This window comes from Legionella maceachernii, assembly GCF_900167045.1.
Lineage (GTDB): Bacteria > Pseudomonadota > Gammaproteobacteria > Legionellales > Legionellaceae > Tatlockia > Tatlockia maceachernii.
On sequence record NZ_FUXJ01000006.1, the window covers coordinates 1 to 115343 of the forward strand.

The following is a 115343-nucleotide window of genomic DNA, read 5'->3' on the forward strand; positions in this document are numbered from 1 at the left end:
AGGTACAACACCATGCGACACAATGGCTATGGACGTATAATAATGAACGACCTAATACTGCTATCGGAGGGATTCCTCCAAAGCAAAAATTGGCACTAGTTGCTTAATCCTCTACTTTTAGCATCACTTAAAAATGGGGGGATTACCGTGTCTCCTCTTTGGATTTTTCCATTAACCTCAACAGTTAATGAGGCTACACCACCTTTTCTTTTTTTCAATTATCTCCATACACAACTTTCGACCGTAACTCTTTTTCTTATAGTAACTTCGCTAATGCGGACTTAAGGAATGCACATTTAATCAATAATAATTTCACATCTGCTGATTTTACAGGTGCAAATTTAACGGGTGTAAACTTCTCAGGGACAAATCTGTATAAAGCAAAAATATCTCAAGAGCAGCTAAACTCTGTTAGTGAGCTTTGCAATGCTGTACTCCCCAATGGACAAGAGAGTGAATGTTAGCGGGCTATTTCACAAATAGGAAAGAGCAACCGTCCAATCTCTCAGTTTATATTTATTCTAAAAGTTCTAGTAATCCTCGAAGTTTTACAGAAAAACTAAACTTTGGTTTATATTTTTGCTAATATTTCTAGTATGACTAGAAATAATGAATCAAAAATAAACTATTTTATGGTTACTGCCCCTTCAGGGGTGGTATTAACTTCTGCTTGGCTTAAGAATCATGGAGTATCAGCAAAGCTGGCATGGTGGTATGTCCACTCTGGATTACTGGAAAAGCTAGGTACGAATGCATATAAAAAAGCCGGAACTCCCATCACTTGGGCGGGCGCTATAAATGCATTACAAAGCCAGCTAGATATCCCTATTCATGTAGGGGGTAAAACTGCATTACATTTATTAGGACTAGGACATTTTATACCCATGCAAGGAATGCAAGAAGTGATGTTATTTGCTCCTCCAAACACTAAGATACCTAAATGGCTATTAGCACCGCAATGGGATGCAAAATTTGAATTATATAAATCCTCGCTATTTATTGATGCTAATAATGAAATAGGGTTTATAGAACGCTCAATCAATGAAATAAATTTAAAGTTATCAAGTCCTGAAAGAGCAGCAATGGAATTACTTTACCTATACCCTAAACATCAATCATTCGATGAAATAGCCTATCTAATAGAAAACTTAGGCCAACTAAGACCAAAGCTAGTTCAGACACTATTAGAAAATTGTAATTCAATCAAAGTAAAAAGACTTTTTTTACACTTAAGTGAACAATTTAATCATTCATGGCTTTCTAGCCTGGACATAACAAAAATTGATTTAGGAAAAGGCAAGCGAGAGCTAGGTGATGGAGGCAAGTACTATTCTAAATATAAGCTATCTCTACCTGAAATAAAGGGGTCATAAATTGAGTTTTGAAGAAGTTTATAAAAATCAGGTAGCGTTGTTGCTTGAGGTATTACCAGTAGTTAACAACTTTAAATGCTTTGCCTTAAAAGGTGGTACTGCGATCAATTTATTCATCCGAGATATGCCGCGTTTAAGCGTTGATATAGATCTAACTTATTTACCGATTGAAAGTAGAGATATTTTTCTTGTAAATATTAAAGCCGAGATGATAAAAATGAAACAGTTCATTGAGAATCAGGGCTTAGTGGTTAAAGAAGTAATCACAAAAAATGGAACTCTCGCAAAACTGCAAGTTTTTGCTAAAAATGCCATGATTAAAATTGAGCCTAATTTTGTGCTTAGAGGCTCTGTTTTTGCTTGTGAAGAACAGGAATTATGCGAAAAAGCGCAGGATCAATTTTTAAAGTTCATGCGTATCAATACATTATCTATTGCTGATTTATATGGTGGCAAAATCTGTGCTGCATTAGATAGATATCATCCTCGAGATTTATTTGATTTAAAACTTTTATTGGACAACCAAGGCTTAACTGAACAAATAAGACAAGCATTTATTGTATATCTTGCTAGCGGTTCCAGACCCATGCATGAACTTCTTGCTCCTAAAATCAGTGAAGTATCAAAACAGGAATTTGAAAAAACTTTTAAAAATGAATTCTCAGGGATGACCGATACTCCCATTTCTCACGAAGAGCTGAGCAATATCAGATCGAATTTACCAAGTTTACTGCTGACTTCTTTTACAGATAATGAAAGGAAATTTTTACTAACATTGAAGTCTGGAACCCCTGATTGGTCATTACTGCCTATTGAAGGGATAGAGACGCTTCCGGGAGTTCAGTGGAAGCTAAGGAATATTAGTAAAATCACTGATGATAAAAAGAAAGAGCAGCTTAATAGGTTAAAGCAAATTTTAGAGGTGTAAATGTGGTTTGTCTTCTAAGTAAACTAAATTATCAATATCATTGACCAATGCTATGATAATTGGTGCACAACCTGTGCACCAAATTGAACTCATGAAAACTAAAGCAAAAACAAGGCGCTTACTCATAAGAGGCCCCTTGTAATTCGATTGCTAATACTGGAGAGGATGATTGAACCCCCATGCACATCAAAAAATAATCGGTAATCTGCTGCATTGGCTTTCTGAGCCGCTCAACATCGGTCACGATATATCCCGCAGTGATGTCACCGTTCATTTTATGGTTCATCAAACGCTTTAACGCATAAGCTTAGATATCCAGCCCCTCAGCAATGGTAATAAAGGTTCGTCTTGGGATCATGAACCGTAAAATGAATGCCTGAGAGCTTGGTTACATTAGCCATTTGCTTACGCGGTTCAATAATATGGCCTGCGGCTCCGGTGCTAGGAAAAACATACCCATTAATCTTTTTTCGGCTGCGCGATAATAGCAGCTCATAGAGATAGCTTGAAAGGGGAAGAGTATGAGACTCATGGTTCTTGGTATCAAGTACAGTTAAGGTTTTTTGCGTTTAAATCAACTTGATCCCAACGTAAAGTAGCGGCTTCCTGACGGCGCAAGCCAGTAAGTAATATCAGCAGGAGATAATCCCGAAAGACATCATTCTGTAATTGCTGTACCTCGTTTAAGGTAATTTGGCGCATTTTCTCAGCACGCTTTTCAGCAACAGGATCTTTTCCCGTTGCAATTTGTCCGAGCAACTTTTGAGCTTCTTTCCTTGCCATTTCAACCGTGAGTTCAGGGTAACGGCCTAAGGTAATGCGAGAAAGTTTATTTTTTATCAGTTTCTCAACAAAAAAGCTTTTGTTCCACCAGAGGTGACTCTGACACCAAATCCTTTCATCGCATCATCGTAATAGCGCTGTTGAAAATTCAAATTCCTCATTGCCTCTCTGGGTGCACTTTGGGGTACGCTCATGAAAGAATGCACCCCTCTTCAGCCTACAAAATTAACGAGCATCTTTCGATGAGTTGACCTTGTCATTTTGATTAAATGTTCTTAATAATGCCTTAATGTTCAATTGTTATACTAAATCAACACTTTCAAGGACTTCTTATGCCAAGACCGATTATTAGAACAAGACAATCATCTCAGGCATTAGTGGGTTGTTGTTATGGTTACAGCTCTTTCTGGGCACGAGGACAACTAAACTTACCGCATCAAGAAAGAATCCATGAAATTCCCCTGAATAGTGAGATCGCTGCAGAACAATGGTCACAAGCCATTCCTACGGGTAAACAAAGAAGGCTAGCAAATTTCTATATCGATTATTGGCATCAAAATGATTTAATAGACGATATAAAAAAGGGGTTGACGAATATTGGTGATGCCTTTGTGATTAGCTACCTAGGTGCATTCGCTGGTCATGCCCTTGCCATAAAAAAGATTGGCGAAGACAGGTATCAGTACTTCGACTGTAATATTGGCGTTTATGAATTTGATAGCACAGAATTAGATAAACTTTTTTCAGATTATATTAGTCCGCGCTATCAAAAAATTTTTTATGGCCTAGTCTTAGAGCATGTTCCAGCAAATGATGTATCTCCTGATTTACTAGGAAATGTTTTAGCTACTGCCTACATAGCTGCATGTAAAATAATTTCGACCCCGATAGGAATATTTAAGTATATAGAGTCTTTGGTTGCATTAATAGCTCACCTAGTATCGAATGAGATTGGGAACAGCAATAACGCTCCTCACAATGAATCCACTGCATTAATTAGATGAATTCCGGCTCATCTTTAAATCATTTTTAAAAGGTGAAAAAACATCAATGATTAACTAATATCTTTTGCTAAATCATATACCAGCAATGAAACCTTGATTACGCTTTGCTTCATCAACGCAGACTTCTTGCCCTCAATTTGGAACCACTCTGCTTTGATTCCGTAGTAGGTTTAAGACACGGGACAGCCCGACTATCATATTATTTTGAAATAACTCTTTTGTTCCAATCTTTTTGATTTTCTTTCAAACTGTTACCAGTCGCCAAAATTGAGGTGCGGCATCGGAGTAAAAAATGAATGAAAAGAAACCCACTATAATCAAACGAGTGAAAACTAACAGTCCTGAATGGGATGCTACTGCCAATGAAGTCAGGCGAGCCATGATGCTGACGGCAAAACTAAACAAGCTTTCCTTCGATGATGCCGCAGAAATAAGGGCCCTATTCAGCGAGCTAATCGGTCAAAAGGTAGATGAAACTTTTAAGCTTATCCCGCCTTTTTATACATCAGGTGGTCTTGAGATAAGAGTTGGGCACAAAGTATTTATTAATCAGTGTTGCACTATTTATGATATGGGTGGTGTTGATATTGCAAATCTTGTCATGATCGGTCCAAACGTAAACATTATCACCTCAGCTCATCCACTGGAATCCACCAAGCGACGCGCTTATGTTGAAGCAAAGCCAATCGTAATTGAAAAGAACGTCTGGATTGCAACAGCTGCAACCATTCTAGGTGGAGTTACTATAGGAGAAAATTCAGTAGTCGGAGCTGGCGCAGTTGTTACGAAGGATGTTCCTGCAAACAGTTTCGTTGCGGGCGTGCCTGCTAAGGTCATTCGTTCACTTAGTCATGATGAATTTAATTTGCAAGATTCAAAAGTTTAATGGCTAGCGGAACCTTGATAAAGCAAAGCGTAATCAAGGCTCCGCAGGCTAATTTATCGCGCCCGAATAGGGGTAACCATTTGATCAAATATTGATACCAGGCCAGCCTATCCATTCTTTGCGGTATAGATTACAATTTCGGCCTCAATTTATCCTCGTAAGATAAATCTTTCAATAGACTTGGTTTGAAGTGTTTTCAGGAGAAACAGTGTGATGTCTATAAAATGCTCGGTCTTTATTGCAACAAGCGTGGATGGATTTATTGCCCGAGAGGACGGGACAATTGATTGGTTGATGAAAGCCAATGAACTCGCTCCTGAAGGAGAAGATGGTGGTTACCGTGATTTTATTAGAGGAGTTAATGCGATCATTATGGGCCGGCATTCCTTTGACATGGTTAAAACTTTTAAGCCATGGCCTTATGCATTGCCTGTAATAGTACTGACTCGCCAAAAACTCGATATACCGGATGCCCTAAAAGATAAAGTTGAATGTTCATCTGAAGATCCTGCTGCGTTAAAAAATCGCTTAGCAGCCCAAGGAATGAAACAATTATACATTGATGGCGGCATTACTATTCAGCGCTTTTTAAATGCAGGATGCCTTGATGAGTTAATCATTACCTTAATCCCTATTTTATTAGGAAAAGGGAGACGTTTGTTTGGCGAATTAAACCAAGACATCCCTCTTCATCTCATCAATTCACGCATCCTTGGGGGTGGTTTTACGCAAATCCATTATCAAATTCTATGCAATAAACTGCAAAGGGATTAAGGCCTCCTGAATAGAGACCAATAACCGTGGAATTCGACGTTATCTCATTTAATCCATTCATTAGGATTAAACGTCGAACCAAAATTCATTTTTAATGCATTTTAATAAACGACTTGGGCAACTCCTAAACCTTGCAATAGCAAGAGTTACCCAAAAAGGATTGGAATTACTCGCAACGGTTGAAAAAAGCAAAGCACAATTCTCAAAATCGGTTCATAAATCAGGATTTGCATTAACCAAAACGAGGCACAATGCGTACCGTCTTTGTCAGCGTCGATTTGGGAACATGCAATCAAAGCTATATTCATTTCAATCCAATCAGACAGGGCTTAGTAGACGATTAGCATGAGTGGTCACATTCTTCTTCCATCATTAGATTCGCAGAGACCTGATAAATGAAAATTGGAGAATGAAACCTTGATTACGCTTTGCTTCATCAACGCTACGCAGGCTGCCAAGAGTCGGGAGGTCCTTCGCGTTGCTCAGGATGACAGTTGTGTTGTCGTCCCGAACGTAGTGAGGGATCTCCTTGTTGGGGTTACTGCCAAGAATTGGGAGGCCCTTCGCGTTGCTTGCCCACTAACTCTTAATTTATTTGCCCAATTCAGCAGAGTGATGGGGCTTTGGAACGTCGAGCTCAGCTATATTCCAATTGTAGAGCTTTTTAAAATAAATAAATAAAAGATGGGCCAAACGTTGTTCCTCAGTCTGTGTTCCTGACAGTGCTTTAAGCTCATCCATAAACTCCTGCAATTCATTTTCCTGAAACTTAGGACCTTCGAATGAAGATTGGGGAAACCATTTAGGTGAAAAAAAAGTTTTTTTGCCAGTACTTAGATTTAGTACAGCAACAGGACCTTTTTCTGGTTTTTTATAGTTTTCGGGAATAATCTGTATCTTGAGTTGATCCAATCCACCCATAGATTCGTCTGATGAAGACGGATCTTCTTGCGGCAACTGCCCAGCTCTTATTTTCTTAAGACCTGGGTCTAACTCAGGATCCAATCCACCCGTAGATTCGCCTGATGAAGACGGACCTTCTAGAGCAAACAGATGCTCAAAAATAGCACTGTTATTTGTTGATTTTTGCGCTTCTTCAAGCATTAAACTAAATAATCGCATCGCACCTCTCTCTAACCGATTTATTAATAACTAAATAGATCTAAAAATGATCATAATATCATTAAGTCATTTTATCCTCAAGCAAACATTCATGTCTGTCTTACTCGCTTTTGGCCAGTATATGGTCGGTCGGCCCCATCTGGAGAGAACATTGTTCCCCACTTAATTTTGTAGTTGTCATTATAAGTGTTTTCAATTGGGCTCCCATCCTAGCAATCCTTTAATTTATTTATAACAGATTCAACGAGTGTACTTTAAGCAAAGCGTAATCAAGGTTTCATTCTGGCTTTTGGCTTCTTTCCTTGCCATTTCAACCGTGTGTTTAGGTAGCGAGCCTTAAGGAATTTATTACATAGAATTGGAATGTTTAATTTCTAAGATAGGATTTTCGATATTGCGCTCTCCAAATTGGAAACGTAGAGCATTATAAGCATTAACCTTTTCAAATGTTGCAATTGCGGCAAAGGGTAGCTGTGTTTCATATGTATTTTTTAATAATGCTTCAATTTCCTCTGGTGATCCTTCAAAAAAAGTATTTACCTCTGAATCGTATAAAACGATCGTTTCTTTATCTTTTTTATATAAAAATACAATATGGCCCTCTAATGCGAATGAATCTGGATGAAAACTTAAAGTAGTACAGCGAACCTCATTAATGATATTCCTTACATTAAGGGAGTGAGTTTCTGTCATTCGATATTGCTTTTTTTTAACTTCGTCAATGTGCGTATCTGTCCGTAAAACATTCGCAGGAAAAGTCATAGAGAAATCGATAATTGCGGATGGTTTGTTCCTTACATCAGCCCAGCCCCATCCTATTGCAGCATGGAACTTCAAAATTTCATCAATGTTGTTAGCAAGTGCGTTGCTAAAAAACTCAACTTCTAGATTTTCTTGATTTTCTGCATACAAAAACGCCCGCCCCAGGGCTAATACTTGTCCAAGACAAGTACCTCTAGATATATATTTTTTAATATCCCATGATGGTGCACCAGGCAGTAGGGCATTAACTTTATCAATTGCGATCTGGTACCCTTTTTTTAGCTCTGTACATTCTAATGCAATCTGTTTCATACACTCACTTTATGGGTTGAAATTGAAATGATGTTTAAATTTTAACAGCATCTTTTTTTTATACAGCCGGAAAGTAATCAAGGTTAAGTCTTTAATAGTAACGCTCCGTAAATTGTCGCGAATGCTACCCTAATTCGGTCAGAGGGCCAAGCTGCTTTTTGTTTCTTAATTTCAATAGCAAAAAAGCAAGGCTTGACCCTCCGGGCTTATAGAGGGATATCTTACAGCTTAGAAAGACTTCTTAACCAATCTTTTGCCATCTGACTCACATGCCCATCCTTTAGCGCCATTTCGATAATATTTCCTGTGCGTTCTTTTTTTGTGGCCTTATCATCGCCATACATATCATCAATTACCTCATCCCAAAGTTTCAAGACCGCGGAAGAAGGTATAGTTCCAACTTGACCCAGAACCTCGTGAATTCTGGCTTTATAATAAGCATTCACAGCTTTTTCAATCCATACCAAGAGTTCAGGTGTTAAACCGATCTCATCAAGACCTTTCCCTTCACCAAACCCCTGCTCCCATTTTTTTGTTCGAAGATGAGCATATTTTTTACCATAGATACCATTCACCCAATCCATGTATTTCTTGCCAAAATCAATGCCCTTTTTTGATTCGGGGTCGTAATGTGCGTTAGCTTTTAATTCCTCCATCAACTGTTGCCAACTTTTCTCAAAAGCAGCTTTTTGATGCGTCGTTTTCATTTCTTTTTCAAATTCCACATACTGTTTCAATTCATCGGGCGTGAATATTTCCTTAACCCAAGCATGTTCTAATTGTTGCGTCATTTGATATACCTCAATTAACTGTATTATATTTTCCCAGGGAAGGGATTTACAATGGCTACAACTGTCCGTTATGCGCTTTAAAATCATACTGGCCTCTTGAAGAGCCTCCGCTTTTTCTTGCAAAAATTTAGATTGCATCGCGAAGTTCTCAACAACATTCTCTTGTTTGGCAAGTAATAGTTGGATTTGAGAAAGTTCAAAACCAAAAAACTTCAGTGCAATAATTTGTTGTAGTTTTAGTAAATCTGTTTCAGAGTACAAACGATAATCATTCGGTAACCGCATACTTGGTTTAAGCAATCCAATCCTGTCGTAATAATGCAAAGTTCGCACTGATACTTGGGTAAGTTGGCTTAACTCTTTTGCATACCATTGTTTCATCGTTTTTTCCTCCTTGTTTCCAAGGTTAGGCTATGACGCAACGTCATAGTCAAGTTTTTTATCGCATAAGATAAAGTCGCCAGTTCGTCAGAAAACCCTGACAAGTTAAAAACCCGTTTTAGCGGTCCAAGGGAGGAAATATTGATACATCGATGGGCGGTATGACTGTTCAATTAATCCATTCGCCCCCCCTTGGTGGTGGCTTTACTCAAGTGATTTAACATGTTTTACCCAACAATTTGCAAAACACCCTTAAATAGACTTTGGCGATTAAATAGGTTTGTACTTTTTTATAGCCTTTAATTAAGCTTAAACGTCGAGCCCAAATTCATTTTTAATGCATTCTGATAAACCACTTGGGCAACTCCTAAATCTTGAATAGCAAGACCAACCGATTTAAATACCGTAAGTTGCTCTTGAAAATGCGGAGCTTTTTTTAATAGCCAGGGGCCAAGTTCAATGAGGGATTCTCTTTTAAGCTTCTGTTGCTCAACAGCACGAATAATTTCGCCAGCCTCACTCATTGCTGCTTCGAGTTGATCCACAATCACTATTGCTTTTTGCAGAACCTCGCCGCTTATTTCTTGCATCGATGGGCTATGCGAGCCAATGGCGTTGATGTGTGCGTGGGATTGCAGATCGTGTACATGAACTAAAGGTTCTGTACTTCCCGTTGCAGTACAAATAATATCCGCCCTTTTTAGCGCTGAAGAGAGTTGTTCACACACCTGCACGTCATAAAACGGTTCCATGTCCTTAGCAAATTTTCGTGCACTTTCTGGATGACGCGACCAGACCAATACCTGTTCCACTTGGCGTACCGCAGCAACCGCCTCAAGTTGAGTGATGGCTTGCACTCCTGCACCTATTATAGCTACAGTTGAGGGCTTATCCTGCGAAAAATATTTTGTGGCCAAGCCAGAAATAGCGCCCGTTCGCAATGCAGTTAGATACCCTGCGTCCATTAGAACAAGAGGTTCGCCTGTCGTAGCATCAAGGAGCAAAATAGTGCCATTAATGGAAGGTTTATTGTGTCGGACATTATCAGGAAACACGGACACCACTTTTAATCCTAAAGTTTTTTCTTCCGCTAAATAAGCAGGCATGGTCAAGGTCAATCCCTTTTTTCCTACAGGAATGCCTGTTCGTAAAGGCAATACAGCCTCTTGTTTTGTTAATTGAATAAATGCCCTTTCCATGGCGTCGATGGCCTCAGTCATGGTGATACTTTGTTTCACTTCCGAAACCGATAATAATTTAAGCGTCATGAGCAAACTCCTTCTTGGGTGAATGAACCCAAATTTCACCTTGTAAATACAATTGACTGTATCCCGATAAGATTACTCGATCTTGCTTGACCTCGCACCAAAGTTCTCCTTGGCGATTCCCTCCTTGCCGCGCATGGATTTTTTCCTTATCGAGGCGTGCACACCAATAAGGAGCTATAACACAATGTGCAGAGCCAGTTACGGGATCTTCAGGAACATCACAACCAGGGTAAAAACATCTTGAATAAATATCCGTTTCAGTTCCGGGGGCAGAGAAAATAATGCCTCGACATGACCTATTTGCCAAAGCATTTAAATCAGGTTTTGCCTGTTTCACCCGCATCGCGTCGTTAAAAATACACAATAAGTCAAATTTACTTTGATAGACTTCATCTGGGACTACCCTTATCGCTTCTATCAGATCAGAATTGGGTTCTATCCGTGTAAAAGGTAATGCGGGGAAATCCATCTGCAATAGCGCCCCTTCTTTTTTTACTGTTAAGACCCCACTTTTGCTATGAAAACGGATTTCTTTTCCTTGATGCTTTAACAGCTCGAATAGAACAAAAGCGCTAGCCAAGGTAGCATGTCCGCATAAATCAACTTCTGTATTAGGAGTAAACCAACGTATTTCATAATGCTCATCATTGGGGACTATAAAAGCGGTTTCAGAGAGATTATTTTCCCTTGCAATAAGCTGCATTACGGTATCATCTAGCCAATATTCTAACGGACAAACAGCAGCAGGGTTGCCGTCGTATAAGGTGGAAGTAAACGCATCGACTTGGAAAATCGGTTGTTTAATCATGGTAAACCTCTTCTAATGAAACTGGACTAATCTTACATAGCTTGTTAATATATAGCAAGCTATGTAAGATTAAAAGGAAAAAATGTATCCCTCAACGCTGATCAAAAAGGCAAGTCGGCTATTAATTAAGAAAGCCAACGAATTACTAAAGCCATATGGCCTTACTGATGCTTATACTTATTTCTTAATAGCACTTTATCAACAAGAGGGTTTAACTCAATCTGAAATGCATAAACAGATCGGCATTGAGCAACCCACAGCAGTCAGGACACTTGATAGGATGGAGCGTGATGGCCTGATTATAAGAACTCCGAGCACCACCGATAGACGGGCTATTCAAATTCGCTTGACAGAAAAAGGTCGAAACTGTAGAAAAATTATCGAACAATGCGCCCACGAGTTAAACGAGTTCGCTTTAAAAGGTTTCAAAGAAGAGGAAAAACACATGCTAAAACAGCTTTTAGGGAGATTAAATACTAATTTCGATAGTATCTAAGCGGAGACAACTTTTCGCAATAGTTAAAATGGCAGTTCATTGTTAGAGATATCAGAAGGCATCCACCGCGTTTAAAGGAATGCTAAACTAGTGATAGAGTCAGAATGCTTTCCTACGATTTTTTATTGCAGCAATAACCAAAACTAAATTTCATTCGATTATTGTAAAGTCAGATAAGGCTTTAAGAGTGGAGCGATGGATGATAAAGATAAAACAAATTTCTATTTAGTCTCTGTAGTCCTGATTACTGCAGTGGGGATGAGCATCCTCCTAAGCTCCTATTCAACAGCCCTTTACTTGGGAAATTTTTCTCGCTCAACTCTACCTTATTATTTTATCGTATCAGGGCTTCTTTCTGCGCTAATAGTAGGAGGATTAGTTCGGTTTCTTTCAAGCGCAAATAAAGCACCAATACTCATCATTCAAGTGAGTTCTATGGTGCTTGTTTTAGTTTACTTAATTTTCAATCTTTGGCCATCAAAATTGTTAGCCCTCATTTATACTTTCTTATTCATTACATTATTAACTATTTATAATGCAACGAGCTGGAATATTGCGGCCGCTTCCTTTGAACTGCGCGTTTTCAAAAGTTTTGCTAACCGATTTTTAGTCTTAATCAGTGTAAGCAGTATCCTTATCAGTATTCTAGCTTATATTGGTATCGATATTTTAGGGCAAGAGTTTCTGATTTATTTTGCTCTATTATTAATGGCTGTCAATTGTATTGCGGTAAAAAAAATTCAACCTCAACAAACCCATTTTAAAGAACCAACGGACAAATCTATTTCCTTAAAAACATATCCTTTATTTGTGTCAGTCGCCAGTTTTCTGGCTTTGATAAACATCATTTCTGTATTCGCAAATTATCAAATGCTCTTTCGCTTAAGCCAAACTCTTGATACGACACAAGTCACCAAGTTTATGACTGTGTTTTATCTTTTTATGGAGGGAGGGAGTTTTCTTATTCAGCTTTATGGAAAGCGTATTTTGGAATCGTTTGGCATTTCGGCATTATTTTTGCTTTCCACTGGGGTTATCTTAATTTCTTTTATACCTTCAATCTTTTATCCTTATTTATACACTATCACTTTCTTTAACTTAATCATTCTGATTTTTTATACCAGCTTGATAAGCTTTGGATGGCAGGTTGCTCTGAATGCTCTTCCTTTTTCATTAAAAAAGAGAGGCCAAATTTTTATTCAAGCGGTCACTAATAATATGGCAAAAATTGCGGCTTCGTTCATTTTGTTAATTTTTGCTTATCGATATGCTTTTTATTCTTATCAGATTTTGACTGGGCTATTTCTTGCTTTTATGCTGATATTATCTTGGAAAATAAAACAATTTTACGGGGAAACGCTGCTTTCAAATATTAAGGAAAAAAGATTCTATTTGCCAATCTTTAACGAAGAAAATGATTATCATTTTTTAGCAAATCAAGTTAAAAATCTGCTATCCAGCAAAGACCCGATAAAAATTAAAGTGGGCTTGTCCATATTAAGATGGGCAAACCCAAATCAAGTGACCCAAGAGCTCATCACTCTTTTTGATTATCCTGACCCATCCGTTCGTATAAAAGCCTATAAAACCTCGAGATATTTTGGAAAATTACCTATTGATAATAAAATTATGCAGCAATTGCAAAAGGAGACCGACCAAGAAGCGACTTGGCAACTTCTCTATTTAATTTTTAGAAAATACCAAGAAAGAATAATCGAAAAATTGGATGAATATTTACATTCTTCCAATCCTCCCTATCAAGCTATTGCAATTATCACCGCTATAAATTACGGAGAGCTCCACCACGTGAGTCATGCGATAAAAGTCTTAGATACAATGGCAAATTCGCCGAATGAGGATGCGCGTTTTTTTGCAGTCATGGCATTGAATCATATTGATATTGGTAACCCTGTTGAATTAATAAAAAAACTGACTAATGATCCGAGTTATAAGGTCGCCAAACAAGCGATCAAAGCCACTCATCACACCAAAGACAAACGCATTGTCCGTCTTTTAATTGCTCAGTTGGATAAACCCAGAGTCAGTTATGATGCAATGCAATCGCTAATAAAAATTAAAATCGATGTGGCACCTTTGATACTACGTACTTGTTTAACAGTCAATGTTCACCGATATAAGCCTTTGATTAGAGTGCTGTGTAGATTGAATACAACCACCACTGAGAGATGCTTAGGACGGTTAATAACGCGAGCTCCATTTCTATTTTCAGTTGAATTGTCAAAGCAAATTGCTTTAAGAGCCACGAGATTTCCATTATCCAGCCAATTAAAATGCAATATTTCTTCGCATTTAAATTGTGTGGTTAACGAATTAAATATTTTTAATTTTCTTTTTAAAAAAGAAGACAACCTGGCTAAAAAGCATGAGCTCATGCTGCGCAAGCAGTTGATTGAAAAAAAACTTATTTGCTATCTTGCCACACTCATTCAACCTAAGAGTATTATGGAAATTTTACCTAAGCTTTCCTCTAAGCAAGAATTACAACACTCTAATTCAGAGCATGATATTGCGCTTGAATATCTAGACTGGTTAATTGAAGATAGAGGACTTGCTAAAAAAGTTTTTGCTGCAATTGAAGATAAATTACGAATGAATGACTTGGATATATCGCAATTTGAATTAGATTGCTGGTCTAAAAAAATGTTGTACCATCAAGCCTCAGAGGACAATACTATGGATACAGTAGATAAAGTTTTTGCATTACGGAAAGTACCCATTTATTCGCATGTTCCCGCTGAATTACTCATCTCTGTTGCCGAAGAATGTCATCTTGTTGAATTTCCAAAAGGGAAAAAACTGATTGAGATTGGAGATTATCCCGATAAAATTTATATGATACTCAGCGGTAGTGCCACTATTTTATATCATGGAAAAATAGAACGTTATGCTAAAGAGAATGATCTTATTGGTTTATTTATTATCCTTAGCGAACACAATAGTCCACTTGAAGTGATCGTCAATGAAGATTCTACAATGCTTGAACTATCACGAAATGTATTTGAGCAGCTTACCAATGATTATCCTGATATATTAAAAGAAATCGCAAAATATATAGTGAATATTTATTTCAATGTAGTGGAAAAAAACATTCAAACCGATTCAACCGTTTTATCAAAGGTGCTCTAATTTTATGGGGATTGGTAATTCGTTTTTGTTTTTTGTTGTGCCTTTAAAATTTATTAGCTAAATGCAAAAGCACTTAAATTATAACCTGATGTTTTATCCGAGAATCGCATTCCCCTTAAAGGCAGCCAAGCGCTCTTTCTTCTTACCCTCAATAGCACTTATCCCTCCTATTAGATACTTAACGGAAGAAAAACCGGCGTTAAGTAAAAGATTCAACGCATTGATGCTTCTTATGCCAGAATGACAGTATAAAATAATCGTGTGGTTTGGATTTAGTTCGGTGAGTCTACCCGATAATTCAGCGAAGGGGAGTAATTTCCCTCCTATGTTTTGAACCTCATGTTCTTTTGTTGAGCGCACATCAACCAAAGTAACACCGGGATGTTTTAAAAGTCTCTGTAGCTCTTCTGCAGTTATCGCGTAATCCGTCAAATTCACCTCATCGGCAGGGGGTGAAGAGAGAGGGTTGTGCAACGACTGATTATGGACGCATAATTGGCAGTCTGGATTTTGAAATAATTGAATTTCTCTAAAAGTCATTTTGAGGAAATCAGCGACTAGTAACCGTTTCCTTAATGAATGGCCGATTCCCAATACCCACTTAATGATCTCTGTGGCTTGAATCGTACCCAATATGCCTGGTACCACTCCTAATATACCGTTTTCATTACATGATGGAGCAAATTTAGGATCAGGGGGAGTTGGAAATAAACAACGCAAACAAGGGCCCTCCTTGCCGTGAAACACAGAGCAGTAGCCCTGAAACTGGGAGACACTTGCATAAATGTAAGGTTTTCTTTGGGAGAAGCAAACATCGTGGATTAAATAATTAGTGTGAAAATTATCTGAGCAATCTGCCACTATATCATATTGGCTGATAAGGTGTGTGGCATTGCGTTCTGTGAATTTTTCACAATAAGCATCCACCTGAGTATTTGGATTTAATTCCAAAATTTGTGCGGAAGCAGACGCCGTTTTTGCAAAAGAGACTTGTGATAATCGGTAAAGTACTTGCCTTTGTAAGTTACTTAACTCAACCGTATCGCAGTCTACCAAGCCTAATCGCCCAACACCAGCCGCAGCTAAGTAAAGCAGTAAGGACGATCCCAACCCACCTAGCCCGATGCATAATACACGAGCATTTTTAAGGCTTTCTTGTCCCGATAAACCGATTTCCTTTAAATTAATTTGTCTTGAATAGCGAAGCAATTCGTCAGAGGAAAGAGCAGGATTAATCATAAACCTGCTCTCTTATTATTTTTAGGAATTGTTTCGTTACCATGCCAGGATCAGCTGCTTTGGTAATGGCTGATATCAGCGAAATGCCCTCAACCTTCGCTTGTAAAATCTGCGGCAGTCGCTCTAAATTGATTCCGCCAATAGCCACTAAAGGGTATTGAAGTGTTCTTCGCCAACGTTGAAGTTGCTCAATGCCTTGTGGATTAAATGACATGAGTTTACTGGTGGTGGAATAAATTGGACCACAAGCAATATAGCTGGGATTGAAGCAATGTGCAGTCGCCACTTCGTGATAACAATGAGTACTTATGCCTAGATACAATCCTGATTGGCGGATTTTAGCCACATCAGCCTGAGACAAATCCTCTTGCCCCAAATGAACACCCTGTGCACCCAATTGAATGGCAAGCTTCCAATAATCATTAATAAACAAGGTAGCACTGTATTTTTTTGCTAAAAAGACACTGCGCTTAATTTCCTCCTCAAGAGGCTTCCCTTGCAAATCTTTTATTCTTAATTGAATCGTTTTAACGCCCAAGGGCAATAATTTTTCTAACCAATGGCTCCTATCCACTATGGGATATAATCCTATTTGGCAGGTTTTAAAAGGAAGCGGCTCTTTCTTTAAAGGCCTAGGAGAAAGATAAGGAAGATCCATTTGATTTTCAGGCCAAACCGCATGAGGCAATTGTGCCGTGTCTTCCCCTCCTTCAATTGCATTGCGCATCTCGCGATTTACATGCATTTTGCCAATCACAAGAGCATCTTTGATCGAATAGCCTAGAGCCAAGTAAGCTGCAATTGCAAAAGAGAGTGTACAAGCCGTGCTGCGGTAATTTTTATTGGGCAACCGTTTATTGGCAAGCCAGAATGACTCCTGACCATCGGTCCAATAATCCTGGCTTAACCCCTCCTTTTCAATAAGATCACCTTTAAGTAAAATACTTTTAGCCCCAAGAGCTAAAAAGGCATGGGCGGCATCTTGGATATCTTCATAAGAGGTTAATGTCCGATTTAAAATGCGTTCCGCTTCAATCCGAGTGGGTATTGCAACCTCAGCATTGGACCAAACGACTGATCTTTTCATGATGAAAGCCCCTTGTAATGCCAAAAGGGAGTATCAATTAAAGGGGTACTGGGCTGAGCTACATTTCTGGCCTGTATCATCCCCGCTGCAAAAGCCTGATGCCCAGCCATGGTGGCGTGTCGAAATGCCTTCGCCATGAGAATAGGATCAGCGGCCTGAGCCACGGCAGTATTCAATAATACCCCATCAAACCCGAGTTCCATGACTTGCACTGCATGAGACGGCTTGCCAATACCTGCATCCACAATTAATGTTATTTCTGGAAAACGACAGCGCAATGTCTCTAAAGCAAAAGGATTAATTAATCCTTTGCCTGAACCAATAGGAGCAGCCCATGGCATTAATATTTTACAGCCCGCGTCCACTAATTTTTGACATATCACCAAGTCATCGGTGCAATAAGGAAAGACCTCGAACCCTTCATTAATTAACCATTTGGCCGCCTCGACTAATTCAAAGGGTTCGGGTTGTAAATGATAATCATCCCCAATCACTTCTAATTTGATCCACGGCGTATCAAACAGCTCTCTTGATAACATAGCCGTAGTAATTGCCGATTTGGCATCACGGCATCCTGCTGTATTGGGTAAAAGATGACAACCTAAATTTTTAATCGTGGACCAAAAAAATTCGCTATTTAAACCTTGTGGCGCTTGGCGCTTTATTGAAAGAGTAATGACTTCCGCCTCAGAAGCTCTAATAGCCTGCTCCATGATCGCTAACGATGGATAGCACGCAGTTCCCAGTAGCAAACGATTTTTTACTCTTTTTCCGGCTAACTCCCACATAATTAGCCTCCCTGCATTGGCACAATCAGGTCTATCCGATCGTTTTCATGTAACAACGTCGTGCCGTAAGCAGCGCGGGGTATCAATTGATTATTGATCGCAATTGCAAAATGCAGTTCCATGTAATGATGAGCCAATAAAAACGCTTGCAAAGATTCATTCGCTTTTACTTGATATTTTTCATTATTAAGATAGATATTGATCACGTGAAGCACTCCCAAATTTCTGGATATCGAATCGATTGATGCTGGCCGCTAAGGCTTCGTAAAATTTCCTCCGCTAATGCGGGGGCTATGAGATACCCATGACGATAAAGTCCGTTAACCGCAATCAGTCCATCGGTCGATTTGATACAAGGCAAATGATTGAATAACGTAGGTCGACAATGCGTTACAGTTTTGATAATACGCGCCTCTGAAAATCCGGCATGCACGTAATACGCTGCCGTTAACAGCTCCAATGTTGTGCGCACCGAAATTGGGCTAAGATCATTTGCTTCAATTTCACTTGCTCCAACGAGGTAAACATTTCCTGGTCTAGGTACGATATAAAGATTATAACGAGGGTGTAAAACCCGGAGAGGTCGTTTTAATTGCACCTCTGGCGCATGTAACCAAATTAACTCCCCTCTCAGTGCCCGTAAATTGTTAAACGTCTCATGAGCACCTAACCCTCGGCAGTCAAACACCAGGTCAAAATGATGTGTACTGATGTTTGTAGTGATTGATCGCGGCGCGATAGCAATAACCGCGGTGTTAACATGAAGGGTCAGGTTATTGATGTCAAAATAATTTTGCAGGGCAGACATGAGTGATTGGCAATCAATATGCCCTTCATCGGGAAAATAATAAGCACTCTCGAATTGGGTCAGCTCGGGTTCTAATTGCCTTAAGTCAGTCTTATTTAACGGTTTAAAAAAAGACCGATTTTGCACCATCTGGCTTGCAATACGTCGGCTGAAAATCTGCCACTCTGCCTGATCACGAGGATGACATACCACGAGGGTTCCGGAACGTTGAAAATAAACAGATGCTGACAACTGCTCAATAATACGCGGCCAATGTATGCCAATTGATTCTTGACCGAGATAAGAAATCAATGCAGTTGCCTTATCTAATTCTGAAAAGGGCGTTAGTAACCCAGCGGCAGCTAGACTGCAATTGGAAGCACCGAAACTTTGATCAAAGAGCGTCACCTGCCATCCTGCATTGTGCAATGCAAGCGCAAGCAAACGCCCCATGATGCCCATACCAACAATTCCTGCTTGCATAATTACTCTTCGAGACAACAAGCAATTGGTTCTAAATCAGAGTACGGGACTTTAGGTAAAAACGCATTGGTATAACATTGAGTGATATCAAAAGCTTTATCAATGATATTTAAATGCTGCGTATAACGCCCTACTTTACTCCAGTCCCTTTCTACATTGTGTAATGATCGTGAGAAAAAGGGTAACGTATGGGTGAAAATCTTTTGGTACATGGGCGTGCGTAATTGTGGTTTTGTTTGGCACAATAATTCATAGGCTTCTTCGGGATGTTCTGTCGTAAAAGCCGCGCCTCGTTGCGTTGCTCTCAGAAACCCTTGGACTAATTCAGGGCGCTGCAGCGTTTGTTCAGGAACAATGAATTGAATCGAGCAAAAGCAACAACAGCCAAGCCCCGCTAACTGATCAAGACGCAAAAATACGGTTTCGCCTTTGCGCTGTTCCAGTTCAATGCGTTGAAAGTTAATAAATCCAATGCCTGTATCAATCACATCACGACAAATCGCATCCGTCACATTCATCCCAATCCGGATTGCTTGATAACTTAAAGGATCAATTCCGGCAAGCTGGGCCAAATCATCTATGATTTTCTTACCAAACTCACCAATGTAACCCACGCGTTTACCCACAATATCATGGAATGAATGTATTCCGCTTGATTTTAATGCAATCAACCCAGTCGGTGGCTCATCAAGCAATGTTCCAATAGAAGTCACTGGATATCCCTTCGCTTTCGCTGCCACCGTATGAATCATCGCCTTTACGCCAAAATGGACATTTCCTAACCCCACAAGTTCCGTCACATCACTGGGATCAGCAGGTTCTAAAATGGCAAGTTTAATGTTCTCCTGTGTATAAAAACCGAGTTGTTCTGCCACAAAAATGGGGGTGTGATAAGGATTTGCGTACCAATTTAATAGCAAAGTGGTTCGAGTAGATAAATGAGATGACATCGCCATAACTCCTCTATGAATATGAATAAATCGGGAGATGGCAAAAGGGATCCTGTCCTGTAGAAATAATAGAACATGGATTTATTGAAGGCGTCCTTACGCTGATATGACTCAGATCAAGTTCGACGGGTAAATTCTCAGTCGGTTTCCCGACACCCCGCGCCATCTAACAAACACGGTTATGCTATATGCTAATTTTTTGTTTGTCAAAATATCGCTTGCACCCTATTTTATGCCTACTGCCTGTACCGGCTTTTAGCAACCAGATTTCGCATTTCTACTCAATTGAGGAACTCTGTTTCGTTCAAAGCCAAAAAGGTGGTATCATGGCCAGCTTTGATAATTTCTAGCATTTTTCTATGCATGCGGAAACCTTAAGAGCGACGGCTTTTATCACCGTGAATTTGGATTTTTTCTCTGCGCCCTTCCTTAATCAAGTTGAATTTCAGGGCTGGGTTGCTAATTCTGGCCAAGAGGGCAATATTAAAAATTTAACCGACACCCTGTATCTTAGCTTAACAAACCCCGTCTCCTATCTTGCAGAGTTTATTGACGCACTCATTGGCAAAGCACTAGGCCCCAAGGACACTGCCTGCCTACGCTACGGCGATAATCAAAGGTTAATTGCTTTGTTTGAGCAAAATAGATCGCTAACAAAAACAATTGTGTACTTAGCTAGAAACCCCGCGATTAAAAAATGGAATGAAGACCATCCTGAGATAGTGAATAAAACGAGAAAAATAAATCAATTAATGAGTGCGTTGGCCTTTTTTCGAGAAAAATCTGAAAAAATGGCTGAAACCGGATTTATTGATGAGGCCAGATTAGGATTTCAACTTATTGATGATATCAAAAAAGAAATGGTTAAATTAATCGATGCCATACAAGACGACTCCAATTCATTTTATAAAAATTGCGTCACTTATATCCATCAAGCAAGATTACAGTTAACTAACCATTGGGATTATAAACAAATTCTTAGGCATTTACTTTTTGTAATAAGCGATAACTTTAATCGCGCCTTTCCCTGCTTACAATGTAATTCTTTTTTTAACGAACGATCTGAATACATTACCTCGTTAGGTTCCATCGAAAAAACAGCATGCGCTATTAAGCAAAGAAACTCGATTTAAACGGAAAATGTTAATCGCGCAACCGCATCATTCTTAGCATCTAGCGCATCAACCAGTTGATTTAAGTTGTCCATATATTCCAATAAAATTTGCTGCAACGATGGATTCTCCACGCATTTGGTGACGGGCACGGCTAAAATCTGCTCTCGTATACTCGACAGTTTTTCTCGCAAATCGGAGGTAGATGAAGGGTCTTTTGCAAGTTTATAAGCCTCCTCAATTGCCAACACTAAATTTTCTTTGTTAAATCGAGGAAAGAATTCATCTAATTCGCCAGCAATCCTACAAGCAAATTGATGTAATTTACCAAAAGCAGTGGAAATAAAAAGCGTCTCATTGTCTTGCATCAATAATAGCGCTCGAATACTGCTTATTTCATTATGTAGCCTATTAATAAGTAAAATGCTATTTAGGTAGTTATTATCTGATCTTTGCGTTATGCATTCAAATAATGATCGAGCACTAAAAAAACCAACGCTCTTCGATTTTTCTTGGGTGAGAGATTTCGAAAAAACACTGTTGAGGTAAATCATATCCTTATTTCCTGAATCCATCCCTTGTTGAATATATTGCCGTCCTAAAGCGGTATAGTGACTATTCCAATAGGATTTCTTCATCCAAAAGCTCAATATTTCACCGGCCCGAAATAAAAAAACTTCGTCGTGAGAGTCGGAATAATTTTGTTGAATAAGACAACGTATTAAATGGGCGATACCGGTGCTATCACCTGCCTCTCCTGCATCAACAAATAGGTTGTTCAATAGTTTTTGCCAAACAAAGATATCTTTTGCAATGGAGGTTTGTCCTTTTCGTAAGTGCCACATCAAATCATTCAGCCCTTCATAACTCCCTAATTTGAAAGCAATAATAAAATAGTCAATCGCTTTTTTTCCTTCTTTGATGGATAAAGAAAGCTTATTGCAGTGAGTACCTGCATAGATGGAAGCAAGATAATGTGCTGCGTGCTGATTTTCAAGCAGTACGGATTGCTCTAAAAAATGAATACCTCGTTTGAATTCCGACTCACTCACTTTATCTTGTGAAGTGAAGAACACCCCAAGGCAAAACAAAGCTAATGATTGCAAATCATCTGAATGGGAATAAACCGTTGATTCCAATTTTTGTAGGGTGATGTCTTTTTTAAATTCGCTACATTGAGAACAGTTTTCAGGATGATTTTCATCGATATGAGTAGCAACATAAGCAACATGCATCGCCGTCTTCCAAACGGGCCGTAGCTCTTGTACGGATAAATAAGAAATTGCTGAGGCGGATTCTGTCATCGCTGATTTATACGGACGTTTGGTCAACCAGCAATTATACTCGATTTATCAACTCCAATCCATTCTGCTCCCATCTAAAAACATTTGCTCAAATTTAAAGCCCTTAAGGCTTAGGTAATTATGTGTCCACTATAATTACATTATGTGCATTAAAAATTCTTTTCATGCCTAGTTTGATTAAAAATTTAGCGGACTTTAGCGGCCAAGGGGTAAAAGACAATTCGGGTGGACACGCTGCCAGCGTGTATAAGAAAAAACCTAAAGAAAAACAAAAAGAAGGCAGCCAACGAGATAAGAAATCATGGTTTCTCAAAGAGGCTTATTCTCCCACAGAGCCTTTAGAGCTCGAGGTTATTGCAGGTGAATTATACCGCTTCTGGATCGGTAATACCCAACCTAAAACCCGCTTGGTCAGCGACAAGAGCCGCTTCATTGCCTCAGAAGGGGTTCCGGGGTTTCATACCTTTCAATCGATAATGGCCGAAGGAGGTGAGCCTAAAGATTATAAAACGTTAGCTCGTATCCTAGTTTGCTCCTTAGTCTTAGCTGAGATTGATTTAAAATCAGATAACATCGGCAACAATAGCAATGGCTGCGCAGTTAAAATTGACCACGACTCCTCATTGTGGCCTATTGTCATAAAATTAATGTCAATCCAAAATGACATTAACAAAATAGAATTTACTTTTGAAGATTTAGACAAGATCTTATATCCACCCAATTACAAGGTCAGTGCATGGGCAGGTGGATTAAGTAAAGAAATAAGAGACAGACTTGCAGCCAGCGAAGCGTTCCAAACCGAAGTCTATGCACAAGTACTCAAGTTATTAGTTTCACCTCCTGAATTAATAGCGATGATTCAAGATTTGAATGCACCAGCTGATCTTCAATTAAAACAGGAGATAAGCGAATTTATTCAAGGGCGTCTTAGTTTACTGAAAAAAGAAGCGCTAAAAAGCCGAGGATTTCGGCAGTTTGTTTCGAGCCTAGAAGTCTCTGAACATAAACAATTTTTATGCGAGGAGCTTAGCGAATTTTTATCGGAAAATAGAGCCTATGTCCCAACTTTTAACATTGAACAATCCATTACTGATTCCTTGCAAGAAATAAGAACTTCAGTCGATGATTTTAACAAAATTCTCTCTTTAAAAGAGCGACTAATGCTGAATCCCCTTAATGCAGAACATCTTAAATACTGGCAAAGCAAAACCACCTTTATCAAAGGCCCCCATGGGATCCTGTTAGGAGGTGCAAAAGTCACATTAGAGGGTGAAACCTATAGTATCCCAACCAAAATTGCCCAAATCATGAAACTGAATTCAAATAGGTTTTCTTACACAGAGTATAAAGATGAAATTGATAAGATTAGGAAACCCCTTCCAAGCTCAGGGATGTATTCCTTCTTTGAAGAAATGAGAGACGAAATAACCCAAGATAAGACAACAAGATTATTTTATAAAATCAAAGACATTGAGGACCTTAACCTCAAAGAATTCGATGGGAATCCCAACAATTCATTAACATCCCCCTCAAAATAGTTAGGACGGACAAACACCTGTTTTGTTTAACCAGCTAGTGTTATCATCACTACGTTCAACTTAGGGTCATATCAAGTAAACTAGGCTTCAGTCCCCAATACAGCTTGTGCAATGATCCGTTCCGAACCTAACCCGTATGGAGGCCCATTATGGCAAAAAATAAAATTGCGAAGCAGGAAGAAATAATAACGCCTGATAGTTTCGACTTCATGTTTTCCGATGATTTACCCCCTTTTGATGAAGCAAATATGACCGGTGCAATTAATGGACTGATTGAAGCCAGTAATCAACAAATGAAAATTGCTTTCGAACTCACTAAATTAATTGCGGGGAATAATAATAACGAAGAGCAGGTATTTTCAGTGTATAAAAAAGCAGTAAAAATAGTCTGCGAAAACTATTCATTAAAAAACCTATTAAATGAACTTGAAATTTCTTAGATAAGGAAGATCACGATGACTCAAGCAATACCCGACGGATTTCATACCATTACCCCCGCTCTGACCTTTAAAGACAGCAAACAGGCCATTGAATTCTATCAAAAAGCATTTAACGCCAAGCCAATGACTGTTTTCCCCCACCCGAGCGGTAAAGGCATCATGCATGCTACTTTGAAAGTGGGTAATTCCATTATCATGATGGGTGATGAAATGAATGGAGGAGAAAATTGCTCTAAAAGCGTGGAGACGCTTGGAAGCTCCCCCATTGGCTTTTTCATGTATGTCTCAGATGTGGATGCAGCGTTTAAGCAAGCAGTAGCCGCTGGCGGTCAAGCAATGATGCCTGTAACAGAGATGTTTTGGGGGGATCGAGTCGGCCAGATTAAAGATCCTTTTGGTTACTCGTGGATGATAGCCACCCACATACAAGATTTAACTCCAAATGAAATCACTCGGCGTGCTGAGGCTTTTTTTAGTGCTCACGCTAAAAAATAAATGCCCATTTTAGGAATGCCCTAAGCAAGAAGCAAAATCCTTTTAGAACATCGAGTAAGTGGATAAAAAAGGCTTATTCAAGCAAGCGTTGACAAACTACAGGTATTGCGACTAGTTTGTAACAACAAATGGCTTTGAACTTCGTGGAGTAATCATGCGCGCTAAAGGGATTTTTTTGCATGACCCAGGGCATTTAAACGGTAGTCAATGCATTTTCTTTGCTCTCCTCTTCCTCACTATTTCCTGTTTTTCTTATGCCGCGCAAAGCATGGGCATGCGGGGAGGGCGTTATTGCGAAATTATAATAGGAAAAAAGCTTACAACTTATCTTGTTTATAATACATGGGGCCTAAATGATTGTCCTGAAAATCAGTGGAAAACGCTATCCGTCTCCCAGCTAAAAAAAGAAACAGGTTCCTCCTTTATCCACCTGAATGGGCCTCGTTATTGGGTTTTCGATGGGTTTAAAAATACCCATTTAATTAATCCGGATGTAAAAACATTTAATGGCATTACCATGCGAGAAGCGGGTGTTCTTTATATCAGTTTGTCTGATTTATTTTCTTTCGAACACCCTTACCAGAAACACAAAGTCCAGCGACAAACCACATGGATTTATCAAGCGGGTAAACCTGTGTACGAGCTCATTGATTCTCAAAGCAACGTGTTCGTCATGCAATCTTATAGCGCACAAAAAATGACTCAAAACGAAAATTCACTCAGCCAATTAGGCGCTAAATTAAACTTACCGAAGGGGTGGAAGTTCAAAACAGGAATTTTAAAAAAAGAAGAAACAATTCAAGCCATTAACCAGTTGGCGATCGTCGTCCAAGACGATTTCTTAAACACTTATCAGCAATCAACTCATGACTTTGTGCAATAATTATCTTGTAAACATTGTTTTGATTTGCTTTGTGGCTGACTCATGAAAGAAGTTGAAAATATAATAAAAGAAGCAATTGAAAATCAAAAGGTTATCCACTTTGACTATAATGGCTATTCGCGTCGGGTCGAACCCCATCACTATGGGCTGTTAAATCAATTCAAGCAGCTTCACGGTTACCAAATCGGTAATGGGAGTAAAAGTGGCAAAGTACCTCAATGGAAAAATTTTCGACTTGAGCGCATTCGCAATATTTCCATTGATCATGCAACGGCTTTCGCACGGCGCAACGATCACAATCCTTTAAATTCGCATTATTCCAAAATCTTAAAATCCGTTGAGACAAACAAGCGCTCTAAACGACACAGGCCAATTTAAATTCATTCCATTACTTGCCTAGAATCACAACATCTCTTGAAGGACTTGCCGATGTGGCTCAGAAGAAATCGCTTCTCAGCTTAATAGCAATGACAATCCTTTATTCGGGCCTACCAACGCTCACAGGAAAGGGCATGATTGCGACAGATTTGTCCTCGCTTTGAATCTGTTTTTTTACATCAACAACGAAAAATCCACCACGCGCTAAACTAGCACCGGTAAGAATTTCTTTTAATTTTCGATACAATACAGACCAGAAATCATTATGACGGTGTTCTGCTAAAGTCTCTTTTATTTGCTCAAGCTGTGTTTGCAGATCCGTTATCACTTGTTCTGGATCGGTATCAGCCAAAAGTGCACTCTCAAGATCGGCAATTTTCTGTTTTTTATGGGTCAATAACGGATCGATATCGCCCAGTGGCTTTACATTGCCTTCACCCGCTTCCAGTGTCAAATGACGGTCATACTCTTGCAAGAGTTTATTGACTGATAAGAGCTGATACGTTTGCTTAATCCATTTTTGTTGCTCATTCAGAGCCAAATTTTTTGGCATCTTTTCCAAAGTTTTATTCACGATGGTGCATAGCACTTCGCTTTCCTTTTCTGAAACCGCCTCGTTTAAAAATTTACTTTGCAAAGCCATTAAAGTAAGCAAGCAGTTCTGATTATTTGCGAGCTGAATCAATCCCTCCTTGGTGTTAAATCCATCAGTTTCATGACTAGCAAACCAAGGTTGAGGGGAATAAAACATCTGTTTGCAAAAAGCGTCTCGCCCCCTTACCGTCTCCTGCTTTTCAAAATCCTGTAAGTACTGCAGTCTTTGGGCGTGGAGTTGCAGGTATTTTTGTAATAGGCCTTGAGGAGATAAATAATGCTGATATACCGTAAGGAGGTATTCTCGCTGAGCTGGAGAATCAGCAAAATCATCACTTAACACATGAGCTGCCAGTTGAGGGGCCACACCCGCTAACGAACAAGCTATCACCTCGCGTACTCGATCAAAATCATTTTTTCGTTCATCAATAATGACAATTCGGCTCCCAATCACATTATGATCGCGGCTCCCATTCGACTCCGCACTAATGGAAATTTCAGATGGCTGTACCAACGGCAGATTCGCAGAGGCTAATTGCTTTTTAACTGCATCAAGATCCGTATATGCCACAATATCGAGCATTCCGCCTTTACTGCGATTTTTCCTGTTTTGAGCAGGCTTACTGAGGATATCGGGATCATTGCTACGATACGTAGAAAACTGAGACTCCCGAACATTACCCAAGGGCGCGATCATCAAGCTTTGCATGTCCTCGTCATAAGGAGCCTCCCAAGCGCAGCGATTGATTGTTTTATTTCCATCGGCATAAAATCGATTACGTGTATTCGCGTCATAACCACTGCAGATCAGATGGGGGATTGCCTCCTTTAATTCATCCCAAGAAGTCACTTTTCTCCGGTGTAGGCGATGTACATTGGCCCAATCTTGCGCTCTTACTGCATCATGAAACGCATCTAAATGAGCGTTGACATTATCAATAGTGAATAGAGCAGCTTTACCTGCAATCGTCTTAGAGATTCTTATTCGACTGAATATCCCACCTTTATTAAAGGCACTGCTCAAGCGCTTAGGGCCTCTTCTTGTTACTGTACTCTCTATCGCTTCAATTTTAACTTCTTTCTTGTGCAGAATGAGAGTCATCATTCCTGTTTTATTGTGGAAATGAGTACCAAATTTGGTGTGGGTCACCATGTGAGGGCTGGCTCTTACGATTAATCCTTTCTTATCGGCCATTTGTCTTAGTGCTTGTATGGCCCAATCAAAATGAATTTCTTGGCAATTGAGGATAAATAAATCGGCTTGCGAACTTGAAAGCTGAGAAACTAATTCTGTGGATGCTTGCTCACCTAAAGAACCATTCCCACAGTTCAAGGTGAAAACACGCATTTTTAAAGGCATAATCAAATCTCACTGACCGTATAAGGGCTCAACTATACACGAAACTCACAGCTCTGGCCAAAATCTACACATCCGACATGGCATCATCATTTCCAAATATCGCACAATTTTATTGTAATCAGCGCGGTTTTTAATAAAATGGTTAAGTCTGAAAATAAAATATACTCAACCTACTTCAAATACTGAGTTTTGGGTATAAATCAGCTACGCTAATATTAATAACCCTAAACGCTCGAGATCGCCATGCGCAGCTTAAATCTTTTTGAAAGTATCCTTTGCGAAATTGATGCTGCTTTACGGACTCTAGCCCCTCCTGCGCATCGAATTTCCCTGCGAAAATCGCCCGCTGAAAACCTACCTGAGTCCCACTTAAATTCGCAAGAAAGGCGGCATGTGGCTGGGTTAATGCGGGTAAATCATGCGGGTGAAGTCTGCGCACAAGCTTTATATCAAGGACAAGCACTCACAGCACAGCTTGCTCATGTCAAAACGCAGATGGATGAAGCTGCCGCTGAGGAAATCGACCATTTAGCTTGGTGTGAGGAACGATTACTCGAATTAGGCAGTCAACCTAGTCTCTTAAACCCCATTTGGTACTTAGGCTCCTTTATTATTGGCAGCTTAGCGGGCATAGCAGGGGATCGCTGGAGTCTAGGTTTTGTGGCAGAGACCGAGAGGCAAGTCACCGAGCATTTGCGAAACCATTTACAAAAACTGCCCCTTCAGGATGAAAAATCAAAAGCGGTTCTTGAGCAAATGCATGAAGATGAGGCCCATCATGCCGATGTAGCTAAAGAGGCTGGCGCTGCTGAACTTCCCTTATTTATTAAAAAGTTAATGAGCAGGGTGTCTAAATTGATGACCTACTCAAGTTATCATCTATGACCAATTTACTGCTTATTCTCATAGCCATCGTTTTGGTTCTGCTCAATGCTTTTTTCGTTGCGGCTGAATTTGGTATGGTAAAATTGCGCCACACTCGCGTAGCGATGATTAAAGACGCCTACCCTTGGCGTGGAAACATCTTAGCTAAAGTGCATCATAGCCTTGATGCTTATTTATCCGCTTGTCAGCTTGGTATTACACTCGCTTCTCTCGGCCTTGGCTGGATTGGTGAACCCGCTTTTGCTCGCTTGCTTAGCCCAATTTTCTCCTGGATAGGACTCACTAAACCAGGTCTGATTGAATTTACCAGTTTTGTCGTCGCGTTTTCGTTTTTATCGTTTTTGCATATTGTAGTAGGTGAATTGATGCCAAAATCATTGGCGATTCGTCAAAGCGAGCAAATCTCTATATGGACCGCGATTCCATTGTATTTTTTCTATTGGCTCATGTACCCTGTAATTTGGCTTCTTAATTCGTGTTCGAACCTTTTGCTCAAAAGTTTAGGGTTAGATGTAATCCATCCAGGAGAACAATACCACTCCAGTGAGGAAATTAAACTGATCTTACGCTCCAGCCAGCTTCACGGAGAATTAACTCAACAAGAAAGCAGTATCCTTGCCCATACACTTGAGCTAGCGGATCTTGATGTCAGTGACATCATGCGTTCTTATGATGACATGGTCATGCTCAATAACCCTATTTCGAGCAAAGCATTAATGGACACATTAAACCGTTATCATTACAGCCGCTATCCCGTTTATGATAAAACCCAAAAACACATCATTGGTATTTTGCACGTTAAGGATTTGCAACCGCTCTTACTTGACGTAGAAGATAAAAGGGAAATTTCTCTCGAAGGAATATTAAGGCCAGTGCCCAAAATCTCCTACAGACTACCCGTATTAACCTTGTTACGTCAATTTCAGGAAGGAATGCCACATTTTGCTTTAGTTTATGGACGACAAAATGCTATTGTTGGTTTTGTAACCCTCGATAATTTATTGCACTTAGTCATTGGTGTTATTAAGGACGAGTTTCATAAGACTCAGGAAGCCTGGATAGCCAATGAGGATGGTAGCTTAACTGTAAAAGGCGATTGCCCTTTATATGCGCTTGAGCGCGCCTTGCAACGTGAGTTAATTTTACCTGTTGATGAAGAAGAAGAGGTAACTACCATCGCGGGTTTAATTTTGCATAAACTGGGCGCTGTACCCAAAGAGGGTGAAACAATTAGCTTTCCTGATTTTTCTGCTACTATTGAACATATCCAAGGAGCCCGAATTAGGCAAGTAAGGATTAAACCGAAAGCGAAAAGTGGCCTTTAGTTGATATATTTGACTGAAGGCGATTATTTTGTCTTTGTAAGGACACCACCATGGGGACTGGCACTTCATTTGTTGTTTTCGTCATTTTTATCGCCTTCTTTTTTGATTTTATTAATGGCTTCCATGATGCCGCCAACTCCATAGCCACCATTGTCACCACAAAAGTTTTAACGCCGCGTCAAGCCGTATTATGGGCTGCATTTTTTAACCTAATTGCATTCATGTTTTTTAGTTTGATGGTTGCTCAAACCATTGGCAGTGGATTGATTGATACAACCATTACCGATGCACAGCTTATCTTTGCTGCTTTAGTCGGGGCAATTTTTTGGAATTTGGTCACCTGGTATTATGGGCTACCTTCCAGTTCATCCCACGCATTGATTGGCGGGCTTGCTGGTGCCGCTATCGCTAAAGGCGGTATAGCCGCACTTAAACCTGCAGGCTTTATTAAAGTCGCCATTGGTATTTTTGTTTCTCCTGCAGTTGGTCTAATCATTGGATTTTTGTTGACTTTTTTAACTGGCCTCCTCTTAAAAAAATATTCTGAGCCCGCTGTTAATAAACTATTTAGGTGGTTTCAACTTGCCTCTTCCGCTCTATTAAGTCTGACGCATGGAGGTAACGATGCACAGAAGACCATGGGAATCATTGCTGTTCTACTGTTCTCCTCTTCTTTGCTGGGAGATACTTTTTATGTCCCTTTTTGGGTGATTATTTCTTGTCAGGTTGTTATTAGCCTAGGCACACTCGCTGGCGGATGGCGAATAGTGCATACCATGGGCAGTAAAATCACCGAATTAAATCCTATGCGAGGTTGTGCCGCTGAAACGGGTGCTGCAATAATGATTTTTGCTGCCACTGAATGCGGCATTCCTGTGTCAACCACTCATACGGTCACTGGATCAATTGCAGGGGTCGGCCTTCAAAACGGGATTAATGGAGCCCATTGGCCCATTTTGAGACGAATATTTCTTTCGTGGTTACTCACTATTCCTGCTGCAGGCATCATCGCCGCAGCAATTATGCTGACGTTTTTCTAACTACCCGCAAATAATCGAAATAACTCTCGCGTTAAACTTGTTAAAAACACAGCATAGATAAATGACCCAATATAAGCCAAGACGAGTATGAGGCCATCATTCTCAGAAAGCCCTAAACCAAATAAGATGATTAGAAAAGCAAAAATAAAATTACTGAATGGAATAGGGAGCAAAAGTAAAAGGCTTAATCCCAATAACACAACTCCATGTAAGCGCTCCATGAGTGGTGAAGTAAAAAATGACCAACGCGGTTTTAGCAGGTGTTCGATTAAGGATAAATAAGGTAACGTTTTATCCACCACTTTTTTCAACTTTTGTGTTTCAACTGTACGATTGGCGAGTACCTTCGGTAACCACAAACTGGGTTTTGCAGCAATGATGTGAAGCGCAATAAAAACAATGGGCAAACCAAAAATGAAAGAAAAACCAGGCACTACGGATATAGGTAGGGCGCTGGGCAAGGCAAATAAGATAATGATTAAACCATAAGCCTGCGCCCCAATTGATTTTATTAATTCACCGTACGAGACAGAAACCTCATCTTCATGAGTTTTAATGAGCTCTTTGAGTAACTCCACAATTCCAGTTTGTTTACGCACCTTTTTGTTCTTTTTTATTCAGTTTACTGTTGAAACGCCCGTAAAACCAATAAATGAGCATCCCAGCCACCATCCAAATGATAAAACGCATCATTGTAACCCATGGTAGATGAAAAATGAGGTAGGCACAACTTAGGATGCCTAAGACGGGAATAATTGGCATGAATGGCGTTTTAAAAGGGCGAGGTAATTCCGGATGAGTATAGCGCAAGATAATAACGCCCGTGCAAACCGTGATAAACGCGAAAAGCGTTCCGATATTCACTAACTCAGCCAAATCATGCATGGGTATTAATGCCGATAATAAAGCCATGACTAAACCACTCACTATGATAATGCGTATGGGCGTTTTGGTGTAGGGGTTAACAACCGAAAAAAATTCAGGGAGCAAACCATCGCGGGCCATGGCTAAAAAAATGCGACTCAATCCATAAAACAAAACGAGCATTACCGTTGTTAAACCGGCTATTGCACCTATGCCTACCAGTGCAGCCGCTATCTTATACCCCAACGTGAGTAAAACATGCGAAATGGGTGAAGATTGGTTCAAAGTGTAGTAAGGGACTATACCCGTCAGTAAGCCAGAAACGATGATGTATAAAATGGTACAAATAAGTAATGAGCCAATAATGCCTATCGGCACATCGCGTTGCGGCTTAATGGCTTCTTCGGCAGCAGTGGAAACCGCATCAAATCCAATGTAAGCAAAAAAGATTAAAGAGGCGCCTTCGATTACCCCTTTCCAACCAAAAGGCATGAACGGTGTCCAATTTTGCTCCTTAACCTCTGTCACAGCTATAGCAATAAAGATACAAATGACCGTCAACTTGACAAGCACGATGAAATTATTAAAGCGCGAACTCGATTTAACACCATAAATGAGTAACATCGCTAAAAAAAGAATGACAAAAAAAGCAGAGAAATTGAAAATGCCGCCATCTCCTAAGCCATGAAGCAAGGCAGGATGCAATTTTAGCCTAATTGCATGTAAAAAATCATTGAAGTAGCCGCTCCACCCGACGGAGACCGCCGAAACCGAAATCGAATATTCAAGCAATAAATCCCAACCCACTATCCATGCAATCAACTCCCCAAAACCAGCATAAGCATAACCATAAGCACTCCCACAACCACCGACGCTTGCAGCCAACTCGGCATAGGACAACGCAGCAAAAGCACAGGCAAATCCTGCTACGACATAAGATAAAATAATTGCTGGACCCGCTTGGGTTGCAGCCACAATCCCTGTTAATACAAAAATACCAGCACCAATAATCGCACCCACACCTAGAAAAATTAAGTCAAATGCAGATAAACAGTGCGCTAAACCACTTTCGGTATCAAGGGAATCATTGACCGCTTTTTTGCGAAACAAGTCCATGTTAGTATGCCTACAAGAAAGAGTAAATTTGCTATATGCCCTGCAAAATAAAAGCCAATTTTTGCAAAGACACATTAAAACTTTAACATTAAAGCGGCTAGGTAGAAACCTAGTTTTATCGAACATCGCATGAAAAAAATACCGGGCTGTCTACTATTCTTTTTTTTACACACCGCGCTTGCTCATAACTCTATAGCCTGCTCAAATTGGCCTGCCTGGATACAACCAGTCTGTCACCGCCTCTATCAAATTTGGACAGAGGGAAATAATGAACTTTATCTTAGCGGTTACGCTTGGCATAACCGCTTTGTTTATCCGAAAACGAGAATAAAAAGATTTAATGAGCAAGCATGGGGTGGGGGGTTAGGAAAAGGTTTATTTGACGGGCGCGGTAATTGGCGAGGGCTCTTTGCCATTGCTTTTTTAGATTCGCACAAAAATGTCGAACCAGCTATAGGCTACGCCTTTCTCAAAGTAATGAGTTTAAGTGAGCAAGTGCGTTTTGGTGTGGGATATTCTGTCTTAGTTACTGCTCGCCCAGATATATTGCACGGAATTCCGTTCCCAGGAGCTATTCCTTGGGTGTCAATAAATTTTAATAAAGTCTCTATCGCAGCCACTTACATTCCTGGAGGTTCACACTCAGGCAATGTACTTTTTATGCTGGGTAAATGGAGTTTTGACTTTTTCTAGCCCACCTATTGGACAACAAAATTGTTCTTGCATAAAAGAATCAGCATTGCTAGTCTGGCGAAGTTTTTCAATCAAAGGAGCGACCTATATGACATTAAAGTCTAAATTATTCTGCTTGATAAGTGCCATCATTATTACATGTTCTTCTTTTGCAGCGCCGAAAAAATGCCCAAGCGCTAATGCAATCAAAATGGAAGGTGTGTCAATGGCAATGGAGCTGTTTCCCAGAGTCTATTATGCTTATCATGTCAGTGAATATGACACTAATGAGCCCTGGTTCTTTGCGGTAGGTCTTTTTGCTTCTAATTCCAAAACTGAAGCAATAGCCGAAGGAAATAAACAACTTCCTAGCTTAATGGGTAATCCCACTCCCCTCCGTGTTGAAGATTATTGGTTTTGTGATTATGACATCAATGGAGAATTTGCCGCTGTGGCTGTTTACACTGACACAGGAAATGCTCCGCTTAAAATCAAACAATTCTTTTATACAATACATTAATTTCGAGATCGGAAGTAAACCAGATCATTAGTGAAGGAATTTGATTTTATGCAACGGTGTGCGTGGTGTACTAAAGATCCGCTTTATACGGCCTATCACGATGAAGAGTGGGGGGTTCCTGTTAGAAACCCTCCCAAATTATTTGAGATGATTGTGTTAGAAAGCATGCAAGCCGGCTTAAGCTGGCTCACTGTTTTAAGAAAACGAGAAGCCATGCGCCACGCTTTTTATTCTTTTTCTCCAGAAAAATTAGCGCGCCTCACTGACGAAGAGATACAAGTTTTATTAAGCAATGAAGCAATTATTCGCAACCGTTTAAAGATAAAATCGGTCAAAACCAATGCTCAAAGTTTTTTGCGCATTGCTGAGCATGAAAATATCGTGGATTATTTTTGGCAATTCACCGATGGAAAAATTATACAAAACAAACGCAACGCATTAAGCGAAATTCCGGCAATTACCACAGAATCCACTGCCATGGCCAAGCAATTAAAAAAAGACGGTTTTGTCTTCATGGGACCAACCACATGCTATGCTTTCATGCAGTCAGTGGGGATAGTGAATGATCATCTTCTGTCCTGTTTTCGTTACAATGAAATCGCCCATCCCTAAGCTCAAGAGGCCCCCTACTCTGCCGGTAGAAATTTTGATAAGTAAATCACCAAAGGTCCTAACTAAGCGTCTATAATGTTAGAAACAAGTACGGTTGGAGAATGCGATGAAGGGACTGCTAGCTAAACTCATCTATTTGGTTTTAATGGCAATTAGCTTTTCATGCTTTGCTGATAAAATTCTTCTTACCGGAAGGCCTGTCGTCTTAATGCCAGAAGCAGATTATTACACTTTTCCTAATACTTACGTACCAAGTCACAACTTTCATTTTGTTAACGTTAGTGGTGACAACAGGGTTTGTTTTCTCAATCAACAACCACAGCTTACACCACTCGATTTATTGCGAATTAACATCGTGCAAAACAATAAAAAATTTTTGTGGTATTGCTATCGTTATGATCCACGATATTTTACAGTGGATTACTAAGACATCGCTAACAAAGAACGCTTAAACGCTTTAATATGACGATAAGCATCATCGATGCGGCTTTGACTGATTTCACCTGACTTTACTTTTGCTTCGATGATGTCAATAACCTCTTTGGAATCCTGCGGCTGTTCAGATAACTGGTTACCAAAAATAAACATATCAGCACCTGCGTTTATCGCTAAAGTCAGAGCCTGCTCTAAACCGTAATGCTCGCTAATCGCTTTCATTTGCATGTCGTCAGTAACAATGACACCGTCAAATTGCAGTTGTTGCCGCAAAAGCCCTGTTAATATTTTATACGATAAAGTAGCCGGTAATCCTGACTCATCGAGTCGCTGATTGACAATGTGCGCTGTCATGACCATATTGCAGCTATCACTTCTACCCAAAAGCAATTTAAAGGGCTCTAATTCGGACTCCTGCCAGCTATTGGTCACATCGACAAAATCACGATGCGAATCCGCGTTGGAGCTCCCGTGACCTGGGAAATGTTTAAATGCACATTGGGCTTTATGCTGAAGAAAATAGCGAGAATAAATACTCGAAAAACCCGCTACCTCATTGGGATCAGCAGAAAAACTGCGATCTTGTTTGCCAATTATTGGATTATCTGGATTAACATTCACATCAAGATCGGGCGCAAAATTTAAATTAAACCCCGCCTCTTCCAACGTTTTTCCCATCGTATCAGCCAATCTTTCCGCTTTACCCACTCCCATCTTACCGATTTGTGCTGCGGGATAGGTTTCAGGGAATCCATATTCCGTTTTTAATCGATTAACTGCTCCTCCTTCATAATCCACCGAAATCAGTAAAGGCAGTTGCAAACGATGATGGGTTTGGTTTGCGCGTCTATTCGCTTCTTGTAAATCATGATTTAATTTTCTTACTTGCTCAGGATTTTCAATGTTTTTATCAAAACGTTGAGTGCGGTAGTTATAATCAAATAAAATAACGCCGCCAATGTTATCGTCATTAACTGCCTTAATAATGGGTGAATTATCATCTATTCGTTTGCCTTCAAATCCGATAATTAACATTTGGCCAATTTTTTCTCTCAGACTAAGCTCCTCGGCAGCAAGAATCTGATTGGTGAAAAATAAGGCCATTCCGACAATTAATAATTTGAAGTAATTCATAGTTCATCCCAATAACTAAAGGCCATCAATGATAACAATTTAAACAAAAAGAATCAATAATAAGCTTTTCGGGCTATTGATATACATTGATTAGAGAAAGAACTCGTGGGTAATATTGTTTATTTCTTCAAGAAGTTATAACTTCTATAGCAATTTTCTTGAATAGATTAGCCATTTCCGTTTTAAGGCCATCATGTGGAAATCGTTCGTTGCTATTGCGCTAGGCGCGGCTTTAGGAGCCTTATTTCGCTGGTTTCTTGGGCTTAAGCTTAATCATTTATTCCCTGCAATACCACCAGGAACCCTCGCTGCAAACCTGCTGGGTGGGTACATCATCGGTTTAGCAATTGCTTTTTTTGCCTATCTCCCCTACATTGGATCAGAATGGCGCTTGTTTATCATTACTGGTTTTTGTGGGGGATTAACCACTTTCTCCACATTTTCGGCAGAGATTGTGACTTTATTACAAGAAGGGCGCTACGGTATGTTTCTAGGGGAAATTGCGCTTCACTTAACAGGTTCCGTACTCATGACGCTCGCAGGAATGGCGACATGGTTTGGAGTAGAGTGCCTATTTGAATGAATAGCCCTTATTAAATAGAGGCAAAGTTAACCGATATTTACCTTCGTCAAAAAGCGCTAAAATATTAATTTAACCAAAATTATGCTACTTTTTAAATGAACCTTTTTAGGATGACTAAAATGAACTCTTTTATTGAGCAAGCGCGATTTTACGGGACTTACCATCAGAAACCAATTACCTGCTACACCCATTTAGTCGGGGTGCCTTTGGTTGTTTTTTCCCTCATGGTTCTTTTAGGGTTTATCCATTTGGTTATCCCAGGGGTATTGGATATTACTCTTGCCGGCATAGCAACCCTGATATTACTCCTTTATTACTATTACCTTAATTGGCGCTTAGCCTTAGTCCTTACTGGTGTTTTCATTATCTTGCTTTGGTTTGCACATCTGGTGAGCTACTATGGGCCCACGAGTACAGCACTCTGGATTTTTATAGTGACTTTTGTGCTAGGTTGGGCCATACAATTAATAGGCCACCTTATGGAAGGGAATCGCCCTGCATTCACAGACAATCTCTGGCAAGCACTGATTGCACCCATGTTTTTAACCGCGGAGGTTTTTTTCCTAAGTGGCCGCATGCAAGATTTAAAAGCGCAAATTCATGGAGAAGCTGAGCTATCAGGGCCCCTCGAGACTCAAGAATCCACAGAAGAAACAGATACGGATACGCAACTTTAATAAACCTGTCCCTGTAGCCCGGCTCAAGACAAAGCAGGGCTATGCGGTGATCATAAAGCAATGATGAATGTGTTTGCTTCTTTTGAAATCGGGGTCGATTGTTTCAGCAGTAATGTCCTTTACTTTATACTTTTCATTCACTTCTGGAGATAGCTTAAACTGTCTCAAATTGGTGGAAAAATACAAAATACCCTCTGGATTTAAAATTCGCATGGCTAAACCAATTAATGACACGTGATCGCGCTGCACATCCAATGTGTGTGTCATTCGTTTTGAATTAGAGAAGGTCGGGGGATCTAAGAAGATGACATCAAAGTGATCCCGAGTTTTTTTTAGCCATTCAATACAATCAAAATGAATAAATTGATGCCTTGATCGATCAAGATGATTAAGCTGGAAATTTTCTTCAGCCCAACTTAAATAAGTTTTTGATAAGTCCACGTTGGTAGTGATTGCCCCAACTAAAGCGGCATGCACACTTGCGGTGGCCGTATAGCAAAAGCAATTAAGAAAACGGGTACCAGGCGCTAACTGAGAAAAGCGCATTCGCATTGGTCTATGATCTAAAAACAAGCCTGTATCTAGATAATCATACAAATTCACTTTTAGTTTTGCTTGCCCTTCAACGACTGTCATGGTGCGTTTAGTGTGCTTCATTTTTTGATATTGATTGCTGCCTTTTTGCTGTTTTCGTTGTTTGACTACCAGATTGTCAGGCGAGACACCTAAAGCACTGGGTACTGCTTGAATCACCTCTAAACTGCGCTTTTCGGCTTTGTGAGAGGGGATGCTTGCGGGTGGTGCATATTCTTGCAAGACGGCATGATCATTATAAATGTCAATTGCAAAAGCATATTCAGGAAGATCGGCATCATAAACCCGATAACAGCTAATATGGTTTTTTTTCACCCATTTTTGCAAATGGTTAATGTTTTTTCTTAGTCGATTAGCAAGCATTTGCGCCCCTGAGGATAAAGCGCCCGCTTCTTTTCCTTTGAAAAGATTCTCTGTGCTAAGGGTTAGGCAATATAACTTACATTCCAAGGCCCCATTAAACAAAGTGTACTGTTTGCCTGCGCGTAAACCCAGCGCTTTGGCAAGCATTGAGTTAGACGTTAAGACCGCGGCTTGCCAGCCTTGATAATGAGCATGAAGTGTATTCCCTAACTGCTGATAGAGGGGAACAAGTTGAGTCGCATCGCCTAAGCGCTCTCCGTAAGGCGGATTGCAAATGACAAGTCCCTTAACATGGGTTGGCCTGCAGTCTTTAACCGCTAATGTGGAAAATTCCACTAGCGGCAACACACCGGCACGTTCGGCATTGGCATGAGCAATTTTAATCAGTTTAAGATTATTGTCCGTTCCGCGCAATTTAACAGGCGTTGGCTTTACTTGTTCTAACGCATGTGCCCTTATTTTTTCCCATAAAGAAGATTGGTGTTGCACCCAATGAACAAGTGCTTGATCATGACGCAGTAATCCTGGCGCAATGTGCGCTGCCATCATTGCGGCCTCTATCACCAAGGTTCCAGCACCACAGAATGGATCATGTAAAGCGTAACCTGCGGCTGCAAGCTGTGGCCATTTTGCACGCAATAACATGGCTGCTGCGATATTTTCCTTTAATGGCGCTTCACCTGCTTGGGTGCGGTAACCGCGTTGATGCAAACTATAACCGGTCAAATCTAAACTCACCGTCACATTATCATCTTTTAAATAAGCATGTAATCGGATTTCTGGCCTTCCTCGATCCACGGTAGGCCGCGTCCCTTTAAATTGGCGAAAATGATCAACGATGCCATCTTTCACGACTTGTGCACCAAACATTGAATTGCGAATATGCGTTGATGAACCATGAAATTCGATTGCCAACGTTTTATCCGGTGTAAAAACAGTCTGCCAAGGGAATTGATTGCACAATTTATAAAGCGTTTGCTCGTTATGGGCTTCTCCGCTAAACAAAATAAGTTGAATACGATTAGCCAATCGCGTCCATAAGCAAAGATGATAGAGGGTTGCTAAGTCGGCCTCGCCATAAACCCCTTGTGGATTAACACGGGTCACATGAAGTCCTAAAGTCCGCATTTCTTCCTCTAAAAGGTACTCCAGTCCCTTAGGACAACTGATAAAAAGAGAATAATTCATGATAAACAAGCCCTCACGTAGCGAAAGAGAGCTTTAGCTGCCCCTGTGTGCTTGTCACTGCCTTGTTCGTCCATAGCCTTTTTAACTAACTGGCGAAGCTGTTGGATATCATCTTGCGGGTATTGCGCAATAAAGGCTGTGAGGGCTTCTTTTCCTCCATGAATTAATTTATCACGCCACTGCTCTACCTCATGAAACACCGCTGTTTGCGCATTGTCTTCAGCCAAAATAGCCTCATAGGCTTTTAAAATCGCCTCGCTGTCGGCAGCGCGCATAAGCTTACCAATCAGTTGAGACTGACGCCTTATAGCACCATGACTTTTAATTGATTTTGCATCGATAATGGCTTGCCGTAAATTAGGAGGTAATGGCAAAGCATCTAGTTTTGTCAAATTTAAATCAATCAATTTAACGCCCATTTTTCTTAGCGCCTCGGCATCACGTTTTTTTTGCGATTTACTTTTTAATTCTTCCATTTATTGGCCTATAAAAAAATTGCTAACATTAGCGTAACTTAAGCAAAAACACAGTATTTTTTAATTTTAGCATTTTGCCAAAGCAGCTAGTGAGAAAACAGGAAAAACTGCTATTTAAACAGCAAGAGAGGAAGTGGTCGCCTGCTCATAACGCCTTGACCTAGAACGAAAATACGCACGGCTGATAGCAAAAAGGTTGTAAATTAAAATACAAAGCAATAAAGAATGCAACCAAGTAACAGTGATATGTGTGAAAAGAGGCAACGTAATGAAAACACCGATGCAACCTGCAACGCTTAAAATAAGGGTTTTTTTCAATGGGATTTTATTTTGTTGCACAAAAACCAAAGTGGTAAGAGGTTGCTGCATGGCGCCAGCAGTAGTCATAATAGGAAACGCCACAACCGGAGATACATTCATGAGAAATAAGACCGCTTGAACCATCACAAATAAACCGATGCCAACAGAAGTTAAAGCCCCACAAACAATCATCGCGAAAAATCCAACAACAAGCCTCCAAGAATGCAATTCCACCAGATCGCCACCAACAGGCATCACACGCAATTGATGACAAATTAACAAGCCAATTATTACTGCAAAACAACACATCATTGCTAAACGAATTGCCTGCTTACTTAAACGACTGACAACAGCTCCACCGATTAAACCACCTAAACAAGTTCCAGTCACCAAAGTGATTAGGGTACCTAAATCCACATCAATTAATTGCATGAAAAAGAATGATTCGAAAGTACCTGGAATAACCTGGGCACCATTATTCACTGCCGGTAATTCATCATCAGGAAAAGTGCCCAGTAGTTTTGCTAAAGCAACGTTCACTGCAAAACTACCTATGCCTAAGGTGTCTGCAATAAAAGCCAAAATTCCGCTTATGCTCAGTTTGACATAATCTAAAAACGATAACTGCACAGAAGGCTGATACTTAAGTCGATAAAACATGGCCACTACACAGATTACACTTAAGATCACTATTGCATAAATCAAGAAAGTAATTGCCATCGCGCCCCTGCTAAAGACCTAGTTGCAACTTAAACCCATATCGATCTCTTGTATCCTTAAGTACGAGCAATTCTAATCAAGTGCTTATTTTGAATACTTGGGTATAAAGAAAAGGGAGTATTATACATTGTTTGCTCTGTCAAGCAAATAACAATGTGTTCAAATTTATCACAAAAAGCTCGTTTATTGAAATATAACTTCATTTGTTTTCTATTTCAAATGGCTTAATCTTTTTAAATTAGTCCAATATGTACCTCATACGAAGAGGCGCTTTGCTATTTGTGCCACATGTTTACCTTGGTAGCGTGCTATTTGCCGTTCAAGGGCGCTTGGTGTACGACTTCCATCAGAGCCAGCAATGGTACCAGCCCCATAAGGCGAACCACCGTGTAATTCAGTGGTATTCGTCAGCCCTTTTTCAGCATAGGGAACACCGACTAAAATCATGCCATGATGAATTAAGGTATTCCAAAAGGAGAGAATCGTGGACTCATTGCCACCTCCTGTTCCTGTGGAACAAAAGACACTACCAATTTTGCCAATTAACTCGCCATTCATCCACATACTACCTGTTTGATCAAGAAAATTTCGCATTTGCGCTGCCATATTCCCAAAACGAGTTGGTGTCCCGAAAATAATGGCATCATAATTGGCAAGCTCTTTAGGCACAGCAATTTCTGCTTTTTGATTTAATTTAACGCCCGCTTTTTTTGCAATGTCCTCTGGCATAGTTTCCGGTACGCGCTTTAATGTCGCTATCACGCCGTCGACTTCAGAAACCCCTTTGACAACCTCTTCTGCCATCGCTTCTATGTGGCCATAGCTGGAATAATATAAAACTAATACCTTAGTCATTGATTTCTCCTTGATTAAAAGCGGTTGTTATGAAAATCCTCTACCGCTTGCCTCACCTCTTCTTCAGTGTTCATAACAAAGGGACCAAGCCTGGCAATTGGTTCCTTCAATTTTTTAGCGGTAATGAGCAAGCAGTGTGAATCATGTGCAAGACCTTGTAGGTTTAAAGACTCACCAGGGCTTAGTATAGCCAAGTGACGTGATTTAACTGTTTCCCCCTGAATCATGATTTCGCCCGATACCACAAAAACCATGGATTGATGATTTTTAGCGATACGTTGTTCGAATATTTGCTGCTTCGGTAAACGAATATCGAGAAAAAGCGGTTCAGTAGCAATCCCAGCGATTGGGGATTGGATTCCTTGATCTGTTTTACCGGCAATGACTTTGATTCGAATCCCCGACTCATGATTCTCCACAGGCAATTGTGACGCAGTATATTCTTGATAACGGGGTTTTGTCCATTTATCCACAGCAGGCAAATTCAGCCATAATTGAAGACCGGTAATGCCTTCGTTATTTTTCTGTGGCATTTCGGAATGAATTATTCCTCGGCCGGCAGTCATCCACTGCACATCGCCAGGACCAATTACACCTTGATGGCCTTGATTATCTTGATGAGCGATTTGACCTGTTAAAAGATAAGTAATCGTCTCGAAGCCACGATGAGGGTGAGAGGGAAAGCCAGCGATATAATCCATCTCATTATCACTATCGAAAAAGTCAAACAAGAGAATCGGTTCAAAGGGATTTTTACGGTCAGCGCCAATATAGCGCATCAGTTTTACTCCAGCACCTTCTCGGATTAGAGTCCCTATTAATTGCTGCTCAACATGGATTGTGCGCATTGCTCTATACCTATTCGAAAGAGTAAGTCTAGGATAGATGAAAAATGGGTAATTTGCCTAGCACAGTGCGATCATTTGATGCTTTTTTAACCAGTAATCACTTTACAGGTATTTCCTATGTTAGAATGGCCTTATCTTGACCTATGGAGTTACTGAATGCGTTGCATCCCTTTCATTCTTTCACTTTTTGTTGTTCTCTTCACTGCAAACCCTGGAAATTGCTCGAGCGTCATCTTAAAAGACACAAGCGGGCATCGCATCCCTTTTGATAGCTTGAAAGGCAAATGGGTTCTTATTAATTACTGGGCTAGCTGGTGCCAGCCATGCCTCGATGAAATTGCTGAATTAAACCGTTTTTATAAAAAGAGTAGTGACAAAGTCGCTTTATTTGCAGTGAATTATGATTCTCTTCCTTTATCTCACCAACTTGCTTTAATTAGGAAATACAATATTAGCTACCCAAGCTTGCAATATAATCCCGCCCGAGAGCTTAAACTAGGAGATATACGAGGTGTACCGGCAACGTTTGTTTTTAGCCCTGAAGGTAAACTACGCGATGCTTTATATGGTAATCAAACTGTAGAGAGCTTAAATCGGGCAATTCGCTCCAATAGTTAACGTCTTTGTCCTATTTCAAGCAACGATAATACCGCCTGTCTTTTTTTGAAAGTCATTGTTATGAATAGGAAAGATTTACTGCAAATTGTTGCAAAATCAATTCCATAAATATAAAAAAAGTTTAAAATGCTATTTTCCAATCAAAACCGGCTACATTATGTATTTGCGAGTTTTAATCTTATTACTCTTTACCAATGTTGCAATCGCTGGACCATGGTGGACAGGACCTTTGCTTGCTCCTGCTGGCAAAACGATTCCAGCAGGTCATTTTAATTTCGAACCTTATGCTTTTTACACGACTTATCCAGGGGATTTTAAAAACATCGAAATTATTCCTATTTTAACTGCTGGTCTTACTGATTTTTTAGACTTACAAACCGCACTACCTTATGATTACAGCTGGATTCAAAATCAACACTCCACTGAAATTGGCGATTATAGTTTAGCTTTAGGCATTCAACTATTGAGGCAAAAAGAAAAAAGCTGGATTCCTGATCTTCGAGTTGCCATTCAAGAGATTTTTCCAACAGGAAGATTTGAAGGCTTGGATCAAAGAAAATTAGGATCAGATCAGACAGGAATAGGCTCCTACATCACATCCATAGGCTTTAACTTCCAAAAACTGTGGGAGCTTCATAACCAACACTACCTCCGTGGCCGTTTAAGTCTTGTCGCTGCATTTCCAAGTAGCTCGAGAATCGAAGGTGTGAGCGCCTTCGGAGGAGTAGAGTCGACAGAAGGGAGTGTTCGCCCTGGAAACATTTATTCTACTGATATCGCATTTGAATATGCACTCACCCAACACTGGGTTCCAGTCTTCGAGGTCCTTTATATTCACAGTTCAAATACTGGTTTTAGCGGTAATCCAGGATTTACGCCCAGCGGTACTCTTGCCAGTATCGGAGGACCCGGTGGAGACTCCGTTTCTTTAGCACCCGCTGTCGAGTTTAATTTCACCTCTTCTTTGGGAATTATTGGTGGGATTTGGTTTTCAGTGACTGGACCGCATGCTTCCAAATTCACCACAGGCGCAATTGCCGTAAATTACTTTTTCTAAACTTTAACTGTGTTTCTGGATAAGGCTGATACCAAGCCTTATCCATGATTTGGTGTTTTAGCTTTCTATTTTCATTTCAGTAAATAGGCGCTTGCGCTGCGTCTGAGTTAATTTAATTTTTAAATACCATCCACCTTCATCCGCAGGAGTTTCCTGAAGGACCGCGTCTAATTGATAAAGTTTTGCGCGCAGTTTTGCTTCTGATGGCTTTATAAATAGTACTTCTTCATGAATTTTGCCCTGAAGTTGAATAGCAATGGCCTCACGCAATAAATCAAGCCCGGCTCCGCTTTTAGCCGAGACCCACACTTTGCAAGCGTCTTCTTGTTGATCGATTTTGGGATGCCACTCCTCCTGTAAATCAATTTTATTGAACACTTGAATGGTAGGTATATCGATCACCCCAATTTCGGTTAATACTTGTTGCACAGCAAAAGCCATATCACGCCAATGTGGATCAGCAATATCAATAACATGTAACAATAAATCAGCTTCTTTTGTTTCTTCCAGCGTTGCACGAAAAGCTTCAATCAGTTGATGGGGCAAATCGCGAATAAAACCAACGGTATCTACCAAAATTGCTGTGGCAGCACCGGGCAATTCTATTTTGCGCATGGTGGGATCTAATGTCGCAAATAATTGATCCGCAACATAAATTTGCTCGCCCGTTAAGGTATTAAATAGCGTGGATTTACCCGCGTTAGTATAACCCACAAGCGATACAGTGGGTAATGCTGCTTTTTGTCGCGCACGGCGATTTTGATCGCGGTTTCTTCTTACTTTCTCTAACCGCTTATTGATGGATTTAATTCGCTCACGCACCAAGCGTCGATCCGTTTCTAGCTGAGTTTCACCTGGGCCTCTTAGACCAATTCCGCCTTTTTGACGTTCTAAGTGAGTCCAGCCACGGATAAGACGAGTAGAAATATGTTGCAATTGTGCCAATTCGACTTGTAATTTTCCTTCAAACGTTCTGGCTCGTTGCGCAAAAATATCAAGAATTAGACCACTTCGGTCCACTACTCGGCATTGGAGCAACCGCTCCAGATTTCGCTCTTGCGAAGGGGATAATTCATGGTTGACCAAAACCAGTTCCGCAGCATGTTCCGAAACAAGTTGTTGGATCTCTTCCGCCTTACCAGCACCCACGTAATACTTCGCTTCCGGTGTGGCGCGAGCCCCAAGCACACAAGCCACAACCTCAGCTTGTGCAGATAGAGCCAACTCCTTAAACTCAGCCAATGCTTTTTCTGCATCGACACCAGGAAGCGCCAATTGGACTAAGATGGCGCGCTCGCCACTTTGTGGACGTTCAAACAAGACGGCATTTCCATTAACAAGAATGGTGTTAGTCTGCCATATTTCCTTCGTCCTCACCAGTGGGCAGCTTAACCATCCGTGAGGGTACTACCGTCGAAATGGCGTGTTTGTAGACCATTTGCGTGACGGAATTTTTTAACATTACTACATATTGATCAAAGGCATCAACTACACCGTGTAATTTGATACCATTGACCAAAAACACGGATACCGGGATCTTTTCTTTGCGTAATTCGTTGAGAAAGGGATCTTGTAAGAGATGATTTTTAATCATTGCCTACTCCTTATTATTATTTTATTCAGGCAACTGCTTTCATTAGTGTAATCGGCGTGTAAATGGAAAACTTTATGCCTTAAGCCTATTTTTTTTACATAAATTACAACTGAAAGTCTTTATAGAAAATTTTTATACTTTCGTTATTTCTCATGACATTTCTTTAGTAACTATAGTAGTATCATATGCAAACAAAATGATTAATAGCTTGTCAGCGTTAGGATCAAAATCAATAAACGCTACCTCATGCCTACTTATCTCTCTTCTTTTCTTTCTCTTGTTCAGGCTCCATAGCCCAATAACGAGACAATGCCATCATTCATTTGAGAAATCTCTTACGTATTGGGCATCAATTCCTTCAATGACAATTGGCTTAGAACAGATATACTTAAACAATAGAAGGATGACACGGATTGTCTGACAGGATGTCAAATTAAGGGACAAGCACAATGGACGTGCTCCGCCGCAAGGATGCGGTTTTTAATTCGATGGCAAATAGAAGTTCTTTCTTCGAAATTCCCGTATATCGGCTTCAACCTATATACGGGTGCCTTTTTTGATAACCCCTCACACAAGTAAGAGCAATCAAACATCGATGTTTTCCGCCTCCAACGCATTGCTTTCAATAAAGTCTCTTCGAGGCTCCACGTTATCGCCCATGAGCGTTGTGAATATCTCGTCTGCTGCAACAGCATCTTCTATACTCACTTGTAACATGCGTCTCACTTCTGGATCCATCGTGGTTTCCCACAGTTGCTCAGGATTCATTTCTCCGAGACCTTTATAACGTTGAATGGTTTGACCTCGTTTTGCCTCTTCCATGAGCCAATCCAGTGCTTGCTCAAAAGATTCAACGGGTTGGGTTTTCTCACCGCGTTTTACCATTGCTCCCTCATCGAGAAGAGTTGATAATTTCGCGCCCAGATGGCATAGCTCTTTATAATCTTTTGACAGGAAAAATTCGGCATTCAAGGAAATGTAATGCTCCGAACCATGCTGCTTAATCAATGCGCGAGGAAGATAGGTATCATTTTCTTTGTTATGCACAATATCCACGTGATAGTGTAGGTTTTTATTGTCCAATTGCTGCAGACTAAGATGCAATTGCTTTACCCAATTGCTCATCACGTCTTGTTTTTTAAAATCTTCGCTTTGCAGTTGAGGCAAGTAACCAATTCTTCGGAGAATTTCTCCATCATAGCGTCTGGTATGACGCTTTATTATTTTCTCAACGCGTCGATACTGCTTCACTAACTCTTCCAATGCCACTGAAGCAATCGCAGGCGCCCCTTTCGCTGGGAAAAATTCTGCACTATCTATTGCATTTTGAGTTAAGTATTCAAAAAGCGCTTCGTCATCTTTGACATACTGCTCTTGTTTACCTCGCTTCACTTTATACAATGGCGGCTGAGCAATATAGATATACCCTCTCTCGATAAGCTCAGGTGTTTGTCGATAGAAAAAGGTAAGTAATAAAGTGCGAATATGCGAACCGTCTACGTCAGCATCAGTCATGATGATGATGCGGTGATAGCGCGTCTTATCCGGATCGTATTCATCAGGCCCGATACCACAACCCAGTGCAGTTATTAGCGTAGCCACTTCTTGCGAGGAAAGCATCTTATCAAAGCGAGCTTTCTCGACATTGAGAATTTTACCCTTAAGTGGCAATATCGCTTGAAACTTTCGATCTCGTCCTTGTTTTGCCGAGCCTCCCGCTGAATCACCCTCGACGATATAGAGTTCAGAGAGAGCAGGGTCTTTCTCTTGGCAGTCAGCCAGTTTTCCAGGTAAACCTGCAATATCCAGCGCACCTTTACGCCGCGTCATTTCTCTTGCTTTGCGAGCAGCCTCTCTAGCGCGAGCAGCGTCAATGATTTTTCCAACAATCGATTTGGCAATACTGGGATTTTCTAATAAGAAATCATTCAATTTTTCTGAAACTAACGATTCTACTGCCGCTTTCACTTCCGAAGAGACGAGCTTATCTTTCGTTTGTGAGGAAAACTTCGGATCCGGAACTTTTACTGACAATACAGCAGTAAGGCCTTCCCGTGCATCGTCCCCCGTCGTGGTGATTTTTGCCTTTTTCGCATAACCCTCATTTTCAATATAAGAATTAAGAGTTCGGGTCAATGCTGCTCTAAAACCTGCTAAGTGGGTTCCGCCATCGCGCTGAGGAATGTTATTGGTGAAACAAAAAATGGTTTCTTGAAACGAATCATTCCACTGCAGGGACAATTCCACACTAATGTTGTCTTTTTCACCGCTAAGTGAAAAAACAACCGGCATGATAGGGGTTTTATTGCGGTTTAAGTGTTCAACAAACGCCTTAATACCCCCTTCATAGCAAAATGTATCTTGCTTTTGAGTACGCTCGTCATACAAATGGATACGAACACCTGAATTTAGAAAGGACAATTCGCGTAGTCGTTTCGCAAGAATATCGTAGTGAAACTCAATGTTACTGAAGGTAGCTGGACTGGGTTTAAACCAGACTTGAGTTCCTGTTGTGTCCGCCTCTCCGGTTACCGCTAAGGGTGAATCAGGGACGCCGTGACGATAGTGTTGCTCGTGTACTTTACCATTGCGACGAATGGTGAGGTGTAGTTCTTCGGAAAGCGCATTAACAACAGATACACCTACACCGTGTAATCCGCCTGATACTTTATAGGAATTATCATCAAATTTTCCTCCTGCGTGCAAAATTGTCATGATGACTTCTGCAGCGGAGCGGCCTTCTTCTTTATGAATATCTACCGGTATTCCTCGGCCATCATCTTTAACCGTTATTGATTCGTCGGCATGAATGATAACTGAAATTTCGTGACAATACCCCGCTAACGCCTCATCGATGGAATTGTCTACTACCTCGAAAACCATATGATGCAAGCCAGTGCCATCATCGGTGTCACCAATGTACATACCCGGACGCTTTCTAACCGCGTCTAAGCCTTTCAACACTTTGATGTTCGACGAATCATAACTCGCGTCAACACTCATGAGGACCCTCTTTGCCTAATGGTCAATCGAATTAAATATTATATCACGAATAGCAGTTCTTTTGTATGATTCGATGTTGAGGATCAGGGCACACGCATCTCATTTTTGAATATAAACACCTGTCTTTTTGCCTAGCAACGCACTTAATCCAACGGTAAAACTTGAGCTTGCTTTTGGTAATTAGGCGGCAAAATAAGCATTTACAACAGAATGAGCCTCACCATCCATTTTGATTTTCCCATGTTCCAACCATATCACTCTGTTGCATGTGTTCAGTATCAGCTCAGGAGAGTGGCTAGCAATAATGAGAATATTGGTAGACTGGACAACCTCTGTCATTCTTTTTTCCGCCTTACGTTTAAAATTTTCATCCCCCACGGATAGCCATTCATCCATCACAAGAATCTCGGGGCGGAGAATGGTTGATACCGCGAAAGCTAAACGTAAATGCATACCTGTAGAATAAGTACGAACAGGTACATCAATAAAGTTACCCAACTCGGAAAACTCCACGATGTTATCCAAGTGCTTTTTTATCTCGTTTCTTGTCATTCCAAGAAGGCCACCTCGTACATAGATGTTTTCTCTACCCGTAGCCTCGGAATCGATACCCAAGGAAATATCAATCAGTGAGCCGATCTCACCCTTTGTTTGAACGGTTCCGTAAGAAGGTTCATAAACACCACTGAGCAACCGCAGCAGCGTGCTTTTCCCTGCACCATTATGGCCAATTAGCCCAACTCTATCGCCGTCTTTAAGCGAAAAATTCAGATTTTCTAAAGCACGTACAACCACAACGCCCTGCTCCGTGGCACCTAATTGCCCACCGGTAGCAACCTGCATAAGACGCTTCTTGAGTGACCGGCTATTTGTGTTATAAATAGGGAAATCGACACTAACGTTATTAAATTCAATTGAAGCCATATTTTTATAACCAATAAGCAATTCGCCGCTTGTAACGACTATAGATTTGTAAGGTCACACCCCATCCAAACAATGCCAGCATGATTGATACAAGCCAATTAGTTAAAGTCGGAGTATGCCCAAGTAAAGGAGCGCGAATGATTTCGAGCAAATGAAAAGCGGGATTGTACTCTAAAAAGTACCCTCTTCCAGGTGGTAAAAGAGAGGGCATCCACATGATTGGCGTCAAATAAAAGACTACTTGTAATAGACTAGTGACCATCTGAGAAAAATCACGATATCTTGTACAAACAGTAGCCAGCAATAAGGCAACCCAAGTCAAATTAATCAATGCTAATAAAAATCCTGGGATACTTAATAAGGCTACCCAATACAGCGGCTTCCCAACCACTAATAATACCAAAGGAAAAATGAGGATATTGTGTCCCAATATGAGAATATTTCGCCAAATCATTCGCATGATATGGACAAATAAGGGCAAGGGTAATTGTTTAATAATCCCTTCTGCTGCGATAAATCCGGTACATCCTTCGGTGATAATTGAAGAAAAAAAGCCCCATAGGATAATTCCAATCGATAAAAAAGGTAAAAACTCTCTCAAAGAAGAATTAAAAATCTGTCCAAATACAATACCGATTGTGCCGATCATGATTCCCATACTGATCGTTAACCAGAAGGGACCTAGCGCTGAACGCCTATAACGCTGACGAATATCCTGTGATCCTAATATTCTCAAAAGAGAATAGCGTTTAGCTGCGGCAGCAATATCTAATAAGGCAATATTTATTGAGCCATTTCCCATTAAAAAACCATGCTTGACAAAAATCAGCCATTCTAATCTGTGTTACAGAGGGCTGTCAATTACGCTAATCATTCCTACAGGGCAAGATCATGCCAAGCTGATCAAATAAAAACGGTTTAATTGGGCAATGTTTTGTCACTTCCGCGCAGGCGGGTACCTTTCAGCAGGTTAATTCCTTAGTTTGTTTGCAAGAATTGGGTTCCCGCCTGCGCAGGAAGGGCTCATTAAAGCGACTATGTATAGATTGCTAATCTATACAGCCGCTGGGTTAACCTAGTTGAGGTGAAACACTACTTAAGTCACCGCTAATTTCATTATTTTCGTTCAACCAACCTAACTCTCTCATAACCATTCGGCTGCGAGCACCACTACCTTTTGCAGAATGCCCTTGGGCATGACGGACCAGCTCTTTTAATGATCCTTCTCTATTTACATAGCTTGTAGCAAAAAATGAATACAAACCGCACCAAGCACTTTGATCAGCAGCAAATTGTTTATCATAAGCGGATAAAAACTTAGATTTTAATTTTTCTAAATCTTGTCTTAATTTTTCTGCAGCAAAATGAGTTTCTAAATACTCATTAACCGGTTGATTGTTATATTTTTTAGCAAAATCCATGATATCAATAATGGATTTTTGCGATACATCAGTGAGATTTGTATGTAATCGTGCAACACGCTGCACTAAGGTCACATTAGCAGTAGTAATGGCTGATCGCATTAAATGGATAAAAAACTCAAGTGGCAGATCACCATTATCTATTGCATTACTCGTCTGCTCTATTTGACCTAAAAATTCATCCAAAAATTTAGAGCCTACTATTCTTGCCTGATCGAGGGCTTGGTTTAGAAAAGTATCGTTATTGAGGGCCGGTAAAATATCATTTTCAAGTTCTCTAACAAAGGTAAGGTCTCCTTCCGGTATTTGACTACAATTCATTTCGTAGATAGCGCAAGCAACGGCATTAGCTAGAAGTAGCAAACCATGCTGAGAACCTCTTTTAGAACGGTTGCTTAGATCATCTCGATAACCCGCTTTTAAATCATCTAAAGTAGGAATAACAGGTAACTCTAGCCCGCCAAAATCGGAGACAACATCCCAAAACATGTATCGTGCAACTGGAGGTTTCTTTTCAGATACCTCGAAACAAAAATGCTCACTATCGTCGTTAGATTGCAATGCTCCAATTGGTAATAAAAATGTCATAGCAAGTGCAAATTCGTTAATAATTTTTTTAAACATTTCTTGCACAAAAGCAGCAATTTTAAATTGCTCTCTCATCGCCACAAAATTAGGGGCTTGCCCAATAATTTTTTCCGTACTTTTATAATTATAAATTACAATAGACTCCTCTTCACAAAGACTCTTAAAATCTTTTGCTAAGAGAACGTTAATTGTATAAGCAGGTTTTCCAGGTTGCTTAATTTCAAGAGGAACAACTTCAAATTGCTGCGTTTTTAATCCTATAGAGCTAATTTGATCAAGCTTTGATTTTTCTTGCTTAATTTTTTTGTCTCATTCTTCTTCACTACGCCATTTATTAGGAATAAAAAAACATTGATTTTGGCCTTTGAGTTTAAATATAGTTTTCTCAGATCCGCCACCTAGTTTCTCACAATCAAATCTTGAAAAAATTTGGCCCTTTAAAGTTAGTGTAGTACCCTGTGCATTCGCGAAAAAACAGCTTAACCATTCTCTCATTTTAAATCCAAATAAAAATTAATATTGCTATGCTACTTAAATAGTCGTAGTTCATCAATTTCTAAATTTTTTTCAAGGTTAACCGCTTTCTCTAAGATAGTAGAAGAATTAATTAATTCTTTTCCTTAATGCGTGAAAAACTCACTAATCATTGACCGCAGATGATCTAATTTAAGGGGTTTTTCCAATATTTTTGTCATTCCGGATTGCAGGGCCTCTTTTTTTACTTTATTCGAATTATCTGCTGTTAATCCCACAATTGGGATAGGGTTTTGTTCTTTTTTAGCTTCCCATTCTCTGATAATGCGAGCTAATTCGTTACCCGAAATACCTGGTAAGTTAATATCAGTAATAATCAAATCAAAAACGTTTTTTTTAATTAATTCTAAGGCAGCTTCACTACTTGTCGCAGAACTAAAACGACAATTTTTCTCATTTTTCACAATGTTTTCAAGAACCCTCAAGGCAATTTCATTGTCTTCAATCAACAAAACATGGAGTTCATTTGTGCTTTTTTTAAGCCTATACGTTCTTTTTTGAGAGCTCTCTCTGTCATATTTTTTAATCGTCTTTAATAATTCGTTCTCAGTTTTTAATGGTAATTCAATAGTAAAAGTGGAGCCTTTTCCTAATTGACTAGACACTTGTATTTTTCCATTCAACAGATCAACATAATTCTTAACAAGATTTAGCCCGATGCCGTAACCCGGAGAAGTTTTTTTAGAGGGTCTTGCCACTTGAAAAAATCGTTCGAATATTTTTTCTTGCATCTCTTTTGCGATACCAATTCCGGTATCGATAATTTTAAAAATCAAGCGACTTCGGTTCTTTTTTATCTCAATAGTAATTGAACCTTCCATGGTAAATTTAAGCGCATTACCCAAGAGATTTAGTAAAATACGATAAATTTTGGAACGATCACTGATAATATAACAGGGTACATCTTGTGCGATCATCACGTTTAGGCTAAGTTGTTTCAATTCGATGGCAGGTTTCTCAAGTTGAACAATATCATTAATACATTGTCGTAAGTCAAATAGTTCTTCGGTGACCTTTTGATCTTCTCCACCATCGGATACTTTAGTTAATATATCGTTTAATAAGTTTAATAGTTGCTCACCACTTTCATTGACCCACTGAACATATTGCTTTTCTTCATCAGCTAACATTTTATCTTTCAGTAGATTTGCTATTCCTAAGATACCGATTATAGGAGTGCGCAAATCATGACTCATATTGGCAATAAATTCGGTTTTGGCACGGTTAGCTGCTTCAGCGGCAATTTTTGTCTGACGTAACTCTTCCTCCATTTTTACTCTTTCAGTAATATTAAATGAAAGACCTAAGACACCAATCACATTTCCTTTTTTATCAATTAAGGGTACTTTTTCCGATAAGAAAGTAGATAACTCATTCGTATTAGCCAGTTGTGAAGTTTCTTCCTGGACTATACATTTTTTAGTTCGCATTACTTCTAAATCGATTGCCCGCAATGCAGTGGCCTCTTTTTTCCAGGGCATTTCATAATCCGATTTACCAATCATCTGTTGCGGGGTAGAAAACCCGGCTGATTTAGCTTGTGCTTTATTGCAACCTTGAAAAATTAAGCGATCATTTTTCCAATATATGTGTGCGGGTAATTTATTGATAAGACTTGTTAGAACAATTTCAGTTTTCTCTTTTTCAATATAAATGCTATTTTCTGAGGTTTGTGCGGTCTTGTCATACAAAACGCTAGCAAGACCAATTACCGCTCCATCATCATTAAAGAGAGGAATTTTTTGCGTACGATAGCTTAAGGTGCTTCCGTTAGGCAGAGTAATCTCTTCTTCAAAAAAGCAGGATGCCCCTTTTTTAAAAGCTTCTTTGTCATTTCTTCTTAGTTGATCTGCGCTATTACTCGAGAAAAGATCAAAATCCGTTTTACCGATAATATCTAACTGCGAACGTAAACCGATATATTTAGTATATTCTATGTTGCAACCTAAATAAGTAAAATTAAGATCTTTCCAATGGATTAGGACACACGATTTTTCAATAATTTGCTTTGGTATATCCATTTGATTAAAAATGGGTTTCTTCCTCATTTTCATACTCCCATTTATACTCCCACTCGTTTAAGACAGAGTAGACTTCGATACAACTTTGATTATTTTCATGCAACCAAGTTATTTCTCTACCCACTTGGCTTGCATAAATATGTTTCAGATAAAAAACAGTTGGATTTATTTTGGAGCATCCCTCCTGTATAGCAAAACGTTGCATCTCTAAAAGGCTTTCTTCATGATAACCCTTCTCTTCTGGAGATAGCAATATAAAGGGATTATCACGAAAGGCTTGTAACCTTGTACCCGCGTACTGAGGATGTGCAGCGGTATTGGCTAAGATTAGTCGTAAGGGATTTTTCTTTAAAATTTCTCTACTTATACTAAGGTAAGAGGTGTCTGGGTTGTTCTCAAGCATTTCGCCAGAAACAACCAGGCACTGTTGTGTTAGATAGTTCTTATGTGAAAAAAGAGATAAGCTATTTTTTCCTTTGCCCAATAATAAAAAGTAAAGAACACTCTTTAATTTTTTTTGATGAACAATAAACAAAATGAATGTTTTTTCCTGTACACAGTGAGAGAAAATCACATGGCTCACTAAATAACAAGGGAGCACAGCTCTATCTTCATCAGCTATTCTATATACCTTAGATAAAATTTTAGGGTATTCAAATACGGTAGGTAATTCTTCAGCGATATTAAGCACAAAAACACAACCAATTTCACTTGCGTGCAATTGATACATGTGAACTATTTTTTTTGCTTTGTATTTGGAAATATTAAATTTTTGTGCGATCAACTCCAAATCTATAGCGACAGGTAAACCCTCATCACGGATACTAAAATAAGTTAAGAAATAGCAAATAATAATGAACATATAATCTTCATTTAATTGTATAGAAAGTTGGTTTCTCTCAATAAAATTTTTTATTGTTTCTTTTTTGTCACAGTTATTATCGTATTTTGTTTTTTTATTATTATCTTCCCAAGTAGTAACCGCATCTTCTATTTTTTGTTTATAGTCCTTAATCTCCTTGGTTTTTCGGAAAAACTCTTGCTTGACAAAATCATTGTTCATCCATTTATTTTGCAGATGGAGAATTTTATAGGCCCTCACTTGGCAAAGATTTTCTCCTATCTGAGCATCGAATTTATGTAAAATCCCTTTGTAAAAAAAATCAAAGGATACGAGCGATAAATCAATTATTTTTTTTATCAAGTAAAGCAAATCGATTTTTTGCTTCCTATTGAGCAATACAGTATTTTCAGCATAAGGTAATAAAGAAAAAATATCATACCGCCTAGTAGTTGGCTCGATTATAGAATTCATCATTAAATTCCTTATTTCAAGATGGATTTTTTTAATGGCAATTAAGCACGAAGCAAATCATACAGCAGCACATCTAAAGATTGTAACCATTCATTTAAAAACGACAACATTTATATGAATGCTACCTTAGAGAGATTTATCGCGTTTCTTTTTTTCATAAACTAATGCAGTTATTTTTATTGAGCTAATGAAAAAAAGTTCTTTTTGCTATTCCTTTTATTGTTAGATTGTTTAATAGCTTAGTGTTACTGACTTGTGTGAATTGTTTTTTTCTGAGAAATGTTTCACGTGAAACGTTCATTTCCTTTATAAATTGATCTGAGAAAGCAATTCTGAATTTATATCAAGCGGTAAAATTTGTCTGTCTGTTGCAGTAATGAAAAATTGACCGCTAAAAGCATTAATTAGGTTAAAAAGCGATGTTAAATGCGCTTGGTCGAGCTCTGAAGCAATATCGTCACAAAGAAAAATACAAGGGGTTGCCAGAAGAAGAGTCTGAGCGAGCTTAAGCGTGATCACTATGATTTTTTGCTGCCCGCGCGATAAATAGTGCTTTGCTTTTTGCTTTTTTGATTCAATCATTAGATCAGCTTGATGCGCACCGTAATGTGTAAATTGGCGCGCTAAATCCAATTCATACGAGTCCGCTAAAACAGCGGATAATGATTTGTTAACACCCTTTTTGTCCCATCCCTTATAGTAAATTAAGTTACACTCTATTTCAGTTAACTTGTTTAAGAGGGTTTGAAAGACACTGTCGAGTTTGGCAAAATAATCAGCTCTGAACACATGAAGCTTATTGCCCAATTGCTCTAATGTCAGATTCCATGGCTCAATTTCTGTTTTACCCGCTTTCTGACGTAGTAAACTATTTCTTTGCCTTAAAGCACGCCGATAACTTTTCCACAATGGATGATAAGAATGTTCCACGTGAAACAATCCCCAATCAAGTAAACTGCGGCGAACAGAAGGACCCGCGTCAATAATTTGAAAAATATCTTGATAGAGCACCTGACAAGGAAGGAAATGAGCAAGCTCACTACTGCTGTGACAAGGATGATTATTTAGACGGACTTGGGTAGGAGAGGAAAGCGATTTCTGAATACTGATGGATTGTTCATCAACAGTACGAGCAAAGACGGTCAAGCACTCTGCACCCTGACGCACTAAGGGAGAAATTTCACGAGTACGAAAAGAGTGCCCGCTTCCTAATAAGTAAATCGACTCCAAAAAGGACGTTTTTCCAGTACCATTAGCGCCAACAATGAGGTTTAAATGAGGATGAAGATTAACACGTAGAGATTGAATATTACGCAGATTTTGGATCTGCAACTGGGCAAGCGTCATAATTTCATAGGCATAATGATGTACTGGTACTGCTCATCTTGTAAAGACTCAACTAAAATACTGCTATCTGTCGAAGACATGGAAATTCGTACAAGGCCTTCGGCGACAGAATTTAACACATCAAGCAAATACCCTGCATTGATTCCAATCTTTATATCGTTCCCCTCCGTATGGGCTTCCAAACTTTCCATTGCTTCCTCTTGCTCTTGATTGTTAGCAATTAGCGTAAGAGTGCCGCGCTGCATATGCAACATCACTGCTTTGGATTTTTCATGGGCAAGAATAGCAATTCGAGAAAGCGAGCGTTTCAATAAATCCCTGTCAATAAGAACAAATTTATCCTGGTTCCGCGGAATTGCTTTAGCATAAGGAGGGAAACGAGCATCAATTAACCGGGATTGAAAGGTATATTCCTTTGTGGATAATTTAAAATGTGTTTTACCCGCGGCTATACTAATCTCTTCCTCATTTACATTTTGCAATAAGCGTAACATTTCTTGCACGCCACGTTTAGGCAACAAAAAACGTTGATGAGAAAAAGTCCTTTCATAAGGCAACTTGCAAATAGCCATACGATGCCCATCAGTAGCAACGGAAGTAATGCTCTGCGCATCCAGTTCGATAAGTAAACCATTTAAAAACACTCTCACATCATGCTGCGACATAGCGAAGTGAGTCGATTGCAAAAGATGCATAAAGGATATCCTCGGGACAGAAAACTCAACTTCATTTGACTCCGTTTCAGAGGAGGGGAAGTCATCGGCCGGTAAAGTAGCGAGTTTGAATTGACTACGACCGGATTTAATGATGACGGTTCCTGACTTTAAACTTATTGTCGGGCTCGATTCATCATCGAGTGAACGGATAATATCGACAAATTTTTTCGCAGGCACTGTGATTTGACTGGGCGCTTGGCTAGACTCACAGCTAACTCGAGCAGTAATTTCCATTTCCAAATCCGTAGCCGTTAATAATAATTGATTGTTAGAGAAGCGAAGCAAAATATTCGATAAAATAGCTAAGGATTGTTTTTTATCCACAGCGCCTGCAACAGTAAGTAAGGGACTAAGTATCTGTTCTTTTGAGAGTGTTAAATCAAGCATAATCCTTCCTGATCAAGATGATAACGTTCGCATAAGATTTTTATAATCCTCAGCAAAATCGTTATCATCCTGAATTAATTCTTTCACTTTACGACAGGCATGAAGAACCGTTGTATGATCTCGACCACCAAAATGGTCGCCAATCTCCGGTAAACTATGGTTAGTTAATTCTTTTGCTAAAGCCATGGCCATTTGTCGAGGCCTTGCGATCGAACGGCTGCGACGTTTAGAGAGAAGATCGGCCACTTTCACTTTATAGTATTCTGCGACTGTCTTTTGAATATTTTCAATAGTAACCAGTTTATCCTGTAAGGCAAGTAAATCACGTAAAGCCTCGTGTACAAAATCGATTGTAATGGATTTCCCAGTGAAATGAGCGTTGGCAATAACTCTTCGCAAGGCACCTTCTAGTTCACGAACATTAGAGCGTATGCGCTTAGCAATAAAAAAAGCCACTTCATAAGGAAGTTCAATATTAGATTGTTCGGCCTTGCTTATCAGGATAGCTACACGGGTTTCGAGTTCAGGGGGCTCGACAGCGACAGTTAACCCCCATCCAAAACGAGACTTAAGCCGTTCTTCCATGCCTTCAATTTCTTTTGGATAGCGATCACTCGTAAGGATAATTTGCTGTTGACCTTCAAGTAACGCATTGAAAGTATGGAAAAATTCTTCCTGGGAACGATCTTTTCCAGCAAAAAATTGGATATCATCAATAAGCAATACATTTAATGAGCGATAAAATCGTTTAAATTCATTAATGGAATTGGTTTGTAACGCTTTAACCATATCAGCGACAAAACGTTCTGAATGGAGATAAAGCACTTTAGCTTCAGGATTGTTCTTCAAGATAGCATTACCAATGGCATGCATCAGATGCGTTTTACCTAAACCGACACCCCCATAAATAAATAACGGATTATACGCATCACCAGGACGCTCAGCGACTTGCCAAGATGCAGCACGTGCTAATTGGTTTGAATTTCCCTCGACAAAACTTTCAAAAACAAATTTTTTGTTGAGGTAACTGTTTTTATAGTCAGCCGTTTTTTTAGGTGCTGCTTTTGCAACAGGAGTGGCCGATTTAGTGGGTTGGCTATCTATAACAGAAGGTTCCGACGTTTTAGTTCCAATACCAATGCTTAATAAAGAGAAAGCATCACCACCAATTTGACTAATTAGTTCCTTTAGCCTCGGATAAAAATTTCGCTTTACCCAATCAACAACAAAACGATTAGGTGCTAATAGGACAAGACCATTATCATGAACTTCAGCCTGTAAAGGACGTAACCACGTATTGAATTGTTGCGGCGGGTACTCATCTTCAAGAAGCTCCCGACATTTCTTCCAAACATCTTCAGACACAAAAACTCCTTAAACAAGGCAAAAGAAAAGTTGCACACACCCTAAAGGCTAACTTTATATTACTACTGAATGTTCACCTAATGAATAATCTTAATAAGTAACTTGCTATGAGCCACAAAAAAGAGCTTATGAGGCTTTCAATTTATTACTTGGGGAAACAATTATACTCTGCTACAAACAAAAAAACAGAGTTATCCACAATCCGCATAAAAAATTTAACTGTCTTTTAAAAAGAAAAAGATCGACAACAGAAACTGTGGATAGACCCAAGAAAAAGATCAACATACTCAGTGGATATATTCCGAATGAGCTATTTAAGAAGGTTTGTTCAAGCAGTTATCCATAACAAGAAGCAGTGATTTTCAACACGTTTAATAAGTGATAACTTACTGTAAAATATAAAATTTTTGCAGATATCAACAGTAAAACGTTCACTATATAATAAGAACAAAGTAAAAAATTTTATTTTTTATGTTTATTGGCTGGCGCAAAAAAAAATTTGTTTGCCTCTCTCTACTGATTCAAGATGTTGGAATTTTCGGTCACAAACTGCGTTTAAGTTCCTGTTCTATGTCCTATTAGTCGATAAATAGATGTCTGGTTATTTGACAGCAGATGTAAAGTTTTCTATCATTGCCAACCTCAAAATTTAATTAACAACAGGTTCATCATGAAACGCACATTTCAACCAAGTAATTTGAAACGCAAACGTGATCATGGTTTTAGACAACGTATGGCAACACGTGGTGGTCGTTTAGTTCTTAAGCGTCGTCGTGCAAAAGGTCGTAAGCGTTTATCCGCCTAAGTGGACCGTTTTGGTAAAACGCGGCGGTTACTGAAAAAAAGTGACTATGACTACGTTTTTGCACAAGCAAGAAAATTGGTTACCTCAGAGTTTATTGTTCTGCATCGTATAAACTCACTGGGGTATGCCAGACTTGGACTAGCACTATCAAAAAAATCGATACCTAAAGCACATGATAGAAATCGTATAAAGCGTTTACTGCGTGAAACCTTTCGTATCGCTCGTTTACCTGCAGTTGATGTGGTTTTTATAGCCAGACCAGGTCTAGCGGAAATCGAGAATAAGAAAATTATTGCTAGATTGGGTACTATATGGGACAAATTAATCAATTCATGCGCAGCCTGATTTGTATGCCAATTTTTTTATACCAACGTTTACTTAAACCTATCATGAAGCCTTGTTGCCGATTCCATCCAAGTTGTTCAGATTACTCTATTGAAGCAATAAAACAACTTGGTGTTTTCAAAGGGGTATGGCTTACCCTTTGTCGTTTATTACGATGCCATCCTTTGGCGAAAGGTGGCTATGACCCTGTATCACCTAACAAAGAGAAGTATTAATGGATATACGACGTGTAGCTTTATATGCCGCTTTAGCGCTAATAGTTTATTCGCTCTGGATTAATTGGCAACGTGATTATCCCCCGCTCCCTCGACAGATGACTAATCCTGCGAGTTCAGCCACGGTTAATGGCGGTAGCTTATTACCTGAAATAACGCATTCTTCGAATAATCAGCCCAGCACAGAAGCCCCCACTAAAACTAACGCCCCATCAGGCTTTGCGACCAGTTCACAACCCATTCGAGTGAAAACAGATGTTCTCGATTTAACCATTGATTTACAGCAAGGTGATATTGTAGGTGCGCAATTACTTGATTATCCTGTCAGTGTTGAAGAAAAAGATAAACCCATTACCCTTTTTCAGAATCAACCTAGCGAACGCTACGTTGCAAACAGCAGTTTATTCACCAATATTAACCAAACTATTCAAAATATCGATTTTGCTTACTCCAGTCCACAACAGCAATATCAATTAACTCCTGGCGAGGATAAATTAGTCGTCCGTTTAGATGGAAAAACAGCGGACGGTTTGGCTGTAAAAAAAGAGTTCACTTTTACAAAAGGGAGCTATTTGATTGAAGTGAATTATTTCATTGAAAATCAAGGTGAAACCCCATGGAAAGGGTATATGAATACCCAATTATTACGAAGCTCACCGCAAGAGGATAAATCAAGCATTTTCCATATCGGTTCCTATACAGGGGCTTCTTACTCAAATCCAGGCCAGCAGCGTTATAAGAAAGTAACCTTCAAGGATATGACTAAATCAAACCTTGATGTGAATGCGCAAGGTGGTTGGATTGCTATGCAGCAACATTATTTTGTTAGTGCTTGGGTTCCAAAGTCAGACAGTCGCAATTTATTCTACACCCGATCTGTGGATGATAATTTTACGATTGGTGCCGTGAGTCAACCCATTACAATCGAACCAGGCGCAACAAAAGAAATCGGTTCTAGCTTGTATGTCGGTCCTGAAATCACTTCCGTATTAAAAGACATTGCCCCTGGCCTTGATCTTACGGTGGATTATGGTTGGCTATGGTTCTTATCTTCTATTCTATTTTCAGTGATGAAGGCTATCTATTCCGTGGTGGGCAATTGGGGATGGTCGATTGTCCTTGTGACTGTATTGATAAAGTTGGCTTTCTATCGCCTATCCGCAACAAGCTACAAATCCATGGCGGGGATGCGGAAATTACAACCCAAATTACAAGCTTTGCGTGAGCGGTGTGGGGACGATAAAGCCAAATTAAGTCAGGCAACGATGGAGCTATACCGCCAGGAAAAAGTTAATCCATTGGGGGGCTGTTTGCCTATTCTTATTCAAATTCCCGTATTTATTGCGCTCTATTGGGTTTTACTCGAAAGTGTGGAATTAAGACAGGCTCCTTTTATTTTTTGGATAAAGGATTTATCTGCGGCTGATCCTTATCATATCTTACCTATCATCATGGGTGTGACTATGCTTATTCAGCAAAAATTAAATCCAGCACCCCCGGATCCGATGCAGGCTAAGGTAATGATGTTCCTACCTATTCTGTTTACCGGTTTATTCTGGAATTTTCCAGCGGGTTTGGTGCTTTATTGGGTTGTTAACAACGCATTATCCATTTTGCAGCAATGGTATATCACTCGAAAATACAGCGATGATCGACCTAAGAAAGCAGTCGTTTCAGCAAAATAATGCAAGAGGATACGATTGTAGCAATAGCCACTCCACCAGGTCGCGGTGGAGTGGGCATTATCCGTCTTTCAGGGCCTTTGGCTTATGAGATTGCTGTACAGCTTAATGGTCATCGAGCACTCTCTCCCCGTGTCGCGCTTTATTGCTCTTTTATCAATCGCCAGAATGAGGTGATAGATACTGGATTAATGCTCTATTTTAAAGGACCGCACTCCTTTACAGGGGAAGACATCGTCGAATTTCAGGCCCATGGCTCCCCATTTGTTCTAGATAATTTACTTAATGAGTGTGTGGCTTTAGGGGCAAGGTTGGCTAGACCAGGCGAATTTTCCGAACGGGCATTTCTTAACGACAGAATTGATCTGACTCAAGCAGAGGCGATCGCAGATTTGATTCATGCAAGTTCGCAAACCGCTGCCCGCATGGCAATTCGCTCGCTGCAAGGTGATTTCTCTAAAAAAATTAATGAACTCAATGAGAAACTCATTCATCTACGCTTGTTTGTAGAAGCGGCCATTGATTTCCCTGAGGAGGAAATTGATTTTTTAAGTGATGGCAAAGTGGCAGGCATGTTGAGTGTCATCTTAGGCGAGTTAAACACGATTCGTGAAAACGCTTCGCAAGGAGCGATTATGCGAGAGGGATTGTCTGTGGTTATTGCTGGGAGACCTAATGCGGGTAAATCCACACTGATTAACAGTTTAGCTGGCCGTGATGTAGCTATTGTCACTGAGGTGGCTGGCACTACAAGGGATGTCATGCGAGAACATATCTTGCTTGACGATATTCCCTTACACTTAGTGGATACCGCGGGATTGCGGCAGAGCAATGATCCTGTTGAACAAGAAGGTATTCGACGTGCCTGGCAAGAGGTAAGTCGTGCTGATTGCCTATTAATGGTGACAGACGTGACCAGCCCGACTTGTCCTGTGTTAAGTGATGAGATTCGTAAAGCGTTGCCTTCGAGTGTGCCCATCATCCGAGTGTTTAATAAAATTGATGCCATCAATTTAAATCCTAAAAAAGAGGATGATGCGGTCTATCTTTCTGCAAAGCTGGGTCAAGGTTTGGTGTTATTGAAAGAAAAAATAAAAGAGTCTGTGGGATATCAACCTACTGAGGGGCAATTTTTAGCTCGAAGACGTCATTTAGAGGCATTGGATCAAGCTAAGGCTTTTTTACTAGCTGGGCAAAGACAACTGAGTGAGTTGCGCGCTGGAGAGCTACTGGCTGAAGATTTACGTCTCGCACATCAAGCGTTGTGTGAAATCACAGGTGAATTTTCTTCCGATGATTTGTTAGGGAGAATTTTTTCTAGTTTTTGCATAGGAAAATAAGACGGATCTAAAGAGCCCTAATTGGCCTTAGTTCCTAGTTTTGTAGTTATAACTGGCTCATCACCCACATCGTCCCCCGATACCTCATCATCAACTTCTTCTTCCCCTTCCACAATGACAAATCCGCTATCTAAAGAAGACTTAGTTTGCTGTTTTTGAAACAAAGAAGGCATATGAAGAGAATCGTGACCGAGAGAGTCATCCGCTCGCAATTCTTTTGCATGTTTAGCAAGACTGCTAGCCACATTTGATCCTTCACTACTGAGTACTACTACCATCTGGTCTGCTTCGGTCTGTGTTTTTTCTTGGCTTAATAGCTTATTCCCCACCTTTTCGGTGAGCGCTAGTAAAGTGCTTCCAGTAGCCACTGTTAAAAAAGCTGCAGCAGCAGGGGGAGCAGTAAAACCCATCCATGCTAGCAAATTAAGAAAAGGTATAGCGAGAATATTAATAATGGGTTCTATGGCCGGGCCCGCAAGCGGTGCAAGTGCTGGAAACGCAAATATCGCTAAGCTTATGTAAGCTGCAATGGATGTGAGAATACTCAAACCACTTAATACCGTGCGCAGAATCGGGTTTTTGATTTGTTGCGCTGCTTGGAAACTAGTTACGGGTGAAGTAATGGTACGTAAAGCAATATAAATTCCCTTGAAGAAACCTTGCAGGGCATAAGTGCACAGCAGTAACCCTGAGCGAAAGTATTGGGCAAAAGGACTGGTAGGAGCCCAATCAATTAAACGATGTTTTAAATAATTGGCGGTTTCAGAGATAAGATTAGGTAAAAATTCAAGTGGACGACGTATAATATTGGCCAGAGGATGAACAATAAAGCCTAAGGCTACAAAATAAAGAATTTTTTTACCAACCCCCCCTTCTTGAGGCCATCCCATAAAATAGTGACCAAAATGAGCTTGTTGGCGTTGCTGCTCATTAAGCAAAGGCATGAAAGTGTCGTACAATGCCTTTTTGAAGAAATCAACATAACCCACTTGAACTTTATAGGCGGAAGGGCTGTTGTTAATGACATCATAATATTGGCTGACCGGATTGCCTATTTGTGCAAGTATACTCTCTCGTGTGGTTATCTCTCCTCTTTGAAGTTCGCTTTCATAAATCTTTAACGTGGCCGCACTGTGATAACCGCAGGAGAAGGGATCAAAGAAAGATTGTGTTCCTAGGGAAATATAATCCGCTCGAAAGCTGGAACCATTCGTTTTGTCAGGAATTATAATTTCTTGGTCAGGAGCGGGTTTAAGAGCACGCCAAAGTGACCGGAGGAGTGTCCACAGACTATTGTCTCGGTCTTTCGCAAAAAACTTAACGGCATCACTCACTTTAGGATCGAAAATTTTTACCGTTTGACGATCAGCCGAGGAGTAGGCGGTGACGATATGTCCTTCGGTAGCACCATGCCCAATTAAACTGACAAGGAATTGACGTGGTACTGCAATGCCCTCTTTTTGTTTAAAAAAAGTGTTTAAATGCGTGAGCATTTCGCCATATTCAAAGGCTCTTAATGGCGTGGTAATGACCGTCAAATTGCTATTAGGGACATGATAATAACTTAGGGTTTCAATACTATTGTCGATTGTACCCAGAATGGCGGTTTTTGAGGCCGTCACAATTTGATTAAATTCATCGTGATCGACTGTTTGTACGAGAGAATTTCTCAGTAACCTTTCAGAATCAGAGCTGCTTAAAGTATGATAACCGGGCATTGGTATAACTTATAACGACCTGTATTTACCTTTTAATGACCAATATTAACACAAAATGAGTAATAAATACCATTCAATGTGCAAAAAATAAATACAAAATGGCTTGTGTATTGCAAAATGACATGATACGTTTTATATTCACACGGGGTGTTTATTTTTTGATGGGTTGGAAAATTATGGCTTTTGAAGAGTATTTTGAAGAGTTTTCTTCTGATGTGCAAGATTTTTTTGCAAACGTGACCACATTCGAAGAAGCATATGCCAGAGCTGAAAAACATAAGTATGGTTTTCTTGCCCGTAATCAAAAACTCATTCAAAAAAGATATGATCTTATATACGAACAACTTAAAAAAGAACAACTTAAAAAAGATAAAATAAATCGCGATGCGTTTTGGTTTTATTGCTACTACTGCTGCATTATGCTGCAAAACTGCCATCGTTTTTATGGGCAAGAAGAGGAAGCCAAGAAACTTATAAAAGCTAGAGTGCAAATAAAGCAGCGGGCGCTAAAAGATGAACAATCGAACCATGACAGTTTTATTGCTTACTTGGGGGAAAAATTTTCTGATGCCTTAATCGATTTACTTAAAGCACCTACACGTGTATCAAAAACCCGTGACTATGTCGCTGCGGGCAATTTAGAGCGGATTTATTGGTATTTCTGCCGCACGACCATTACTAAATCCTTTCTTTTGGCACGAGAATTACAGTGGCTTGATCGGTTAGGCAGTGCACTTGGCAGGAACATTGATGCCGATCGTATTATTTCTATTCTTGAAAGACCCAATCCGACTCTCAGGGTATTAAGCGTGGGATTCTTTGCTTTCCGCTTTATATTGAATGGCGCTATGCTGATTAAGCATACCTACGGATCAAAAGAAGAACGAGAAGATGAAAGTTACGATTGGTGGATGCGCCTTAAGGGTGAATTGTATAAACGCCATCCTAGTATGGTCAACGATATCGTATGGGGCACAGTCAATTTCATCACCAATTACAATTCGTTAGTGGGTATACCCGATCCCACTGCTGGATGGATTGTTGCGGGATTTCTCTTCTTTGATTTCGCGTGGCTTGTGTATCAGCGCTATTTGGAAGAACAAGAATATCGCGCTCAAAAATCCCAACTCGAAAGAGAGTGGTGTCAAGCAAAGGATGAATTGACGTCCTGTTTAGAGCAGCTAAAAAATGAAGATCTCAAAAAGGAGGAAAGGGATAGGCTACACGCACGTTGCGAGTTCTTAAGCGCTCATATCGCTTCATTAAAAAAGCAAAGTGATCAATTGGACATAAGCTGGGGCGCTTTAAGTTCAACATTTTGGTTTAATAGTGCTGCTGCTTTACTGTTAGCGGCGGGTTTTACCGCTTCTATGGTACTGACGGCTCCGGTGATGGTGCTTGCTTGCTACGCTATTTGCACCTTTGCTGTCGCTATGTACCTTTCTGCCGATGCTTTTAAAAAGTATCAAGAGAAGAACCTTCAATTTGAATACGCGAATATCCATAAAGACGAGATGACGCCAGTTGAGATGGCTAAAGTGATGAAAGATTATAATCAGGCTCGTAACGAGTTTATTCTCACCATGGCTAAAAACGTGCTGATGCCGACCTTGTTTATTGTTACTTTTGCTGTTTGTTGGGAAGCCGCTTTAGTACTGACTGCAGCGTACATTGGATATCAACTGTATAATGCGTATACCAAGTACACCGAAACGAAAGAGAATAATGAAAATCAAGGCCTTACGCCATCCCCCTCTTGTGTTTAGAGCGTTTTCCATTGGAAAACGCTATTACCGTTCACTTTGGCTGGTATAGTCGAACGTGAAAACCCCTTCTTTATTACTGGGGCGCTGAAAAATTTGCGGATGTTTTAAGGTATGTAAAACGTCGTAATAGCCTGCTTTCCAATGTTCGTTCATGGTTAGACGGGAGAATTCATAATCCTTAGAGTAGCTTTCGTATTGTTGTGCGCGGTAAATCAGCTGAACGATGTTATAAACTTTATGATCCGCTATTTTTTTCAAGATTTTTGCTTCTTCAGTTTCTTTTAATTCTTTCGGTAACTGCGAGAGCAGCTTAGACAAGGCACAACGCGCTTGCTGCAGGCGTTTAAATTGGTTTGTTGCGGCTCGTGTTCGACTGGAATATTGAATCTCCTTTTGGCGCGTCATTGCGCCTCTAAGATTACGGGGTATGGTCCCGCGAGCGCTCCATAGATCCACTTGAAACGCAAGCGTATCTTGACGAGTATCACCATCAACAATCCACTGCAATGGCGTGTTAGAAATCAATCCTCCGTCCCAGTAAAACTCGCCGTCGATTTCAGTGGCTGCAAACCCCGGGGGTAACGAGCCACTTGCCATCACATGTTCTGGACGAATGGTTTCTTTCGTGTTGTCAAAGTAAATGAAATTCCCTGAGCATACATTCACAGCACCTACGCTAAAGCGAGTTTCTCCATGATTGATGCGATCAAAATCAACGAAGCGCTCAATGGTCGCTTTGAGCGCTTTAGTATCATAAAAACTCGTTGCCTCAATGGTGCCATCAGGATGACAAAAAGGCGAAGGAATCCGAGGCGCAAAAAAGTTAGCAGTACCATTTACAAGAGTAAGAATTGCACTCATATTATTAAACAGGCCCCGAGCCCAATCTCCTCTAGGAGCCAACTGCGCGGACAGCGTAGTCCAGTCAAGTAAAGGGTTAGTCGTAATGGTTTCCCAAAAGCGCTTGAGTTGGGCTGCTCTTTCGTTAGGAGGGTTGCCCGCGATAATTGCCGCATTGATTGCACCAATTGAAATTCCAGCAACCCAATCAGGATGGAGTTCAGCTTCCGCCAATGCCTCATAAACCCCACCCTGATAAGAGCCAAGTGCCCCACCACCTTGCAACACCAGGGCAATGCATTCAAAAGGGGGGCGTTTTTTTCTAGCAGAAATTTGACTTTTTTGTTGCAAAGACTTGGGTTTCTTGGCCTTCATTTGAATTCTCCGTTTCAATTATTTAAGTATATACTTTCTCTGTGTTTTTGCCGAAACCGCATTTCTGTGTTCAATTCTGCTTACTTAATTGGAGTTTTTACCCTTATCCGTTAGCGCTAAAGCTAATTTATACAACTCATTTTTATTTTTCTGGGTTAATAAGCTCGCAATTTTCACTGCTTGCTTAAGAGGTAATTCTTTAAGCAACAAGGACAACATCCCTTCTTCATTGCGATTAGCGTTCTTTTCTTCCTCTCTCGCCGGCAAAATAAAAACAAATTCGCCTTTACACCGTGCTTTATCCTCGAGGAACCAATCTTTAATGTCTTGAGGTGTTCCACTTATAAATTGTTCAAATGCTTTGGTCAGCTCTTTAGCAACAACCATTTCGTAAGTTTGCCCATAGACTTCGATAAGATCATCTAAACAATCAAGAATTCGATGCGTGGATTCGTAAAAAACAAGGGTATGTTCACTCGTTTTTAACGATTCAAGTTTGGCTTTTCTGGCTGTGTGCTTAGCAGGTAAAAAGCCAATAAAAGTAAACGTATCACAAGGCACTCCAGCTGCTGAAAGAGCAGCGGTTAAGGCACAAGGTCCAGGTATGGGTATTACTGAAATTTGCTTTTGGCGCGCCAGGCGAACAAGCGGGAACCCCGGATCACTGATAAGAGGGGTGCCTGCATCACTGATTAACGCAAACGATTTACCCTGTTGTAAGGCTTCAATAATCGCTTCAGCTTTCGTTGCCTCATTATGAGCATGTAAAGAAAGTAAAGGTTTATGGATACCTAATGAATCAAGCAGTTGCCCTGAGTGACGGGTATCTTCTGCTAAAATCGTATCAACTGATTTTAGCGTTGCTATAGCGCGTAAACTGATATCATCACGATGGCCAATGGGTGTGGCAACAATATAAAGGACCCCGCTAGAGGTTGCTGAAGTTTTTACCATAGTTTATCCTATTGCGTTCCTGCGTTTTGGACCAACCCTCATGTTATTAAAGTCGCTCAAATTAAAATTGATTGCAATTATCGGCTCAACTGCTTTACTCACGCAATGCATGAAAGTTCCGGAGCCCCCAATGAATTCGGTTGCTGCCAAAAAAGCCAAGATAACCGCTGCAACAACACCTTACACTATGCCTGCAACCGCTTATCTTGCTTTAGCAAAAAATCAAGCGGATGTTGAGAGGCAGAATATGCTGATAATGGCTGCCGGTCGATTTATCTATGATGGTCAATGGCGTGATGGGATACGCACTTTAGCCCAAACGGGCAATTTATCTCCCGAGCAAGCCAATGCCAAAAATATCTTACTTGCTAAAACCGATGTAATACGGGATCAACCACGTTCAGCCATCGCTCGATTAGCTGGCGTGCATGAAGCTAGCAATTTGTCTTCCTTTTATCAAGTTCAATATCATGAAATTTTAGCTGCAGCTTATGAGGCTGTAGGAAATCGCGCGGAGTCGGTTGTTGAGCGAATCAAATTAGAAGGTTTAATTCCCGATGAAAAAGGTCAAACCAATAATCGCCGAATTTTATGGCTAACTTTGACTAAATTACCTGTTGCTGAATTAAATACTTTGGCAGTAGAAGCTTCTGATGATTCGGAATTACAGGGGTGGATGAAATTAGCCTTAATCTCTCGACAGCACCAGCATGATGCACAAGCACTTTTTGCCCAAGTGGAGCAATGGCAAGCGCAATATAAGGATCATCCTGCCAATTATTTATTGCCTACACCCTTAAGTGCAGTAAAACCCTATTTACATAGCGCTCCAAAACAAATCGCTTTATTGCTCCCTCTGAGTGGACCCTTAGCGGGCCCGGGTGGCGCAATTCGCGATGGCTTTATGGCTGCTGCGAGTAATTCTTCTACCACCATTCGTCAGTATGACACGGCGGTTGGGGATGTTGCGGCTTTATACCAACAAGCGTTAAGTGAGGGAGCTGATTATGTAGTTGGTCCTTTAAGCAAAACAGATGTCGCGGTTGTCGCAACAATGGAGCATCCTGTACCCACTTTATTACTCAATGACATTGACGTCACTAACAGTACAAATGCGTATCGCTTTGGCTTGTCTCCCAGCAATGAAGCCAGACAAGTCGCCGTTAAAGCCGAGAAGAAAGGTTACAAACGTGCGCTGATTATTGCCCCAGCCGGGCAATGGGGAGATGAGATCGTTGCCGCATTTACTGCTCAGTGGCAGAGCAGTGGGGGCGTTATTGTGGATAAGCTTGCTTATGGAAATAACGATAACTTGAATGTTGCTGTGCGAGATTTGCTTCATGTCTCAGATAGTCAGGCAAGAGAAAAGCGGCTTAAGGATATACTGGGGCAAAAAATTCAGATGATACCAAGGCGTCGGCAAGATTTTGATATGATTTTTTTACTTGCCTACCCTTCCAAAGCGCGACAGATAATGCCTTTGCTCAGGTATTATTTTGCAGGCGATGTTCCAGTATACGCAACCTCGACTGTTTACGCAGGAAGCCCAAATATTATGCGGGATAAAGATCTCGATGGTATTATTTTTAGTGATATGCCGTGGGTCTTTGCGCATCAGATGGCCAATAAAAATTGGCCAGAACAACTGAATAGTTATAGTCGTTTATACGCTCTAGGAATGGATAGTTACACGTTATCGACCCAATTGAATCAGCTATTACTTTTTCCTGCGATGGGTATTGATGATAAAAGTGGTGTCCTTTACTTGAATCGAGCACAACAAATTGCAAGAATTCCTGCATGGGGACAATTTAAAGGTGGCGTTGCAGTAACGACTAGCTGACTTTGTCAAAGGAATAATGATGTCATTAAAGACAGGCACTAAGGCAGAGCTGTGGGCACGTGATTACCTTCTTAGGCAAGGATTACGTTGGATAAGCAGTAATTATCGCTGTCGTTGGGGTGAAATTGATTTAATCATGGAAGAGCAAAATTGCTTGGTCTTTGTTGAGGTTCGCTCACGCCAATCGCGCGCTTTTGGCGGGGCTATAGCCAGCATCACCTCTGTTAAACAACACAAGCTCGCTAAGGCTGCGGCGCATTACCTGCAAACGACAAAAAAATATAATGCGCAACCTGTTCGTTTCGATGTGGTAGGCTTTGAAGAAAAAGGGCAACATGTGGAATGGATTAAAAATGCATTTGAAGTCGCGTTTTAAATAAAATCGGAAACCGTAAAATGACCCAGATGGAAGATCGCGTCAGACAACTCTTTGGTATCAGTATAGAAGCAAAAATTGCTGTGGCGGATACCTTATCTGCGCAAATAGCCAAGGCTGCTATGCGCCTAGTCAATTGTTTACTTAACGATGGCAAAATTTTAGTATGCGGAAGCGGTGGCTCAGCGGCAAATTGCCTTCATTTTGCTGCTGCGATGATTAATCATTTTGAAGTAGAGCGCCCTCCCCTGCCCGTCATTGCGTTAACTGACATTGCCTCGCTTACTTCAATTGCTAATGATGGTCACTATGATCAAGTGTTTGCTAGGCAAATCCAAGCATTAGGTCAAGAAGGTGATGTTTTGCTTGTGCTTTCAACTTCAGGAAATGCTGATTGTATTTTGCATGCAGTAAATGCGGCTAATGATAGAGGAATGGATACTATTGCTTTAAGTGGTCGAGATGGTGGTGTTCTTGCTAATCACCTTGGCCCAGAAGATATTGAGTTAAGAGTACAGGGAGATAATGCGACACGTATTCGTGAAATGCATTTATTTATTTTACATTGCTTTTGTGATCTGATTGATCAATCCTTATTTGGTCAAATGTTGGGGTAGATTATGAAATTTCGTTCAATCATTTTTTTAGTGATATGCGCCCTACTTACTGGTTGTGTTGCGGCTGTGGTTGCAGGGGCTGCAGCTAGTCTAGTGGTATATGATAGGCGTAGTGTGGCAACCATTGAAAGTGACGCCCGTCTATTTCACAAAATTCATACAGCCATAGTAAAAGATCCGCGATTTCGCGACTCACGTATTATTGTGACAAGTTTTAATCAGGTTGTTCTATTGGTAGGACAAACACCAGCGGCTTCATTAAGGGTTCTTGCTGAAAAAGTAGCGCAAAATACCCCAAATGTAAAACGCGTCTACGACGAGATAACGGTCGATTACCCGTTACCTTTAGCGGAAAGGACTAAGGATACGTGGATTACGAGTCAAGTAAGAAGCCTAATGCTTACTCGAAAAGGCTTAGAGTCAGGTTCCATTCGTATCGTGACAGAGAGTGGTGTTGTCTATTTAATGGGGATTGCGACCCACGAACAAGCAAACCTTGCGGTTGATGTAGCAAGACAAGTAAACGGAGTCAAAAAAGTAGTCAAGGTTTTTCAATACATAGTCTAAGAGTATGAGCAAACAAGGACGTTTAATTATTCTACTCGTGGGCATCATTATGCTAGCCGGTTGTTATAGCGAGCTATGGACTGGGGCAACGCTCGTTTATGATCGGCATCATGTGTATAAAAAAATGGATGATTATCGACTAGGAGCAGAAGCGGGTCATGCCCTTTTCGATGATCAGCTGTTTAAGCAGAAAGGCTGTTCCATTGATTTAGCAGTGTTTAATGGGGATATTTTACTTGCAGGTCACGTACCCACAGCGAAGCTCCGTCAAGAGGCGGTCCGGCGAGTTTCTGCGTTGAGCGGTTATCGGCGTATCATTAATCAACTCGATGTAAGCGCACAACCCAACTCCACACTAGAAGACAGTTGGATTACTGCTAAAATACGCAGTTATATTTTTGCCGATGCAGAAATTGATCCTCACGCATTTAAAGTAATTACCTCTGATCGTATCGTTTATTTGATGGGTGATGTAAGACCACAACAAGCAGAGCGAGTCATCAACATAGCGAAAAGCACAGAAGGCGTAGAGCGCGTTGTGAAGTTGCTTAAGTATTATAATCTCAGCAAACAAGCCAGTGCAGACAGCTAATAGCGAATCCAGACTGTGGCCTGGGTATAATCCAGGCCACGGGGTATTGTTTTTCCAAACCAGGAAGTGGCTAACCTGGAGGATACCTTTTACTTTATCAATGGAAGCGACCTTTATCCAGTCGTTTACGAATTTTTCTTACTCTAAGCTCGCGCAATAAACCCGTCGACGTGTTTGCATCCCTCTCTTCGTCGTAACCGTTCAACGTTTGAACTGGGTGTGATCTGCAATGTTTTCTGTAGGAGGTGTGATTCTTATTGTGCTTGTGGTGAAGTTCGGAGCCATAGCGATTGAGCATTTTTTCCCGCATACTAGTGGCGGTACGTTGTTGCTTTTCAGACATATACGATTCCTTCTATTGCGAGTGAACTGCAGAGGCATTGCTTATTTTTCATAAAAACAAAGCAAAAAATAAACAAAGCAACCTCTATTTAAACTATAAGCAATTTAAGTTTAATAATCCAGTTTAATTGATGAACAGTTGCTTATCCAAGTTGTTTATTTTATAATCCGCGCGATAAAAGATGGGTGAAATGTGAAAGATAAGCTCGGCATTAGCGGTGTGAAGCGAATGCTAGGAATTCAATTGCTAACTAGTGTATTGATTTCATTAGTATTACTGTTGATTTTCGGCAAAAAGGAAGCAATGTCAGCATTATTAGGCGGCATGGTTGCAATAGTGCCTTCAGCGCTTTTTGCAAGAAAATTATTTCAATACCAAGGCGCTAGAGCAGCACGACAAATAGTCAAAGGCTTTTATTTAGGAGAGGCTTTGAAAATAGTGTCGTCGGTTATCTTATTTGCATTAGTGTTTATGCTATTCAAAATAGCCCCTCTTGCGTTTTTTTTCACCTACATAGTGGTGTTAATGAACTATTGGCTTGCACCACTGATTTTTGCTAACAAACAAAATAGGCCTGAAAGTGACTGAAATGGTATCTAGTACCCAATACATCAAGCATCATTTAACGTATTTAACGTTTAACTTTAAAACAATGAGTTTCGGCTCTAATGGCTTTTGGACAATAAACTTAGATACTTTATTTTTCTCTTTGGTATCAGGTATTATTATTCTTTCATTGCTATACTTCGGAGCTCGTCGAGTAACCACAGGTGTACCCGGGAAGTTACAAAATTTCGCGGAATTAATGCTTGAGTTTGCAGATAACCAAGTTAAAGATTGTTTTCATGGTAAAAGCAAATTGATTGGCCCCCTCGCTCTAACCATCTTTGTGTGGGTTTTTCTAATGAACTTTATGGATATCGTTCCTGTTGATATCCTTCCCTTGGCCGCTCAATCGGTGGGTATTCATTACCTGAAAGTAGTGCCGACAAACGATTTAAACTTAACGTTTGCTTTGTCAATTTCTGTTTTTGCTCTGATTATCATCTATAGCATCAAAATAAAAGGGGTGAAAGGGTTTGTCAAAGAGCTAACGTTGCAACCATTTAATCACCCTGCGTTTATCCCGTTTAACTTGTTACTTGAGTTGGTTGGATTGATTGCTAAACCCATTTCACTTGCTCTGCGGTTATTTGGAAATTTATACGCTGGCGAATTGATCTTTATTCTGATAGCGTTACTCACTTTGAATGCGACGTCAACTTCCATGATTGGAACAACAACGCTAGGGGCTGCACAGTTTTTGTTGGCCTTAGCCTGGTCAATTTTCCATATATTGGTTATTACGTTGCAAGCCTTCATTTTCATGGTATTGACTATTGTGTATCTAAGTCTGGCCCATGAAGATCATTAATGTTTGTTTTTTTAAATTAATCTTTGTCCATTAAGGGGATTTATATGCAAGCTGCAAATTTGATAGCACAAATTCAAGGTATGACTGTTATTGCGGTCGCTTTACTGATCGGTTTAGGTGCTTTAGGTACTGCGATTGGTTTCGGTTTATTGGGCGGAAAATTCCTTGAAGGTTCTGCGCGTCAGCCTGAAATGGTTCCTATGCTACAAGTAAAAATGTTTATCGTTGCAGGCCTGCTCGATGCGGTAACAATGATTGGTGTGGGTATTGCGTTGTACTTCACGTTCGCTAACCCCTTCCTCAGCAACTTGGGTTGATAAATAACGCCAAATAAGGGCGCAAAGCGCCCTAATTGCTACGGGAGATATTACCTTGGAAATTAATTTAACTTTGGTTGTACAAATGCTCGTGTTTGCAGCATTTGTTTGGTTTACGATGAAATTCGTTTGGCCCCCACTGTCTAAAGCGCTGGAAGAACGACAAGATAAAATAGCAGATGGTCTATCGGCAGCCGAGCGTGGACGCAAAGAATTAGAGCTTGCCCAACATCGTGTAAAAGATGAGTTAAAGCAAGCGAAAGCGCAGGCCTCTGAAATTGTCGAAAAAGCAAATCGTCGCGCAGCACAGCTCATAGAAGAAGCCAAAGAAGAAGCCAAATTGGAAGCGCAAAGGCAAGCTAAGATAGCTCATGAGCAATTATTACAGGAAATAAATCGTGCAAAAGACGGATTACGCAGCCAAGTTGCTCAGTTAGCAATTGCTGGTGCCGAAAGAATTTTAAATCGTGAAGTCGATGCAAAAGCAAACAGTGCTTTGCTCGATGACCTGATTGAAGAGATTTAACATGTCTAATACGATTACAATTGCCAGGCCCTATGCGAAAGCGATTTTCGAGCATGCTTTGGTAACTAAAAAACTTAGCCAATGGTCTGAGATTTTGCAGAGGCTTGCTGTCGCAGCGCTAGATGAACAGGCAAAACACTTCATTACGAATCCAACTGCAACAGTAGAACAGCAAGTGGATTTACTAATGACACTTTTTGCGGGGGATGGGTCAGAGGAAATTTCATCGGTAAAAAATCTGATCGTCTTATTGGCGCAAAACAAACGAATAATGTTGTTACCCGACATTAAGGCAATATTTGAAGTGCTGCGTGCTGAACAAGAAAAAACATTGAAGGTGGATGTGATCAGTTTTTCTGAACTTTCATCCGCCCAGCAAGAACGTTTAATCAGCGCACTTAGCAATCGACTACAACGCCAAGTTACGCTTAATCTTACTTTAGATAAATCACTCTTAGGTGGTGCGGTGATTCATGCTGGCGATTTAGTTATTGATGGTTCAGTGCGGGGAAGATTAAATAAACTTAGCTCAGATTTAGCCGCGTAACAGAGAGGATAGATTTCATGTCAGAACAAGTAGCTTTAAACCCATCTGAAATCAGTGAATTAATCAGAAAGAAGATTGAGAAATTTAGCGTTACAGCTGAAACGAGAAATGTAGGAACCATCGTAAGTCTGAAAGATGGCATTGTTCGTCTGCATGGCCTCGAAGATGTAATGCAAGGTGAAATGATCGAATTCCCAGATGGCGTGTATGGGTTGGCTCTAAACTTAGAGCGTGATTCAGTCGGCGCTGTTATTCTTGGTGATTACTCTAATTTGGCAGAAGGCCAACAAGGAAAATGCACGGGCCGTATTCTCCAGGTCCCTGTAGGTAAAGCGCTGCTAGGCCGCGTAGTCGATGCCTTAGGTAATCCAATCGATGGAAAAGGGCCTATTGAAGAAACGAAAATGTCCCCCATCGAAAAAGTTGCACCGGGTGTCATTAGCCGTCAATCAGTTGATCAACCGGTTCAAACAGGACTAAAGGCGGTCGATGCAATGATTCCAGTGGGTCGTGGCCAACGCGAGCTAATCATCGGCGACCGTCAAACAGGAAAAACCGCGATTGCTGTTGATGCTATCATCAATCAAAAAGGCACTGGCGTAAAATGCATTTATGTGGCCATTGGCCAAAAAGCCTCCTCTGTTGCTGCAATCGTGCGTAAGTTAGAAGAAAGCGGCGCAATGGATCATACCATCGTCGTCGTTGCTGGTGCTTCTGACTCAGCGGCTCTACAGTTCATTGCACCTTATACAGGCTGCACCATGGGTGAATACTTCATGGAGAATGGCGAGGATGCACTGATTGTTTATGATGATTTAACCAAGCAAGCTTGGGCATACCGTCAGATCTCCTTATTACTGCGTCGTCCTCCTGGAAGAGAAGCCTATCCTGGGGATATTTTCTATCTGCACTCACGTTTGTTGGAGCGTGCAGCGCGAATCAATGCGCAAGAAGTTGAAAAACTGACAAACGGTGAAGTCAAGGGTAAAACCGGTTCACTCACGGCGTTGCCCATTATCGAAACTCAGGCAGGGGACGTTTCTGCGTTTGTACCAACCAACGTTATCTCGATTACCGACGGTCAGATTTTCCTTGATGTCGACTTGTTCAACTCAGGGGTGCGTCCGGCGATCAACTCTGGATTGTCTGTATCTCGGGTGGGTGGTGCTGCGCAAACAAAAATCATGAAAAAATTGGGTGGTGGCACTCGATTAGCGCTCGCGCAATTCCGTGAATTAGAAGCATTCTCACAGTTTGCTTCTGACCTCGATGATGCAACACGTAAACAATTAGAACGTGGGCAACGGATTACCGAGCTCATGAAACAAAAACAATACTCACCCCTCTCAGTGGCAGAAATGGCGATATCCCTTTTTGTGGTTGAAAAAGGCTATTTGGATGATATCCCGGTTGCTGAGGTGAGCGCATTCGAACATGCTCTTCATAGTTATATGCGTGCTTCTCATGCCCCTCTGTTACAGAAGATTAATGAGACCGGCGCTTATGATGGTGAGATTGAGTCGCAATTAAAGGCAGCTGTGGAAGAATTTAAACGCAGTGGTAGTTGGTAGATTATAGAGCTCTGCCGCATTCACGCGAGCAGGGCTTAATGATTACGCAGACTTAGCTTGTAAAGCAATGTCTGTTAATTAAAGGCGAAGCAAGATATGGCTGGAGCGAAAGAGATCCGTTCAAAAATTGCGAGTATTAAAAACACGCAAAAAATTACTCGAGCAATGGAAATGGTTGCTGCAAGCAAGATGCGCAAGACTCAAGACAGAATGCGTGCATCTAAGCCTTATGCAACAAAAATATATGATGTCGTTAGGCACATAGCCCGCGCAACATCAGAATATCGCCATCCTTTTATGGTTACTCGCGATATTAAGCGAATTGGCGTTATTGTTGTTACTACCGACCGAGGCTTATGCGGGGGATTGAATTCGAATCTTTTGCGTGAATCGATTCGAGTTCTTCGTCAATGGCAACATGAAGGAAAAGAAATTGATTTATGCGTTATTGGGCGCAAAGGCCAGGCTTTTTTCAAACGTGTTGGCGGGCGGGTGATTGCCTCCGTTGATCAACTCGGGGATAAGCCAGGCATCAAGGAATTAATTGGTGTGGTTAAAGTCATGTTAGATGCTTTTTATCAAGGTGAAATCGATGCCTTGTACATTGCTAACAATGAATTTGTTAACACCATGACACAAAAGCCAACTGTCAAACAGTTGCTGCCTTTACCGATAGCAGAGGAAGACAGCAAAGCGCTTGGGCATTATTGGGATTATATTTACGAACCTGATGCGAAAGAGTTACTTGATGCATTGCTGGAACGCTACATTGAACTGCAAGTTTATCAAGCGGTAGTAGAAAATATTGCTTGCGAGCAAGCCGCAAAAATGATTGCAATGAAAAGCGCAACCGATAATGCGGGTGCTTTAATTAAAGAATTTCAATTGGCTTATAACAAAGCCCGACAAGCTGCCATTACGCAAGAATTGGCTGAAATTGTCGGTGGTGCAGACGCTTTATAAGAGGGTAATAGCTCGGATCCCCCTGCGTTATGTTTACTCGAGCGGTTGGTTTTGTCGTAAGATGCGGCAAAACTGACCGTTTCCTAGTAGGGGCTGAGCACTTACATAAGAGGGTATACGATGAGTAGTGTAGGAACAGTAGTTGAAGTGATTGGTGCGGTGGTAGACGTAGAGTTTCCCCGCGAAAGCGTTCCCAAAGTCAACGATGCTTTAAAACTCGTTGAAGGCGATTTGGTATTTGAAGTGCAACAACAGTTAGGTGACGGTGTGGTACGTACCATTGCGATGGGTACCACTGACGGATTAAAGCGCGGACTTAAGGCGCAAAATACCGGCGAACCCATACGAGTTCCAGTCGGGAAGAAGACCCTCGGGCGAATTATGGATGTTTTAGGCCGTCCTGTTGATGAAGCGGGTCCCATCGATGCTGAAGAGCATTGGGCAATTCACCGGAAGGCACCCAGCTATGAAGATCAAGCCGGTGGTCAAGAATTACTTGAAACAGGGATTAAAGTCATTGATTTACTTTGTCCCTTCGCCAAAGGGGGTAAAGTAGGCCTGTTTGGTGGTGCTGGTGTAGGTAAAACGGTAAACATGATGGAGTTGATTCGTAACATTGCCCACGAGCACAGTGGTTATTCTGTGTTTGCTGGAGTGGGAGAGCGTACTCGAGAAGGTAACGATTTCTATCATGAAATGAAAGACTCTAATGTATTGGACAAAGTGTCGCTGGTTTACGGCCAAATGAACGAGCCACCAGGAAACCGTTTGCGTGTTGCTTTAACAGGCTTAACAATGGCAGAGAAGTTTCGCGATGAAGGCCGTGACGTGTTGTTATTCATTGATAATATTTACCGTTATACGCTAGCTGGGGTTGAGGTGTCTGCTCTCCTAGGCCGTATGCCTTCCGCTGTAGGTTATCAGCCGACATTGGCGGAGGAAATGGGGATGCTACAAGAACGCATTACCTCAACAAAAACAGGTTCAATCACCTCCATTCAAGCCGTATATGTACCCGCGGATGACTTAACTGACCCATCACCTGCTACTACGTTTGCTCACTTAGATGCCACAGTGGTTTTGTCGCGTCAAATTGCAGAGTTGGGCATTTATCCTGCGGTAGATCCTTTAGATTCAACTTCACGTCAGTTGGATCCATTAGTTGTTGGCCAAGAGCATTACGATACGGCTCGCCGTGTTCAGCAAACGCTACAACGTTATAAGGAACTAAAAGACATTATCGCGATTTTGGGTATGGATGAATTATCGGAAGAAGATAAGCGTGTCGTTTCGCGTGCACGTAAAATCCAGCGGTTTCTCTCACAGCCATTTTTCGTTGCCGAAGTGTTCACTGGTTCTCCAGGTAAATACGTTTCACTGAAGGATACCATCAAAGGGTTCCAAGGAATTCTTGCTGGCGAGTATGACGACTTACCCGAACAAGCGTTTTACATGGTTGGAAGCATCGAGGAAGCTGTTGCTAAAGCTAAAACCTTATGAGGCAAACAGACATGGCAATAACAACGCACTTAGATATCGTCAGTGCTGAACAAGAGGTTTTCTCTGGCATCGCAGAAATGGTCGTAGCGACTGGGGACTTGGGAGAGATAGGAATTACTCCAGGACATGCTCCCTTACTAACAGTCCTTAAACCCGGAGAAATTCGAGTGACTATACCAGGAGGGAAGCAAGAGATTTACTACGTTTCAGGCGGTATGCTGGAAGTACAACCTCATTGCGTGACTGTCTTGGCGGATACTGTGGAACGTGCTGAAAATCTTGACGAAGCAGCTGCTCTTGCGGCTAAGGCACGAGCAGAGGAGGCAATAGCGAATAAAAATACTGAATTAAACTATTCAGTCGCTGCTGCTGAATTAGCGCGTGCGGTAGCACAGATCCGTGCTATTAAGAAAGCTAGAAAAGATCTCAAGTAAGTAAACCACGCCTTTGAAACAGGCCTCAAGCGTCGGTTTCAGTATCGCATCTATTATAGAGGTCTTTAATTGGCCCTACGTGCCGTGTTTTATGCACGGCACTCATGCGATCTTGAGTAAGATTCGAAACTGTTCTGTGCAGGAAGCGTGCAACCTGAATCTCTTGACTGAATAAGGCTCGTTTAGATACGGTGCTATCAGCCCTTTGCGGCCCTACCAATCCGCTTCTTAAAAAACGTTATTAATTTCATTTTTTTACAGTAAGTTACTAAAGTTATTCATTTATCAATCCACAAGGTTATCCACAGGGGTAAAAAGTTATTTTCAATCCCTTTAGAAAAAAGCGTTATTTATCAATAGGATAGAAAGCGAATGTTCTAATTTTGAAAAAATACACAAAGTTATTCACAGATTGTAATTCATTATTATTCGCCAGGTCATGAAATAATGATAAAATAGCGAATCTTATTAATCTCTTGCCCTAACGTGGTAATCATCTGTAGGTAGAGGCCTAATCATGAAAATTATGAATGATGCGATAGAGCGTAAACCTCTCACTGAATTCACTGAGAAAGCTTACCTTGATTACTCCATGTATGTCATTCTCGATAGAGCACTACCTCATATTGCTGATGGTTTAAAACCAGTGCAACGACGTATTGTCTATGCGATGTCCGAGTTAGGGCTTAAGGCAACTGCCAAGTATAAGAAATCAGCACGAACGGTTGGGGATGTCTTAGGTAAATTTCATCCACATGGTGATACAGCCTGTTATGAAGCAATGGTATTAATGGCGCAACCCTTCTCTTACCGTTATCCGTTTGTGGACGGTCAAGGCAACTGGGGGTCTCCTGACGATCCAAAGTCATTTGCTGCAATGCGCTATACTGAGGCGAGGTTATCGGCTTATGCTGAGCTTTTACTCTCTGAGTTACAGCAAGGTACTGTAGAGTGGGTAGATAATTTTGATGGCACATTACAAGAACCTGCCCTGTTACCCGCAAGATTGCCTAATGTGCTGCTTAATGGAGCAACAGGTATTGCTGTGGGTATGTCCTCTGATATTCTACCTCATAATTTAATTGAGGTTGCAAACGCCTGTATTCACTTGTTGGATAACCCCCAAGCAAGCTTGGATGATGTTTGCACCTACATCAAAGGCCCAGATTTTCCAACAGAAGCAGAAATTATTACCCCTAACCCTGCGATCAAAGCGATGTACGAATCAGGTAATGGGTCAATAAAAATGCGCGCCGTCTATCGCCAAGAAAGGCACGATATTGTCATTACCGCACTACCCTACCAAGTATCTGGCGCTAAGATTATCGAACAAATTGCGGCACAAATGCAGCAAAAGAAGTTACCCATGATTGAAGATTTGCGCGACGAGTCTGATCATGAGCATCCTACCCGACTCGTCATCACACCCAAATCGCATAGGGTCGATTTCGAAGGATTAATGTCTCATTTATTTGCTACAACGGATCTGGAACGCAGTTATCGTGTCAATTTTAACGTCATCGGCTTGGACGGTAAGCCACGCGTGAAAAGCTTACTCGCTATTTTACAAGAATGGCTAAGTTACCGCCTAACAACGGTGAAGAAACGATTACAATATCGACTCGATAAAATACTTGATCGTATTCACGTTTTAGAAGGCTTAATTATCGCTTACCTCAACATTGATGAGGTCATTGCCATTATTCGTGAACACGATAATCCCAAACAAGGCTTAATCGAACGATTCCAGCTGAGCGAAAGGCAAGCAGAAGCTATTTTAGAAATGAAATTGCGTCATTTGGCTAAATTAGAAGAAATGAAGCTCCGTGGTGAATTAGATGAATTAAGTAAGGAGCGTGATCGCATCCAAGGGATTTTGGCGAGCGAAAAACGGCTGAAGGCTTTAGTGAAAGAGGAAATTATTGCCGACAGAGACCAGTATGGGGACTCTCGACGCTCGCCTTTAATTGAACGCCAAGATTCACAAGCTTTAAAAGAAGAAGATATTCTACCCAATGAACCCATCACTGTTGTGCTTTCACAAAAAGGATGGGTTCGTGCTGCAAAAGGCTATGACATCGATGGCCGAGAATTAAGCTATAAAGCAGGTGACGAATTTAAAGCTCAAAGTAACGCGCGCAGCAATCAACAGGTAGTGTTCTTTGATAGCGAGGGAAAAGTCTATACACTGCCTGGTCATGTTCTCCCCTCTGCTCGGGGGCAAGGGGAACCTTTAACGGGTAAATTAAACCCGGCGGATGGTGTCTCGTTTGAAGGCCTTATTTCCGGTGAGCCAGAGGATTGGGTATTACTGGCAAGTGACGCAGGGTATGGTTTTGTCACCCAACTGCTGGAACTTTACGTAAAAAATCGCAATGGCAAAGCCTGTATTAAATTGCCTGAAAACAGCCGCATCATGTCACCCCGGTTAATTGCCAATAGAGAGTCGCAGTTAATTGCTGCTGTCACTAATATTGGACGCCTACTGGTTTTCCCTATTAAGGAGTTACCCGAACTTTCACGAGGAAAAGGCAATAAATTAATTAATATTCCGTCGGCTAAAGCACAACTGCGTGAAGAGTTCTTGGTTGATTTACAAGTACTTTCTCCCGAAGATTCATTGACGGTTCATGCCGGTAAACGCCGTTTTACACTGAAAGCGGCCGATCTTAACCATTACTTAGGTGAAAGAGGTCGTCGTGGTAGCCGCTTACCTCGCGGGTTGCAAAATGTGACGCAATTACAAGTATCGTCTACTGTTTCAGCTTAAAGAAGCGCTTCTGCGCAGAATCTTGGTGAGTATAAGAGCAATTTGCTTAACAAAATAAACACAAATTTTATTAAAAATTATCAGCACACTTTAGAATCAATGCGTTATAATAGGGCTAAGTTTTACACCTCGAAGGCATGAAATGGCAGAAAATACGTTTTTTTTAATCGAAGGCGATGCAAAAACAGTCTACACTGCATTCGGCCGATCTGATTTGGTTGCTTCTGAGGCAAAAAGAAGCCTTATTCGAATCGATGTTGATCGTACCCGCTTTTTCGGAACACTTGTTGAATGCTTACATCATAGGAGGGTGTGGTTAAGTAGACAGAGCTCGAATCGTAATTATGCCCAGGGGAATATGTCAGCAGGCAATCTGTTTTCATTGTTTGGCGCATTGCCATTACCCTTTTTTAAAGGGCGTGATACTAGCTCAGAAGAGGCGAAAGTAGATGTCGTAAGTAACACAGAATCCATCTGTTTTGCTTACGTGGATGAAAATCAAGATTTACATGGTCTACTTCTCCATTATCGAAAAGATGATCCAACAAAATGGATTTTGGGGCTTTCAAAGAACCCTCATTTAGAACCAGGAAAAGTCGATATTAAAGTTTTGACTTCGTTTGATCCAAGGCCTTTTTGCCAATCGTCCTGTCGAATAGCTTCTGGCGAAGCAACGAAGGGTCAATTTATTAACGCAATGGCCTCACCTAGATTGGCTAAGTTTATTCAACACATAATAACGCCTGCAGGGCAAATCCATCCTTCTGCAAAAATAATCAAATGGTTTCTCCAAAACGCGGTTTCAGAATCCAATTTTGTTGTTAACGACGAATTATTAGCCTTCTTTGACGAACACATGCCTGAAATATTAGCTAGTCATGGGCTTAGATTATTACTTGATCATGAAATGCAGCCTTCATTGGCGCAAATGCAAAGGTGCCTAGATCCGGAGTCAGAATTATATGGGCTTCTTAGTGCATTTACCCCTACCGATAATGTTAGAACAAACAAAGCGCAACTAGCCACTTTACTATTCCTCGATAAGCATGGCTTGAATGAAAGGCAGGAAGCGATAAGAGGGGATAATGTATTGGTAGAAAAACTCCATGATCTACCCAGTGAGTGTGGAGAAAGTGTAGCTCCCTTCTTAAGGGAGCCATCGAAAACAAAAGTGCTACGCTTTCTTATGGCGAATGACCATTGCTCGGATTTAGTACTTCAATTTGGACAGATAAATGACCCCCAAATTTGGCAAAAATTTGCAGTGCTTACTCAATGGTCATGGCAATTTCCTGCGGATGCATACCGTCATGCAGTCTTATGTAAATTGCTATTAAATGCCCCCAGTATTTCGGAACAAATGCTTCATTCGGTGTACAACTATTTAGACCCAAATAATTTAAGTGCAGTCGTCGCAAGCGTGTTTGAGCCCTTTCCTCTTGCTAACTATATAAGCACAAAGCCAGAGGAATGTTTAGAGTTACTCACTCAAGCCAATGAGTTTTTCTTAGAAATTTTACCGAAATATCAACAAACAGCGCGTTTAATGGATCAGTCGTTATCGCCTCAATTAAAGTCTGCTTTAACCGATTGCTACGTAAAAAATCCAAGTGATGTGCTCTTGCCTTCGCTGCATTATTGCCATAATGCGGATCAAATAAAAGCAGGGTATATTCTGCACGAGCTTGGCTTTGTCAACCTACCAGTCTATCTATTAAATCCAGCAGTGGTCTCTGCGGTGAATTTGCTCAAAAGTTTCAATTTAACGCACTGCATAAAAAATGTGCTCGAAGAGGAACTTCTTCTGGTGGGGATAGGTGAAATTCATAAGATTGAAAACGAAACATTTAAGAAAGCCAGCCTTATTTTACTCAGTCAACAAGCACTTAATGCAGAGGAGTTTCGTCAACTTTTAGCGGCTTTTAGGGCCTATCCGCAACTGGCGTATTTAACTACCCTTGCTCACGAGAAAAATTGCTCTGCACAACAAATAAAAGAATTGGTATTTTCACCGAATAGGCATCACGCAGCGAGGGCCTTGGTTGCGCTTAATGTTAAATTCGAATTTAATCAACTTAAGCCCTTTACTTGCCAATTTCTATTGATGATTGCTGATTTAGTCACAACAGAACAAAGTAAAGACCTGCTGGCTGACTACCTAAAGTCAGTTTTGCCAGAAATCTTACGCTTTTTAAACGACGAAATCTCATGGGAAGCGGTTGAAAAAGTGGTCTTAGAACAGCATGCTTTATTCGTAGAGGAAGATGAAGCAACAGTTCAACAAGCAACACGATTAATTTTACAGCAATTAAACGCCTACCGTATTGCACAGCGCCACCAGATTCCTGTTGAAAAACAGATGACAAAAAGTAAACAGCACACTAGGGAGCTAGGGCTTGTTATTGAACTGGTTTCAGCGAAGCTGAAAGAGAAAACCGTGCCTGAGGCGCAAAAACAGTCATTGTATGATCAGGTCTTCTCCTTTTTTTCTTCATTAGATGCGGATAAGGAATTAGCTTCCTCCCCCATTCCACAGGCTATTGAGGCATTAATCAGCTGTCATTTGCAAAGTCCCGAAACCCCATTAGTCTCTTTTGATGCCTTATTACATGACTCAACTCTTGCAAACGCAATTCTTGCCCTAGAAAAACAAGAGCTTCCTGCGCAATCGTTATTAACTCTAGAAGAACCATTACGAAATGCAGTCTCAGCCGCGCTGGTTAAACTCAGTCAAGTGTCACCCAATGACCGCCAAGCTTTTAATTTAGCGATGCAAAATGATAGTGATGGCCATGATTTTCGTTTTTTATTGACAAGAATGAATGCAGCCCATCAACCGCCACCTCAGCTGGTAACCTTCCTTTATCAGGGGATATGGAGTCGTAGGATACGGCCAGAGGATGAGGTTATCGAGAAAGACTTCTCTAAACAACGTGTTAAAATGCAAGCCTTTGATTTGGATGAGCGATTAATTATGATCAATCGATTACGAGCCCTTGGGTTTGATAATCAGGTGGTCGCATTCATGATGAAAAACGATGAAAAGAGTAGGCAATTTTACAAGGCCGTTTTACGGGTAGAAGCAGAATGCCAAACCATAAGGTCGAGATTAAGCGTCGAAGCGAGTGAGAAGTATGAGCAACTTAAGCCTTGCGAGCCTCGTTATCGTAGGGACCTGTACACAGCGCTTTATGAAGCATTTAATCCAGGTGAACCCATGGAGCCTGAAAAAGCACTCAACGAATTAACTCGAAAAATCCATCAAGCAGCGAAACACATCACCGATATCGTGGAAATTGACAGACATCCCGAGGTAAGAATTGCCATGATGGTCATTGTTAATCTACTTACCTTAGTGTTTACCGTGACGATTGCTAACTGGGTGCATCAAAAAAATACGGGCGATTTTCTCTTCTTTTATCGACCAGCGTCAAGTGAAGCGTTAAATGGCCTTAATAAGCAAGTTCTTGAGGAAACAGCTACCGCAATAATGACACCCGCTGGGGGATGACAGAGAAAAAATAGAGAATCTTGGAGAGCAGTCGAATTGGCGTGTAAATTTTAGGAAGCAAGCCAATAAGGCTGTTTCGCGAACCCTGAACAATTGCAGATGATGAAACAAACTAATTTAGCACTGGTGTTGGCCTTGGTTTTTCTCGAATGGCTGGATTTTAGTCTTTATCTTTATTTAGCAAAATCGGTCTTTGCTAACGATTTTTTTCCTCCTTCCGCTTACAGTTTGACTTTAAGTTTTGCGCTTTTTGCGGCGGCTTATTTTGCTCGCCCAGTAGGCGGTTGGTTTTTTGGCCGTAAAGCCGATTTAAACGGTCGGCGTAATCCCATGGTTTTTTCCGCAGCCTTAATGGGGTTCGCCACTTTAGGGATCTGTTTACTCCCCAATTATGCGCAAATTGGCTTGCTAGCCACTTGGGGCTTGCTGATTTTACGGGTTGCGCAAGGACTGGCTTTAGGAGGGGAAATCAATACCTCAGCCATGTTTTTAGTGGAACATCATCCTAAAAAACCGCTATTGGCAGGTAGCTTAGTCGCAGCGAGTGGTGCTTTTGGCATGTTCTTGGGCGCGGCAATCGCTGCTCTTTTGCAATATAACGAAATCTTATGGGCATGGCGGATAATCTTTGCCCTCGTTGCAATGATCTCGCTATGGGTTTGTCAATTACGCAAGCGCTTAAGGGAATCTCCTGAGTTTCAGAAAAACCTCCTTTCTATTAAAGAGATTTGGCCTCTCTACGGGCGAGGATTATTTAATATTGCCATTGTGGGCGCTTATGTGGGAGTAACAGTCTACCTATGCAATGTATTTTGGGTATCCTTTGCCATTGATCAGCAATTATGGAGTAAAACGCAATGTGCGTGGACAGGTTCGATAGCGCAATTGCTCTCAGCATTACTTGCCGTACCCATCGCTTATTTTTCTCAGCCTTCATCCGTTTATCGTCTAATGCGAGCAAGCATGGTTGTGATTACTGTAGCTGCACCACTGCTCTTTTTCTTTACGGCCATCTCTTTGTCAGCAGGGGTTTTGCTATCGGTCTTAGGTTATGCTATTGCAAATGCTTTGCTTTGCGCCTCGCTGTATTATTTACTCTATTTGCAATTGCCGGCTCAATACCGTTGTCGTGGAGTATCAACCATTTGGGCTCTTGCGGCAAGTTTGGGGGCTATAAGTCTCCCTATTGCTGAGCAAGCAGTTCAGTTAGGGGCAATTTGGTTGCCTGGATTTTTAGTCAGTGCCATAGCCATTTTGAGCTTCCTTTCATTGCGTAACTATCACTATCAATTTAAAAACCAGCCCAACGCAGAAAGCTTGGTTGGGTAAGTTTAGTTCAGATTATTGAAAAGCTGCTATTCTTTAACAATGACAGTACAAGGCTTTTCAAGTTATTATTCACAATCGACTTATTTTGATTTGAATTTCTATGTTGAATGATTACCTAAAAACAATGCCCCAGTTTGTGGCACCCAAATTAACGTTGACACATTTTGCTGGCTTCATGGCTAACGTACGAATTCCGAGCATTAAAAATGCGCTGATTCGCTTGTTCATTCAGCAGTATGAGGTGGATATGAGCGAGGCCAGAGAAGAAAATCCGGATGCTTACACCACATTTAATGATTTTTTCATTCGCCAGCTAAAGCCTCATTGTCGACCGCTAGCTGAGGCTGATATTGTTTCACCTGTCGATGGATTCATTAGTGAGCTCGGCGCAATAAAAAAAGGCCAAATCTTACAAGCCAAGGGGCGTTATTATACCGTTAGTGAATTATTGGCATGTGAAGCCAGTTTAAGTCAGCAATTCATGCAAGGCTGTTTTGCGACGCTTTATCTCTCCCCTAAAGATTATCATCGTGTTCATATGCCCATTGATGCCAAATTAATTGAGATGGTCTACGTACCAGGCAAATTATTTTCTGTACAGCCGACCACGGCGCGGGTAATTCCTCATTTGTTTGCTCGCAATGAGCGCCTGGTTTGTTTTTTTGAGACCCAGATAGGCCTCATGGCCATGGTCTTAGTGGGAGCCACTATCGTGGGGGCCATTGGCACGCGTTGGCAAGGAGATATTAAGCGTTCGAAAAACAAGCGATACTTAGATTTTACCGAAATTAACCAATCCACGACGCTTGTTAAGCAAGGTGAAGAAATGGGTTATTTTAAATTGGGTTCAACGGTGGTGCTGTTATTTGCAGAAGGTCAACAGGTTCATTGGCTTAATCATCTACGCGCTGGCGATAAGATTCGCTATGGGCAGGCGTTTGGAAAAATAAAATGAAGATTTGGTACCGAGAAGAGGACTTGAACCTGTTTGTAATATCTTGATTTTATTGAGTTAAAACAATATGGACTTAAAGTTTACCCAAGATCTTGCCCAACGTGGCATATGATACCTGATTTGAATGATTGCGAAAAGGTGAGAATGATTAAGAAAAACTTAACTTAGTAACACCCAACCAGCGCAACTGGGTTTTATTGTTAAGTTTAAAATAGAGCACCTTTAACTATGATCAACATTCCAAATGTTCCATTTATTCGTACATTATTTGGCATTGACGAAAAAATGGAACTTACGATTTACCCTTATTTTGAAGTAATTGAATGGGGTCTCATCTTGCGGAATCTATGCGAGCCCACGTATTTTAGCCACCAAACTCGTTGATTACTGATAAGATTGATGGCTAATACCTCTCTTTTTTGCTAAATTACCCAATCAATTCAACAAACTAAAATAAATATTGTTGGAGGCTGGGTTTATTTGCTATACTGTTAATAACAACACCCGTCACGCCTCTTTACAATGCGCACCCCGACGGGTTTTTTAATGCCTATGAATAACCAAAATAACATATTTGAAAAGCCGCCGCTTTCTATCAATGATCAGCTTGAACGCCTATCCTCACGTGGTGTCATTATTCAAGATAAGGATACTGCTCGTCATCACTTATACTATATCAGTTACTACCGTTTTTGTGGGTATGCCATAGAATTTGAGGACGGTCTTGTTAATGGAGAAAAACAATATCGCAATGGTACGACTTTTGAACAAATTTTAGATTGCTATGTCTTTGACCGCAAATTACGTTTGCTTGTTATTGATGCAATAGAGCGAATTGAGATTGCCATTCGTACTGTGATGATTAACGAGCTGGCATTGAAATATAATGATGCGCATTGGTATCTTGATAAAAGCTTATTCCTACCTAAATTCAACCATGGTGATCTAATTCAATCCATTAAAAAAGAAACGCAGTATAAAGTGCCGGATGGATCTATTCAGGACAAAAAGCGCGAGCGATTTATTAAGCATTATTATGATAAATATCAAACACCTGCACTTCCCGCTGTATGGATGGTAGCAGAGGTGTTGCCATTAGGTTCATGGTCGATGATTTTTGCTAATTTGATTGATCGTGAAAATCAAAAGTTAATTTGTAAGCATTTTGATATCAACTATAAAGTAATGACATCTTGGTTGCATGCTTTGACATATTTGCGTAATTTATGCGCGCACCACAGTAAACTTTGGAATAGGAATTTTACTTTAAAACCGCTAGTTGCTAATGATTATGGCCAGCAGTTAAAAAAGAACAGTAGGTTTTCAGCGCAAGCTGCAATATTAAAAATATTTCTTGATGTCATCTCCCCTGGTAGCGATTGGGCTAAGCATTTGCGTATGCTGATTAGTGACCACCCTAACATTGATGTTAATAAAATGGGATTTAGTGAAGATTGGGTTAGGGATTCATTTTGGGATTAATTTTTATTGGTGCTAACCGTATAACGTATGAGTAATAAAATGAATATTGCGATTCTTACCTTTCAAGGTTTTAATGAAATCGATTCGCTCGTAGCCTTTAGAATGCTTAAATGGCTCGATAAAGCTGATTGGAATATCAAAATTTGTTGTCCGGAGGTTGAGGTAATATCAATGGGAGGTTTAGCTATTCGAGCACAAGGTACTCTTGAGGATGCTAGTAATGCTGATGCAGTTATTGTGGGCTCTGGTTGTATGACTCGAGATATCATTAAAAATGGGGCTATTATGAATCGCATCAATCTCAACCCACATTCTCAAATCATTGGAGCCCAGTGTTCTGGCACGTTGATGCTCGCGAGGCTTGGAATACTGGGCGATGTTCCTGCTTGCACTGATTCTATTACTAAGCCTTGGGTGCAAGAAGCTGGTATTGAGGTTCTTTCTCAACCCTTGTTTGCAAAAGATAATGTGGCAACTGCCGGAGGTTGCTTATCCTCAGCCTATCTTAGCGCATGGATAATCGCCAAGTTGAATAACTTAGATGCAGCAAAAAAAGCATTACATTATTTTGCGCCGGTGGGTGAGAAAGAAGAATTTGTGAAAAATGCTGTAAAGAATATCTCGCCTTATCTGTAGCTGAGATTTTCAAAATTCAGTCTACACTTCAACTTTATAGCCCACATCTACATCACATCCCGCCTGTCCACCAAGAATACCCCAATTTTCTCGATTAGATTCCCTTAAAACAATTTTGATATGATCTTGAGGAATGCCACATGTTTCAAGGTTTTCTGTTAAGCGACGATATAGCCGACGCTTGGTATCAGTGGTGCGACCAGGAAAGCAATCAATACTAATAATTGTATATAATTCAGGATGATTGTAAGTTTCAAACTTGTTTTTTGTTGGTGGAATGGCAAAACGATGAGGTTCGTGGACAAAAAGACGAATATTTATAGCATCATCAGAAAGTTGAAAGACCTCTTGTAGAGCAGAATATACTGATCTCATCAAAGTGATCTCTTCTTCTTTTGTGAACGAATTTCTTATATCTATTGATACAATTGGCATAGATGCTCCTATTTATTTGCTACCCGTATTTTATGCACAGGCTATCTCAATTTTTTAGTAAACCATAAAATTAAATCATCATCGAGAGAATAAATTTGTCCTGGCACTGTGGGCTGATAGTCATAAGTCACACCTAAACCATCTGGTAGATAACCTCTTTTTACATAAAGTCGTTGAGCCTGACCATATCCTCCATCAGCACCCCCATACAATCCTACGCCAATTCCTACAACGTCACTTTGGCTTGCGGCCTTTTCTTCAGCTACTTGAAGTAAAGTACTACCTATCCCAGATTGACGAAATTCTGGAAGTACATTTAAGTCCATAATTTCGGGAATACTTTTGCTAACAAAAGGTTCATATTGTGATAGCCATTTCAAAGTAATGTATCCTGTAAACTGCTCGCCAAGATAAGCTAACCAAACAATTCTTTCTGATTTCTGTTGCTCTTGGTAATAGCCTTCAAATAGAGAGGCGGATTTTTGCCAACTTACTCTCTGAAAGGCATCAATAATGGTTGGAATGTCAGCCAAACTTAATGGTTTAATAGATACAGTTTTATTGCTACCCGAACTTTCAAGATTTTTAACCATATAAACCATGTCCCATTCGTACTCCTGTGGTTTCAAATTAAAAAGAGGAATAAAACCAGTCGATTGATAAAATTGATAGGTCTTCATGTAATTTTCTTCTTTTTCAGAAGGGCTTAATGTTTCAACTGTCATCGTCTTAGCTTCATGCTTTTTTGCAAATTCACAGGCAGCATCAATCAGTTGTTCTCCTATGGTTTGGCGGTGAAAAGCACGCAAAACGGCCATCCAATAAATATTGGCATTGTTAGGATAGGGAAAATTAATGGAAATAAGCCCAATGTAATTACCATTCTTTTTAGCGGCAAAATTTGCATACGCTTTTACACCCTGAGCATAATGTTCGTTGGCTTCAGGTAAACCAAAATATTCAGGTAAATCAGCTGTGATTTTTCGGCACAACGATTCAGCTAATTCCGCAGTTATGTTTTCAATAGTAATCATAATATCTTCCCTACAGCAGTATCTTCAGGAGAGCCTTCATAACCATCGGGATCATCAAAAAGCATATCGGCGTAACCATTGGATCTATAGAATTTTAGCGCATCTGGAGATGATTCAATATGCAAACTCTTATATCCTTGGCTTTTGAGCCATTTTTCGCATAACGTTAAGAATTGACCACCATATTTATGGTTTCTTTTTATCTCATCGATAACAATAATGCGCATTGCTGCCCGTTGATGAGGCCACAATTGCAGATGAGCATAACCAATAATTTCGGTACCTTGGTATAAAACAAAATGGACATGAGAAATATGATCAAAAGTCCAGGTATATGGATCAGAGATTCCGGCTTTATCAAAAAAATAAAATTGCCTAAAATGACGCACTGCGTTCCATTCTCGTGTGGTCAACGCTTTAACTATTCTTAATCCATTAAAACCTGCTTTCTTATCAATGCTCGCAATAAACTCATCTTTACCAAGACAATATGCGTTAATATCATCAGGATATTGGTGTGCTAAGTCTTGTTTTAAATGAGCATAGGCATTCCTGTCTTCTGGATGATTTCTCATCCAATCTCGAAATTTTAAATGCCGCTCAATTTCAGGGCTGCCTACCTCAAAAGCATGTACGTGATGAGTTCTTTGGTTCCCTCCTTTTTGGAAATAGCGACGAAAAGGCATACCATACTCACCTTTGGCTTCATATCCAAGTGCTGACATCGCAGTATTGGTATCATCCACTTTAGTGATATTCAAAACCACAGGCATCATATCAATTACAGGTTTTGCTGCCAAGTTTGGAACCGAAGTTGATCCGATATGGTGGATCTCAATGCAATTCCCGCCTAATGCAATTTTGATTTCTTTTGCCTCTTCTACAAACTGTTTAGGCCAGCTGACATCATAAGGAACGACTTGAATTAATCTATTTTGTTTGATTGACATGATTTAATTTCCATTCTGATTATCAGGCAAAAATCCGCCTACTTGATTACGTCAGTTGTTTGACTAAAAAGGTTTTTAAGTATGATCAACTGTGACAAGGCACGTAGCTATAATGATAACGAATAAATACCACCGATACGGCCTGCTCTTTGAAAAATAAATTTTAGCACACACACAGACACACCTTGAATAATGATTGTCTTACTTAAAAGTAGACATACGGTATTTTATCATGGTTTTGGCTAGCCTATTTCAGTTAAAAATGAAGTTGCATGTCTTTGTGAGGGATTCCTGCATCTAGATATTCATCACTACAAATTACAAATCCCAATTTTTCATAAAATGGGATGGCATAAGTTTGAGATCCAAGCATGGCCTTTTTGACCTGATGATTCTGTTGTATATCCCCTATTATAAAATTCATCAGGACATGATCTAGTCCCTGGCCTTGATAGGCTTCTAAAATAGCTACGCGCTCAATTTTAGCAAAATCACCTGAATAACGAACACGTGCGGTACCCATTGGCAGTTGATTGAAAAACAAGAGGTAATGCTCACTACTGGAGTCCAACCCATCGACCTCTTCATGAATAGGAACTTTTTGCCCCTCTACAAATATTTGATGTCGAATGGCAAGACAAGCTTGAATATTTGTTGCATCAGAAACCTTTTTTACCAAACTGTTGTGGTGTGGCTTCATGTTCATGACTTCTTCTCTTTTCTAGTGCCTCTACTTGTGTAATTAAATGTGCAATCAAATTTTCTTCCATTTCTCTTGGCGTCATTCTAATCTTTTTCTTGCGCTCTTTAAACTTAAAATCCTCTTTTTTAATTAATGCTAATGCTAATTGGCGCTGTTGATATTGGGCATATCGCATCGCGGCATGGATATTTGCTATGAAATCAGTATATACATCAGCGTCTTGATCGCCTCCTCTTACTAATTTTTTCCAGTTAGCCAAGGACGAATATGAAATCCCTGCACACTTACATGCTGCTTTAAGAGTTAACCCTCTCGATACCCCATCAATCAGAGCATCTTTTATTTCTCGTGTTAACTTCCGTGAATCAGAGCATCTTTTATTTCTCGTGTTAACTTCCGTGGCCTTCCACCTTTATTTTTCATGAATAACTCCTTTTATAGACTGGAAAAATAGAAACTTCAAAAACCTAGCTATGCTGTGCTAACACTTTGTTTTGAATATTTAACAAATCGTATTGGTTTTTGATCTGGAGTATCTAAGTATTGTAATGAACCAGCATGAAACCAAAAACCAAGTACCCCTTCCCAATCACCGTTGCGTTGCTTATCGCAAATCCATTTGCAGCCCGCCGCATTAAGAATTTTTGCTTCTTTTTCCTCTAATATGGCTCCGCTTTCTTTTGCCTGGGTCAGCCGCTCTTTTTCTTTATTTCGCCAAATAATGAAAGAATTATCAGCTAAATCAGAGATTATTCCACTCCCTTTAATATCCAACTTGCTTGGTGGTTTTGATTCGTCAAATCCTTTTCTAGGATGAACCACTATATGAATTTGGCAATTATGCTGATTTTTAAAGTCGCATAGCTGATCCATAAATACTTTTTGGACGCTGTAATCATCATCAGCAATATCTAATTTCATTAGCGAATCAATAATAAAAACGTCAACCCCATAACGTTGGCGAGCGTATAAAAAAACATCCAACAATCTTTTAGATTTTGCTGACCCAACAAGATCAAAAAGCCACAACTTGCCTTCATACCATTGATGGATTGCTTCTATGTATTCAATAGCGGGCTGAGCTAAGGCAGCAGCTTGGCGAGTTAATCTCATTAATAAACGCCTTGGTACTAATTCAAGGCTAGCTATACATACGCGAGCACCTTGCTGCATCATGCTTAAAATAATTTGTCCTAGAAATTGACTTTTCCCATGACCATTTATGCCAGTCCAAACTGAAAGTTCACCTGGTCTAAAAAGTATCTTATCAGTAGTTTTTGTCCAAGGAGCAGAGTACCCTATAAATGCTCCTGGTTGAGGATAGAACTCCCCAATTACTTGATTTACAAATAGGCTCGCCGATTTTAACTCATCAGGATCTAGTGTTTTTGCTAAATCAAAGCAATCTTTCATTGTTTCGGCGGTAATTCCTGCTTGTAAACATTCATTAGCATCTTTGAAGGGCAGTTTAACAACACGACAACGATGCCTGCCTAAACGCTCAATTAACTCTTTTGTTGCAATTTGACCCTCTTGATCATCATCCATGCAAAGAAATATTTCATCAAAAATTGCTAAGCGCTCAAACTCATATTCTATCCAAGCATGTTTATTGGCACTTCCTGCGCCAAAGGGAATTGATAATGCCGGTAATCCGTATTGAAATAACGTCATTGCATCAATTTCACCTTCACAAATAATGACAGAACGAGCTTGTGGTGGAAGCATTTGCCAGCCGAATAAACAAGGCTCGCATTTGGCCTCTACGTACATTTGCTTCTTGCCATTTATACGCTTTAAATTCAGATATTTTATAAATATGAGTTCGTTATCACGAAAATAAGGAAAAATAATTTCGTTGTCTCTCTGTCCTATTTGAAATGCTTGAATAGTCTCTGGTTTTAATTTACGCATCTGGGTTAGATAATTCATTACAGAAGATTTATCACTCAATTGTTCTATCTTCTGCTTGGGTTTAACGAATTTAGAAGTTTTATAAGCATCGAAATGAGGCTGTGATATACCTAAGTAGCAGGCAGCTTCTTTCATAGCCTCATAATTGGTTAGATTGCGTGATTGAGTCCAGAGATTGAGTAAATCACCGCTATCCCCCGTAGCAAAATCACACCATATACCAGCTTTCTCCCCCGTAAGGCATACTCCAAGAGATTTTCCTGATTCCCCGCTAACATTCCCTACCTTCCATTCATTACCAACCTTCTTGCCTTCCGGTAATAAATATCTCGCTATTTCCTCGGCACGCTGAGCTAAACTTCTTGCAATTTCCTTTGCCATCATCATGTTAAATTACTCCTGCCATAATATCGTCACTTTTCATGTAATTGAATTGCGCTTCATTTTTGTTAGCATTCCCTATGAATCGCTCAATATGCTCTGCATCACGCAGAATAAGGCCAATATCGTCATACAACTGTTGGCGGTCATTTTTACCCATGTTGTAGGGGGTGTTTTTACAACCATCGATGGCTTGCTTGAGTGCTGATATGGTGTAACCCAATTTGAGTGCTTGCTCTATAGTACGTTTTCTTTTTTTATCCAATTTAGCCAAAGAGTGGTTCATCGTACGTTGCCAATATTCAAATAGTTGTGTGACAGCATTATTTTCTAAAGTTAAAACATCAACAGGTGAAGTTTTAACTTCACTTATGTGTTTTTCTTTTTTCTTTCTCTTTTCTTTCTTTTCTATTTCGTCGCTACCCGTCGACAAATATTCGTCGACTATTCCAATAGAATTCCCTGAAACAGGGTCGATTGCTCTGCTAATATTCATTGAATGCTCATTGGGCAATTGGGGGAATGTAGGCGAGATTAATGTAAGCTCAGATTGCGGCAATGGGTAACGATAAGTGGGTTTTTCAATTTTCTGATGACTCTTCCAACCAGTTACAATCCAGTAGGACTTATCATTGACGGCATATTCTCTTAAAAGCCCCTGCTCAATAAGCTGGGAAATTAATCCTTTAATTTCCTCTATAGAAAAATTATCTGCAGATAAAACTTGTGCTTTTAGCTTCACATAAGAAGCAGGATAAACGCCATTATCATCAGCAAAATTCCAAAGACCTATAAAAAGTAATCTCGCTAATGGCGAGCAAAATATAATTTGCTCGCTTGTCCAGAACTCACTTTTAATCATTCTATTTCTAGGCATGATGACCTCTCATCAGCTGCGACAACTGCTCATCTACCTGTTTTCCTTCTAACCAAAGCTGATGTTTTAGTGCTTCTGGTAATTCATACTCTGTTTCTCGCACTGCCTGTAAGAGAGAAAGCTCGCGTTGTAACTCCTTAGCAATAGCCCTATTGTTCTCCATGAACCACCTCATTTTTTCCCTGATTGAAATTTACATCGAGATTTATTGCCCAGTCCTCAATTTCCTTCCTCAGATACATGGGGCGTTTCCCCAAAGGATTTCGCGGCTTGGGAAAATCGGGAAGTTTTGCAAGTTCATAAAATTTGGTTGGACCAACCCCTAAAACCTTTTGGACATGTTTGGGATAAAGTAGAATTGGTAGTTCGCTCAAAATCGTATCTCCTTCAAAAAAATATAACGTGACTTCTCTTTTGGAATCTTTCTCAAGGATTCATAAGAAATTATGAAGGAAATTATGTTTTACATCAGGCACCTACGACACAGCATCAAAATCAAGCTCGTGTCGTAGGGCTGTGTTTTATTGAGTTAGCATGAGTGGCGCGATTTGAATTTGATAAATGGTTAATAGTTTTTCCCACAAAGCTGCATTTAATCTGTATTCGATACAATGCTTTATTAATTCGGATATTAATTTTTTTACATTAGAGTGATTTTTCGCCCTATCATATTCTTGGCAATAATACTCTAGCGTTTTATCTGTTGGCTCAGAGCTTTCAATAAGAGGTGTTGTGACAATTTCTAAAAAAGACTTTAATTCACTACGTTGATAGTATTGGTTTGGGGAAACCAATCCTAATGATTCAGCGATGAATAGCAATTCAAAATAGCATTGTCTTATAAGTGAATTTGTACTGTATGGAGATCCATTTTTGCGATTTAAGTTTTTCGAAAATTGGATTATATCGTTCCTTGTGCCAAATAGGGCAAAAGGTCTACCGCTCTGCTCAAAGAGACTAATATCTTGATCCAACATTTCTTGAAGAATTTCGTCTTGAAGAGAAATTAATTTGTTAATCTTCTTTTTTATTTTTTTAAAACCGATCTTACTACTCATTTTTATCAAGACTTGGTAATAATACCACGTGTTATTGATTATGTTCACATGCTCCATTGAAATTTCATGCTTAATTAAATCACATAACTGTAGGTAAATTGGCACCAGTAATAAGCTGTTCGGATTAATTTTAACATCTGTGTTTAATGTACGATTTATCATTTGTTTTGCTCGCGCAGGATCTTCGTAAAGTTCGGTCATTATAATTTCTCCGCCAGTTGATTTATCATGGATTGGTCGTTGTCATTACACAGTAACCAATTGCTATACCATTCCATAAGCAGTCTGCGCTCTTGTTTAAAGTCAGCTCGTAAATATACCCCACGCACACCTTGAACCTTATGAGCTAACTGTGCTTCTATAGCATCACTTCTGAAATGTCCTTGCTCATGTAAAACAGTTGAAGCCAACGCTCTAAATCCATGTAATGTATGAAGATCTTTATAACCATTGTTGTGTAACAGTTTGCGTGCGCTGGTCTCGCTAATTGGTTGCGGTATTTTTGCTGAGGGTGAATTAAATAGATAGGGTGTAAAACCAGTAACCAATCGCAATTCTTTAAGTAATTCTAATACCCTTGGTGATAGAGGCACCCAGTGTGCGGCTGCCATTTTCATACGTTCGGCTGGTATATGCCATTCAGCTTGCTGCAAATTAAATTCAGACCATTGAGCAAGCCGTAATTCCGATGGTCTTGTAAATAAGTGGGCCAGTAGCTCAGTATATATTTTGATTATTTTTCTGCCGGGAGTATTTTTAATTATGGCTAGCATTTTATGTGCTTCATCTGGATGTATTGCTGGTTGATTGATTACACGCGGCTTGGGAGCAAGCGCTTTTTTCAAACCAATGAAAGGGTAGTTATCTGTGAGTGATGCACCAACAGCAAATGAAAAAATCGCTTCTAATCTATCGTGTAAACGGTGAGTTACTTCATGATGACCTTGTATTTCATGAGGTTGAATGATTTTTAAAAGCTCTGCTTTAGTGACTTCATCGATGGGTTTATCACCTATGAATGGATAAATATCACGAGTAAGGCTTTTGTAGTGGCGATTGCTTGTAACCGGTTTCCATCGATGCGTGTTTTTTTGATGCCATTGTTCTGCTACTTCACGAAAGGTGAGTTTGCTTTGCTCACTAATCACGCCTTTCCTGGGATCAATTCCTTTATTGAGTAGGTCACGATGTGAGGTTGCTTTGCTTCGAGCATCTGCCACACTTAGGCTTGGATAATTGCCTAAGGTGATTGTCTGCGGTTTCTTTTCCCATTGGAAGCGAAAAAGGAAGACCTTTTTTCCACTTGGTCTTATTTCCAATACTAATCCATCCCGATCAGCATGGCGTTTGCCGTCTTCTATCTTTAATGATCTGACTTTTGCATCTGAAAGCATTTGTAATTCCCTCAACTAAGCAGCATCTTTGGATAGAGAAGGGATAAAAAATCTTACCCAAGATCTTACCCAAAGTGCTTGCAGTTATATACGAAAAATAACGAATAGTTGAGAAAGATTTGAGAGAGAGAAGTCAGTATTATTTTAATAATAATCAATACATTACGTACGTTTGCGAACCATTAAGGATTGTTGTAAAATCTATCAATGGTACCGAGAAGAGGACTCGAACCTCCACGGGGTTGCCCCCACTAGCACCTGAAGCTAGCGTGTCTACCAATTCCACCACCTCGGCAATCAGCTGGCTAACATACTTAAGATTTGCCTAGCTGTCAACATTTAAGTATGTTGCGCCTTGAGACCCGACCTATGGCCTATTTAGAACTTAGGATGATAGGAGCGCCTTCCTCTCGAACCTCGATGGAGCCTGAAACCTTTCCTACCTGTTCTTTAATTTTTGCCAAATCAGTATGTGCTTTCTCTGCAGCACCTGCCACTTCTGACTCGGTTGGACTAGCAAAGAATTGAGCTTGGTAAGTTTTTGGTGGGGTGGGTGTTCTTACCCAAGTGGGTAGCAAAGAAGCTAGTGACTCAAGAAGATTGATAAGGCCTTCGATGAGGGGTTTGAAAAAAGACTCCACAGGATTGAGTTGAGTTAGCTGACGCAGGTTATTTTCACTGAGATCAGTTTGCATGGTGCTTATGCATTGAGTGATAAAGGTGTTTTTATTGTCAGTGTGCAAATTGAGGTATTGATGTAAGCGATCATTTAGATGCTTGGCCGCATTATCAAGAATATCTTGGGTTTTCTCCGTTTTATCGGTTATTTGTGCTCTACTTTTATTGATAGTGGCTATCATCTCGCGAACTATTTTAACTTCGTCTGAATCCGCTCTCTTGGTTACTTCCAAGGTCGCTGAGGTTAACGAGTTACTGTGTTCGAGCACATCCCTTTTTAAAGTATCGAGTTGTCGCTGTGCTGAATCTAAATCATAAACAAGGACAGGGCCATCTAAATGTTCGATATCAACTTGGGACGGTTGAGGTATTCTACCTAAACGGCCACTTAAATTATTATGGGCTTCTTGTATAACTCGTAAGTCCACTGCTTCGCTTGAACCACAAGCGCGTGATACTTCATCGTTATACGTACGCATCTTACGAGAGGCATCACCTAACAAAGCGCGAACTTTTTTCCAATCATCTGAAAAACGGTTATTTACTGAAGCAACGCCTTTCTCTAATTGCGTTTTTAGGCCAATTAATGTCTTCTTACGGGCTTCCGCATTCATTTCTATTTCAAATGGTGAATTATCAGAAAATTTGTCGATCACTCTTTTGCTTTCAGATTTTACTGTTTCAAGATCAAAAGGAATTTTGATGTCCTTGTATTGAGAGATTTTGCCCATACCAGCAATTAATACTTCTATCTCCCCCAGTAAAGAGTTGATGTCTCTGGTTTCCTGTATGATAAGTGCTTCTTTTTTCTTGATAAGCTCCTCTCTCCTTTTTTTTGCGGCCTCTATCTGTTGCTGTATTTCTGCTATCAGCTTAATAAGGTCGCCTCTAATCCCCTCTAGCTCTTGGAAGGCTTCTCCCACTGCTTCAATTTTTCCTTGAAGTTTTTCACTTTCTTGGAGTTTGGTGTCTTTGGGATTAGACAATGCTTCAAATTTATCATTCTTCGCTTTAGCAATTTCAACAAAACGGTTTAAGAGCTCATCGTATTTTTCCAGCAAATTAGTAAATCTCGGATTCTCAAGCAATTGAGGCCTTAGTAATTCAATCGGATTTTCAACAGACGAGGTTGATCGCATTTTAGGGGATGGATTAGAAGGCCTTTCACTGGTAAAGATATTTTGTATGGATTTCAATCCTTCCATCGTTTTTTCCCATAATTTTCCTGGGTCTAAAGTATTTTCTGTTTGCTTAACAGGCTCTTTCAATAATTTGCGTGTGCGATTAAAATGTCTGGCTATACGTATTATTTCATCAGCAAGTGGCTTGTACTCCTTGTCTTTTTTCTCCAGCTCAGCCGTTAACTCAAGCACAGCCTTTCTTCCGGTTCTTTTTTCTTGTGGCTCATTTGCTCCGGTTAATGGTGGAGAGGTGACTGCACTCTCTTCTTGAGCTGCAGCGGCATTGGAGCCGATGGAAGGATTTTCGATATCCACTTTTTTTCTTGGCGGTACAGTGGGTGGAATTTCTTCTTCACGAGGAGCCGCAGCAAGGGTTTCGGGTGTTTTTGCTACAGGAGATTTTTTAACTTGCGCGGCGTCCTTTTCTCTAAGTCCACTAAGCTCTGCAAGCCTAATATTGATGTTTTCAGTGGTTGCGCCGATACGGACTTGAACGTGAGTGATTTGCTCGAGGTATTCTTCCGCTTTTTCGACCATGACCTCAAGGACTCTGCTTTTGGTGATTTTTCCTTTTTCTACCATCCCATTATAGAGTTTTTTATCTTGTGGTTTGTATTTCTCCCAAGCTTCATTAAGTTTTTGCACATCCATGGGCGTGGCAGTCGCTGTCTCAGGTAAAAACTGACGACTAAGATGAGAGAAATCTTCAACGAATTGGTTATACTCCCTTACTTGCCGGTTACTTTCTGCGTTTAATTCTTTAATTTCCTTTAGTCGTTCGTGGATATAAGGATCTGAGGAGAGCTCGCCTTCCTTCAATCCTTTCTCTTTTTCTTCGGCGACAAGTTCTTCTTCTTTATGCTCAGCTTGTTTAAGCAACATTACAAGCGTTTGCTCTTTTTCTTTAATTTGTGCAAAAACCTGCTTGTATTTTTCTTTTAACTCACCGGGAGTTTTTCTTGTTTGCAGTTCGTCAATTACGTTTCCGCTCAGTTTAGCCTTTTGTAACTCTTTCAGTGATTCAGGATCAATTCCTGTTTTTTTAAATTCGCTAACTGCTTCTTGGCTAAGTTCAGACCAGGTTTGTATTTGTGTAAGCGTTTCTCTGCTAACCCCCACTTTTTGAAATTCACCAATGGTTTCTAAGCTTAGTGCCGCCATTTTTCTTAACTCTTCGAGCGTTTCTTTGCTGGCCGCTTTTTGCTGGTACGCTGAAAGGTTTTCTTGGGATAAATAGCCAGGTGGTAGATCCTGTTCTTTTTCAATAGCTCGTTTTATTTCCTCTAGATGTTCAAATTCTTCTTTTATTTTTTTCAGCTCTTTGAGTGCTCCAATACTAAGCTTCGTTTCATATAATTCTTTAACAGCCTTTTTGCTGACTTTAATGTCTTGAAATGCATGAATTGTTTTTTCGCTGAGGGTGGTTAAACTGGTTACTACGCTAAGTCCCATCCCTTTCTGTTGAAAGGCTTGAATACTTTTTTCTGGAACGCCTGCCATTTTTAATTGTTCCAGAGCATCAGTGCTGTATTTTCGGGCTACGGGTTCTTCAATTTGTGCTTCCCTGACCCGTTTCTTCCGTTTTTTGGTAGTATTTGCCTGCTTCGATGGGGTTTCCTTATCGGCACTTTCTGCAACAGGTTGAGCCACAGGGTATGGACCATAGGTTGCATCCATTAGGCGGCGATATTCTTTCACTAAGCTAATCATGCCGGCGGTGGGGTAAACTTTGTTAGTGCTTTCTTCTAGCTGATGAAGGTATTTTTGAAGTGTTTCGCTATAAGCGGTTGCACTGGCTTGTACTTCGACTTTTTCCGGCATGAGCAATTCAGAAAATGCGTCTGTCATTTTATCTTTTGCTTTAACCAGACCACTAACCAAACCAGTAAACATTTTTTCTGCTACTGAGGGCTTGGTTGGATTTGCTGAAGGATCATCAAGGAATGGCGACGGAGCTAAGCTTTCGATCATTCCTTCAAGGAGTGCTATTTGTATTTCTTTTTTAATGAAACCAAATTCCTTTGTTACTTGCTCTAAAAGGCTGAGATCACTAGTTCCTTTTATTTGTTCAATGTACTTACTGATATCTTTTGCAGACTTATCACGCACGATTACATGACGAGGATCCGTACTAAGGATGTAAGAATGAGTGGCGAGTAAAGAGGAAACCTGCTCTAAATCTTGTAATAGCTTATTTTTCTTTTCTTCTGCGGTGGCTTTCAAGGCGGCTGGTTTAGTTTCCCTAACGGCCGGCGATGCTTTCTCAACTCCTGATGTAATTACTGAGCCGACTGGTTGAACTTTTGCGGCACCTGATTGATCATCAATGGTGGCCGTTTTCGTGGCGGTTGGTTTTACCTCTGTCACTGAGGGTTGTTTGGTAACAGAGGGGTTCACTGAATCTTGAGAAGGTAAACGGTTTTTTTCCTCACGTAATTTTTGAAGATGCTGGTGAAACTCGTTTACTAACTTGACGAAGTCGGTATGAAGAATGGCTCTAATTTGGGACTCTTGATGAGAAGATTGAGCCGAGCTAGTAGACTCTTTCAACGCTTGCTGAGCTTGTTTTAGTTTTTCCAAAAATAGAGACACCTCGCTGGGCGCGGTGACTTGAGACTTAATGGTTGAAAAAAGATTATTAAAGAGTCCGGTTGATTGGGTGTCGGTTTGTGCTGTTAAGGCAGAGAGTCGGGTAATCATTGCATTGATCAATGCTTCTTGAACCAATTTTTTCACTAAATCAAATTCTCTTTTTTTTGATTCGAGAATTTTAAGATCATCTGTGTTTTGGACCTCAGTAATCAATTGTTGAATATCTTTCAAAGAAGGATCGCGAATGGATTTGCGATCTTCTTGGATAAAAATAGGAAAAGCTGAATTAAGGTTAGATGAATCACCAATCAAAGAATAAAACCCGTTCATCTGGTAAAGTAAAGTAGCTTTTACCATAACAGGGAGTTTCCAGAGGTCGTTGACTTGCTGTGCGATAAGACTCAGTTCTTCTGAACTAGCCGTTTCTGTTACTTTACTAGCCAGATTTATACGCACAGCTCGTATCGTGGATCTTTCCCCTTCATCGGAAATAAGGGGCTCTAAGGCTTGAATCCTCTTTAGGCTTCTAGTAATCTTCTCTTTCATAATATATACCTGCCATTATCAAAATCCATTTTGAACTTGCTTCCGTAACCTTATATATAAAGTTTATAGACTTAAAATTAGGAGAATATTAAGTAGTTCTAATTTTGAACATTTCTTTTGTAAAGAAATTGCAAACCTGTCGGCAATGGCTTAATTTAAATAGCGTTTTACAGAGGCCTAAGGACAAGAATTTTAAGTTTTAATTTTGAGTGCACTCATTTGAAAGTTTGGCATTGACGAAATAGGGAGGCCATGAAAATTCTGAAATTGCTTGAAAAAACAATCAATTACTTCTTTGCGTTTTGGCCCAGAAAAATTCCTCAAAACTTTAAGATTTCCAAAACACATCTTATCGCTCATCGTGGCGCACACAGCAAAAAACAACGTATTATCGAAAACACCGAGGCGGCTTTTTCTGCGGCACTTGCTCTAGGTTGCTGGGGAATTGAGTTTGATGTTCATGCGACTGCTGATGGCGTGTTGGTGGTTAACCATGACCCTACTCTAAAGCGACTTTGGGGTAAGGAGGTTGCCATTAAGGAATTGACTTTTAAAAAACTGAGGGCTTTGGTACCGGAGATATTGAGTCTTGCAGAGGTCGTTGAGCGCTATGGCAAACGCCTCCATTTATTTGTTGAATTAAAAGTCCCTTTTAATGCGGAAGCCAGTCTTTATCATGATCTGCGTACACTCACTCCTTGTGTCGATTATCATTTGTTAAGTCTTCATGAATCAGTGTTTGCTTCACTGACATTATTCCCCCCTGAGGTTATGCTATTAGTGGCTGTACATAACAATGTCACTCAATTTGTGCGCCTTTGCTTGCAGAAACAATACGGCGGTGTTTTAGGCCATTATCTTTTATTTGATAATCAAAAAATTAAAACGCTGAAGTCAGCAAAAAAACAAGTGGGTGTTGGTATGGTTGACTCTAAATTTAGTTTGCACAGGGAGTTAAATCGAGAATTAAAATGGATTTTCAGTGACAATGTGGCGCCATTGACTCGGTATTTAAAAGAACTGCAGTAATTTGGTAAGGAAGAGAGCTGTTGTCGCCCCGAATGTGGTGGGGGATCTCCTTGGGGGGTTAGTGCCAAGAGTCGGGAGGTTCTTCGCGTTGCTCAGGATGACGGTGGTATTGTCGTCCTGAGCGAAGCGAAGGGTCTCCTTGATGGGAGCTACTGCCAAGAGTTGGGAGGTCCCTCGCTCTTGCTCGGGATGACGGTGGTATTGTCGTCCTGAGCGAAGCGAAGGGTCTCCTTGATGGGGTTATTGCCAAGAGTTGGGAGGTCCTTCGCGTTGCTCAGGATGACGGTTGTGTTGTCGTCCTGAGCGAAGCGAAGGATCTCCTTGGTGGGGTTATTGCCAAGAGTTGGGAGGTTCTTCGCGTTGCTCAGGATGACAGGTTGTTGTCGTCCCGAACGTGGTGAGGAATCTCCTAATTCTTGGCAATGAGCTTTAATAACCTAGGGATTTACCATTTCCTCCGGTTTAACAAACTCATTAAATTGCTCAGCGGTTAGGAAACCTAACTTAACGGCTGCTTCTTGCAAAGAAATATTTTCATGATGAGCCGTCTTAGCAATTTTAGCGGCTTTATCATAACCAATATGCTGATTAAGCGCAGTCACTAACATTAGAGAATGATGCAAGTAATAATCAATGACGGTGCGATTGGCTTCTAGACCCTCAACGCAAAATTCTTGGAATGAATGGCAAGTATCCGCTAAGAGATTTAAGGAATGTAAAACATTAAAAATGATAACGGGTTTAAAAACGTTAAGCTCAAAATTACCTTGGCTGGCCGCAATAGCTACCGCTGTATCATTACCAATAACCTGCGCGCACACCATCGTCATCGCTTCACATTGTGTGGGATTGACTTTACCTGGCATGATGGATGAGCCTGGTTCGTTTTCAGGCAGGATTAATTCACCAATGCCGCAACGGGGGCCTGAGCCAAGCCAGCGAACATCATTGGCAATTTTCATTAATGCGCAAGCTAATGCTTTGAATGCGCTATGAGCCATAACTAAAGGCTCATGCGAGGCCAACGCTGCGAATTTATTAGGTGCTGAAGTGAAAGGAAGTTGAGTAATAGCAGCAATATGAGCCGATGCTTTGACGGCAAATTGAGGGTGCGTATTTAATCCGGTACCTACCGCGGTCCCCCCTAAAGCCAGTTCGTATAATTCAGGTAGCGTTTGTTCGATGCGCTGAATGCACGCCTCTAACTGTGCCACGTAACCTGAAAACTCTTGGCCCAAGGTGAGAGGGACCGCATCTTGTAAGTGAGTTCGGCCAATTTTCACAATGTCTTTAAAGGCGCGCATTTTTTCGGCTAGGGCCTCACGCAAATTGCGTACAGCAGGTAATAGTTTTGCATGGATAGCGATTGCAGCAGCGATATGCATGGCTGTGGGGAATGTATCGTTAGAAGATTGTGACATATTGACATGATCATTGGGATGAACCGGTGCTTTACTTCCCATTGTGCCATTAGCCATTTCAATGGCGCGATTGGAAATGACCTCGTTCGCATTCATATTTGACTGAGTGCCGCTCCCTGTTTGCCAAACATGTAAGGGAAAATGGTCATCCAATTTGCCCGAACAGACCTCTTCAGCCGCTTTAATAATTAGGTCAGCCTTATCTTGAGGGAGTTTGCCTAATTCAAGGTTCGTTAAAGCAGCGGCTTTTTTTAATATGCCAAACGCATGAGTGACTTCTCGGGGCATGATATCGCGACCAATATTAAAATGATGGAGTGAGCGCTCGGTTTGTGCTCCCCAATAACGGTCAGCAGAAACGGCGATCTCACCCATGCTGTCTGTTTCAATGCGAGTTTTACCCATAATGCTTCATCCTCTATAAAAATAAAGCGCTAAAATAGCACCAAGATTTTTTGTCGTATAGTAAAATTAAACTCTAATTCATTTTAGTGAGTTACTCGTGAGAGAAACCCGTATTTTTCAGGCCGGTCCTTATCAACTTGGTCAAACTATAGAGCTATCACCCGAGGCTGGTCAACATGTGGGCGTTGTTTTGCGGATGCAGCCAGGTGATAAAATTACTTTATTCTGCGGTGATAATCGAGAATTCGAGGCTTCTTTGGTTGCTGCTCACAAGAAAAAAGTCAGTGTCAAAATCATTGCTGAACGAGAGATCAGTAGAGAATCACCGCGAATTATTCATTTGGCACAAGCGGTTTCAAAAGGTGAGCGAATGGAGTTTGTCATGCAAAAAGCAGTGGAATTGGGGGTGGCAAGCATAACACCCCTGATTAGCGCACGTTCGGTTGTTAAATTAGATCAAACACGAATGGAAAAGAAGCTTAACACTTGGCAATCGATTGTTATCGCTGCTTGCGAGCAGTCCGGAAGGAATCAAGTTCCTCCGGTGCGGGTTGCTTTAACCCTGGGAGAGTATTTGCGTACTCACAAGGGGCAATTAAAGTTTGTGCTCGATCCCAAAGGAGCGAATACCTGGCGAGATTATCATTTTGCTCAAGCTGAACTTACTCTACTCATTGGCCCTGAGGGCGGTTTTAGTCAGGAGGAACTTAAGCAAATTTTCTCTGCAGATTTTAAACCCTTGTGCCTCGGACCTAGAGTATTGCGTACTGAGACGGCGGCAATTGCTGCGCTCAGTGTGTTGCAAGCTGTCTGTGGTGATCTATAATGTTCAAGGTCTCCTTAACTTAATTAATCGAGGTTTTACTCATGAGTGCGAATATAAAGACAATAACTGACTCTAGTTTTGAGCAGGAAGTATTGAATTCAGGCAAGCCGGTGTTGGTTGATTTTTGGGCTGAATGGTGTGGTCCATGTCGTGCATTAACGCCTATTTTGGAAGAAGTAGCTGCTAACCATAGTGACAATGTCGTCTTTGCAAAAATTAACATCGACGAAAACCCACAAACACCTTCTAAATATGGTGTCATGAGTATCCCTACCCTTATTCTGTTTAAGAACGGTCAAGTAGAAGCGATCAAAATGGGCCTACTTTCTAAATCCCAATTAAGTGCCTTTGTTGAAAGCAATGTATAAAAATGTATAAATTGTATTCGGTTTTTTCTCTTTTCAGCTTATAATAAGAGCTGAAGAGAGAAAAATTAGTGGATCTCTTGAAAAAGCTGTGTTAGGCTGTTGTCTCAAATGTGTAGTCACTTTCTCAATTTGCCATTTCAAATTGCCCAATTCGCTGTACAACTGGGATTTTATCAAACTCACTCGTTGATGACAGTTGTCCTGATAGGTAATAAGGCTGGAAAATTTTGAGAGGCCGATCTACTACGTGGACAGTGGCTTTCTAACCTGTCCTTCCAATAGTTAATTATCCCGGAAAATTTCATTTCGTTTAACCAACACATCAAGTGAGAAGTATGAATCTTAGTGAACTTAAGCAATTGCCCATTGCCGAACTCGTCAATATCGCACAAGAAATGGGGGCTGAAAATACTGCCCGTATGCGCAAGCAAGATATTCTTTTTGCTATCCTCAAAGCTCATTCACACAAGGGTGAAGATATTCTTGGTGGGGGTGTTTTGGAGGTATTGACCGACGGTTTCGGTTTCTTGCGTTCTGAAGACGGATCTTATCAAGCAGGTCCTGATGATATTTACGTTTCGCCAAGTCAAATTCGACGTTTTGGTTTGCGTACAGGCGATACCATCACCGGTAAAATTCGTCCCCCAAAAGACAATGAGCGTTATTTCGCTTTATTAAAGGTTGATCAAATTAACTTTGATTCACCGGAAAGCGCAAAGCGCAAGATTTTATTTGAAAACCTTACTCCTTTATTTGCAACCGAACGTCTAGTCATGGAACAAGGGAATGGCAGTACAGAGGACTTAACTGCTCGAGTTGTCGATTTGTGCGCACCTTTCGGCCGAGGTCAACGTGGTCTTATTGTTTCTCCACCGAAAGCGGGTAAAACCTTGATGTTACAAAACATTGCTCATTCCATTGAGAAAAATTACCCCGAGTGTTACCTGATTGTTTTATTGATTGACGAGCGTCCTGAAGAAGTGACTGAAATGCAGCGCTCTGTCAAAGGTGAAGTCGTGGCAAGTACTTTTGATGAGCCTGCTAACCGCCATGTACAAGTTGCGGAAATGGTCATTGAAAAGGCGAAGCGGCTGGTTGAGCATAAGCGAGATGTGGTTGTCCTTCTGGATTCTATTACCCGGTTGGCACGCGCTTACAACACCGTGGTTCCCTCTTCTGGAAAAGTGCTGACAGGAGGGGTGGATGCCAATGCCTTGCAAAGGCCTAAACGCCTTTATGGTGCTGCGCGTAATATCGAAGAAGGTGGCAGTTTAACCATTATTGCTACGGCCCTTGTGGATACTGGCTCTAAGATGGACGAGGTCATTTACGAAGAATTTAAGGGAACCGGTAACATGGAAATCCACTTAAGTCGTAGCATTTCTGAACGTCGAGTCTTCCCTGCGATTAATATCAATCGCTCAGGTACTCGCCGAGAAGATCTTCTACTCAGCCCAGAAGAGTTGCACCGCACTTGGATTCTTCGCAAAATTCTACAGTCTATGGATGAATGCGATGCTATTGAGTTCTTACTCGAGCGTATGAAGAATCATAAGACGAATGCCGAGTTTTTTGAGGCAATGAAGCGGCAGGAATAAGGAAATTTATTCGTAATTATCGAAAGATAAATGCTGAACCATTAATCAGCGTAATGTTTCTGCACGGACAAAAAAGATTCTCTTATTCCTACGTCCTGCGTTTGTCTGTGGAACGTAGGAAGTGCGAGAGTTTAGCCATTTACCTGAATCGCAGGACAGTATTGGTGAGAGATGCCCTGATAGTTTTCAGTGCTGTCCTGTGCAGAGAGCGTAACTATTTTTCTTAGATCTATTCATGAAATATGCTGACTTACGTGATTTTATCATTCAATTAGAAGCGCGAGGATTATTAAAGCGCATTACTTACCCGGTTTCTCCTCATCTCGAAATGACAGCAGTGAGTGACAGGGTATTGCGTGCAGGCGGTCCTGCTTTACTTTTTACTCATCCTCAATCTGCTTCTATGCCTGTACTGACCAATTTATTCGGTACCGTTGAGCGCGTAGCACTGGGCATGGGTGAAGAAACTATCCAGGCACTCCGTGAAGTGGGTAAATTGCTTGCGGCGCTAAAAGAACCCGAACCGCCAAAAGGGTTTAAAGATGCTTTTTCAAAATTGCCTTTACTTAAGCAAGCACTGAATATGGCTCCCAAATATGTGAACGATGCCGCTTGCCAAAAATACGTTTGGGAAAAGGAAGAGGTTGATTTAACTCGCTTACCTGTCCAAACCTGTTGGCCAGGGGATGCAGCCCCTCTTATCACCTGGGGTTTGGTAACGACTAAGGGCCCGCATCAATCGCGGGAAAATATGGGAATATATCGACAACAGCTGCTCAGCAAAAACAAGCTCATCATGCGTTGGCTATCCCATCGCGGTGGGGCTTTGGATTACCAAGCTTGGCAACAAGAATACCCAGGAGAGCGCTTTCCACTTGCGGTGACTTTAGGGGCGGATCCAGCCACACTGCTAGCCGCAGTAACTCCTGTTCCAGATACACTCTCTGAGTATGCGTTTGCGGGTCTATTGCGTGGACAACGAACGCTGTTGACACGATGCTTGGGCAGCGATCTGCATGTCCCAGCAAGTGCCGAAATTATTTTAGAAGGGTATATTGCCCCAGGGGAGGAAGCCCCAGAAGGCCCTTTTGGTGACCACACAGGTTATTATAACGAAGTGCAAACTTTTCCAGTCTTCACGGTTGAGCGACTTACTCATCGCGAGCAACCTATTTATCACAGCACTTACACTGGGCGTCCACCTGATGAACCCGCTATTTTGGGGGTGGCGCTTAATGAGGTATTTATCCCTTTACTGCAAAAGCAATTTCCAGAAATTATTGATTTTTATTTACCACCAGAGGGATGCTCTTACCGTTTAGCAGTAGTAACCATTAAAAAGCAATACCCGGGTCACGCAAAGCGGATTATGATGGCCGTTTGGTCTTTCTTAAGGCAATTCATGTACACAAAATTTGTTATCGTCTGCGATGAAGATGTGGATGCGCGCAATTGGCAAGATGTGATTTGGGCCATAACCACGCGCATGGATCCACTGCGAGATACCGTATTGATTGACAATACACCGATTGATTATCTTGATTTTGCTTCGCCTGTTTCAGGACTTGGTTCAAAAATGGGGATGGATGCTACCTCAAAATGGCCAGGTGAAACTCAAAGGGAATGGGGAAAAGCAATTACCATGGATGAAGAAATCTTGCAAAGAATCAATCAGTATTGGTCCCAACTTGGGTTAGATGCATGAAGATACAAAAAGTTCGAGCCCAAGTAGAGAGCGTTGTTCCGCTCACTGATAGTATTCTGCAGCTCATCCTTACACCCGAACGCTTTATTGACTATCAGGCCGGACAATACCTGGAAATTCTTTCAGCAGGTGAAGCGTTAAGCTATTCAATAGCAAATGCCCCTTTGGGTTCGCATAAGTATGAATTGCACATTCGTCATAGCCCAGATAATGTGTACAATCAGCAATTGCTTGCTGAAATTAAACAATCAGGTGTCGTTACCATTCACTTGCCATTTGGTGATTGCTATCTCAATAAATTAGATGCGAACAAACCGATTTTATTTATTGCCGGAGGTACTGGATTTGCACCGATCAAGGCAATGATAGAGCAGTTATTAGCAACAAGTGATAAGCGTTTTTTTGAACTCTTTTGGGGGGCACGATCCCAAAGTGATTTATACATGAACGAGACAGTAAGTCGTTGGCAATCGCATGTTGCGCAGTTCCGTTATTTTTCTCTTTTGTCGAATAGTTCAAAAGACACTTTAGCCTCCATCGTGCTTGAGCAACATCATTTGGATCTGAAAAAATGGCAATTTGTCATTGGCGGCCCTTTCGATATGGTTTACGCCACAAGAGATGCTTTAATTGCCCAAGGGGTATCGCCAAAACAATTATTTTCAGATGCATTTAGTTTTGAAAAAAAGGAGATTAAATGATGGAAACGTTGTACCAAATACTCGGACTTATTGCTGCAGGCCTTATTGTTTGGCTATTGTATCGTTCTATAAAAGGTAGACCGGATCAATTCAGTCGTGAGAACCTGAGTAAAAGTTTCACAACCATGGGATTTTTAGGGCTTATCTTAATTGGTTTTATCGCATTTTTAGTGTTTATGCTACGTCATTCCTGATTAAATTTAGATTTAATGGCGACGTGTGATAGCCTGATATTTACCTTGGTGTTCATTAAGGTATTGCCTAATTTGCGGATTATCAATTCCAAGTCGACTGGGATCAGTTTTTAGAAAACACTCCTCGACATAAGTCATTTGATTGCTGCCATCCACCAGTAAACGATACCAGGGATTGCGAGTGGCAAATTCATGTTTATGTGCTTGGGGGTTATAGCGGCCTGATGCTTGAAAAAGAGGGTCGACATCGATGATAACGGCGCGATACCCTAAATTAATATGAATAACGCAATCGCCGACATTAAACTTTGCCATTTTTTTCATCATGGTCTCCTGGTTAACCCCCATTTTAATATCGGTAAATTTTGAAAAAGCTTGAATTTAACGAAGAATAATGATTTTGTGGCAGGTCGTGTAAAGGTCACTGGAATTGAAATTTATTTGACTACTATCGTGCTGTACGGCTAAAGAGATGGTCACATTTTATGGTCGTCTCTCAGTCACAAAGAGCATAGCATAGCCTTTTCGACTGGATAATATTCGTTTAGATGAATTGTATGGGTTAGATTTCTACTTCAAAACCAAAAATTTATGTTCCGGAATCCAGAGTACAATCCATTGGAATGTATTGAATCCCGCGCATAAAGCGC

108 protein-coding genes, 1 tRNA gene, 3 pseudogenes and 1 riboswitch are annotated in these 115343 nt (G+C 40.6%); of the genes and pseudogenes, 59 read left to right on the forward strand and 53 right to left on the reverse strand.

Going from position 1 to position 115343, the window contains the following annotated elements:
- The 4 genes and pseudogenes from B5D33_RS17120 to B5D33_RS05845 form a co-directional block, all read left to right on the forward strand.
- The coding region (locus B5D33_RS17120) for an integrase core domain-containing protein (RefSeq protein ID WP_139364746.1) at window positions 1–107 on the forward strand (107 nt) is incomplete at its 5' end.
- A gap of 156 nt (window positions 108–263) precedes the next feature.
- Window positions 264–464, forward strand: a pseudogene (locus B5D33_RS17045) (pentapeptide repeat-containing protein); the annotation flags it as partial.
- Window positions 465–596: 132 nt separating this feature from the next.
- A complete protein-coding gene (locus B5D33_RS05840; protein ID WP_058453571.1) occupies window positions 597–1373 on the forward strand; it encodes a type IV toxin-antitoxin system AbiEi family antitoxin in 777 nt (258 codons plus the stop codon).
- A gap of 1 nt (window position 1374) precedes the next feature.
- Complete coding sequence (locus tag B5D33_RS05845) at window positions 1375–2301, forward strand: nucleotidyl transferase AbiEii/AbiGii toxin family protein (protein ID WP_058453572.1); 927 nt, start codon at window positions 1375–1377, stop codon at window positions 2299–2301.
- Window positions 2302–2419: 118 nt separating this feature from the next.
- On the opposite strand, the pseudogene B5D33_RS05850 reads toward B5D33_RS05845, so the two are convergent.
- Window positions 2420–3278 (reverse strand): annotated as a pseudogene (locus B5D33_RS05850) (integrase family protein).
- A 138-nt stretch (window positions 3279–3416) separates the two neighbouring features.
- Between B5D33_RS05850 and B5D33_RS05855 the strand changes: the two are divergent.
- The 3 genes from B5D33_RS05855 to B5D33_RS05865 all read left to right on the forward strand — a co-directional run bounded on the left by B5D33_RS05855 (window position 3417) and on the right by B5D33_RS05865 (window position 5748).
- On the forward strand, window positions 3417–4088 hold the full coding sequence (locus tag B5D33_RS05855; protein ID WP_058453574.1) for a hypothetical protein: 672 nt from the start codon (window positions 3417–3419) through the stop codon (window positions 4086–4088).
- 292 nt (window positions 4089–4380) lie between these two features.
- Complete coding sequence (locus tag B5D33_RS05860) at window positions 4381–4974, forward strand: sugar O-acetyltransferase (protein WP_058453575.1); 594 nt, start codon at window positions 4381–4383, stop codon at window positions 4972–4974.
- 213 nt (window positions 4975–5187) lie between these two features.
- Window positions 5188–5748, forward strand: coding sequence for a dihydrofolate reductase family protein (locus B5D33_RS05865; protein ID WP_058453576.1), 561 nt, complete (start codon window positions 5188–5190; stop codon window positions 5746–5748).
- A 591-nt stretch (window positions 5749–6339) separates the two neighbouring features.
- Here the strand turns inward: B5D33_RS05865 and B5D33_RS05875 are convergent.
- From B5D33_RS05875 to B5D33_RS05895, 5 genes are all read right to left on the reverse strand, one after another.
- A complete protein-coding gene (locus B5D33_RS05875; protein ID WP_078767357.1) occupies window positions 6340–6870 on the reverse strand; it encodes a hypothetical protein in 531 nt (176 codons plus the stop codon).
- A 348-nt stretch (window positions 6871–7218) separates the two neighbouring features.
- Entirely contained in the window at window positions 7219–7944 is a 726-nt protein-coding gene (locus B5D33_RS05880) for a hypothetical protein (RefSeq protein WP_058453579.1), read from the reverse strand.
- Between the two features lie 221 nt (window positions 7945–8165).
- A complete protein-coding gene (locus B5D33_RS05885; protein ID WP_058453580.1) occupies window positions 8166–9116 on the reverse strand; it encodes a MerR family transcriptional regulator in 951 nt (316 codons plus the stop codon).
- A 299-nt stretch (window positions 9117–9415) separates the two neighbouring features.
- The gene (locus tag B5D33_RS05890; RefSeq protein ID WP_058453581.1) at window positions 9416–10384 is read right to left on the reverse strand and encodes an ornithine cyclodeaminase family protein; all 969 of its coding nucleotides are present in this window, start codon (window positions 10382–10384) and stop codon (window positions 9416–9418) included.
- Complete coding sequence (locus B5D33_RS05895) at window positions 10374–11192, reverse strand: PhzF family phenazine biosynthesis protein (protein WP_058453582.1); 819 nt, start codon at window positions 11190–11192, stop codon at window positions 10374–10376. Before B5D33_RS05895 ends, B5D33_RS05890 begins: the two co-directional genes overlap by 11 nt.
- A gap of 82 nt (window positions 11193–11274) precedes the next feature.
- Between B5D33_RS05895 and B5D33_RS05900 the strand changes: the two genes are divergently transcribed.
- Both B5D33_RS05900 and B5D33_RS05905 read left to right on the forward strand, forming a co-directional pair.
- Window positions 11275–11688 carry a MarR family winged helix-turn-helix transcriptional regulator gene (locus B5D33_RS05900; protein ID WP_058453583.1) on the forward strand — a complete coding sequence of 138 codons (414 nt, stop codon included), beginning with the start codon at window positions 11275–11277 and terminating at the stop codon, window positions 11686–11688.
- A 195-nt stretch (window positions 11689–11883) separates the two neighbouring features.
- Window positions 11884–14835: a cyclic nucleotide-binding domain-containing protein gene (locus tag B5D33_RS05905; protein WP_058453584.1), complete on the forward strand. Its 2952-nt coding sequence runs from the start codon at window positions 11884–11886 to the stop codon at window positions 14833–14835.
- Window positions 14836–14928: 93 nt separating this feature from the next.
- Here B5D33_RS05905 and moeB read toward each other — a convergent pair whose 3' ends face one another.
- From moeB to B5D33_RS05935, 6 genes are read right to left on the reverse strand one after another with little or no spacing between them, the layout of a single operon-like run.
- Window positions 14929–16074, reverse strand: coding sequence for a molybdopterin-synthase adenylyltransferase MoeB (gene moeB / locus B5D33_RS05910; protein ID WP_058453585.1), 1146 nt, complete (start codon window positions 16072–16074; stop codon window positions 14929–14931).
- The gene (gene thiE / locus B5D33_RS05915; RefSeq protein WP_058453586.1) at window positions 16067–17161 is read right to left on the reverse strand and encodes a thiamine phosphate synthase; all 1095 of its coding nucleotides are present in this window, start codon (window positions 17159–17161) and stop codon (window positions 16067–16069) included. The genes moeB and thiE overlap by 8 nt, the downstream gene beginning before the upstream one ends.
- Window positions 17158–17949, reverse strand: coding sequence for a thiazole synthase (locus B5D33_RS05920; protein WP_058453587.1), 792 nt, complete (start codon window positions 17947–17949; stop codon window positions 17158–17160). The genes thiE and B5D33_RS05920 overlap by 4 nt, the downstream gene beginning before the upstream one ends.
- A gap of 2 nt (window positions 17950–17951) precedes the next feature.
- Window positions 17952–18155: a sulfur carrier protein ThiS gene (gene thiS / locus B5D33_RS05925; protein WP_058453588.1), complete on the reverse strand. Its 204-nt coding sequence runs from the start codon at window positions 18153–18155 to the stop codon at window positions 17952–17954.
- Window positions 18152–19219, reverse strand: coding sequence for an FAD-dependent oxidoreductase (locus B5D33_RS05930; protein WP_058453589.1), 1068 nt, complete (start codon window positions 19217–19219; stop codon window positions 18152–18154). Before B5D33_RS05930 ends, thiS begins: the two co-directional genes overlap by 4 nt.
- A gap of 2 nt (window positions 19220–19221) precedes the next feature.
- Window positions 19222–20175: an ABC transporter substrate-binding protein gene (locus B5D33_RS05935; protein ID WP_058453590.1), complete on the reverse strand. Its 954-nt coding sequence runs from the start codon at window positions 20173–20175 to the stop codon at window positions 19222–19224.
- A gap of 70 nt (window positions 20176–20245) precedes the next feature.
- Window positions 20246–20339: riboswitch (TPP riboswitch) on the reverse strand.
- Window positions 20340–20528: 189 nt separating this feature from the next.
- Between B5D33_RS05935 and B5D33_RS05940 the strand changes: the two genes are divergently transcribed.
- Window positions 20529–21302 carry a hypothetical protein gene (locus B5D33_RS05940; protein WP_058453591.1) on the forward strand — a complete coding sequence of 258 codons (774 nt, stop codon included), beginning with the start codon at window positions 20529–20531 and terminating at the stop codon, window positions 21300–21302.
- Here the strand turns inward: B5D33_RS05940 and B5D33_RS05945 are convergent.
- Complete coding sequence (locus B5D33_RS05945) at window positions 21299–22612, reverse strand: hypothetical protein (RefSeq protein ID WP_133140937.1); 1314 nt, start codon at window positions 22610–22612, stop codon at window positions 21299–21301. The two genes, B5D33_RS05940 and B5D33_RS05945, sit on opposite strands and share 4 nt — an antisense overlap.
- A 137-nt stretch (window positions 22613–22749) precedes the next feature.
- On the opposite strand from B5D33_RS05945, the gene B5D33_RS05950 reads away from it, so the two are divergent.
- The 5 genes from B5D33_RS05950 to B5D33_RS05970 all read left to right on the forward strand — a co-directional run bounded on the left by B5D33_RS05950 (window position 22750) and on the right by B5D33_RS05970 (window position 26319).
- The gene (locus tag B5D33_RS05950) at window positions 22750–24123 is read left to right on the forward strand and encodes a hypothetical protein (RefSeq protein ID WP_156415034.1); all 1374 of its coding nucleotides are present in this window, start codon (window positions 22750–22752) and stop codon (window positions 24121–24123) included.
- A 149-nt stretch (window positions 24124–24272) separates the two neighbouring features.
- A complete protein-coding gene (locus B5D33_RS05955) occupies window positions 24273–24563 on the forward strand; it encodes a hypothetical protein (RefSeq protein ID WP_058453594.1) in 291 nt (96 codons plus the stop codon).
- A 15-nt stretch (window positions 24564–24578) separates the two neighbouring features.
- Window positions 24579–25058 (forward strand): VOC family protein, encoded by a 480-nt coding sequence (locus B5D33_RS05960; protein WP_058453595.1) that lies wholly within the window; start codon window positions 24579–24581, stop codon window positions 25056–25058.
- Window positions 25059–25212: 154 nt separating this feature from the next.
- Window positions 25213–25941 carry a hypothetical protein gene (locus B5D33_RS05965; RefSeq protein ID WP_058453596.1) on the forward strand — a complete coding sequence of 243 codons (729 nt, stop codon included), beginning with the start codon at window positions 25213–25215 and terminating at the stop codon, window positions 25939–25941.
- Window positions 25942–25983: 42 nt separating this feature from the next.
- Window positions 25984–26319: a WYL domain-containing protein gene (locus B5D33_RS05970; protein WP_058453597.1), complete on the forward strand. Its 336-nt coding sequence runs from the start codon at window positions 25984–25986 to the stop codon at window positions 26317–26319.
- A gap of 100 nt (window positions 26320–26419) precedes the next feature.
- Here the strand turns inward: B5D33_RS05970 and B5D33_RS05975 are convergent, their stop codons facing one another.
- Window positions 26420–28273: an exonuclease/endonuclease/phosphatase family protein gene (locus B5D33_RS05975; protein WP_058453598.1), complete on the reverse strand. Its 1854-nt coding sequence runs from the start codon at window positions 28271–28273 to the stop codon at window positions 26420–26422.
- Between the two features lie 243 nt (window positions 28274–28516).
- Between B5D33_RS05975 and coq7 the strand changes: the two genes are divergently transcribed.
- Genes coq7 through B5D33_RS05990 form a run of 3 tightly spaced genes read left to right on the forward strand, consistent with a single transcriptional unit; the run spans window position 28517 to window position 31523 of the window.
- Window positions 28517–29158 (forward strand): 2-polyprenyl-3-methyl-6-methoxy-1,4-benzoquinone monooxygenase, encoded by a 642-nt coding sequence (gene coq7, locus B5D33_RS05980; protein ID WP_058453599.1) that lies wholly within the window; start codon window positions 28517–28519, stop codon window positions 29156–29158.
- Entirely contained in the window at window positions 29155–30483 is a 1329-nt protein-coding gene (locus B5D33_RS05985) for a hemolysin family protein (RefSeq protein ID WP_058453600.1), read from the forward strand. Before coq7 ends, B5D33_RS05985 begins: the two co-directional genes overlap by 4 nt.
- Before the next feature lie 50 nt (window positions 30484–30533).
- Window positions 30534–31523: an inorganic phosphate transporter gene (locus B5D33_RS05990; protein ID WP_058453601.1), complete on the forward strand. Its 990-nt coding sequence runs from the start codon at window positions 30534–30536 to the stop codon at window positions 31521–31523.
- On the opposite strand, the gene B5D33_RS05995 is transcribed toward B5D33_RS05990, so the two are convergent.
- Window positions 31520–32122 carry an exopolysaccharide biosynthesis protein gene (locus tag B5D33_RS05995; RefSeq protein ID WP_058453602.1) on the reverse strand — a complete coding sequence of 201 codons (603 nt, stop codon included), beginning with the start codon at window positions 32120–32122 and terminating at the stop codon, window positions 31520–31522. The genes B5D33_RS05990 and B5D33_RS05995 overlap by 4 nt on opposite strands.
- A complete protein-coding gene (locus B5D33_RS06000) occupies window positions 32115–33503 on the reverse strand; it encodes an amino acid permease (RefSeq protein WP_058453603.1) in 1389 nt (462 codons plus the stop codon). The genes B5D33_RS05995 and B5D33_RS06000 overlap by 8 nt, the downstream gene beginning before the upstream one ends.
- Window positions 33504–33632: 129 nt before the next feature.
- Between B5D33_RS06000 and pagP the strand changes: the two genes are divergently transcribed.
- The 4 genes from pagP (at window position 33633) to B5D33_RS06020 (ending at window position 35734) form a co-directional block, all read left to right on the forward strand.
- Window positions 33633–34196, forward strand: a complete 564-nt coding sequence (gene pagP, locus B5D33_RS06005; protein ID WP_058453604.1) for a lipid IV(A) palmitoyltransferase PagP — start codon at window positions 33633–33635, stop codon at window positions 34194–34196.
- Window positions 34197–34284: 88 nt separating this feature from the next.
- The gene (locus B5D33_RS06010; RefSeq protein WP_058453605.1) at window positions 34285–34695 is read left to right on the forward strand and encodes a DUF4949 domain-containing protein; all 411 of its coding nucleotides are present in this window, start codon (window positions 34285–34287) and stop codon (window positions 34693–34695) included.
- Between the two features lie 48 nt (window positions 34696–34743).
- Entirely contained in the window at window positions 34744–35307 is a 564-nt protein-coding gene (locus B5D33_RS06015; protein WP_058453606.1) for a DNA-3-methyladenine glycosylase I, read from the forward strand.
- 106 nt (window positions 35308–35413) lie between these two features.
- A complete protein-coding gene (locus B5D33_RS06020; protein WP_058453607.1) occupies window positions 35414–35734 on the forward strand; it encodes a hypothetical protein in 321 nt (106 codons plus the stop codon).
- Here B5D33_RS06020 and B5D33_RS06025 read toward each other — a convergent pair.
- Complete coding sequence (locus B5D33_RS06025) at window positions 35731–36876, reverse strand: glycoside hydrolase family 3 protein (RefSeq protein WP_058453608.1); 1146 nt, start codon at window positions 36874–36876, stop codon at window positions 35731–35733. The two genes, B5D33_RS06020 and B5D33_RS06025, sit on opposite strands and share 4 nt — an antisense overlap.
- Before the next feature lie 193 nt (window positions 36877–37069).
- Between B5D33_RS06025 and crcB the strand changes: the two genes are divergently transcribed.
- Window positions 37070–37459 carry a fluoride efflux transporter CrcB gene (crcB, locus tag B5D33_RS06030; RefSeq protein WP_058453609.1) on the forward strand — a complete coding sequence of 130 codons (390 nt, stop codon included), beginning with the start codon at window positions 37070–37072 and terminating at the stop codon, window positions 37457–37459.
- A 119-nt stretch (window positions 37460–37578) separates the two neighbouring features.
- Complete coding sequence (locus tag B5D33_RS06035; protein ID WP_058453610.1) at window positions 37579–38136, forward strand: Mpo1 family 2-hydroxy fatty acid dioxygenase; 558 nt, start codon at window positions 37579–37581, stop codon at window positions 38134–38136.
- Between the two features lie 39 nt (window positions 38137–38175).
- On the opposite strand, the gene rlmKL is transcribed toward B5D33_RS06035, so the two are convergent.
- From rlmKL to B5D33_RS06060, 5 genes are all read right to left on the reverse strand, one after another.
- Window positions 38176–40281, reverse strand: a complete 2106-nt coding sequence (gene rlmKL, locus B5D33_RS06040) for a bifunctional 23S rRNA (guanine(2069)-N(7))-methyltransferase RlmK/23S rRNA (guanine(2445)-N(2))-methyltransferase RlmL (RefSeq protein ID WP_058453611.1) — start codon at window positions 40279–40281, stop codon at window positions 38176–38178.
- Complete coding sequence (yjgA, locus tag B5D33_RS06045; RefSeq protein WP_058453612.1) at window positions 40278–40757, reverse strand: ribosome biogenesis factor YjgA; 480 nt, start codon at window positions 40755–40757, stop codon at window positions 40278–40280. The genes rlmKL and yjgA overlap by 4 nt, the downstream gene beginning before the upstream one ends.
- Before the next feature lie 114 nt (window positions 40758–40871).
- Window positions 40872–41777 (reverse strand): sulfite exporter TauE/SafE family protein, encoded by a 906-nt coding sequence (locus tag B5D33_RS06050; RefSeq protein WP_058453613.1) that lies wholly within the window; start codon window positions 41775–41777, stop codon window positions 40872–40874.
- A 255-nt stretch (window positions 41778–42032) separates the two neighbouring features.
- Window positions 42033–42632, reverse strand: a complete 600-nt coding sequence (gene wrbA / locus B5D33_RS06055; protein WP_058453614.1) for an NAD(P)H:quinone oxidoreductase — start codon at window positions 42630–42632, stop codon at window positions 42033–42035.
- 14 nt (window positions 42633–42646) lie between these two features.
- A complete protein-coding gene (locus tag B5D33_RS06060; RefSeq protein ID WP_058453615.1) occupies window positions 42647–43480 on the reverse strand; it encodes a pirin family protein in 834 nt (277 codons plus the stop codon).
- Between the two features lie 156 nt (window positions 43481–43636).
- Between B5D33_RS06060 and B5D33_RS06065 the strand changes: the two genes are divergently transcribed.
- Window positions 43637–44098 carry a TlpA family protein disulfide reductase gene (locus B5D33_RS06065; protein WP_058453616.1) on the forward strand — a complete coding sequence of 154 codons (462 nt, stop codon included), beginning with the start codon at window positions 43637–43639 and terminating at the stop codon, window positions 44096–44098.
- A 157-nt stretch (window positions 44099–44255) separates the two neighbouring features.
- Window positions 44256–45155 (forward strand): transporter family protein, encoded by a 900-nt coding sequence (locus B5D33_RS06070; RefSeq protein ID WP_058453813.1) that lies wholly within the window; start codon window positions 44256–44258, stop codon window positions 45153–45155.
- Window positions 45156–45212: 57 nt separating this feature from the next.
- Here the strand turns inward: B5D33_RS06070 and hflX are convergent, their stop codons facing one another.
- The 12 genes from hflX to dnaA form a co-directional block, all read right to left on the reverse strand.
- Window positions 45213–46475, reverse strand: a complete 1263-nt coding sequence (gene hflX / locus B5D33_RS06075) for a ribosome rescue GTPase HflX (protein WP_058453617.1) — start codon at window positions 46473–46475, stop codon at window positions 45213–45215.
- 28 nt (window positions 46476–46503) lie between these two features.
- Window positions 46504–46749 (reverse strand): RNA chaperone Hfq, encoded by a 246-nt coding sequence (hfq, locus tag B5D33_RS06080; RefSeq protein ID WP_058453618.1) that lies wholly within the window; start codon window positions 46747–46749, stop codon window positions 46504–46506.
- 585 nt (window positions 46750–47334) lie between these two features.
- Window positions 47335–49752 carry a DNA topoisomerase (ATP-hydrolyzing) subunit B gene (gene gyrB / locus B5D33_RS06085; RefSeq protein WP_058453619.1) on the reverse strand — a complete coding sequence of 806 codons (2418 nt, stop codon included), beginning with the start codon at window positions 49750–49752 and terminating at the stop codon, window positions 47335–47337.
- Window positions 49753–49932: 180 nt separating this feature from the next.
- On the reverse strand, window positions 49933–50676 hold the full coding sequence (locus tag B5D33_RS06090; protein WP_058453814.1) for an ABC transporter ATP-binding protein: 744 nt from the start codon (window positions 50674–50676) through the stop codon (window positions 49933–49935).
- 4 nt (window positions 50677–50680) lie between these two features.
- A complete protein-coding gene (locus B5D33_RS06095; protein ID WP_058453620.1) occupies window positions 50681–51478 on the reverse strand; it encodes an ABC transporter permease in 798 nt (265 codons plus the stop codon).
- A gap of 268 nt (window positions 51479–51746) precedes the next feature.
- Complete coding sequence (locus B5D33_RS06100) at window positions 51747–52760, reverse strand: hypothetical protein (protein WP_058453621.1); 1014 nt, start codon at window positions 52758–52760, stop codon at window positions 51747–51749.
- A gap of 234 nt (window positions 52761–52994) precedes the next feature.
- Window positions 52995–53180, reverse strand: a complete 186-nt coding sequence (locus tag B5D33_RS06105; protein WP_058453622.1) for a hypothetical protein — start codon at window positions 53178–53180, stop codon at window positions 52995–52997.
- 125 nt (window positions 53181–53305) lie between these two features.
- Window positions 53306–55267, reverse strand: a complete 1962-nt coding sequence (locus B5D33_RS06110; RefSeq protein ID WP_058453623.1) for a PAS domain-containing sensor histidine kinase — start codon at window positions 55265–55267, stop codon at window positions 53306–53308.
- Window positions 55245–56558: a hypothetical protein gene (locus B5D33_RS06115; RefSeq protein ID WP_133140938.1), complete on the reverse strand. Its 1314-nt coding sequence runs from the start codon at window positions 56556–56558 to the stop codon at window positions 55245–55247. Before B5D33_RS06115 ends, B5D33_RS06110 begins: the two co-directional genes overlap by 23 nt.
- Window positions 56559–56861: 303 nt before the next feature.
- On the reverse strand, window positions 56862–57902 hold the full coding sequence (gene recF / locus B5D33_RS06120; RefSeq protein WP_058453625.1) for a DNA replication/repair protein RecF: 1041 nt from the start codon (window positions 57900–57902) through the stop codon (window positions 56862–56864).
- Complete coding sequence (dnaN, locus tag B5D33_RS06125) at window positions 57899–59005, reverse strand: DNA polymerase III subunit beta (RefSeq protein WP_058453626.1); 1107 nt, start codon at window positions 59003–59005, stop codon at window positions 57899–57901. Before dnaN ends, recF begins: the two co-directional genes overlap by 4 nt.
- Before the next feature lie 12 nt (window positions 59006–59017).
- A complete protein-coding gene (dnaA, locus tag B5D33_RS06130; RefSeq protein ID WP_058453627.1) occupies window positions 59018–60370 on the reverse strand; it encodes a chromosomal replication initiator protein DnaA in 1353 nt (450 codons plus the stop codon).
- Between the two features lie 670 nt (window positions 60371–61040).
- Between dnaA and rpmH the strand changes: the two genes are divergently transcribed.
- The 5 genes from rpmH to mnmE are packed head-to-tail and all read left to right on the forward strand — an operon-like array spanning window position 61041 to window position 64757.
- On the forward strand, window positions 61041–61175 hold the full coding sequence (gene rpmH, locus B5D33_RS06135) for a 50S ribosomal protein L34 (RefSeq protein ID WP_019215662.1): 135 nt from the start codon (window positions 61041–61043) through the stop codon (window positions 61173–61175).
- Window positions 61176–61520 carry a ribonuclease P protein component gene (rnpA, locus tag B5D33_RS06140; protein WP_058453628.1) on the forward strand — a complete coding sequence of 115 codons (345 nt, stop codon included), beginning with the start codon at window positions 61176–61178 and terminating at the stop codon, window positions 61518–61520.
- 5 nt (window positions 61521–61525) lie between these two features.
- On the forward strand, window positions 61526–61735 hold the full coding sequence (yidD, locus tag B5D33_RS06145; RefSeq protein ID WP_411550299.1) for a membrane protein insertion efficiency factor YidD: 210 nt from the start codon (window positions 61526–61528) through the stop codon (window positions 61733–61735).
- Window positions 61735–63420: a membrane protein insertase YidC gene (yidC, locus tag B5D33_RS06150; protein WP_058453630.1), complete on the forward strand. Its 1686-nt coding sequence runs from the start codon at window positions 61735–61737 to the stop codon at window positions 63418–63420. The genes yidD and yidC overlap by 1 nt, the downstream gene beginning before the upstream one ends.
- Window positions 63420–64757 (forward strand): tRNA uridine-5-carboxymethylaminomethyl(34) synthesis GTPase MnmE, encoded by a 1338-nt coding sequence (gene mnmE, locus B5D33_RS06155; protein WP_058453631.1) that lies wholly within the window; start codon window positions 63420–63422, stop codon window positions 64755–64757. The genes yidC and mnmE overlap by 1 nt, the downstream gene beginning before the upstream one ends.
- A 17-nt stretch (window positions 64758–64774) precedes the next feature.
- Here mnmE and B5D33_RS06160 read toward each other — a convergent pair whose 3' ends face one another.
- A complete protein-coding gene (locus B5D33_RS06160) occupies window positions 64775–66475 on the reverse strand; it encodes a hypothetical protein (protein ID WP_058453632.1) in 1701 nt (566 codons plus the stop codon).
- A 122-nt stretch (window positions 66476–66597) separates the two neighbouring features.
- Between B5D33_RS06160 and B5D33_RS06165 the strand changes: the two genes are divergently transcribed.
- Complete coding sequence (locus B5D33_RS06165) at window positions 66598–68241, forward strand: hypothetical protein (protein WP_133140939.1); 1644 nt, start codon at window positions 66598–66600, stop codon at window positions 68239–68241.
- A gap of 24 nt (window positions 68242–68265) precedes the next feature.
- Here the strand turns inward: B5D33_RS06165 and B5D33_RS06170 are convergent, their stop codons facing one another.
- Together B5D33_RS06170 and rsmI are read right to left on the reverse strand one after the other, a co-directional pair.
- Window positions 68266–69456 carry a DUF3734 domain-containing protein gene (locus B5D33_RS06170; RefSeq protein WP_058453634.1) on the reverse strand — a complete coding sequence of 397 codons (1191 nt, stop codon included), beginning with the start codon at window positions 69454–69456 and terminating at the stop codon, window positions 68266–68268.
- Window positions 69457–69540: 84 nt separating this feature from the next.
- Window positions 69541–70410, reverse strand: a complete 870-nt coding sequence (rsmI, locus tag B5D33_RS06175; RefSeq protein ID WP_058453635.1) for a 16S rRNA (cytidine(1402)-2'-O)-methyltransferase — start codon at window positions 70408–70410, stop codon at window positions 69541–69543.
- 40 nt (window positions 70411–70450) lie between these two features.
- Here rsmI and B5D33_RS06180 point away from each other — a divergent pair, with 40 nt between their 5' ends.
- Genes B5D33_RS06180 through B5D33_RS06200 form a run of 5 tightly spaced genes read left to right on the forward strand, consistent with a single transcriptional unit; the run spans window position 70451 to window position 74405 of the window.
- Window positions 70451–72253 carry a penicillin-binding protein activator gene (locus B5D33_RS06180; protein WP_058453636.1) on the forward strand — a complete coding sequence of 601 codons (1803 nt, stop codon included), beginning with the start codon at window positions 70451–70453 and terminating at the stop codon, window positions 72251–72253.
- A 16-nt stretch (window positions 72254–72269) separates the two neighbouring features.
- Window positions 72270–72629: a YraN family protein gene (locus B5D33_RS06185; protein WP_234802468.1), complete on the forward strand. Its 360-nt coding sequence runs from the start codon at window positions 72270–72272 to the stop codon at window positions 72627–72629.
- Between the two features lie 20 nt (window positions 72630–72649).
- The gene (locus tag B5D33_RS06190) at window positions 72650–73246 is read left to right on the forward strand and encodes a D-sedoheptulose-7-phosphate isomerase (RefSeq protein ID WP_078767359.1); all 597 of its coding nucleotides are present in this window, start codon (window positions 72650–72652) and stop codon (window positions 73244–73246) included.
- 3 nt (window positions 73247–73249) lie between these two features.
- The gene (locus B5D33_RS06195; RefSeq protein WP_058453638.1) at window positions 73250–73813 is read left to right on the forward strand and encodes a BON domain-containing protein; all 564 of its coding nucleotides are present in this window, start codon (window positions 73250–73252) and stop codon (window positions 73811–73813) included.
- A 4-nt stretch (window positions 73814–73817) separates the two neighbouring features.
- The gene (locus tag B5D33_RS06200) at window positions 73818–74405 is read left to right on the forward strand and encodes a BON domain-containing protein (RefSeq protein ID WP_058453639.1); all 588 of its coding nucleotides are present in this window, start codon (window positions 73818–73820) and stop codon (window positions 74403–74405) included.
- Between the two features lie 97 nt (window positions 74406–74502).
- Here the strand turns inward: B5D33_RS06200 and B5D33_RS06205 are convergent, their stop codons facing one another.
- Complete coding sequence (locus B5D33_RS06205; RefSeq protein ID WP_058453640.1) at window positions 74503–74748, reverse strand: hypothetical protein; 246 nt, start codon at window positions 74746–74748, stop codon at window positions 74503–74505.
- Window positions 74749–74940: 192 nt separating this feature from the next.
- Here B5D33_RS06205 and B5D33_RS06210 point away from each other — a divergent pair, with 192 nt between their 5' ends.
- The 15 genes from B5D33_RS06210 (at window position 74941) to B5D33_RS06280 (ending at window position 92703) form a co-directional block, all read left to right on the forward strand.
- Window positions 74941–75336, forward strand: a complete 396-nt coding sequence (locus B5D33_RS06210; protein WP_234802469.1) for an ATP synthase subunit I — start codon at window positions 74941–74943, stop codon at window positions 75334–75336.
- A 1-nt stretch (window position 75337) separates the two neighbouring features.
- Window positions 75338–76162 carry a F0F1 ATP synthase subunit A gene (gene atpB / locus B5D33_RS06215; RefSeq protein ID WP_078767360.1) on the forward strand — a complete coding sequence of 275 codons (825 nt, stop codon included), beginning with the start codon at window positions 75338–75340 and terminating at the stop codon, window positions 76160–76162.
- 44 nt (window positions 76163–76206) lie between these two features.
- Window positions 76207–76479, forward strand: a complete 273-nt coding sequence (gene atpE / locus B5D33_RS06220; RefSeq protein ID WP_058453641.1) for a F0F1 ATP synthase subunit C — start codon at window positions 76207–76209, stop codon at window positions 76477–76479.
- Between the two features lie 55 nt (window positions 76480–76534).
- Window positions 76535–77005, forward strand: coding sequence for a F0F1 ATP synthase subunit B (locus tag B5D33_RS06225; protein WP_058453642.1), 471 nt, complete (start codon window positions 76535–76537; stop codon window positions 77003–77005).
- Window position 77006: 1 nt separating this feature from the next.
- Complete coding sequence (locus B5D33_RS06230; RefSeq protein ID WP_058453643.1) at window positions 77007–77552, forward strand: F0F1 ATP synthase subunit delta; 546 nt, start codon at window positions 77007–77009, stop codon at window positions 77550–77552.
- A gap of 17 nt (window positions 77553–77569) precedes the next feature.
- On the forward strand, window positions 77570–79123 hold the full coding sequence (gene atpA, locus B5D33_RS06235; RefSeq protein WP_058453644.1) for a F0F1 ATP synthase subunit alpha: 1554 nt from the start codon (window positions 77570–77572) through the stop codon (window positions 79121–79123).
- A 96-nt stretch (window positions 79124–79219) separates the two neighbouring features.
- Window positions 79220–80086: a F0F1 ATP synthase subunit gamma gene (atpG, locus tag B5D33_RS06240; protein ID WP_058453645.1), complete on the forward strand. Its 867-nt coding sequence runs from the start codon at window positions 79220–79222 to the stop codon at window positions 80084–80086.
- A 120-nt stretch (window positions 80087–80206) separates the two neighbouring features.
- Entirely contained in the window at window positions 80207–81586 is a 1380-nt protein-coding gene (gene atpD / locus B5D33_RS06245; RefSeq protein ID WP_058453646.1) for a F0F1 ATP synthase subunit beta, read from the forward strand.
- A gap of 11 nt (window positions 81587–81597) precedes the next feature.
- A complete protein-coding gene (locus B5D33_RS06250) occupies window positions 81598–82020 on the forward strand; it encodes a F0F1 ATP synthase subunit epsilon (protein ID WP_058453818.1) in 423 nt (140 codons plus the stop codon).
- Between the two features lie 526 nt (window positions 82021–82546).
- Window positions 82547–84790, forward strand: a complete 2244-nt coding sequence (gene parC, locus B5D33_RS06255) for a DNA topoisomerase IV subunit A (protein ID WP_058453819.1) — start codon at window positions 82547–82549, stop codon at window positions 84788–84790.
- A gap of 142 nt (window positions 84791–84932) precedes the next feature.
- Window positions 84933–88301: a hypothetical protein gene (locus tag B5D33_RS06260; RefSeq protein ID WP_058453647.1), complete on the forward strand. Its 3369-nt coding sequence runs from the start codon at window positions 84933–84935 to the stop codon at window positions 88299–88301.
- 99 nt (window positions 88302–88400) lie between these two features.
- Complete coding sequence (locus B5D33_RS06265) at window positions 88401–89630, forward strand: MFS transporter (protein ID WP_078767361.1); 1230 nt, start codon at window positions 88401–88403, stop codon at window positions 89628–89630.
- 100 nt (window positions 89631–89730) lie between these two features.
- Window positions 89731–90585 carry an archaetidylserine decarboxylase gene (asd, locus tag B5D33_RS06270; protein WP_058453649.1) on the forward strand — a complete coding sequence of 285 codons (855 nt, stop codon included), beginning with the start codon at window positions 89731–89733 and terminating at the stop codon, window positions 90583–90585.
- Between the two features lie 546 nt (window positions 90586–91131).
- Entirely contained in the window at window positions 91132–92067 is a 936-nt protein-coding gene (locus B5D33_RS06275) for an Abi family protein (protein WP_058453650.1), read from the forward strand.
- 39 nt (window positions 92068–92106) lie between these two features.
- Window positions 92107–92703: a DJ-1/PfpI family protein gene (locus tag B5D33_RS06280; protein ID WP_058453651.1), complete on the forward strand. Its 597-nt coding sequence runs from the start codon at window positions 92107–92109 to the stop codon at window positions 92701–92703.
- Window positions 92704–92724: 21 nt separating this feature from the next.
- Here B5D33_RS06280 and B5D33_RS06285 read toward each other — a convergent pair whose 3' ends face one another.
- The 13 genes and pseudogenes from B5D33_RS06285 to B5D33_RS06340 all read right to left on the reverse strand — a co-directional run bounded on the left by B5D33_RS06285 (window position 92725) and on the right by B5D33_RS06340 (window position 106446).
- A complete protein-coding gene (locus B5D33_RS06285; RefSeq protein ID WP_058453652.1) occupies window positions 92725–93138 on the reverse strand; it encodes a tautomerase family protein in 414 nt (137 codons plus the stop codon).
- 41 nt (window positions 93139–93179) lie between these two features.
- A complete protein-coding gene (locus B5D33_RS06290) occupies window positions 93180–94172 on the reverse strand; it encodes a GNAT family N-acetyltransferase (protein WP_058453653.1) in 993 nt (330 codons plus the stop codon).
- Window positions 94169–95122, reverse strand: coding sequence for a bifunctional GrpB family protein/GNAT family N-acetyltransferase (locus B5D33_RS06295; RefSeq protein WP_058453654.1), 954 nt, complete (start codon window positions 95120–95122; stop codon window positions 94169–94171). Before B5D33_RS06295 ends, B5D33_RS06290 begins: the two co-directional genes overlap by 4 nt.
- Before the next feature lie 256 nt (window positions 95123–95378).
- Window positions 95379–95828 carry a GNAT family N-acetyltransferase gene (locus B5D33_RS06300; RefSeq protein ID WP_234802470.1) on the reverse strand — a complete coding sequence of 150 codons (450 nt, stop codon included), beginning with the start codon at window positions 95826–95828 and terminating at the stop codon, window positions 95379–95381.
- Window positions 95782–96174, reverse strand: a pseudogene (locus B5D33_RS06305) (hypothetical protein); the annotation flags it as partial. The gene B5D33_RS06300 and the pseudogene B5D33_RS06305, both read right to left, overlap by 47 nt.
- Before the next feature lie 122 nt (window positions 96175–96296).
- Window positions 96297–97874 carry a bifunctional DNA primase/helicase gene (locus B5D33_RS06310; RefSeq protein WP_234802471.1) on the reverse strand — a complete coding sequence of 526 codons (1578 nt, stop codon included), beginning with the start codon at window positions 97872–97874 and terminating at the stop codon, window positions 96297–96299.
- 253 nt (window positions 97875–98127) lie between these two features.
- Window positions 98128–98997, reverse strand: coding sequence for a hypothetical protein (locus B5D33_RS06315; RefSeq protein WP_058453658.1), 870 nt, complete (start codon window positions 98995–98997; stop codon window positions 98128–98130).
- Window positions 98990–99160 (reverse strand): hypothetical protein, encoded by a 171-nt coding sequence (locus tag B5D33_RS16585; RefSeq protein ID WP_156415035.1) that lies wholly within the window; start codon window positions 99158–99160, stop codon window positions 98990–98992. The genes B5D33_RS06315 and B5D33_RS16585 overlap by 8 nt, the downstream gene beginning before the upstream one ends.
- Window positions 99147–99371, reverse strand: a complete 225-nt coding sequence (locus tag B5D33_RS06320; RefSeq protein ID WP_058453659.1) for a helix-turn-helix transcriptional regulator — start codon at window positions 99369–99371, stop codon at window positions 99147–99149. The genes B5D33_RS16585 and B5D33_RS06320 overlap by 14 nt, the downstream gene beginning before the upstream one ends.
- Before the next feature lie 147 nt (window positions 99372–99518).
- Window positions 99519–100256 (reverse strand): hypothetical protein, encoded by a 738-nt coding sequence (locus B5D33_RS06325; protein WP_058453660.1) that lies wholly within the window; start codon window positions 100254–100256, stop codon window positions 99519–99521.
- Window positions 100256–101449, reverse strand: coding sequence for a tyrosine-type recombinase/integrase (locus tag B5D33_RS06330; protein WP_058453661.1), 1194 nt, complete (start codon window positions 101447–101449; stop codon window positions 100256–100258). The genes B5D33_RS06325 and B5D33_RS06330 overlap by 1 nt, the downstream gene beginning before the upstream one ends.
- 208 nt (window positions 101450–101657) lie before the next feature.
- Window positions 101658–101744, reverse strand: a tRNA-Leu gene (locus tag B5D33_RS06335).
- Window positions 101745–101823: 79 nt separating this feature from the next.
- On the reverse strand, window positions 101824–106446 hold the full coding sequence (locus tag B5D33_RS06340) for a hypothetical protein (RefSeq protein WP_058453662.1): 4623 nt from the start codon (window positions 106444–106446) through the stop codon (window positions 101824–101826).
- Window positions 106447–106698: 252 nt separating this feature from the next.
- On the opposite strand from B5D33_RS06340, the gene B5D33_RS06345 reads away from it, so the two are divergent.
- Window positions 106699–107475 (forward strand): glycerophosphodiester phosphodiesterase, encoded by a 777-nt coding sequence (locus B5D33_RS06345; RefSeq protein ID WP_058453663.1) that lies wholly within the window; start codon window positions 106699–106701, stop codon window positions 107473–107475.
- 437 nt (window positions 107476–107912) lie between these two features.
- Here B5D33_RS06345 and fumC read toward each other — a convergent pair whose 3' ends face one another.
- Window positions 107913–109301, reverse strand: coding sequence for a class II fumarate hydratase (fumC, locus tag B5D33_RS06350; protein WP_058453664.1), 1389 nt, complete (start codon window positions 109299–109301; stop codon window positions 107913–107915).
- Window positions 109302–109398: 97 nt separating this feature from the next.
- Here fumC and B5D33_RS06355 point away from each other — a divergent pair, with 97 nt between their 5' ends.
- From B5D33_RS06355 to B5D33_RS06380, 6 genes are all read left to right on the forward strand, one after another.
- The gene (locus B5D33_RS06355; RefSeq protein WP_058453665.1) at window positions 109399–110127 is read left to right on the forward strand and encodes a 16S rRNA (uracil(1498)-N(3))-methyltransferase; all 729 of its coding nucleotides are present in this window, start codon (window positions 109399–109401) and stop codon (window positions 110125–110127) included.
- A gap of 41 nt (window positions 110128–110168) precedes the next feature.
- Window positions 110169–110495, forward strand: a complete 327-nt coding sequence (gene trxA, locus B5D33_RS06360; protein ID WP_058453666.1) for a thioredoxin — start codon at window positions 110169–110171, stop codon at window positions 110493–110495.
- A gap of 335 nt (window positions 110496–110830) precedes the next feature.
- Window positions 110831–112093: a transcription termination factor Rho gene (gene rho / locus B5D33_RS06365; RefSeq protein ID WP_058453667.1), complete on the forward strand. Its 1263-nt coding sequence runs from the start codon at window positions 110831–110833 to the stop codon at window positions 112091–112093.
- Window positions 112094–112328: 235 nt separating this feature from the next.
- Window positions 112329–113798, forward strand: coding sequence for a 4-hydroxy-3-polyprenylbenzoate decarboxylase (gene ubiD / locus B5D33_RS06370; RefSeq protein ID WP_058453668.1), 1470 nt, complete (start codon window positions 112329–112331; stop codon window positions 113796–113798).
- Window positions 113795–114499: an NAD(P)H-flavin reductase gene (locus B5D33_RS06375; protein WP_058453669.1), complete on the forward strand. Its 705-nt coding sequence runs from the start codon at window positions 113795–113797 to the stop codon at window positions 114497–114499. Before ubiD ends, B5D33_RS06375 begins: the two co-directional genes overlap by 4 nt.
- On the forward strand, window positions 114499–114693 hold the full coding sequence (locus B5D33_RS06380) for a hypothetical protein (RefSeq protein ID WP_058453820.1): 195 nt from the start codon (window positions 114499–114501) through the stop codon (window positions 114691–114693). Before B5D33_RS06375 ends, B5D33_RS06380 begins: the two co-directional genes overlap by 1 nt.
- A 12-nt stretch (window positions 114694–114705) precedes the next feature.
- Here the strand turns inward: B5D33_RS06380 and hspQ are convergent, their stop codons facing one another.
- On the reverse strand, window positions 114706–115017 hold the full coding sequence (gene hspQ, locus B5D33_RS06385; RefSeq protein WP_058453670.1) for a heat shock protein HspQ: 312 nt from the start codon (window positions 115015–115017) through the stop codon (window positions 114706–114708).
- Window positions 115018–115343: the final 326 nt, after the last annotated feature.

Coding starts and splice junctions, on each gene's coding strand:
- B5D33_RS05840 (WP_058453571.1), top strand. CDS start 597: ATGACTAGAAATAATGAATCAAAAATAAACTATTTTATGGTTACTGCC.
- B5D33_RS05855 (WP_058453574.1), top strand. CDS start 3,417: ATGCCAAGACCGATTATTAGAACAAGACAATCATCTCAGGCATTAGTG.
- B5D33_RS05860 (WP_058453575.1), top strand. CDS start 4,381: ATGAATGAAAAGAAACCCACTATAATCAAACGAGTGAAAACTAACAGT.
- B5D33_RS05865 (WP_058453576.1), top strand. CDS start 5,188: ATGTCTATAAAATGCTCGGTCTTTATTGCAACAAGCGTGGATGGATTT.
- B5D33_RS05875 (WP_078767357.1), bottom strand. CDS start 6,870: ATGCGATTATTTAGTTTAATGCTTGAAGAAGCGCAAAAATCAACAAAT.
- B5D33_RS05880 (WP_058453579.1), bottom strand. CDS start 7,944: ATGAAACAGATTGCATTAGAATGTACAGAGCTAAAAAAAGGGTACCAG.
- B5D33_RS05885 (WP_058453580.1), bottom strand. CDS start 9,116: ATGAAACAATGGTATGCAAAAGAGTTAAGCCAACTTACCCAAGTATCA.
- B5D33_RS05890 (WP_058453581.1), bottom strand. CDS start 10,384: ATGACGCTTAAATTATTATCGGTTTCGGAAGTGAAACAAAGTATCACC.
- B5D33_RS05895 (WP_058453582.1), bottom strand. CDS start 11,192: ATGATTAAACAACCGATTTTCCAAGTCGATGCGTTTACTTCCACCTTA.
- B5D33_RS05900 (WP_058453583.1), top strand. CDS start 11,275: ATGTATCCCTCAACGCTGATCAAAAAGGCAAGTCGGCTATTAATTAAG.
- B5D33_RS05905 (WP_058453584.1), top strand. CDS start 11,884: ATGGATGATAAAGATAAAACAAATTTCTATTTAGTCTCTGTAGTCCTG.
- moeB (WP_058453585.1), bottom strand. CDS start 16,074: ATGATTAATCCTGCTCTTTCCTCTGACGAATTGCTTCGCTATTCAAGA.
- thiE (WP_058453586.1), bottom strand. CDS start 17,161: ATGAAAAGATCAGTCGTTTGGTCCAATGCTGAGGTTGCAATACCCACT.
- B5D33_RS05920 (WP_058453587.1), bottom strand. CDS start 17,949: ATGTGGGAGTTAGCCGGAAAAAGAGTAAAAAATCGTTTGCTACTGGGA.
- B5D33_RS05930 (WP_058453589.1), bottom strand. CDS start 19,219: ATGCAAGCAGGAATTGTTGGTATGGGCATCATGGGGCGTTTGCTTGCG.
- B5D33_RS05935 (WP_058453590.1), bottom strand. CDS start 20,175: ATGGCGATGTCATCTCATTTATCTACTCGAACCACTTTGCTATTAAAT.
- B5D33_RS05940 (WP_058453591.1), top strand. CDS start 20,529: ATGCATGCGGAAACCTTAAGAGCGACGGCTTTTATCACCGTGAATTTG.
- B5D33_RS05950 (WP_156415034.1), top strand. CDS start 22,750: ATGCCTAGTTTGATTAAAAATTTAGCGGACTTTAGCGGCCAAGGGGTA.
- B5D33_RS05955 (WP_058453594.1), top strand. CDS start 24,273: ATGGCAAAAAATAAAATTGCGAAGCAGGAAGAAATAATAACGCCTGAT.
- B5D33_RS05960 (WP_058453595.1), top strand. CDS start 24,579: ATGACTCAAGCAATACCCGACGGATTTCATACCATTACCCCCGCTCTG.
- B5D33_RS05965 (WP_058453596.1), top strand. CDS start 25,213: ATGCGCGCTAAAGGGATTTTTTTGCATGACCCAGGGCATTTAAACGGT.
- B5D33_RS05970 (WP_058453597.1), top strand. CDS start 25,984: ATGAAAGAAGTTGAAAATATAATAAAAGAAGCAATTGAAAATCAAAAG.
- B5D33_RS05975 (WP_058453598.1), bottom strand. CDS start 28,273: ATGCCTTTAAAAATGCGTGTTTTCACCTTGAACTGTGGGAATGGTTCT.
- coq7 (WP_058453599.1), top strand. CDS start 28,517: ATGCGCAGCTTAAATCTTTTTGAAAGTATCCTTTGCGAAATTGATGCT.
- B5D33_RS05985 (WP_058453600.1), top strand. CDS start 29,155: ATGACCAATTTACTGCTTATTCTCATAGCCATCGTTTTGGTTCTGCTC.
- B5D33_RS05990 (WP_058453601.1), top strand. CDS start 30,534: ATGGGGACTGGCACTTCATTTGTTGTTTTCGTCATTTTTATCGCCTTC.
- B5D33_RS06000 (WP_058453603.1), bottom strand. CDS start 33,503: ATGGACTTGTTTCGCAAAAAAGCGGTCAATGATTCCCTTGATACCGAA.
- pagP (WP_058453604.1), top strand. CDS start 33,633: ATGAAAAAAATACCGGGCTGTCTACTATTCTTTTTTTTACACACCGCG.
- B5D33_RS06010 (WP_058453605.1), top strand. CDS start 34,285: ATGACATTAAAGTCTAAATTATTCTGCTTGATAAGTGCCATCATTATT.
- B5D33_RS06015 (WP_058453606.1), top strand. CDS start 34,744: ATGCAACGGTGTGCGTGGTGTACTAAAGATCCGCTTTATACGGCCTAT.
- B5D33_RS06020 (WP_058453607.1), top strand. CDS start 35,414: ATGAAGGGACTGCTAGCTAAACTCATCTATTTGGTTTTAATGGCAATT.
- B5D33_RS06025 (WP_058453608.1), bottom strand. CDS start 36,876: ATGAATTACTTCAAATTATTAATTGTCGGAATGGCCTTATTTTTCACC.
- crcB (WP_058453609.1), top strand. CDS start 37,070: ATGTGGAAATCGTTCGTTGCTATTGCGCTAGGCGCGGCTTTAGGAGCC.
- B5D33_RS06035 (WP_058453610.1), top strand. CDS start 37,579: ATGAACTCTTTTATTGAGCAAGCGCGATTTTACGGGACTTACCATCAG.
- rlmKL (WP_058453611.1), bottom strand. CDS start 40,281: ATGAATTATTCTCTTTTTATCAGTTGTCCTAAGGGACTGGAGTACCTT.
- yjgA (WP_058453612.1), bottom strand. CDS start 40,757: ATGGAAGAATTAAAAAGTAAATCGCAAAAAAAACGTGATGCCGAGGCG.
- B5D33_RS06050 (WP_058453613.1), bottom strand. CDS start 41,777: ATGGCAATTACTTTCTTGATTTATGCAATAGTGATCTTAAGTGTAATC.
- wrbA (WP_058453614.1), bottom strand. CDS start 42,632: ATGACTAAGGTATTAGTTTTATATTATTCCAGCTATGGCCACATAGAA.
- B5D33_RS06060 (WP_058453615.1), bottom strand. CDS start 43,480: ATGCGCACAATCCATGTTGAGCAGCAATTAATAGGGACTCTAATCCGA.
- B5D33_RS06065 (WP_058453616.1), top strand. CDS start 43,637: ATGCGTTGCATCCCTTTCATTCTTTCACTTTTTGTTGTTCTCTTCACT.
- B5D33_RS06070 (WP_058453813.1), top strand. CDS start 44,256: ATGTATTTGCGAGTTTTAATCTTATTACTCTTTACCAATGTTGCAATC.
- hfq (WP_058453618.1), bottom strand. CDS start 46,749: ATGATTAAAAATCATCTCTTACAAGATCCCTTTCTCAACGAATTACGC.
- gyrB (WP_058453619.1), bottom strand. CDS start 49,752: ATGAGTGTTGACGCGAGTTATGATTCGTCGAACATCAAAGTGTTGAAA.
- B5D33_RS06090 (WP_058453814.1), bottom strand. CDS start 50,676: ATGGCTTCAATTGAATTTAATAACGTTAGTGTCGATTTCCCTATTTAT.
- B5D33_RS06095 (WP_058453620.1), bottom strand. CDS start 51,478: ATGGGAAATGGCTCAATAAATATTGCCTTATTAGATATTGCTGCCGCA.
- B5D33_RS06100 (WP_058453621.1), bottom strand. CDS start 52,760: ATGAGAGAGCAATTTAAAATTGCTGCTTTTGTGCAAGAAATGTTTAAA.
- B5D33_RS06105 (WP_058453622.1), bottom strand. CDS start 53,180: ATGAGAGAATGGTTAAGCTGTTTTTTCGCGAATGCACAGGGTACTACA.
- B5D33_RS06110 (WP_058453623.1), bottom strand. CDS start 55,267: ATGAGGAAGAAACCCATTTTTAATCAAATGGATATACCAAAGCAAATT.
- B5D33_RS06115 (WP_133140938.1), bottom strand. CDS start 56,558: ATGATGAATTCTATAATCGAGCCAACTACTAGGCGGTATGATATTTTT.
- recF (WP_058453625.1), bottom strand. CDS start 57,902: ATGACGCTTGCCCAGTTGCAGATCCAAAATCTGCGTAATATTCAATCT.
- dnaN (WP_058453626.1), bottom strand. CDS start 59,005: ATGCTTGATTTAACACTCTCAAAAGAACAGATACTTAGTCCCTTACTT.
- rpmH (WP_019215662.1), top strand. CDS start 61,041: ATGAAACGCACATTTCAACCAAGTAATTTGAAACGCAAACGTGATCAT.
- yidD (WP_411550299.1), top strand. CDS start 61,526: ATGCCAATTTTTTTATACCAACGTTTACTTAAACCTATCATGAAGCCT.
- yidC (WP_058453630.1), top strand. CDS start 61,735: ATGGATATACGACGTGTAGCTTTATATGCCGCTTTAGCGCTAATAGTT.
- mnmE (WP_058453631.1), top strand. CDS start 63,420: ATGCAAGAGGATACGATTGTAGCAATAGCCACTCCACCAGGTCGCGGT.
- B5D33_RS06160 (WP_058453632.1), bottom strand. CDS start 66,475: ATGCCCGGTTATCATACTTTAAGCAGCTCTGATTCTGAAAGGTTACTG.
- B5D33_RS06165 (WP_133140939.1), top strand. CDS start 66,598: ATGATACGTTTTATATTCACACGGGGTGTTTATTTTTTGATGGGTTGG.
- B5D33_RS06170 (WP_058453634.1), bottom strand. CDS start 69,456: ATGAAGGCCAAGAAACCCAAGTCTTTGCAACAAAAAAGTCAAATTTCT.
- rsmI (WP_058453635.1), bottom strand. CDS start 70,410: ATGGTAAAAACTTCAGCAACCTCTAGCGGGGTCCTTTATATTGTTGCC.
- B5D33_RS06180 (WP_058453636.1), top strand. CDS start 70,451: ATGTTATTAAAGTCGCTCAAATTAAAATTGATTGCAATTATCGGCTCA.
- B5D33_RS06185 (WP_234802468.1), top strand. CDS start 72,270: ATGATGTCATTAAAGACAGGCACTAAGGCAGAGCTGTGGGCACGTGAT.
- B5D33_RS06190 (WP_078767359.1), top strand. CDS start 72,650: ATGACCCAGATGGAAGATCGCGTCAGACAACTCTTTGGTATCAGTATA.
- B5D33_RS06195 (WP_058453638.1), top strand. CDS start 73,250: ATGAAATTTCGTTCAATCATTTTTTTAGTGATATGCGCCCTACTTACT.
- B5D33_RS06200 (WP_058453639.1), top strand. CDS start 73,818: ATGAGCAAACAAGGACGTTTAATTATTCTACTCGTGGGCATCATTATG.
- B5D33_RS06205 (WP_058453640.1), bottom strand. CDS start 74,748: ATGTCTGAAAAGCAACAACGTACCGCCACTAGTATGCGGGAAAAAATG.
- atpB (WP_078767360.1), top strand. CDS start 75,338: ATGGTATCTAGTACCCAATACATCAAGCATCATTTAACGTATTTAACG.
- atpE (WP_058453641.1), top strand. CDS start 76,207: ATGCAAGCTGCAAATTTGATAGCACAAATTCAAGGTATGACTGTTATT.
- B5D33_RS06230 (WP_058453643.1), top strand. CDS start 77,007: ATGTCTAATACGATTACAATTGCCAGGCCCTATGCGAAAGCGATTTTC.
- atpA (WP_058453644.1), top strand. CDS start 77,570: ATGTCAGAACAAGTAGCTTTAAACCCATCTGAAATCAGTGAATTAATC.
- atpG (WP_058453645.1), top strand. CDS start 79,220: ATGGCTGGAGCGAAAGAGATCCGTTCAAAAATTGCGAGTATTAAAAAC.
- atpD (WP_058453646.1), top strand. CDS start 80,207: ATGAGTAGTGTAGGAACAGTAGTTGAAGTGATTGGTGCGGTGGTAGAC.
- B5D33_RS06250 (WP_058453818.1), top strand. CDS start 81,598: ATGGCAATAACAACGCACTTAGATATCGTCAGTGCTGAACAAGAGGTT.
- parC (WP_058453819.1), top strand. CDS start 82,547: ATGAATGATGCGATAGAGCGTAAACCTCTCACTGAATTCACTGAGAAA.
- B5D33_RS06260 (WP_058453647.1), top strand. CDS start 84,933: ATGGCAGAAAATACGTTTTTTTTAATCGAAGGCGATGCAAAAACAGTC.
- B5D33_RS06265 (WP_078767361.1), top strand. CDS start 88,401: ATGATGAAACAAACTAATTTAGCACTGGTGTTGGCCTTGGTTTTTCTC.
- asd (WP_058453649.1), top strand. CDS start 89,731: ATGTTGAATGATTACCTAAAAACAATGCCCCAGTTTGTGGCACCCAAA.
- B5D33_RS06275 (WP_058453650.1), top strand. CDS start 91,132: ATGCCTATGAATAACCAAAATAACATATTTGAAAAGCCGCCGCTTTCT.
- B5D33_RS06280 (WP_058453651.1), top strand. CDS start 92,107: ATGAATATTGCGATTCTTACCTTTCAAGGTTTTAATGAAATCGATTCG.
- B5D33_RS06285 (WP_058453652.1), bottom strand. CDS start 93,138: ATGCCAATTGTATCAATAGATATAAGAAATTCGTTCACAAAAGAAGAA.
- B5D33_RS06290 (WP_058453653.1), bottom strand. CDS start 94,172: ATGATTACTATTGAAAACATAACTGCGGAATTAGCTGAATCGTTGTGC.
- B5D33_RS06295 (WP_058453654.1), bottom strand. CDS start 95,122: ATGTCAATCAAACAAAATAGATTAATTCAAGTCGTTCCTTATGATGTC.
- B5D33_RS06300 (WP_234802470.1), bottom strand. CDS start 95,828: ATGAACATGAAGCCACACCACAACAGTTTGGTAAAAAAGGTTTCTGAT.
- B5D33_RS06310 (WP_234802471.1), bottom strand. CDS start 97,874: ATGAAAGAAGCTGCCTGCTACTTAGGTATATCACAGCCTCATTTCGAT.
- B5D33_RS06315 (WP_058453658.1), bottom strand. CDS start 98,997: ATGCCTAGAAATAGAATGATTAAAAGTGAGTTCTGGACAAGCGAGCAA.
- B5D33_RS16585 (WP_156415035.1), bottom strand. CDS start 99,160: ATGGAGAACAATAGGGCTATTGCTAAGGAGTTACAACGCGAGCTTTCT.
- B5D33_RS06325 (WP_058453660.1), bottom strand. CDS start 100,256: ATGACCGAACTTTACGAAGATCCTGCGCGAGCAAAACAAATGATAAAT.
- B5D33_RS06330 (WP_058453661.1), bottom strand. CDS start 101,449: ATGCTTTCAGATGCAAAAGTCAGATCATTAAAGATAGAAGACGGCAAA.
- B5D33_RS06340 (WP_058453662.1), bottom strand. CDS start 106,446: ATGAAAGAGAAGATTACTAGAAGCCTAAAGAGGATTCAAGCCTTAGAG.
- B5D33_RS06345 (WP_058453663.1), top strand. CDS start 106,699: ATGAAAATTCTGAAATTGCTTGAAAAAACAATCAATTACTTCTTTGCG.
- fumC (WP_058453664.1), bottom strand. CDS start 109,301: ATGGGTAAAACTCGCATTGAAACAGACAGCATGGGTGAGATCGCCGTT.
- trxA (WP_058453666.1), top strand. CDS start 110,169: ATGAGTGCGAATATAAAGACAATAACTGACTCTAGTTTTGAGCAGGAA.
- rho (WP_058453667.1), top strand. CDS start 110,831: ATGAATCTTAGTGAACTTAAGCAATTGCCCATTGCCGAACTCGTCAAT.
- ubiD (WP_058453668.1), top strand. CDS start 112,329: ATGAAATATGCTGACTTACGTGATTTTATCATTCAATTAGAAGCGCGA.
- B5D33_RS06375 (WP_058453669.1), top strand. CDS start 113,795: ATGAAGATACAAAAAGTTCGAGCCCAAGTAGAGAGCGTTGTTCCGCTC.
- B5D33_RS06380 (WP_058453820.1), top strand. CDS start 114,499: ATGGAAACGTTGTACCAAATACTCGGACTTATTGCTGCAGGCCTTATT.
- hspQ (WP_058453670.1), bottom strand. CDS start 115,017: ATGAAAAAAATGGCAAAGTTTAATGTCGGCGATTGCGTTATTCATATT.